Here is a 104,483-nt window from a genome sequence, read left to right as displayed (position 1 = left end):
CCACTAACGTTGCAAAGTTAGGGGATGACCTGTGGCTGGGGGTGAAAGGCCAATCAAACTCGGAGATAGCTGGTTCTCCCCGAAAGCTATTTAGGTAGCGCCTCGGACGAATACTACTGGGGGTAGAGCACTGTTTGGGCTAGGGGGTCATCCCGACTTACCAACCCCATGCAAACTCCGAATACCAGTAAGTAATATCCGGGAGACACACGGCGGGTGCTAACGTCCGTCGTGAAGAGGGAAACAACCCAGACCGCCGGCTAAGGTCCCAAAGTTCTGGTTAAGTGGGAAACGATGTGGGAAGGCTCAGACAGCTAGGATGTTGGCTTAGAAGCAGCCATCATTTAAAGAAAGCGTAATAGCTCACTAGTCGAGTCGGCCTGCGCGGAAGATGTAACGGGGCTCAAACCAGGCACCGAAGCCGCGGATTCACACTTATGTGTGAGTGGTAGGGGAGCGTTCTGTAAGTCTGCGAAGGTGTATCGAGAGGTATGCTGGAGATATCAGAAGTGCGAATGCTGACGTAAGTAACGATAAAGGGGGTGAAAAGCCTCCTCGCCGGAAGACCAAGGGTTCCTGTCCAACGTTAATCGGGGCAGGGTGAGTCGACCCCTAAGGCGAGGCCGAAAGGCGTAGTCGATGGGAAGCAGGTTAATATTCCTGCACGACTTGTAATTGCGATGGGGGGACGGAGAAGGCTAGGTGGGCCAGGCGACGGTTGTCCTGGTGAAAGTGCGTAGGTGGTGTTTCTAGGCAAATCCGGAGACACAACACTGAGACACGAGACGAACACACTACGGTGTGGAAGCCATTGATGCCCTGCTTCCAGGAAAAGCCTCTAAGCTTCAGATTACAAGTCATCGTACCCCAAACCGACACAGGTGGTCGGGTAGAGAATACCAAGGCGCTTGAGAGAACTCGGGTGAAGGAACTAGGCAAAATAGAACCGTAACTTCGGGAGAAGGTTCGCTCTTGATGGTGAAGTCCCTTGCGGATGGAGCTGTCGGAAGTCGCAGTGACCAGATGGCTGGGACTGTTTATCAAAAACACAGCACTCTGCAAACACGAAAGTGGACGTATAGGGTGTGACACCTGCCCGGTGCCGGAAGGTTAATTGATGGGGTTAGCGCAAGCGAAGCTCTTGATCGAAGCCCCGGTAAACGGCGGCCGTAACTATAACGGTCCTAAGGTAGCGAAATTCCTTGTCGGGTAAGTTCCGACCTGCACGAATGGTGTAACCATGGCCATGCTGTCTCCACCCGAGACTCAGTGAAATCGAATTCGCCGTGAAGATGCGGTGTACCCGCGGCTAGACGGAAAGACCCCGTGAACCTTTACTACAGCTTGGCACTGAACATTGAACCTACATGTGTAGGATAGGTGGGAGGCTTTGAAGGCGTGACGCCAGTTGCGCTGGAGCCGTCCTTGAAATACCACCCTTGTATGTTTGATGTTCTAACGCAGGGCCCTGAATCGGGCTCGCGGACAGTGCCTGGTGGGTAGTTTGACTGGGGCGGTCTCCTCCCAAAGAGTAACGGAGGAGCACGAAGGTTGGCTAATCCTGGTCGGACATCAGGAGGTTAGTGCAATGGCATAAGCCAGCTTAACTGCGAGACGGACAGGTCGAGCAGGTACGAAAGTAGGTCATAGTGATCCGGTGGTTCTGAATGGAAGGGCCATCGCTCAACGGATAAAAGGTACTCCGGGGATAACAGGCTGATACCGCCCAAGAGTTCATATCGACGGCGGTGTTTGGCACCTCGATGTCGGCTCATCACATCCTGGGGCTGAAGTCGGTCCCAAGGGTATGGCTGTTCGCCATTTAAAGTGGTACGCGAGCTGGGTTCAGAACGTCGTGAGACAGTTCGGTCCCTATCTGCCGTGGGCGTTGGATGATTGAAGGGAGTTGCTCCTAGTACGAGAGGACCGGAGTGAACGAACCTCTGGTGTTCGGGTTGTCACGCCAGTGGCACTGCCCGGTAGCTAAGTTCGGAATCGATAACCGCTGAAAGCATCTAAGCGGGAAGCGAGCCCTGAGATGAGTCATCCCTGACCCCTTGAGGGTCCTAAAGGGCCGTTGGAGACCACAACGTTGATAGGTGGGGTGTGTAAGCGCAGTGATGTGTTGAGCTAACCCATACTAATTACCCGTGAGGCTTAACCATACAACACCCAAGAAGTGTTCTAAGGCTTGTAGCAAACCTAAGCGAACTACTAATTCAGTGATAGTGACAAGCCAAGCGCAACATCACTACTCACGTCAGCTTTCTAGATTAAGAATTTGCCTGGCGGCCATAGCGCCGTGGAACCACCTGATCCCATGCCGAACTCAGAAGTGAAACGCGGTAGCGCCGATGGTAGTGTGGCATTCGCCATGCGAGAGTAGGACACTGCCAGGCACCCAATACAAAAAAACCCGCTCATCGAGCGGGGTTTTTTATTGCCTGCAATTCAGCACGTCGCCGGATTATTAGACTTTCCCCTTCTTGTCATTCATTGATTACCCTTCTAAAGCCCCAAAAAGGCCTCTTTTCTGTTCGATATTTCCTCACTAGTTCAATGTGTTGGATATAAAAAGCACAGAATGTGATGCCTCTACCTTTCTTGTGATGCCTGCTCTGGTTTAATTCTTCAGTCCACATGGATGGACCAAGGAATCACAATAATTTAAGGAATAGACCCATGTTCAAAAGAACAGTAACGATGATGCTGGCGGCGGGAACCCTGGTATTAGGCGGTTGCGCATCCAATGGTGGTGCAGAGCAGTCTGGGGCAGACAACAGCGATTTCGATGGCAAGTCCATCTACCTGCGCGGGGAGATGAACGACTGGATGGCGACTGATGAAAGCAAGGTTGTCAAGGTGGCCGACAAACTCTATATGGCCAAAGGCACTCTCAAGAAAGAGTGGGCCCCCTACAAGTTCAAGTTTGCTGATTCAGGCTGGAGCTGCGGTACCAACTTTGGTTACAAGAGCCCGAGTGATGGTGTTGCCGTGTTGGGTGGTGAGGCGGTGCCGGTCAACCCCTGCTCCAAGTATGAGGACATGAAGTTCTCACCGGATGCCGATGGCGTTTATGAGTTCTATCTGAATATGGCGGGTGAAACGCCGACCGTTTACGTCAAGAAGCCCTGATCTATCTCTGAGTGTTAAATCTCTCAGCAAATTAATCAGTTAAGTGCCCTGGCCCAGAAATCTGCTGGCCGGGGCATTTTTTTAGGTTAGAATCGGCGCCCTCATGGCATCAGGTGTACTATATGTTGTGCCATTAATTTTAGATGGCACCATTAGTTGTGTTTTCTGCTGTTGTCATGATGTTGATGCATTCACATAAGGTTGATTGAAAATGGCTAAATCGAACCCGGTGCTGGAGAGTGAGCTTGGCTCCCGCCTTATCCCCATGCAGGAAACGTCCCTCGAGATCTGGGATAGCAAGTATCGCCTCAAGAGCAAGGATGGCACTCCCATCGACAGCTCTATCGATGAGACCTACCAGCGGGTAGCCCGTGCGTTGGCAGAGCAGGAGCAGGAGCCTGAGGCCTGGTATGAGCCGTTCCTGTGGGCGCTGCGCAATGGGGCCATTCCGGCGGGCCGCATCACCTCCAACGCCGGGGCTTTTGAGCACAAGCCTGCCACTTCAACCATCAACTGCACTGTCTCCGGTACCATCGAAGATTCGATGGACGATATCCTCGGCAAGGTGCACGAGGCCGGTCTGACCCTGAAAGCCGGTTGCGGCATCGGATATGACTTCTCGACTCTGCGCCCGCGCGGTGCCTTTGTCTCCGGTGCCGGTGCCTACACCTCCGGCCCGCTCTCCTTCATGGATATCTATGACAAGATGTGTTTCACCGTCTCGTCAGCCGGTGGCCGTCGCGGCGCCCAGATGGGCACCATGGATATCCGCCATCCCGATGTGATCGAGTTTATTCAGGCCAAGCGTGAAGATGGCCGCCTGCGTCAGTTTAACCTCTCCCTGCTCATCACCGAAGATTTCGTCAAGGCGGTGAAAGAGGATGCCCCCTGGTCGCTGCTCTTCCCCTACACCGCTAAAGAGGTGGAGCAGGATGGCATTGCGCTGGACGATCCCGCTCAGGTGCTATGGGCCGACTGGCCCAACAAGGAAGGGGTTGTATTCAACGAGTTGGGGCAGGTCGCTTGTAAGGTCTACAAGACCATGCCAGCACGCAAGCTGTGGAATGTCATCATGACCTCCACCTATGACTATGCAGAGCCCGGCTTCATCCTGATCGACAAGGTCAACCAGATGAACAACAACTGGTTCTGTGAAGAGATCCGCGCGACCAACCCCTGTGGTGAGCAGCCTTTGCCGCCTTATGGCGCCTGCCTGCTTGGCTCGGTCAATCTGACCAAGTTTGTGCGCGACCCTTTTACTGAAAGCGCTGCGTTCGATTGGCAGGCGTTTCGCAAGGTGGTGGCCATCTTTACTCGCATGCTCGACAACGTGGTGGAGATAAACCAACTGCCGCTGGCCAAACAGCGCGAGGAGATCACAGCCAAGCGCCGGCATGGCATGGGTTTCCTGGGTCTTGGCTCGACCCTGACCATGCTGCAGATCAGGTACGGCTCTGCGGCATCCGTGGCCTTTACCGAGCAGGTATCCCAAGAGCTGGCGATGACCGGCTGGCAGGAGTCCCTGCGTCTGGCCAAGGAGAAGGGCTCTGCCCCCATCATGGAGCAGGAGTTCGAAGTAACCGGCAAGATGCTGCGTCTGCGCCCGGAAATGGCGGCTGATGGCATCAAGGTGGGTGACAAGGTGAAGGGCAAGGTGCTGCATGCGCGTTATAGCCGCTATATGCAGCAGGTTGCCGAGGTAGATCCTGCGCTGGTCGCCGAGCTGGCGGAAGTGGGTGGGCGTTTCACCCACCACAGCAGTATTGCGCCCACCGGCACTATCTCGCTGTCACTGGCCAACAACGCCAGCAACGGCATCGAGCCGAGCTTTGCCCACCACTACAGCCGCAACGTCATCAAGCCGGGCAAGAAGAGCAAGGAGAGCGTCGATGTCTACTCCTTCGAGCTGCTGGCCTATCGCGAGCTGGTGAATCCGGCCGCCATGCCCTATGCCGATGATGAGGCGAGCCGTCTGCCGGAATATTTCATTACTGCTGACGACATCAGCCCGGCCCAGCATGTGGACATTCAGGCTGCGGCCCAGCGCTGGATTGACTCCTCCATCTCCAAGACTGCCAACGTGCCAACCGATTTCCCGTTCGAGCAGTTCAAGGACATCTACATGTATGCCTCGGACTCTGGCCTCAAGGGCTGCACCACCTTCCGCTTCAATCCGGAGGCTTTCCAGGGCGTGCTGGTGAAGGCGAAGGATCTGGAGAACACCCTGTACGATTTCACCCTGGAGGATGGCTCCGTCATCTCCGTCAAGGGGAACGAAGAGATCGAATACGATGGCGAGCTGCATACGGCCGCCAACCTCTACGACGCCTTGAAAGAAGGCTATTACGGTAAATTCTGAGAACGACATTATGGTCAAGAAGATCGACAAGAAAATCGTCGCCTACAAGGTGCGTACCAAGGATGAGCCGCAAGAAGATCTCTCTGCGCAGGATGACGTGGTGCACATGCACGAAACCGTGCTGCGCCCGGAGCGGCTGATGGGTACTACCTACAAGCTGAAAACGCCTGAGCATGTCTCCGAGCACTCGCTGTTCATCACCATCAACGACATCATTCTCAACGAGGGCACGGTGCACGAAACCCGCCGTCCGTTCGAGATCTTCATTAACTCCAAGAGTCTGGAACACTACCAGTGGATCGTGGCGCTGACCCGCATCATCTCTGCCGTATTCCGCAAGGGTGGGGATGTCACCTTCCTGGTGGAGGAGCTGCGCTCGGTGTTTGATCCCAAGGGCGGATACTGGAACAAGGGCAAGTACGTTCCATCGCTGATCGCCGAGATTGGCAACGTGATCGAAAGCCATCTCACCGAGATAGGCATGCTCAAGGCGCCGGGGTTGGACGAGCATCAGCAGGCATTTCTGGCCGAGAAGCAGGCCGAGTTGAAAGCCGCTCAGGAGGCCGAAGAGCAGCAGGCGAGCAGTGGTTTCCCGGCCAATGCCGCGCTCTGCTACAAGTGCCACACCAAGGCGCTGGTGCTGAAGGATGGCTGCATGACCTGCCTCAACTGCGGCGACTCCAAGTGCGGCTGACAGACATGCCCAAGTAGTTGAACGATAGAGAAAAGACCGGCCACAGTGCCGGTCTTTTTATTGCTGTTTTTATGCGCAATCAAATCAGACGGCCCAGTGATTTGTTGCGCGATAGTAAAATCGGGCGTAGCGTTGAGGGTAATAAAACTGTCACGGCCGTGTGGTTTCAATGACATCTGAGATTCACACACGTGGCCCTTCAGTGCCAAGGAGGATGCTTATGGACAATACGGACCGAAAGCTGTTTATCCTGGATACCAACGTTCTGCTTCACGAACCCCTCGCTATCTACTCCTTCAAAGAGCACGACGTGCTCATCCCCATGACGGTGCTGGAAGAGCTCGATAACATCAAGGATCGCAACAAGGATGTCAGCCGCGACGCGCGGGTGGCCATTCGTGCGCTGGAAGATGTGTTCCGCGATGCAACCCCGGATCAGATCACCCAGGGCGTGCCGCTGGCTGGCGAAGCGAGCGGCAATATCTGCATCTTCAGCGATCACCATCTGCCGCAGGATGCCGAGGTCTTTACCGACAAGGAGGCCGACAACCGCATCATCAACGCGGCCCTCTATCTGCAAAAGCACGAGTTGAAGCGTCAGGTGGTGCTGGTCACCAAAGACATCAACATGCGCCTCAAGGCCAAGGGGGCCGGGCTTGCTCACGTTGAAGATTACCGCAGCGACCAGCTGATCGACGATATCCGCCTGCTGGCCAAAGGCTTTCAGGTGGTGCCCGGCAGCTTCTGGGAGCGCGTCGGCGAGTGCGAGAGCGAGACCCACGGCCGCGACACCATCCATGTGATCGATGCCAATCTGCTGGAGGGAGTTCACGTAAACCAGTATCTGGTGGATGAAGAGAATTTCTTCGCAGCCCGGGTGCTCAGCCACGATGGCAGCAAGATCCGCATCAAGGATCTGGGCCGCGAGCGACTGATGTCCCGCAAGGCGTGGGGTGTCCATCCCAAGAATGTCTATCAGGGGATGGCGTTGGATGCACTGCTCGATCCGCACATCGATCTGGTGATCCTGACGGGCCCGGCCGGTTGCGGCAAGACCCTGCTGGCGATGGCGGCGGCGCTGGAACTGGTGATTGAGAAGGGTATTTACGAGAAGGTGATCGTCACCCGGAATACCCCGGAAATTGCCGAAAGCATCGGCTTCCTGCCCGGCACCGAAGAGGAGAAGATGATGCCCTGGCTGGCGGCGGTGACCGACACCCTGGAGGTGCTGCACAAGCAGGACGAGAACATGAGCGGCTCGCTCAGCTACATCATGGAGAAGGCCAACATCCAGTTCAAATCGGTCAACTTCATGCGCGGACGCAGCATCCAGAACACCTTCGTACTGCTGGATGAGTGCCAGAACCTGACCGCGTCCCAGATCAAGACCATCATCACCCGCTGCGGCGAGGGCACCAAGATCGTCTGCTCCGGTAACCTGGCCCAGATCGACTCCAACTACCTGAGCCCGGTGACCTCGGGTCTCACCTACATTGTCGAGCGTTTCAAGGATTTTGACGGCAGTGCCAACATTTTCCTCAATGGCGTGGTACGCAGCCGACTGGCCTCGTTCGCCGAGGAAAATCTCTGATTTAGATGAATATTTCCAGATACAAAGGGAGGCCAAGCGGCCTCCCTTTTTGATCATGGCGCAGTCTTTATTCCCAAGGGCTATTGGCCAAGATAGCGCAGCAGCCCCGGGTGGTTGCTGTTTTGCAGAATATCCGGCTTTCCCTGCAGGGCGATGCGCCCCTCGTCCACAAAGAGCACCTGATCGGCGATAAGCTGGGCATCCTCAGGATTGTGGGAGACCATCAGTACGGTAATGCCTTGCTCGCAGGCTAGCCTCGCCACTTCCGCCAGCATCTCCCGGCGCAGGGCGGGATCGAGGGCAGAGAAGGGCTCATCCAGCAGCAGCAGCGGTTTGCCGCGCACCAGCGCGCGAGCCAGCGCGACCCGCTGCTGCTGGCCGCCGGAGAGCTGCTCCGGCAGACGGTTTAGCATCTCGCCAAGACCAACCCGCTCGGCTGCATCGATCACCTGTGCCCGTTGGGCGGCACTCAGGCGCAGCCCCGGGTGCAAGCCGATGGCGATGTTGTCGAACACCGAAAGGTGGAGGAACAGGTTGTGATCCTGAAACAGGGTGGTGACTGGTCGCTCGGCGGGGCCCAACGGCAGCAGATCTTCGCCATCGAAGCTGAGGCGGCCCGACTCCACCGGCACGAATCCGGCGATCATCCCGAGCAGGGTCGATTTACCTGCGCCGCTTGGGCCGATCAGTGCGGTGATCTCTCCCTTGGGCAGGGTCGCGCTGAAGCTGACGCGCCAGTCGGGGTAGCTGGTCGCAAGCATATCAATGTTCAGCATGTTTTCCTCCAAGACCCCGCTCCACCAGCCAGAACAGGGAGAAACAGAGTGTGAGCAGCAGCAGAGCGGTGGCGGCCGCCTCGGTCAATCGATAGCTGCCGAGCTGCTGATAGAGCAGCCAGGGCAGGGTGGTGAGCTCCTGACTGCCAAACATGGCGATGGCACCGAGATCCCCCAGCGAGAGGATCATCGACAGTGCCATCGCCAGTGCCAGCGGGCGGCGCAGCAGCGGCCACTCCACCAGCCGCAGGCGATGTAGGCCGCGTACCCCCAAGCTATCCGCCAGCCGGTCGTATTGGCGCACCACCAGCTGCATGGGGGCGGAGAGGGTGCGCAGCACGTAGGGTAGCGCCATCAGGGCGTTGACCAGCACCACCAGCCAGGGGCCGAGGGCGAACACATCGGCAAAGGGCATAAACAGGATAAAGAGACCGGTGGAGAGCACCACCGCCGGGATCATCAGGATCATCGAACCGCTTGCCTCCCACAGGGCGGCAGCCCGCCGCTGGCGGGTGCGCACCTTGAGGTGACGGCTGGTGAGTAGCAGGCCGCTGCCAAGCAGGGTCGCCAGGGTGCCTGCCGCCAGTGCAATCAGCAGCGACTGGCCGCTCGCCTGCCATAGCTTGCTGGAGGTGAGCGCTGTCAGCAGGCCGGGGTGGAGGCCTGCCACCACGATGGCTAGCAACGGTGGCAGAAAGATGGCGAGCCCGATACCGAGCGAGAGCAGGTCCACCACCGCCGTGCCCGGCTGATGATGGTCCGGCCGCAGACAGGGGCGACGGGGAGTCACCCTGCTGGCCGGGGTACTCTGCAGCTTGTGCTGCAGGGCGAGCAGGGCGGCGGTCAGGATCAGCTGCACCAGCGCCAGTCCGCCTGCGGTGGCGAGATCGAAGTCAAAGCGCAGCGCCTGATAGACGGCCACCTCCAGCGTGGTGGATTTCGGCCCGCCTCCCAGCGCCAGCACTGTGGTGAAGCTGGTGAAGCAGAGCATAAAGATGAGGCTGGCCAGCCCCGGCAAGATGCCGCGAATAAGCGGCCACTCCAGCAGCCGGAAGATATGGGATGAGCGCATGCCGAGCTGGCTGGCGAGGCGCCAGCTCGATTCGGGGATGCTCTCTATGCTCTGCAGCATCAGGCGGGCCGCCAGCGGCATGTTGAAGAAGACGTGGGCCAGCAGGATGCCGAACAGGCCGTAGAGATAATTGCCGGGATCCAGCCCCAATGAGCGCAACAGTTGCGGCAGCCACCCCTGTTTGCCGTGTACCGCCACAATGCCGAAGATGGCGATGATGACCGGAAGTACCAGCGAGAGACCGAACATCTTGATCAGCAGGGTTCGACCGATGAAGCGGCGCCGCGCCAGCGCGCGGGCCACCGGAATGGCGAGCCCGAGACTGAGCAGGGTGGAGAGCAGTGCCTGCCCCAGACTGAAGCCCAGCACATGACGCAGATAAGGATCTGCGAGCAGGGTGCGGGGGGCCAGCGAACCGGCCTGCCACAGCAGGGCCGCGAGCGGCCCGAGGGATAACAGCAGGATCAATAGGGTGGCTGCACTGCCCGGCAACCACCAGAGGGGACGAGCCTGTGGTTTCAGATAACGGCTCACTGGGTGACGGCTTGCAGCCACTCGCGGATCCACCCTTTGCGATTGGCGGCCACCTCATCGCTGCTGAAGGCGAGCGGCTTGGCTACGGTGATCATCTGCTCGAAGCCCTTGGGCAGCGGCGTGTCGATAACGGGATACATCCAGTTGCCGGTCGGGATTTCCTGCTGGAAGGCGGGGCTAACCATAAATTGCAGGAACTGGTCAGCCAGCTTCCCCTGTTTGGCGCTCTTCAGCTTGGCGGCCACTTCCACCTGACGGTAGTGCCCCTCTTCAAATGCCGCAGCCTGATACTGGGGCTTGTTCTCGGCAATCAGGTGATAGGCCGGAGAGGTGGTGTAGGAGAGCACCATGTCCGCTTCGCCATCGAGGAACATGCCATAGGCCTCTGACCACCCCTTGGTGACGGTGACCGTCTTTTTGGCAAGCTCGGCCCAAGCTGCAGGCGCCTTGTCGCCGTAGACAGACTTCATCCACAACATCAGCCCCTGCCCCGGGGTGGAGGTGCGGGGATCCTGATAGATCACCTTGAGGTCGGGACGCTCCACCAGCTCTTTCAGGCTCTTGGGCGGCTGCTTGAGTTTGTCTTTGTCATAGACGAAGGCGAAGTAGCCGTAGTCGTAGGGGACGAAGGTGTCATCCTGCCAGCCACCCGGCACCTTGATGCCATCCTGCTTGGCGGGATGGGGGGCGAACAGGCCGCTTTGCTTGGCTTCGCTGATGAGGGCATCGTCGAGCCCCAGCACCAGATCGGCCTTGCTGTGGTTGCCCTCCAGCCGCAGCCGGTTGAGGATGGCGACCCCATCTTCGAGGGGAACCAGATTGAGGGTGCAGTCGCACTCTTTCTCGAAGGCCTGTTTGATCTTGGGCCCCGGCCCCCATTCTGCAGTGAAGGAGCTGTAGGTGTAGACGGTGAGGGTGTCGGCGGCGAACACATTGGCCGACAGCAGGCCGGTGGTGACCAGCAGCAGGGTCTTCATGGGTGGCACTCCCTATTACTTGTTAATAACGAGGTGCCAGCGGGTGAGGGCGCAAAAAATGAGCGCCATGCCTCAAATTCCTCCGCCAGCATTATCTGGATCAGGTACACGGGTATAATCTCAGCGGTAAACCGCACCCCGTTTGAGAAACGAACCGCATTGTATTAACGTTCTTTTGGGTAGACCAGCACAATTGTGCAATACCCATGAGATGACGCCCACCCAACAGAGGATGTTTGCGTGCTTACCAATACCAAGGAAAGGCGTGCCTTTGCGCGCATGGTCATCAATGCTCCGGTCACCGTCTATCAGCAGCAGCTGGTGCTGGAGGGGATCTGCCGGGATCTCAGTGCCAACGGCATGGGGATTGCGGTCTCTGAACACCAGCTCGACATCAATCAGCCCATCCGGATCAGTCTTGCCACCAACAACAACCTGTTGCCTCCCTTTGAAGCCCATGCCCGTATTATCCGGGTGCTGGAGGAGGAGAGCGGGTTGCTGCTGGCGGTGGAGTTTTTGCCTCAGGGTTAATCCTTGTTCTCCCTATCAGCAGAGGGAGTTAGCCTTTCTCCTGAACCGGCTGCACACTCAACTGCTTGCTATCGACCAGCGTTTTGCTGGTCGATGCTATTTGGCCCGCAGGCAAGGTGGCGGGACCGGTAGGTTCGAGCAGCAGGTAGCTCTGCCCCTGCCAGTTGAGGGTCACATCCCCCGGCTTGGCGGGCAGGTCAACGGCCAGCAGGGCATGGCCGGGGACGAACACCATGGCTTGTTTCAGCTCGGGAAAGAGCTGGGCCAGCATGGCGGCCATCAGGGTTACCTTGCTGTCGCAGTCCCCCCGGTTCTGCTCCAGCACCTGACGGGGCGGGAGAAAGCCCTTGCCCTGTCTTCCATTCAGGCTATCGAGCTGCTGATAGGGGATGCTCTGGATAAAGGTGAGCATATGGGCCACGGTCTTCTGGCGAGCTTCCGTTTCGGTACTGCCTTGCTGCTTGAGTTGATCCGCCAGTGGAGCCAGCCCGCTGCGACTCTCCAGCGCGATGCGCACATGGTCCTGCTTCACCGCCAGCTGCCCGTCCGGGGTGCTGAAGTACTGGAAGTAGTGTTTGGTCAGCCACGCCTGCTCCTCTTTGCTCCGCTTGGACTGCAGAAAGGCCATCGCCTCGCGCGCCTTGTCCTGATTGCGGCTTTTCAGATGCAGCTCCAGCGAGGGACGGGCGAGGGTGAACTGCACCTCGGGGTAGTTCTGGCGCACCTCCCGCAGCAACACCTGCAACACCTCCTCCTGCATTCTCGCCGGGCGATAGGCGATAAGGGGCGGCAACTTGCCCTGTTCGAGCCGGTAGGTGAGCTGTTGGGGTTTACCTTCGCTATCATGCCAGCCGACGCTGATCTGGCCGAGGCTGTTGTTGAAGCTGGTTTGATTGGCCCCCGCAGGCAGGGCAAGCAGCAGGGCACAGAGCAGAGGAATTGCCGTCGGTCTCTTCATCATCCTTTCCTGTGGCACGGGCCAGTTCCGGTGGCCCAAAGTGGGAAGCGTAGCGGACAGTAAAACAGGGAGCCGAAGCTCCCTGTTGATTCTACTCGTTTTTTTGCAACTGGCGCGTTAAATCCAGCTGGGCTGCTTCGCCTCAAAAGCGCTGATGGCGGCCTCGTGCTGCAGGGTCAGACCGATGGCATCCAGCCCGTTGAGCAGGCAGTAACGGCGGAATTCATCGATCTCGAAACCGAAGCAGAGGCTACCTGCACGTACCTGATTGGCCTCCAGATCCACCTCGATCTCGATGCCCGGCTGGGTGGCCACCAGCTGGAACAGGGCATCGACCTCCTCCTCCTTCAGGCGCACCGGCACCATGCCATTGTTGATGGCGTTGCCGTAGAAGATGTCGGCAAAGCTCGGGGCTATGATGGTCTTGAAGCCGTAGTCGGCCAGCGCCCAGGGGGCGTGCTCGCGGCTCGACCCGCAGCCGAAGTTCTCGCGGGCCAACAGGATGCTGGCACCGGCGAATTGTGGTTGGTTCAGTACAAACTCGGGGTTTGGCTGCTGGCCGGCATCGTCAAGGAAGCGCCAGTCGTGGAACAGGTGCTTGCCAAAACCGATGCGGTTTACTTTTTGCAAAAACTGCTTGGGAATGATGGCGTCGGTGTCGACGTTGGCACTGTCGAGGGGGACGACGATCCCTTTATGCTGTTTGAATCCTGTCATCGAAATGTCCTCTTACAGTGCGCGAATGTCGGCGAAGCGGCCGGTGACGGCGGCAGCGGCGGCCATGGCCGGGCTCACCAGATGGGTGCGGCCTGCGCGGCCCTGACGCCCTTCGAAGTTGCGGTTGCTGGTGGAGGCGCAGCGCTCCCCCGGTTGCAGCCGGTCGTTGTTCATGGCCAGACACATGGAGCAGCCCGGCAGGCGCCACTCAAAACCGGCCTCGATGAAGATCTTGTCCAGACCCTCGGCTTCGGCCTGCGCCTTCACCTGCTCGGAGCCCGGCACTACCAGCGCCTGCACGCCAGCGGCTACCTTGCGACCGCGAGCGATGGCGGCTGCGGCGCGCAGATCCTCGATGCGGCTGTTGGTGCACGAGCCGATGAACACTTTGTCGATGGCGACATCGGAGAGTTTCTGGCCCGGCTGCAAGTCCATGTAGGCCAGTGCCTTGCGGGCGGACTGCTGCTCCATCAGATCGCTGAAGGATTCCGGCGCCGGAATGGGGTCATTGACGGCAATCACCTGCCCCGGGTTGGTACCCCAGGTGACCTGCGGGGCGATGTCGGCGGCGTCCAGCACCACTTCAGCATCAAACTTGGCATCGGCGTCGCTCTTGAGGCTCTGCCAGTAGGCGATAGCCTGCTCCAGCGCCTCGCCCTTGGGGGCAAACTCCTTGCCACGGATGTAGTCGATGGTGGTCTGGTCGGGGGCTATCATCCCCGCCTTGGCGCCGAGCTCGATGGCCATGTTGCACACTGTCATCCGCCCTTCCATGGTGAGCCCTTCGATGGCTTCGCCAGCGAACTCCACCACGTAGCCAGTACCACCGGCGTGGCCGACCTTGCCTATGATGGCCAGCACTACATCCTTGGCGCTGATGCCCTCGGCCAGCTTGCCATTGACCGAAATCCGCATGGTCTTGGCGCGACCCTGTTTCAGGGTCTGTGTGGCCATCACATGCTCCACCTCGGAGGTGCCGATACCGAACGCCAGCGAACCGAAGGCGCCGTGAGTGGCGGTGTGGGAGTCACCGCAGACGATGGTGGTGCCGGGCAGGGTAATGCCGAGCTCGGGGCCCATCACATGGACGATCCCCTGATATTTGTGGTTGAGATCGTAGAGGCGAACCCCGAACTCCTTGCAGTTGGCGGCCAGCGTCTCCATCTGGATGCGGGCCATCTCGCCGGAGGCGGCGATGTCCTTGGTGGTGGTGGAGACGTTGTGATCCATGGTGGCCCAGGTCAGGTCCGGGCGGCGCAGCTGGCGGTTCATGGCGCGCAGGCCATCGAATGCCTGCGGGCTGGTCACTTCATGTACCAGATGGCGGTCGATGTAGATGAGGGGGGTCTCCCCTTCCACTTCCCGTACCACGTGGGCGTCGAATACTTTCTGATAGAGGGTCTTGGCCATTGCTTCTCTCTTCCTTGTTCTCTGTTATGCGGCTCAGATCCGGGCGGCGATCTGGCTACCCATCTCGGACGTGCTCTGCACCGGATGGCGGGCGCTGGCCTGATGCAGGTCGGCGGTGAAGTAACCCTCGGCCAGGGTCTGGGCCACGGCCTGCTCGATGGCTTGAGCTGCGGCTTCCTGGCCCAGGCTATAGCGCAGCATCAGGGCGGCGGAGAGGATCTGGGCGATGGGGTTGGCAATGCCCTTGCCGGCGATGTCCGGCGCCGAGCCACCGGCCGGCTCGAACAGGCCGAAGCCCGATTCGTTGAGGCTGGCTGAGGGGAGCAGTCCCATGGAGCCGGTGATCATGGCGCACTCGTCGGAGAGGATGTCGCCGAACAGGTTGGAGCAGAGCAGCACGTCGAACTGGGACGGATCCTTGATGAGCTGCATAGTGGCGTTGTCGATATACATATGGTTCAGTTCGACATCGGGATAATCCTTGGCAACTTGCGTCACCACCTCGCGCCACAGAATGGAAGAGGCGAGCACGTTGGCCTTGTCGATGGAGGTGACCTTGCCACGGCGCACCCGCGCCGACTCAAAGGCAATCTTGGCGATGCGCTCAATCTCGAAGCGATGGTACACCTCGGTGTCGAACGCCCTCTCGTTCGCCCCTTCACCCTCGCGCCCCTTGGGTTGGCCGAAGTAGATGCCACCGGTCAGCTCGCGCACACAGGCGATGTCAAAACCGCGATCGGAGATGTCGGCGCGCAGCGGGGAGAACTGCTCCAGACCGGTATAGATACGGGCCGGACGCAGGTTGCAGAACAGCTTGAAGTGGGCGCGCAGGGGCAGCAGGGCGCCACGCTCAGGCTGATCGTTGGGGGGCAGATGTTCCCATTTCGGGCCGCCCACCGAGCCAAACAGCACGGCATCGGCCGCTTCACAACCCGCGATGGTGCTTTGCGGCAGCGGGGTGCCGTGGTTGTCGATGGCGATGCCGCCCACGTCATGGCGATCATATTCGAAGGCAAGGCCGAATTTGGCCTGCACCTTTTCCAGCACCTTGACGGCTTCGGCCATCACTTCCGGGCCAATGCCGTCACCCGGCAATACTGCGATCCGATAACTGCTCATACACTCTCCATCCTGATATTGTCTTTGAGATCCCTCTGCCCGGTTTTACCAACGCTGCGCGCGGTTGCCGGTTCAGACGTTCCCCGTCCTGATGTTGTCATTCCATGCCGTCTGTTTGGTTCCGAGCCCTGTTCAGACGGTTTCTGATTTGATGCTGTTATTGCGTTCCATCTGCTCGGCCACCTGATCGGCGCGCCAGATACTGTTGATCACATGGAGCAGGGCATGGGCCGAGGATTCGATGATGTCGGTGGCCAGTCCCATGCCGTGGAATTTGCGTCCCTTGTACTCGGCGACGATATCGACCTGACCGAGGGCATCTTCCCCTTCGCCCTTGCTCTTGAGGGCATATTTGTCGATGCGGATCTCATAGCCGGTGATGCGGTTGATGCACTGGTAGACCGCATCCACCGGGCCATTGCCGGTAGCCGCTTCGCAGATAAGATCCTGCCCCACTTTCAATTTGACCGAGGCGGTGGCCAGTACCGAGCTGCCGCTCTGCACCCCGAGGTACTCCAGTTTGAAGTGCTCCGGCTCCTCGTGGATCTGGCTGAAGAAGGCCAGCGCTTCGAGATCGTAGTCGAATACCTGCCCCTTCTTGTCGGCCAGGGTCAGGAACTTGCCGTAGAGGTGGTCGAGGTCGTAGCTGCTCTCGGCGTAGCCCATGGACTCCATCCGGTGCTTGATGACGTGGCGGCCGGAGCGGGAGGTCATGTTGAGGTTGTTCTGGGTCAGGCCGATGCTCTCGGGAGTGATGATTTCGTAGGTATTTTTCGCCTTGAGCACCCCATCCTGATGGATGCCGGAGCTATGGGAGAAGGCGTTGGCCCCGACGATCGCCTTGTTGGGCTGCACCGGCATGTTGCACAGCTGGCTGACCAGCGTGCTGGTGCGATGAATTTCGTTGTGGCGGATATTGGTTTGCACCCCGAGCAGGTCGGCGCGGGTTTTGAGGATCATCGCCACCTCTTCCAGCGAGCAGTTGCCCGCCCGTTCGCCGATGCCGTTGATGGTGCACTCGATCTGGCGGGCCCCCATCTGCACCGCGCCGATGGAGTTGGCCACCGAGAGCCCCAGATCGTCGTGGCAGTGGACCGAGATGATCGCCTTGTCGATGTTGGGGACCCGGTTGAACAGGGTGTGGATGATGCCGGAGAACTCGGTCGGCACCGTGTAGCCCACGGTATCGGGGATATTGATGGTACGGGCCCCCGCCTTGATGGCGGCCTCCACCATGCGGCAGAGATTATCGATCGGCGTGCGGCCCGCATCCTCGCAGGAGAACTCCACATCATCGGTGTAGCGCAGGGCGTGCTTGATGGCGCCGACCCCCATCTCCAGCACGTCTTCGAAGCTCTTTTTCAGCTTGCTCTCCACGTGGATGGAGGAGGTGGAGATGAAGGTATGGATGCGAAACGCCTCGGCGACCCGCAAGGCTTCGCCTGCGGCGTCGATATCCTTGGGCAGGGCGCGGGCGAGGGCGCAGACCCGGCTGTTCTTGATGTGGCGGGCGATGGTCTGCACCGAGTGAAAATCGCCGGGAGAAGAGACCGGGAAGCCCACCTCCATGACGTCGACACCGAGCCGCTCCAGTGCCTGGGCGATCTGCAGCTTCTCCTTGACTGTCAAACTGGCCGCCAGGGCCTGCTCACCATCACGCAAGGTGGTGTCGAATATGATGACCCGATCTGACATGTGACTTCCCTCTTCCTAAGTTCGGTAACGTGCATCCTGCGGCGGCATAAAAAAACCCGTGCAGGGTGCACGGGTTTTTGTAAATTCCGGCTATGCCTTAGCCCGGCTACAAGGATCCCGCGCGAGTTAACGCGATTAGGGAGATTAGTAGTAGCGGGGTGGCGATACGCATGATGTTGTTATTCCTTCCAGTCGATAACGCTTTTACCAATATCGAGATTTTTATGCTGTGTCAACACGGAAGGTCAGGGGCAATCTGCTGACGTATTTAATCGGATTGTAAAGGATTGCAAATTTCCTTGTCCCATATTCGGCCCATGACCGATTATCTGGTCATTCCTGCTGTGCTCTATTCTCTGCACAACCAGATCGACTTATCAGCATTGGCTGAATTATCTGAGGTGTTAAATGGAAAAACGTAGACCTGGTCGTCCGGTCGGACGTTCTGACATTCGTGACAAGTTGCTTGCTGCCGCCCGTGAGCGTTTTCTCAATACTCCCTATAGCAAGGTGACTACACGCGAAATCGCGGAGCTTGCTGGCTCCAATCTGGCAATGATCCACTACTACTTCGGCAGTAAAGAGGGTCTTTACAAAGCGGTGTTGGGCGATGTGGCCGAACCCCTCGACCATGCTTGGCAAGATGAACACAGCAATCACAGCCTCAACGAGCTGCTCAACACCTACTATCAGGTGATGGCGCCCAACAGCGAGCTGACCTCTGCCATCTCCAGCGCATTGTCGACCGAGAAGAGCCCGGGCCGGGATTTTGTGCTGAACCGCCTGCTGGAGCGTCAGCTGCCGCAGTTCGATGCCCTGCTGGAAACCATGAAGTCTAACGGCGAGCTGGGTGACAACTTGGATCCCGACATGCTGAAGATCTCCTTCCTCAGCATGATGTGGCAGCCATTCGTGATGAAAGATCTCTACGAGCAGGTGTTTGGCCTGAAAGTAGATGAGCACTTCATGGCCCGTCTGGCGGACCACAATTGCCGTCTGATGGAGACCGGTCTGCGCGGCAGCCACTGATTTTGCCGCAACATCGAGATTAAAAAGGGCCATTCGGCCCTTTTTTCATAAATCTGTTATCCCTTGTTCAACGTAACGTCATCCCGCTTTCTTACTCTGCAAGCAGAACTCAGGGAAGGAGGGGATATGAACAAGATCCAGCAATGGGACCTGCAGGTGTGCCGGGTCTGCCTGCTTCACGGCTACAACCGGCAGCAGGCGAGGGTGAGTCGCCTCATTTCCCGCACCGGTGATGGCCCGCTTTACGCTGTGCTGGCCGCCCTGCTCTGGTGGCAGGGGGAGGCAGAGCGGGAGTTGGTGCGACTGGCGCTGCTCGCCTTCGCCATCGAACTGCCCCTCTATCTGCTGCTGAAAAACAGCCTGAAACGGCAACGGCCGGTCGGCTTGCCGGTCTTTATCACCCCTTCCGATCGCTACAGCCTCCCCTCCGGCCACACCGCCGCCGCTTTTCTGATGGCCACCATACTGGCCACCGGCTTTCCGCTCTGGGCGCCCCTGCTGTTTGGCTGGGCGGCGCTGGTGGGGGCATCCCGGTTGCTGCTTGGGGTACACTACCTGAGCGATCTGGTAGCCGGTGCCCTGCTGGGTGGCGGTTGCGCCGTGCTGGCGCTCGGCTGGAGCCACTCATGAGGATACTGTTTGGGGTGCAAGGCACCGGCAACGGTCATATCAGTCGCAGTCGCACTCTGGCCCGGGCGCTGCGCACGGCAGGGGTCGAGGTGGATTATCTCTTTAGCGGCCGCCCCGCCGACCGCTACTTCGACATGGAAGAGTTTGGCGCCTACCGCGCCTTTCCCGGCCTCACTTTTGTCAGTCACGAGGGGCGCGTTTCTCCGTGGCGCACCCTGCAAGCCGCCTCGCCGCTCACCTTCTGGCGGGATCTGCGGTCTCTCGATTGCAGCGCATACGATCTGGTGGTGAGCGATTTTGAGCCGTTGACCGCCCATGCCGCCCGCCGCTATAGCAAGCCGAGCCTCACCGTCAGTCATCAGGCCAGCTTCAACTGGCCCATCCCGCGCTGGGGGGAGGATGGGGTCAGCCGCCAGCTAATGCGCCACTTTGCTCCTGTGGATCAGCCGCTCGGGCTGCACTGGTTTCACTTCGGTCACCCCTTGCTGCCGCCGGTGATCGACCCTATCGCCGCCGCGCCGGATAACGGCGAGATCCTGGTCTATCTGCCGTTCGAGCAGACCGAGGCGATCGCCGCCCTGTTGTCGCGCTTTGGCCAGCAGCGCTTCGTCTGCTTTCACCCCGCCATTCGCACCCCGAGCCAATGGCGCAATCTGCGCTTCGAGCCGCCGTCGCGGCACGGATTTATCGCCGTGCTGGCCGGTTGTCGCGGCGTCATCTCCAACGCGGGTTTCGAGCTGGCGTCCGAGGCGCTCACCCTCGGCAAGAAGCTGCTGGTCAAGCCCCTCGGCGGCCAGTTCGAGCAGCTGACCAACGGCAAGACCCTCGAGATGATGGGACTGGCGACCCTGATGGATGTGCTCGATGCCAATCTGGTGCGCACCTGGCTCGACAGCGCCTCGCCGGGGGCGGTCTGCTACCCCGATGTAGCGGGGGAGCTGGCCCGCTGGCTGGCTGCGGGAGCCGACGAGAGCGTGGCCTCTCTGTCACGTCGGCTCTGGGCGCGCACCCTGTTTCCGGAGGAGGTGAGTGATCGCCTGAGCGAGCTGGATGGGGGCGACTGTTTATCCAGTTGCTGGTTATCGCAAGTGAGCGTTGTTGACTAGACTGAAAGGCGATCCCACCAAGGAGAGGACGGAGCAAATGCGCTTTACCAATGAAAACGGCGAAGTCATGAACCTGGCTGACAATCTCACCCTGCACGAGTTGCTCGATATGGGTGTCAGCATCTCGGTCAGTGAAGAGACCGATCCGGATCAGCAGATCTGGCTGGCTGAGCCGGATCAGGAGAACTGAGTCATCATTCGGCATCAAGCCCACCGCTGAGCGGTGGGCTTTTTTGTGGCTGTTTTCCCCCTCGGCGGAATGATCCGCTGGCCATTCCCCGACTTCCTTCCCTTTTGTCTCATGGTCGCTGCGGCAAGTCATTGAATGTTAATAGCCGGTTGAAATGTATGACTGTTCTGGTCAGATAAAGCCGTGGACAAGCGTTATGAAGCGGGTTAAGTTGGTTTTTCACCCTATTTTCGGGTGAATGACGGAAAAATCCTTTTTTTCTACTGTCGACGGGGCTGAATTGGGCCGATCTGCATTCAGATAACAACAAGAAACGGATCGGGCCGTGCCGGGAAGCACGGCATCGTCGGCGGGATTCGCTAAACGGAGCAAAGCCTGGAGGGCTTTATCATGGAGATGTTATCAGGCGCCCAGATGGTGGTTAGAGCGCTGGAAGATCAGGGAGTTGAGCACGTCTTCGGCTACCCTGGTGGCTCAGTGCTCGACATCTATGACGCTCTCTTCGAAAACGGCAAGATGGAGCATGTCTTGGTGCGGCACGAGCAAGCCGCGGTTCACATGGCTGACGGTTACGCCCGTTCCACCGGCAAGGTGGGGACTGTGCTGGTAACGTCAGGCCCGGGAGCGACCAACTGCATTACCGGTATTGCCACCGCCTATATGGATTCCATTCCGCTGGTGATCCTCTCCGGCCAGGTGCCGACCAGCATGATCGGTGAGGATGCGTTCCAGGAGACCGACATGATCGGTATCTCCCGCCCGGTGGTGAAGCACAGCTTCCTGTGCAAGAAGGCGAGCGATATCCCTGAGGCCATCAAGAAGGCCTACTACATTGCCGCCAGCGGCCGCCCGGGGCCGGTGGTGGTGGATCTGCCCAAAGATGTGCAGAACCCGAAAGAAAAATTCCCCTACCAGTATCCCGAGACGGTCTCCCTGCGCTCCTACAACCCGACCAAGTCTGGCCATAAAGGGCAGATCAAGCGGGCAGCCAAGCTGCTGGTAGAAGCCCAGCGCCCGGTGATGTACGTGGGCGGTGGCGCCATCAACGCCAATGCGGACCATCTGGTGACCAAACTGGCGGAGCTGCTGAACCTGCCGGTGACCACCACCCTGATGGGGCTGGGGGCCTTCTCCGGCGTCCATCCGCAATTTATCGGCATGCTGGGGATGCACGGCACCTTCGAAGCCAACAAGACCATGCACAACGCGGATCTCATCTTCGCCGTCGGTGCCCGCTTCGATGACCGCGTCACCAACAACGTGGCCAAGTTCTGCCCCAATGCGACCGTGGTTCATATCGATATCGACCCCACCTCCATCTCCAAGACAGTGCAGGCCCATGTGCCCATCGTCGGCTCGGTGGAAACCGTGCTGGAGCAGATGCTGGAAGTGATCCGCGAGTGTGGCTTCGATAACGACAAGGAGGCGCTGGCGGACTGGTGGAGCCAGATCAACCAGTGGCGCTCTCGTCACTGTCTGGCCTACGAAAAGTCGGCTACCCAGATCAAGCCACAGCAGGTGATCGAGACCCTCTACAAGGTGACTCAGGGTCAGGCGTTCGTTGCCTCCGACGTGGGCCAGCACCAGATGTTTGCTGCCCTCTACTACCCGTTTGCCAAACCGCGCCAGTGGATCAACTCAGGGGGCCTAGGCACCATGGGCTTCGGCATTCCGGCCGCCATGGGGGCCCAGTTTGCTAACCCGGATGCGGTGGTCTGCTGCGTCACCGGCGATGGCTCGGTGCAGATGAACATTCAGGAGCTCTCCACCTGCATGCAGTACGGGGTGCCCATCAAGATCATCTCCATCAACAACCGTGCGCTGGGCATGGTCAAGCAGTGGCAGAAGATGTTCTACGGCGGTCGTCACAGCCACTCCTACATGGAGTCCCTGCCGGACTTCGTCAAACTGGCGGAAGCCTACGGCCACGTCGGTATCGCGGTGAGCGATCCGGCGGAGCTGGAGAGCGCCATGGAGAAGGCCTTCGCCATGAAGGATCGGCTGGTGTTCATGGATATCTCGGTTGACCCGGATGAGCACGTCTATCCGATGCAGATCAAGTTTGGTGCCATGGATGAGATGTGGCTGAGCAAGACGGAGAGAACCTGATGAGACATATAATTTCCGTTCTGCTGGAGAACGAATCCGGCGCCCTGAGCCGCGTGGTGGGTCTCTTCTCCCAGCGTGGCTACAACATCGAGACCCTGACGGTGGCGCCGACCGAGGATCCCACCCTGTCGCGCATGACCATAGTCACCATGGGTGACGAGCGGGTGCTGGAGCAGATCCAGAAGCAGCTGCACAAGCTGGTGGATGTGCTCAAGGTGTGCGACCTGAGTGAAGGGGAGCATATCGAGCGGGAGATCGCGCTGGTCAAGGCTCGCGCCGCCGGTAGCGCTCGTGACGAGCTGAAACGGTTGGCAGATATCTTCCGTGGCCAGATCGTCGACGTCACCCCCGAGCAGTACACGGTGCAGCTGGTGGGCACCAGCGAGAAGCTGGACGCCTTCATCAAGACTGCCGCCCAGACCAACGAGATCATCGAAGTGGTTCGCTCCGGCGTCTGCGGTATCTCGCGGGCGGACAAGGCACTGCGGCCCTGATGGCTGGCGGGGCAGCTGATGACACGTCAGCTGCCGCAGAGTGAAAGGAAAGAGGGCTCTGCGGAGCCCTCTTTGTTTGGTTTTGCTTTACGAGGGGAGAGGTGATGTTCGGTATTCATGATCTGGCACTGTTTATGGTTTCGGGGCTGCTGCTCAATATCATGCCGGGGCCCGACTCCTTGCTGGTCATGCTGCGCAGCGGCTCGCAAGGGTGGCGTGCCGGTTCGGTTGCGACGTTGGGCATCGGCACTGGTGTCATGGTGCATGTGCTGTCAGCGGCCCTCGGTCTGTCGGCCCTGCTCAGTGCCTCGGCCGAGCTGTTTGCCCTTATCAAGCTGGCTGGCGCCATCTACCTCATCTATCTGGGATTCTCTCTGCTGCGCCAGCAGGCAACAGGATCAATGGAGAGAGGGGCCACGTTACCCGCCCTCTCCTATGGCCAGATTTACCGGCAGGGAGTGCTGACCAATGTGCTCAACCCCAAGGTGGCGCTCTTTTTTCTCGCCTTTGTGCCCCAGTTCATCGCACCGGATGCCCCCGACAAGGCGCTCGCCTTTGTCCTGCTCGGCTGCATCTTCAATCTGGGCGGCATCATCTGGTGTCACCTGCTGGTCTTTACCACCGTCTATGCCAGCCACAGGGTTCGGTTGTCACAGCGTCTTGGTCGCTGGCTCAACCGGGGCATTGGCACCCTGTTTGTCGGGCTCGGGATCAGGCTGGCTTTTTCAAGCCGCTAACTGGCTGCCAAGGGGCGTTCAAGAAGGGAGCTGGCGCACAGGGCCGAGTCGAGAGCATGGCCCAACCAGTTCGCCGTGACAATGCAACAAAAGGGGCTTGCAACTGCAGGCCCCTTTTCGTTGGTTGTTTCATCTGCATAGAGGCGTTTGCAGTGGGGAGCTAGCGTGCCGGTTTCAGCGTGCGACTGCGCAGCAGCAGGGGGAGCTGGTAGAGCACCAGGGCGCCGAGTACCAGTCCGGCACCGGCCAGTTTGGCGCCGCCGAGGGGTTCGCTATAGAAGAGGGTGCTCAGCAGCAGAGTCCAGATCGGCTCCAGCAGCATCATCAGGGCGGCGTGGGCGGTGGTCATCTTGCTCAACGCATGGGTGAGCAGCCAGTAGCGCAGGGTGGTGGCGATCAAGACGCTCGCCGCAAACCAGCCCCAGATGCCGTGGCTGACTCCAGCCTCGGGCCACTGTTCGGTCAGCAGGGAGAGCAGGGTGCCGAGCAGGCCGGTCATCGCCAGCTGGATGCAGGTGAGCCAGGTGGGGGCAATAGATTGGGCGAAGTGGCGATGGACGGCAAGCTGGATACCGAGGGTGGTGGCCGCCGCCAGAAACCAGAACAGCGAGAGTGACACGCCCCAGTGGGTACTGCTGGAGAGCAGCAGCAAACCGGCGATGGCGATGGGCAGGGTGAGCCAGTAGTGGCGGCCGGGCTTGGCCCGAAAGGCTCCCCAGGCGGCCAGCGGGGCCATCAGGGTGGCGACGCTCATGATAAAGGCGCCGCTGCCCAGCGCATCGCTCTGGCTGATGGCGGTGACCCACAGCAGCAGGCTGGCACCGAGCAATGTGCCGCAACCGGCAGCGCGCACCAGTTGGGCGCGAGTCGGCGGCGGTTCACGCAACCAAGCCAAGGGGAGCAACAGCAGCGCCGCCAGCAGGAAGCGGCTGCCGATAAAGGCGGCAGGGGGCAGTTCGCGGATCGCCTCTTTCGAGAAGAGCCAGCCAGCGGCGGCCAGCAGGGTGACCAGTACCATCAGCAGCAGAGGAGTGCGGTTCATCGGGGTCGTCATGGTGAAATGGAGGGGAGAGCATAAAGGAAAGGCGCCAGGTATTGCTACCTGGCGCCTTTCGCATCTGCCTTGAACCGCCGTCGCAGCTCGCGGCCAGCAATCAGTTCATGCCGTAACGCTTGAGCTTCTTGCGCAGGGTGCCACGGTTGATACCCATCATCACGGCAGCGCGAGTCTGGTTACCACGGGTGTACTGCATGATCACGTCCAGCATCGGCGCTTCGACTTCGGAGAGAACCATATCGTACAGATCAATCACTTCCTGACCGTTCAACTGGGCCAGGTAGTTACGCAGGGCCTGTTGCACAGAGTCACGCAGGGGGCGCTGGGTTGGCTCGGCAGCGTGATTGTGAGTAGTTGTTACCAATGCATCAGAAGTCAGGGTTTGTTCGAACATATTCGGTCGGCTCTTTAGTTATCTTGTTAACCTAATCCATCGAAATACGCTTCGAGTGCCTCAAGTTGCGCGTCTGCGCAATCCAGGGCATTGAAGTGCTTACGGAATTCTCGGCCCGTCTCTTCTTCATCCAGATACCAGCCCACGTGTTTACGGGCTATGCGCGCTCCCAGATATGCACCATAAAACCGGTGCAGGTTGGTTACATGCTCGTTCATCAGGGTGCGAACCTCTTCCCTCTCGGGAGGCGGCAGCTTGGTGCCCGTCTCAAGAAAATGACGGATTTCCCGGAAAATCCAGGGTCGTCCTTGCGCAGCTCGGCCGATCATCACGGCGTCAACACCGGTATAGTCGAGGACATACCGGGCTTTTTCCGGGCTGTTGATGTCACCATTGGCGACAACAGGAATCGATACGGCCTGCTTAATCGCCCTGATCGTGTCGTACTCCGCTTCGCCCTTGTAGAGGCAGGCTCGGGTACGACCATGCACGGCAAGGGCCGCGATACCGCAATCTTCGGCGATTCGGGCGATCTCCACGCCATTGCGGTTATCCGGATCCCATCCTGTGCGGATCTTCAAGGTGACAGGCACCTCCACTGCATCCACCACGGCCCGGCAAATTGCTTTGACCTGATCGGGGGCACGCAGCAGGGCAGAACCTGCCAACTTCTTATTCACTTTTTTTGCCGGACATCCCATGTTGATGTCGACGATCTGTGCGCCCTGCTCCACGTTGTAGCGGGCAGCAAACGCCATCATCTCGGGGTCGGCTCCGGCAATCTGGACCGATCGCAATCCGCCTTCTGCAGAGTGATCCATCCTCATCCGGGTTTTCTGGGTATCCCAGACATCCGGGTTGGCCAGCAGCATCTCGGAAACGGCCATGCCAGCCCCCAATCGCAAACAAAGTTCACGGAATGGTCGGTCAGTTACACCGGCCATGGGAGCCACAATCAAGGGAGTTTCAAGCGTGTGGGGACCTATCTGCATTCCACGGTTACCATCGGCTTAGGGCGGCGTATATTACGCATTTTTTAGGCAGGAGAAAAGGTTAGTATTTGAGCGTCAGCCATTTTTTTCTGAAAAAAACGTCGCGCCAAGGCTTGCAAATTCTGGAGTTATTGAAAAACGGCCAGATTGCCGGAGAGTGAGCGCTGTACCATTTGGGTCTGACGCCTGCATAATTGTCAGTCCACTTGCAGGCCCGCTTTGCGTTATGATAGCGGGCTTAAGTCGAGCAAATGCTCCAAACATTTATGCAACAAAAGCGGATTGGGGATCTATGACGTCAAGGTTCATTAAATCACTCTGGCCGTGTCTGATGGGCGCCGTGCTGGGGTCGGCGCAGGCGCAAACCATCAGTTTCGGCGAAGCCTGGACCCGGGTCATCCAGCAGGATGAAGGGCTGGCTGCCGAGCAGGCCGGGGTCGATCGGGCCAAACAGCTGCGCGAGGCGGCCAAGGACATGTATCTGCCCAAGGTGGATCTGGGGGCCAGCTATACCCATCTTGATCAGCCGATTGAACTTGATGCCCTCGATCTCAATCCGCTGGCCAAGCAAAAAGATCTGATCCTGGCGCTCGGCAGCCTGTTTGGGGTCGGGGCCAACGCATTTGTCACCCCCCTGACCAAACAGAATGTGGTGACCAGCTCGGTCAAGATGCTCTGGCCGCTGTTTGCCGGTGGTCGCATCGATGCGGCGCAGGATATCCGCCAGGCGCAGGTGAGCGAGGCGCAGCAGCTGCTGGTGCTCAAGCAGCAATCCACCTTCGAGAGCCTCTCCCAGACCTATTTCGGCGTGGTGCTGGCTGCTCAGGTGGTGCAGACCAAACAGGAGATCGAAGAGGGGCTGGCCCACCATCTGGATCACGCCAAGAAGCTCGAAGCGCAGGGCCAGATCGCCTGGGTGGAGCGCCTCTCCGCCCAGTCGGCCTATGACAGAGCGCGCATCGATACCCAGAAGGCGCGCCGCAGCCTCGAGATCGCCGAACTGGCCCTCGGCCGCATGCTGAAGTTGCCAAATGCCCAGCCGGGCAGCGGCCTGTTCGTCAACAAGGATCTGCCACGCCTCGAGGGGTTGGTAAGCCAGACCCTGGAGGTGCACCCCGGTCTCAAGCTGCTCAGCGCCAAGAAAGAGCAGGCCAAGGGGATGATCCGGGTCGAGCAGGGCAAATATGCCCCTGAGGTATTTCTGTTCGGCAACTACAACCTCTATGAAGATGATTCGCTCGCCTCCAAGACAGCGCCGGACTGGCTGGTGGGGGTGGGTGTCAGCATGCCGCTGGTGAGCCGCGATGGCCGCTCCGAGACGGTGCAGGCCGCCAAGAGTGCTGAGTTGCAGGTCAATCTTCTGCAGGCAAAGACCCGTCAGGATCTGGAGTTGCTCGTTGAGAAGACCTGGCGCGAAGCAGCGCAGGGGCTGGAGGAGTATCAATCCCTCTCTTCCACCCAGGCGTTGGCAGAGGAGAACGTACTGCTGCGGGACAAGGCATTCGGGCAGGGGCTTTCTACCTCCCTTGATGTGGTGGATGCCCAAAACCAGCTGGCGGGGGTCAAGACCCAGCGCGCGGCGGCGGCTTATCAATATGTGGTATCGCTGGCCCGCCTGCTGGCCCTCTCCGGCCAGATGAACAGTTTCAATCAATATCAACACGGTCAGGTGATCGAGGTGAACTCATGATCGCACTTCAGTCCGTGCCTTTTTCTATCTCTATTTCGACCGCCAAGGGTCGCCTGTTTGTCGAGGTGAAGTGATGAGCCATCCCCCCATCAAAAAGAAGATGAGCCAGGGTAAACCGCTGTTGATGCCGCTGGTGCTGGTGCTGGTGATCCTGGTGGTCTGGCTGGGCTGGCGCTTCTGGCTCGCTTATCAGCCAGAGCCGGTGCATCTGCAAGGGCAGATTGAAGCGCAGCAATATTCGGTCTCCTCCAAGGTGCCGGGCCGCATCGACGAGGTGCTGGTTAAAAAGGGCGATCAGCTGACCAAGGATCAACTGGTCTTTACCCTGGCGAGCCCCGAGATTGAAGCCAAGCTGAGCCAGGCCAAGGCCGGTGAGGCCGCTGCGGGTGCGCTGGCGCAAGAGGCCGAGAAAGGGGCCCGAGCCCAGCAGATCGCTGCGGCCAAGGATCAGTGGCAAAAAGCCAAGGCTGCCGCCCAGCTGCGTGGCAAGACCTATGAGCGGGTTGCCAGTCTGCACCGCGACGGCGTGATGCCGCTGCAAAAACGCGACGAGGCCTGGACTGCCTGGCAAGCCGCACGCTACAGCGAAGGGATGGCGTGGCAGCAGTACCAGATGGCGTTGGAAGGGGCGCGGGAAGAGACCAAGATCGCCGCTCGCGAGAAGGCCAAGATGGCGGCGGGTTCCGTGGCCGAGGTTGAGGCCTATCTGGCTGATACCCGCATCACCAGCCCCCACAATGGTGAAGTGAGTCAGGTACTGCTGCGCAGCGGCGAGCTGGCGCCGCAAGGTTTCCCGGTGGTGACCCTGCTTGATATGAGCGATGCCTGGGCCCAGTTCCACGTTCGCGAGGATTTGCTGCCCCGCTTCCCGGTCGGTACCGAGTTTGATGCCCGCATCCCGGGCCTTGGCGATCAGACCGTGCGCTTCAAGGTGACCCATGTGGCCGTGATGGGGGATTTTGCCACCTGGCGTGCCACCGATACCCGCCAAGGCTTCGATATGAAGAGCTTCCAGGTGGAGGCTCGCCCGCTGCAACCGGTTGAGGGGCTGCGGGTTGGCATGAGTGTGCTGGTTGAACTCTGATGGGACGTGAATTTCGGCTGCTGTGGCAGGATCCGTTCAGTCGTGCCCTGATGAGCTGGGTGCCGCTGCTGCTGATGGGGATCCTCTGCTGGATCTTCTCGGCAGGGCTGGCCCGCGACCTCAAGGTAGGGCTGGTGGATCTCGACCACAGCGTGCTCTCGCGCCAGCTCGCTTTCTCGCTGGATGGCTCGGCCGGGCTCAAGGTGGCGCAACAGTTTGACTCCATCGATGCCGGCGCCCGAGCCCTGCGCGGTGGTGACATCTATGCGCTGGTGGTGATCCCCAACCATCTGGAGCGGGATGCACGTCAGGGTATCCAGCCGCAGGTGACAGTGTTCAACAACGGCCAGTTCATCCTCATCGCCAAGCTGGTCAACTCTGCGCTGGCGCAGGTGGTAGGCACTCTTAACGGTCAGGTGGGCGTGCTGGAGGCGATGGCTGACGGCAAGGCGCTGCCCGGCGCACTCGGGCAGTCGGTGCCCATCAGCAGTCAGGTCACTGCGCTCTACAACCTCAACTCCAGCTACGCCCAGTTTCTGCTGAGTGCCATTCTGCCCGCGGTGTGGCAGATCCTGGTGGTGCTATTCGGCCTCAATGCGCTGGCCCGTACCGATCGGCTGGGGCTGGACTGGACCACTCGCGGTGTCTGGTTTGGCCTCTGGCGCACCCTGCTGCCCCATGTGCTGATTGGCTGGGGCTGGGGGATTGTCTGGACGCTGCTGCTGTTCAAGGGCTTCTCCTACCCCATGCACGGCAGCTGGCTGGTATTGCTGGTGGGGCTGGGGCTCGCCTCGGCCGCCTGCGTCACCATGGGGGCCTTCTTTTACGGCATCATCCGGGATCCGGCCCGCGCTCTGTCGCTGGCGGGGGCTTACACTGCGCCCGGTTTTGCCTTTATGGGGGTCACCTTTCCGGTGAGTGCCATGGGGGATTTCGCCCGCTTCTGGCGCAGCCTGTTGCCGGTCTCTCACTATGTCGAGCTGCAGATTGGTCAGAGTAACTACGGTCTGCCCCTCGCATCGGCGCTGCCGCAACTGGGGGCGTTGCTGCTGTTCCTGCTCCCCCTGCTGCTGGTGGTGCGCCGTTACAAGCAGCAGGCCGAGCTGGCCCGTCAATCAGCCGCAGTGGCAGTCGCCGAAAAGGAGCCTGAGTGATGCTGGGATTTGTCGATCTGTTGCGCCTCGAGTTGCGCACCCTGCTGGCGGATCGCGCCATCATGCTGACTCTGTTTGGCGGGGTGTTCTTCTACTCCTTCCTCTACCCCCAACCCTATCTGCATCAACTACCGCGGGAAGAGGCGGTGGTGGTGGTCAACGAAGATGGCAGTCAGCTGTCGCGCCAGCTGGAGTTTATGGCCGATGCCACGCCGCAGGTGAAGCTGGTAGCGCGGGCGAATTCGCTGGATGAAGCGCGGCAGATGATGATGGCCGGGAAGGCGAGCGGGATCCTGCATATCCCCAACCACTTCTATCGGGATCTGATGCTGGGCAAGAGCGTCACCCTGAGCTATGCCGGTGATGCCTCCTACTTTCTGGTCTACGGTACCATTGCCGAGGGGCTGGCGCAGGCCGGCGGCACTCTCGCCGCGCAGGTGAAGGTGGCGCGGCTGCTGAGCCACGGCGAGGCGCTGCCACAAGCGGCCATGGGCTGGAATGCGGTGGCCCTCAACGTGGTGCCGGTGTTCAACCCCACCATGGGCTACGTCAACTACGTGGTGCCGGCGGTGTTCGTGCTGATCCTCCATCAGGTGTTGCTGATGGGGGCGGGGATCCTGGGGGCAACCCAGAACCAGCGCGGTTGTCGCGGCGAGCATGGTTACTGGCAAAGCGCGCCGGTGTTGCCGCTGCTGCTGGCCAGAACCCTGGTGCTGGTGGGGTTGTTCCTGCTGCCGGTGAGCTACTTCCTCGGCTTCTGCTTCGATCACTACAATATCGCTCGTCATGCCGACCCGGTGCAGCTTTGGCTGTTCGCCCTGCCATTCCTGCTGGCGACCTGCTGGTTTGGCGTGGTGCTCGGCGCGATATTTACCCGGCGGGATCTGCCCACTCAGGTAGTGCTCATCTCCTCCCTGCCGCTGGTCTTTCTGGCGGGCTTTATCTGGCCGCTCGAGCTGATCCCGGCCCCCCTCAACTGGCTGGCTCAGTGGGTGCCCACTATCCCCGCCATCGAGGGTTTTCTGCGCCTTAACCAGATGGGAGCTGGCTTTGAACAGGTTGCCCGCTACTGGTGGCAGCTATGGGGTCTGGCGCTGATCTACGGCGTGCTGGCCTGCCTGCTGCTGCGTTGGCGGCAGCTGTCGCTGCTAGTTGCTGGCCCATCAGTCGCTCACAGTGAAACGACCGCCGGTTAAGCGGGATGGTGCAAGCGCCCGTGAGATAGCTTGTGCGGTATAGCGAAAACGGTCAGCCCTTGGGCTGACCGTTTTGGTATGTGGTGGGGTTAAGCGGTTTTACTGCTGCTTTAGCCGCGCTGGAGTTCGGGATCGCCGATGGCGTAGATCTGTCCCACCGCCGTCTCATCCGCCAGAAGGCGCAGCCCTTGGGCGGCCACATCGGCGCGGCGCACCAGTCCGTGTACCTCCTTGCCCTGACTTAGCTCGGCGCGGCCGGTGGCGTCGCCATCCTGAAGGCCCGCCGGGCGCAGAATGGTCCACTCGAGGGCGCTGGTCTGCAGCCAGCTCTCAGCCAGACTCTTGAGACGCACTTCATGACCGAAGGCGGCTCGGGCACGCTCAGGCAGATATTGCCAGCTGTCGCCGCAGCCGAGGGAGGTGACCAGCAGCAGCCGTTTCAGGCCTGCCTGCTCCATGGCATCGATCACATGACGGTTACCCTGATAGTCCACCGGCGCGGCTTGACGGAAGCTGCCGAGGGTAGAGACGACTTGTGCATCTTGCCCCGCCAGAACACATGCCTGCTGTACCGCAGCCGGATCCAGCGCATCCCCCTCGATCACCTCGACTCCCAGCGCACTCAGTTCTATGGCCATCTCGGGGTTGCGCACCAGCGCAACGACCCGGTGACCCTGGCTCAGGGCGTGATGAGTAAAGGCGCGGCCCAGCCCGCGGCTGGCTCCGAAAATCAGTGTGGTTGGCATAGATGAGCTCCCTTGGCAAAAGGGGCTAGCCTAGTGGCTTGTTCGCCTGCTGTAAATGAGAGTTGTTTCTATTTGTGAGCTGGCAGGGAGGAGAGAGTGCGAGCCGCCAGCGACTCGCACTCTTTGAGAGGGATCAGCCGTTGTAGTTGCCGATGCTGGGGCGACGGCTGGGACCGCTCAGGTGGATATCCACCGGATTGAACGCCTTGATCGCTTCATAGCTGAAATCACCGATCGCCTGATGCAGGCTCTGGGGCGTGTGGTTGGTGATGATGATGACGCTCTTTGACAGGTTGCGACGGCGGCGCAGCAGGTGGCCGAGGAAGCTGGACTGGCTCTCCGCCATTTTGGCGCGGTTGGCCGATACCTCGTCGATGATCAGCAGATCCACCTCTTCCAGTGCGCGGCGGTACTGGTTGCGCTCATCCTGGTCGGGGATGACGTTGAAGAACAGCCGATCGACGATGGAGGCCCACTGCTGGAAGATCACCGATTTCTGGTGACGGGCGATCAGCTCATGCGCCACCGCTCCCGCCAGCGTTGACTTGCCGGTGCCGTAGTCGCCGTAGATCAGCATGCAGCCGCCACCGCTCTTCTCCCAGTGCTCGAAGCCGCTGATAAAGTAACGGGCTGTTTCGATGGGGTATTGCAGCGCCGGGTCACCGGCATCCATCTTGTCAAATACCCAGTCAGGGTTGAGGTCGGCCTGGGCGATCAGCTTCTGGATCCGCTCCTGACGGGCCGCCTTCTGCAGCTCGCGCACCTCGGCGTTGGCCTTGGCGTCGTACTCCTTGCGCAGGGTCTCGTAGTCATACTGGCCGCCACCGGTCTTTTGTTGCAGGCGACGAATACGCTCCAGCAGGCCACCCACATGGCGGCTCAATTCCGGGTCGTGAATGCGGTGATCCTGCTTGGCCTTGGCGATCTTCTGGCGCTTGGCTTCGATCTCTTCCAGCTCCTGGCGCAGGGGATCTTGCGGGTCAGTCATGGAATGCTCCTTCTGCTCGATCAGGGATGGGTAGACAAGGGGTTGATTCTGCCTGCAGGCGGGGGCCGCTATCAATCATTATCCGGCTCCTGCTGCGCTGCGGGTTCTTGCGTCTGCTGTTGGGCCAGTCGCTTGGCCTCTTCAATCATCTGTTGGGCCCGTTTGCTGGGGCCCGACTCTGGCGGGGCCGGCGTCACCTGCTGGTAGCCCTGCACCTCCATCGGTTTGCGACGGGTATAGCGGCGGGTCTTGAGGGCGCGAATAAACTTGAGCATCCATTGATGTTGGGAGTCGAACACCTCGGGGCGCCCCAGCCAGTAGGCGATAAACTCCCCCAGATCCTCTTCGCTGTAACTGGCATCGATCACTCCGCACAGACGGGCGAGGGCGGGCAGCTCTTCGTCCGGACGCCATTGCAGATGCATCTGGAAGGGGCGCTCCGGCAGCGGGCTGCGCAATTTCTGGGTCAGCAGTGGCAACTGGAACGGGCACTGATGGTAGTGCTCACTCTCGGGCTGAGCCTCGACCTGCAGCAGGCCCGCCTCCATCAATTCATCGAACAGCTCGGTGAGCTGACGGGCATTGACCTGAAACGAGAAGCCGCAGGGATCACCCGGATCGACCACTGCCAGCGCCCGACCCAGCTCGGGATAGTTGAGCCGGGCCGCCTGATTTTCCAGCACCAGTCGGCGCAGCTGGAGGGTATAGAGACTGCGAGCTGGATGGGACAATCTTGGGTGGGCAAGGGCGCTGTATTCGGCTGGGGTCATGGTCTTCTTCACGAGCTGGAGTGGGGGGCATTATCCCTTATGGCGCCCACTTGCACAATTCGGATGGCGGTCGTGGTCGTGGGGCCACCCGAGTGAATAGAGCTGCGCGGACGGATGGGGTTCTCTTGATGCCATCGTATGATCGAGGTCTACTTTTGACGCAGGGTTTCCGCGCTGACCGCACTTTTGAGCTAGTCTTAATACCTAAATAACCAATTGACTAATAAGAGCTTTATCAAGATGTCAAAAGCCGGGCTACGGATCCTGGTGGTGGAGGACGAGGCCGTTTTTCGCCACTCGTTAGTAAGTTACCTCGCACGGGACGGGGCAACGGTGTTTCAGGCCGAAGATGGTATTGAGGGGCTATCGGCGGCGGCTCTCTATCATCCCGATGTGGTGCTCTGCGATCTCAATATGCCCAATATGGATGGCCACGAGGTGATCGCCTGCCTCTCTGCGCGCTATCCCCATATTCCGGTTATCGTTATTTCGGCCCAGAGCACCATGGAGGCGGTTGCCAGCGCCTTGCGTGCCGGTGCGCGGGACTATCTGCTCAAACCCCTTGAGGATTACGCGCTGGTCGAGCGCAGCATTGAACAGTGTCTCAACGGCAGCGCCAACCGGGCGCAGCAGCTGGAGCTGATGGATCACATCGACTATTTCAGTGCCCATGACAAGGCAGCTAGCCGCCTGCTGGCGGGGCTCAAGCCGCCGGGCTTGCAGGAGTGGGGCCCCTGGCAGGTCACGTTCAAGGGGCTGGGGCAGTTGTTTATTCCAGATACCTTCAAGGTGGAAGACAAGCTGCTGGTGCTGGTGCTGGAGCTGCCGATCATGGGGGCGGATGCGGCATTTTGTGGTGCGCTGGTGCGATCCTTGATGAATGTCCCCTACCGCCAGTTTCAGCAGAACGAGAGCCGGTTGCTGAGCCAGCCGCACCGGTTGCTAGAATACCTCAACCATCAGTTGATGGCGTCCGGGCTTCGCCACTCTTTTGCCATGGCGGCGCTGCTGTTTGATCAGCATGATGGGTTGGTGTTTGCCAACGCAGGGCTCACCTCTCCCCACTGGCTGATGCGCTCAGGCGGCCTACCCCTTGGTCTGATGCGCAGCAGCCACTACGCCCTGCACAAACGCAGCTGGCATGAACCGTTCGCCCTGCAGTTTCGCAGCGACAGCGGCGGCTCGCTGGATGTGCAGGTTCGTCATCACTGATGCCGCCTGATAAACAGGCCAAAACAAAAAGGGCGCCGATGGGCGCCCTGTTTGTTGTTTACAATCCTGACCGTTTAGACGGTGGCGGAGTGCAGTTTCTTCTCTTGCGCTTGCGGCTCTTTGGCCGGGCCTTCGGCACCGTGCATCCAGTAGACCAGGCGGTTGGCCATGGTCAGCAGGATCAGGGCGCTCAGTACCGCCGCCAGGGCGATGCCACCGAAGATGGCGATCGGGCCGGCTTCACCCACGAAGGAGCCGATAAAGCCCGCAGCGTAGTTGGCCAGGGCAACGAAGCCAAACCAGGCACCCATCATCAGGGAAGCCAGACGCAGCGGAGCCAGTTTGGTCACCATGGAGAGGCCAATCGGGGAGAGGCAGAGCTCGCCCAGGGTGTGGAACAGGTAAGCACCTACCAGCCAGAACATGGAGGTCTTGACGGTGTTGTCACCACCCTGCTGCAGCACGGCACCGACCATGAACAGGAAGCCGATAGCCAGGAACAGCAGACCCATGGCGAATTTCACCGGAGAGTTCGGCTCTTTCTTGCCGAGCTTGATCCAGATGGCCGCAACGACCGGTGCCAGGGTGATAATGAAGAAGGGGTTCAGGGACTGGAACCAGGCGGTCGGCACTTCGAAGCTGCCGATCATGCGGTCAGTATACTCCTGGGTGTAGAGGTTCATCAGACCACCGGCCTGCTCGAAACCGGCCCAGAAGATGATGGTGAACAGACCCAGTACCAGAATAACCTTGATGCGATCCACTTCCTGCTTGGTCAGCGGTGCTTTCTGCTCGGTAGTACGCAGAGCGGCTGCGCGCTGGGCGGCAGTGACGCGACCGATGTCTCCCAGGAAACGCTGGGCCATGGTGGCCTGGATCACCAGAGAGAGCAGCATACCGATACCGGCGCCGACGAAGGCTGCTTGCCAGCCGTAGGCCGTAGCGGCAGCACCACAGATCACACCTGCCAGCAGGGAACCCAGGTTGATACCCATGTAGAAGATGGTGAAAGCACCATCACGGCGATGATCGCCCTCTTCATAGAGGTCACCCACCATGGTGGAGATGTTCGGTTTGAACAGGCCGTTACCCACGATCAGCAGCGCGAGGCCTGCGTAGAACATGGTGTTGACCATATCCGGGAACATGGCGTGGGGCAGTGCCAGAGTGAACTGACCTGCGGCCATCAGCACGGCACCGATCAGGATGGCGCGACGTTGACCCAGGAAGGTGTCAGCCAGCCAGCCGCCGATTAGCGGAGTGATATAAACCAGACCGGTATAGATACCGTAGAGTTTGAGGGCATCTGCCTGACTCCAGCCCAGACCGCCGTTGGCAGTCAGGTCGGTCAGATAGAGCACCAGCACGGCACGCATGCCGTAATAGGAGAATCTCTCCCACAGTTCGGTACTAAAGAGCAAAAAAAGCCCTTTAGGGTGACCTAAAAAGGTCCCTTTTGACGGGTTATTCATTGGAACTTCCACCTGTGTCTTATATTTTTTTGAGTTTTTTATGCAAGGGCGAGAAACACGCCTCAATCCTTATAGAGCATGTGTGAATAAATTACAACATTATGATTTGCTGAGAGTTTATTTACTCTTGATTGATTTTTTGTTGCAAAAATGAAAAGGGAGCATCATTTGATGCCCCTTAAATACGTCTATAAAAAACAGATTTATCAGCGATTACAACTGCTTGACGAACTGCTTCAGCCAGCCGATGAATTCACCATTCAGCTCGTGATGGCGCACACCATATTCCACATTGGCTTTCATGTAACCGAGCTTGCTGCCGCAATCGTGGCTCTTGCCCTTCATGAAGTAGGCATTGACCTGCTCCTGCTCCATTAACATGGCGATGGCGTCAGTCAGCTGGATCTCGTCACCGGCACCGGCCGGGGTCTTCTCCAGCAGCGGCCAGATATTGGAGGAGAGGACGTAACGACCCACCACCGCCAGATTGGAGGGGGCTTCGTCACGGGGCGGCTTCTCGACAATGGCCTGCATCGGCAGGGACATCCCCTCGCTCAGGGCCTCGCCCTTGATGTCGGCGATGCCATACTTGTCCACTTCGCTCTCGGGAACCGCTTCCACCATGATCTGGCTGATCTGGTTCTCTTCGTACATGTGCACCATCTCGGCCAGGTTGTCCTGCTTGGGGTTGCTGGCAACGTCGTCGATCAGCACATCCGGCAGCAGCACGGCAAACGGGTTGTCACCGATCAGCGGGCGGGCGCACAACACAGCGTGGCCCAGACCTTTGGCCTCACCCTGACGGACGTGCATGATGGTGACGTCTTTCGGGCAGATCTGTTGTACCTCTTCCAGCAACTGACGCTTGACTCGCTTCTCGAGGGTCGCTTCCAGTTCGAAACTCTTGTCGAAGTGGTTTTCGATGGAGTTCTTGCTCGAGTGGGTGACCAGCACGATCTCTTTGATACCGGCGGCGATAGCTTCGCGCACTACGTACTGGATCAGCGGTTTGTCGACCACCGGCAACATCTCTTTCGGGATGGCCTTGGTGGCTGGCAGCATACGGGTACCCAGACCGGCTACCGGGAGCACGGCCTTACGAACAACAAGAGGAGTCTTTTTCATGGAAAACTATCCAGCGGGATTAAAGTGCGGCCATGATACTCCAAGAAAAATGGGGCAGCCACAGGCTGCCCCATTCGTATATGCAGAGCTCGGACGTTATTTGACGATGATCATGTCACGGTTGGCTTCCAGCGTGGCCGGGCCAATGCCATTGACATCCGCCAACTGATCGACCGAGGTGAACTTTCCCTGTTTTTCCCGATAGTCGACGATGGCTTGTGCCTTCTTGTCGCCAATCCCTTTCAGGCTGGTCAGTTCGGCAAGGGTGGCCGTATTGATATTCAGCTTGCCGGACTCCTTGGCAACCGCGGTCGTGGTTGTTTGCTTGGGCGTTGCTTTATCTGCGGCCAGCACGGGTTGGCTGAACAGGGGCAAGCAGGCCAGTAGCATGATTGCAGAGAGCTTCTTCATCAGCATTTCCATTCCTCCATGATGTTGGATTTTGCCGAGTGGGCACTTTGAGAAATAGCGTATCGAACGGGTCTTTTTCACTGCTATTTCTAACAGGTCAAATTCTCATGCCGATGGTGGCGGATTTGCTATAAGCGCTTAGCCATGAATGCCGCCGTATAGCCAACCTTATGATCTGGAATGTATTTCAGATGCATCTTTGATTTGACGAGCAGACTTCCCCGAGATGCTCTGCTCAAACCGTTGTGGAGGTGCCGGATGGAATTATTCTGCTCCACAAAGTGCGGATGGCATGTTTCACTGGTCTTCAAAGAGAGAACCAATAAAAAAGGCTGCTCACCTGGGGTGAGCAGCCTTTGTGATCGGTTTTTTCAGGCGGATGCTGATTAGGCTTGTTCGTCAGCCTGTGCAGCCTGGATACCGGTCAGGGCGATGGTGTAGACGATGTCGTCAACCAGGGCGCCACGGGAGAGGTCGTTGACCGGCTTGCGCATGCCTTGCAGCATCGGGCCGATGGAGACCAGGTCAGCGGAACGCTGTACCGCCTTGTAGGTGGTGTTACCGGTGTTCAGGTCAGGGAAGACGAACACGGTAGCTTTACCGGCAACCGGTGAGTTCGGTGCCTTGGACTTGGCCACGTTCTCCATGATGGCCGCGTCGTACTGCAGCGGGCCGTCGATGATGAGATCGGGGCGCTTGGCCTTGGCCAGCTCGGTCGCTTCACGCACTTTCTCTACATCGGCACCGGCGCCAGAGGTACCGGTAGAGTAGGAGATCATGGCTACGCGCGGCTCGATGCCGAACGCGGCTGCAGAGTCGGCGGACTGGATGGCGATTTCGGCCAGCTGCTCGGCAGTCGGATCCGGGTTGATCGCGCAGTCACCGTAGACCAGCACCTGGTCAGGCAGCAGCATGAAGAAGATGGAGGAGATCAGGGAAGAGCCCGGAGCGGTCTTGATGATCTGCATCGGCGGACGGATGGTGTTGGCAGTGGTGTGCACCGCGCCGGATACCAGGCCGTCAACTTCATTGCGCTCCAGCATCATGGTACCCAGTACCACGTTGTCTTCTAGCTGCTCGCGAGCAACCACTTCGGTCATGCCCTTGTTCTTGCGCAGCTCGACCAGACGCGGCACATAGCGTTCGCGCACAACGGCCGGATCGATGATTTCGACGCGATCGGTCAGAACAACACCCTGCTGTTCGGCAACGCGACGGATCTCTTCCGGGTTACCCAGCAGCACCGGACGAGCAATGCCACGCTCGGCACAGATGGCGGCAGCCTTGATGGTGCGCGGCTCGTCGCCTTCCGGCAGCACGACACGCTTGTTGGCCTGACGGGCCAGCTCGGTCAGCTGATAACGGAATGCCGGCGGGCTCAGGCGACGGGAACGGGTAGAGCTGACAGTCAGCGACTCGATCCAGTGCTTGTCGATGTGGCCAGCGACGTAGTCCTGTACCAGCTCGATACGCTCGCGGTCATCTTCCGGAATATCGACGTTGAAGTTCTGCAGGCTGACGGCGGTCTGCCAGGTGTTGGTACCGGTCATCATGATCGGCAGGCCGGTGGCCATGGCCTGTTGGCACAGCGCCATTACCTGCGGCTCCGGATGATAGTTACCGGTCAGCAGCAGGGCGCCCAGCTTGACGCCGTTCATGGCGGAGAGGCAGGCGGAGACGATGACGTCAGAGCGATCGCCGGAGGTGACCAGCAGGCTACCCGGACGGAAGTGCTCAACCATGTTGTGGATGGAGCGGGCGCAGAAGGTCACGGTCTGCAGGCGACGGCTGTCCAGCTCACCCTTGTGCAAGATCTTGGCAGCCAGATGCTTGGCGAGATCCTTGGCGCGCGGGGCGATCAGCTGGGTGTTCCAGGGGATGCAACCCAGGATGCGCAGCGGGCTCTTGCCGAATACTTGCAGCACTTCCAGGTTGTGAGCTGCGTCAGAAGCGTGGTGATGGGCTTCGAACATCTCGGTCAGGTCAGGGCGGGTTACGCCATGCTCGTCAACCGGCGCGCCAACCTTGTTGATCACGCACCCAACGATGCGGGGGTTGTTGACACCACCGAAGTTGGAGCAGGCCAGCTCGATGCGCTCTTTCAGTTTCTGGCTGGAGTCATGGCCCGGGTGGGTCACGAATACCATGTCAGCGTCCAGCGCCTTGGCGACGTCGTAGTTCAGCTTGTTGGCAAAGGGCTGCTTGTCGGTCGGCACCATACCTTCGACAACCAGCACTTCGGCACCACTGGATTTCACGTGCTCTTCGAAGCGGGCAACGATCTCTTCCAGCAGGATGTCGGTGTTGCTGGAGCTGATCATGTTCTCGGCGTAGGAGAGGGTGAACGGCTCGGGCGGGTTGATGTTGGCAGCAGCGCGGATAACGGCGGTTGAGCGCTCGGCACCGGTTTCACCCGGACGCGGCTGGGCAACCGGTTTGAAGAAGCTGACATTGACACCGTGACGCTCCATGGCGCGAACGACGCCCAGACTCACGGAAGTTACGCCGACACCAGTGCCGACCGGGATAAGCATAATAGTGCGTGCCACTTTATACCCCTTGTTCATTTTTTGGGATCAGGAAAAGGCCGCCCTGTGGGCGGCCTCGAGTTACTGCGTCAATTAAGCGCCGACCAGTTCCAGCGCGTCGTGGGCGATAACCCACTCTTCGTTGGTCGGGATAACCAGGGCCTTGGTAGAACCAGCCTTGGTGATCTCGCCACCCTTGCCGAAACGAGCCTTCAGGTTGGCGTCGTGATCGACGTCAAAGCCCAGCAGACCCAGCTTGTTCAGGGTGATTTCACGGATCGGGGCGGAGTTTTCACCGATACCACCGGTGAAAACAACGGCGTCCAGACGACCGTCCATGGCGGCAGCGTAGGCGCCGATGTACTTGGCCAGGCGATAGCAGTAAACGTCCATAGCACGCTTGGCTTCTTCTTTGCTGTCGTAGTTGTCTTCAACGAAACGGCAGTCGGAGGTCACTTCGGTCAGACCCTGCAGGCCGGACTCTTTGGTCAGCATGGTGTTGATATCGGCCACGCTCATGCCCAGCTTGTCGTGCAGGAAGAAGATGATGGCCGGGTCCAGATCACCGGAGCGGGTACCCATCACCAGACCTTCCAGCGGAGTCAGGCCCATGGAGGTATCAACAGACTTGCCGTTCTTGATGGCGCAGACGGAACCGCCGTTGCCCAGGTGGCAGTTGATGATGTTCAGCTCTTCAACCGGCTTGTTCAGCTGCTTGGCAGCTTCCAGGCTGATGTAGTAGTGGCTGGTGCCGTGAGCGCCGTAGCGACGGATGCCGTTCTCTTTGTAGAGCTTGTACGGCAGGGCGTACAGGAAGGCTTCTTCCGGCATGGTCTGGTGGAACGCGGTATCGAATACGGCCACGTTCTTGTCAGCCAGCGCCGGGAATACGCGGCGAGCTTCACGGATACCGATCAGGTGAGCCGGGTTGTGCAGCGGTGCGTACGGAACGGCGGCTTCGATGCCGGCGATCACGTCGTCACAGATAACGACGGAAGAGGTGAAGCGCTCGCCGCCGTGAACAACACGGTGACCGATGGCGATCAGGTTCTTGGACAGTTCCGGATTGAGCGGCAGGATCTTGTTGACGATGAAGTCCAGCGCTTCCTGGTGAGCGGCACCCGCACCCAGATCGGCACTGCCTTTCTCGCCATTCAGTTTCCACTTGATGCGGGCGTCGTCGAGGTTGAAGCACTCGGCCAGGCCGGACAGCAGGTCATCACCGGTGGTTGCGTCAATGACGGCAAACTTCAGGGAAGAGCTGCCACAGTTAAGAACAAGAACCAGCTTACTCATGAATAAATCCTATCGCAGATTGGGTTGTGTAGGCGGATGCGTTGGACGCGGTGCGGCCAAAAACTTTCAACTTATCCTTATGAGGGTTGGCAATCTGTTGCTTGCCCCTTGTATAGTGATACAAGACCCGAAATCCAGACGTCCCTGACAGGTCAATAGCAAGAAGCTTTTGACGCAAAAATGGGCGTACAAAGGATAACCCGATTGTTGAAAAATAACAAAGTCATCCTCAACCTTTGTTACTTTGCATCAAATTTTGTCGAGGTTTTGCCGTTAGTACGTTCAAAAAGCGCTCGGAGGTAGTATGAGCATGAACATTTTTGGAACTAAGTTACAGCAAGGCCGCCATTATATGACGCTTTGGCCGCGCCGTCCCGAGCTCAATTCGATGTTTCCTGAAAATCGGGTGATCAAGGCAACCGAGTTCGCCCTCAAGGTGATCCCCGCGCTGGCGGTGCTGAGCGTGATGCTGCAGTTCCAGTTTGGCGAGCTGCACTACTGGCCCTCCGTCATCACCTCGGTGCTGTTTTTGCTCAGCTTGCCGCTGCAGGGCTACTACTGGCTCGGCCAGCGTGCCGACACCCGTTTGCCCCCGTCGCTTGCGAGCTGGTATCGGGAGATCAACGGCAAGATGAACGAGCAGGGTGGCCGTCGTCAGCTGGTGTCACAACCGCGCTATGAAGAGCTGGCCGATACCCTCAAGGCCGCCTTCCAGCAGCTCGATAAATCCTTTCTCTACGAATAACCCGTTTCAGATGCAAAAAGGCGCCAGTGGCGCCTTTTTTGTTGCGGTCGGTGTGCGGATCACGCTGCCAGTACCTTGCGGATTTCCTGGATGGAGAGCTTGTACTGACGTGGACACTGACGCCACACCTGCAGCATCCGCTGATACTTGTCGCGCATGGCGATGTCGCTGGAGAGCTCGTCGCACGGGCACTTGAGCTCGGGAAAGCGCTTGTCCACCTCCAGCAGGAAACAGACGTAGTCGGCCAGCTCACGCTCCTGGCTGCGGCTGTAGCCGTTGAACTCCAGCCGACTGGCGTTGATCTCGCCCTGATCGGCGGCATCCAGATTACCCCATGAGATGGCCAGTGCGTGGTGCAGCTCCAGGGTGTCGATCACCTCCTGGCAGGTCGCCAGATCCAGATGGCCGAAGCTCTTCTCCAGCTCAAGGATCTGCAGGCAGTAGCCGCGCTCGATGATGGTGCTGGCGCGCTGGTAGAAGTCCGCTTTCTCCGGGTTGAGTTTCGCCAGAATTTCGTACTGGTTGCTCAGGATCAAACGCTCAGTGTTGCTCATGTTCATGGGATATCTCGCTGGAAGATGAATCTGGGGCCACGTTAACCCATATATAAAATGAATTTTTTGATCTGGGCGGGGGAGTTGGTGAGAAAAATCCGCTGGCAAGGGGTGGCTGAGCAGACGAAAAAGGCCTGCATGGCAGGCCTTTCAATGACGCAGGGGAGGGTTACCCCTTGAGGAAATCCAGTACCACCTGATGGTGATCGCTGGTTTTGAACTTGTCGAAGTGGTGGGCAATCTTGCCCTCTTCGTCGATCAGGAAGCTCTGGCGGTGAATGCCGTCATACTCCTTGCCCATGAACTTCTTCGGGCCCCAGACGCCAAAAGCATCGGCGACGGCGTGGTCTTCATCAGCCAGCAGGGTGAAGTTGAGCTGGTCCCGCTCTTCGAACTTTTTCAGCCGTTTGGCCGGGTCCGGGCTGATGCCAAGCACCACCACATTGAGGGCGGCCAGCTCGGCGTTCACATCGCGCAGGCTGCAGGCCTGGGTGGTGCAGCCGGGGGTCATCGCCTTGGGGTAGAAATAGACCAGCACCTTCTTGCCGCGCAGGCCAGCGAGGCTGACCTGATTGCCATTCTGGTCGGGCAGGGAGAAATCGGGGGCGGGGCTGCCAGCTTGTAGTGGTTGCATGGGGTCTCCTCGGGTAAAACGCCCTCAGGCGTGTTTGCGATTGACGATAAACTCGAACGATTCGGCACCCAGTTGACGACAGAATTCGGCGAAGGCGGTTTGCGAACCTTCCACTTCACCCTCTCTGGCCAGATTGAGCTGAAAACTGATCTTCAGCAGGTTGAACGGCTGCTGCTCCAGGGTCATGGATTGCATCGCCTGAATGTTCCAGCCATGTTCGCTGAAGAACTGGGTGCACTGGCTTACGATGCCGGGCTCGTCGCGGATCAACAGATCGGCACTGGCGCGGACGTCATACTGCAGGGACTGGTGGCGTTCGGTGCGTTTCATCATGGTGATGAGATCCCACTCCTGGCTACGCAGGGGCAGGCTGATTTCGAGTTGCATCATGCTGTTCCAGTCGCCCGAGAGCAGCATGATAAAGGTAAATTCATTGCCGAAGATGCCAAGGCGGCTGTCTACAATGTTGCAACCACAGCCACTGACGTGGCGGGTCACTTCATTGACGATGCCAGGCCTGTCCGTGCCGATGGCCGTTACGACCAGGTAGTGAGTCATAAATCTTCTCTCGTCCGTTATTTCGTTGCGAAAGCCGCGCTGGCAAGCCAACCCTCCGGCCCTGATGGCCACTCCCTGAGGGACGTTGCCGACTTTCGTCCATTACTTTTTGTTCCGGATGGTATCACGGCTTGCCCCCTCTCTCCCTTGTTTTTCAAAGGGGTCAGCTTTACCATTACGCCCCTGAAAATCGGGAGAAAAGTCCATGTTACGCGGTAGTATTGTTGCGCTCGTTACCCCCATGCTGGCTTCAGGTGAAGTCGATTGGGCCAGTCTGGCCAAACTGGTCGACTATCATGTCAGCGCCGGGACCAGCGCCATTGTTGCGGTGGGTACCACGGGGGAATCGGTGACCCTGAGCGAGCAGGAGCATATCGCCGTCGTTGAAAAGAGCGTTGAGTATGCCGCCGGACGCATTCCCGTCATCGCCGGTTGCGGCTCCAACAATACCGCTCACGCCATCGAACTGAGCAAACGCTTGGCCAAAACCGGCGTGGTGGCGGGCCTCTCGGTGACTCCTTACTACAACAAGCCCACTCAGGAAGGTCTCTATCGCCACTATTGTGCGATCGCCGAGGCTAGTGGTCTGCCCCAAATTCTTTATAATGTGCCCGGTCGCACCTGTTGCGATCTCAAACCGGAGACCGTGGCCCGTCTGGCCAAGGTTCCCGGCATTATCGGTTTGAAAGAGGCAACTGGCGATTTGAGCCGCACCCCGCTGCTGCGCGAGCTGTGCGGGCCGGAGTTTGCTCTCTACAGTGGCGATGATGCCACTGGTTGTGATTTTATGCTGCAAGGTGGCGATGGCGTGATTTCGGTCACCACCAATATTGCAGCGGCCCAGATGGCCGACATGTGTCGTGCTGCGCTGGCCGGTGATGCCGGGCAGGCGCATGACATCAACAATCTCTTGATGCCGTTGCACAAGACTCTGTTCTGCGAACCGAGCCCCACCCCGGTGAAATGGGCCTGTGCCCAACTGGGGTTGATTGCAACAGCCACCTTGCGCCTGCCGCTGGTTGACCTCACCCCCGAGGGCGAACAGCTGATGGCGCGAGCACTGACCACAGCGGAGTTGATGGCGAGTGTTTAAATCTAATGGAAAGGGAAATAGAGCCCGTCTGGTGCTGAGCGTTGCGACTGTGGCCGTATTGGCCGGTTGCAGCACCCCCCAGGATCGCAAAATGGCCAACCGCGACTTCGGTTATGAAGATGCCCGCCTCGAGGGCCGCGCGTTCTTGATCCCCGCAGGATTGAGTGCCCCCACCTTCAACAGCCAGTACGACATCCCGCCGCTTCCCGAGAGCAGCCGTGAAGGTGCCCTCGGCGCCCAGGTCGATGTGCGCCCGCCAGCCCAGCTGCTGACCGTGGTACCGGGCAGCCAGGTGGTGCAGAGCGCAACCGAACCGACCGTTGCCTTCTATGCCCTGAGCACCAGCCAGAGCGTGGAGCGCGATACCTGGTCGTTCCTGATGAACTTCCTGGCCAAATACAAGGTCACCACCGAGAAGCTGGATCAGCAGGATGGCGTATTGCAGACCGGCTGGTTTGACAACACGGTCGCCCTCGATGGCTGGGGTGAAGATGACGAAGACTTCAAAATCCGTCAGCGTTACCAGTTCACCGTACGCAACGACGCCCAGCGCCACGCCGTCAACATGTCGGTCCGGGTGCTGGATCACGAAGAGACCATCGACGGCGAGACCAGCAACAAGCTGACCCCTGCCGATGCCCAGCGCTATGCCGCGCGAGTGCTGAACCAGTTCTCTCTCTATTACGACAGCCAGCTGAAAGCCCGCGAGCAGCACAAGTCCAACGATGGCATGGGTCTGCAACTGGGTCTGGACAACAACGAGCTGAGCGCCTGGATTGCCGAAGGCTCCTTTGATCAGGTGTGGCGTCGCCTCAACCAGGTACTGCCCGCTTACGGTTTCACCATCAAGGATACCCAGCAGTCTCTGGGCTGGATCGACGTCGAGTACGAAGAGCCGGGTGCCGAGTTCTGGAAGGCGAAAGGGAGCGAGCCGTTCAAACTGGAGGAGGAGAAATACCGCTTCCAGCTTGGCGAAATGGCGGGAGGCAAGACCTCCATCACCCTGTTCGACAAGGACAAGAAGCCGGTATCGTCCGGGGTTATCTCCCAGATGTATATCAGCCTGTCCGAAGCGTTCGCCAAGGGGCTGGCCGATCAGGCAGCAGCAAAAGCAGAATAAATACAGGGGCCTTGTGCCCCTGTTTTGTTATCGGAATCCCCCTGAAAACGCGGGGATTCCGAGTGGTTTTCGATGATGCGAGCCCCCTTGCCAGCCCGTTGCAAACAGAGCGCGCAGGTGAGGAACTCGCGATGTTTACCCCCCACAAACAGGAAGTGTTATTAGCCATGAGTCTTGCAGATCAAGTATTGGCGGTGAATGACGATTTGCCGATCCGTACCGATAAACCTGTCCATTCCGGCAAAGTGCGCAGCGTCTACTGGTTGACCCCCGAAGACAGTGCCCGGCTCATAAAAGAGAAAGGCTATGATGTGCCGGCCGATGCGCCCCTCGCCCTCATGGTGATCAGCGATCGCATCTCGGCTTTCGATTGCATCTGGCAAGGTGTGGATGGCCTGAACGGCGTACCGGGCAAAGGGGCGGCGCTCAACGCCATCTCCAGCCACTGGTTCAAGCTGTTCAAGGAGAAGGGACTGGCTGACAGCCACATTCTGGATATTCCGCACCCCTTCGTCTGGATCGTGCAAAAAGCCCGTCCGGTGATGATCGAGGCGATTGCCCGCCAGTACATCACCGGCTCCATGTGGCGTGCCTACAAGGATGGCGAGCGCGAGTTCTGCGGCATCACCCTGCCGGAAGGGCTCAAAAAGGATCAGAAACTGCCGGAGATCCTCATCACCCCGTCTACCAAGGGCGTGCTGAAAGGGCTGGATGGCGTGCCGGAAGCCGATGACGTCAACGTCTCCCGTGCCGATATCGAGCGCCACTATAAAGGCTTCAACTTCAGCAAACCGGCCGACATCGACCGCTACGAAGTGCTGCTCAAAGAGGGCTTCAACGTCATCAGCGACGCGCTGGCCGGGCTGGATCAGATCTTCGTCGATACCAAGTTCGAGTTTGGTTATGTCCACGATGCGGCGGGCAATGAAAAGCTCATCTACATGGATGAAGTGGGCACCCCCGACAGCTCCCGTATCTGGGATGGCGCGGCCCTGCGCGACGGCCAGATCGTCGAGAAGTCCAAAGAGGGTTTCCGTCAGTGGCTGCTCAACCACTTCCCGGATCCGGACATCCTGCTCAACAAGAACCGCATGCCGGAACGTTTTGCCCTGGCCCGCGACAACAAGCTGCCGACCGAAGTGATGATGGATATCTCCAACACCTATGTTGGGATCGCCGAGAAGATCATCGGCCACAAGCTGGCGCGTTCTGCCAATCCCAAGCAGGAGATCATCGAGGTGCTGCGCGATCAGTACGGTCTGATCGACTAAGGGGTGCTCTCTTTTTTTGTCGCCAACAAACAAACGTTTGCTGGTGGCGATGGAGAGAGGCAGAGAAACAGACGGGCCCCTCAGCGGGGCCCGTTTTTATTGCTGGTCTGGCGGCAAGCGAGCGGCGATCAGCCGTTGACCCTGAACACCTGACCTGTCTGAATGCCCAACACCGACTTCTTGTAAGCCTGCGCCACTTTGGCGGCGGGCACCGGCACGAAGCCCGGGAAGAAGTCGGCGTATTTGTCCATCGACTCCTCCAGCACGGTGGGGCTCACCACGTTGATGCGAAGGCCTCTCGGCAGCTCGCTGGCGGCCGCTTTCACAAAGTGCTCGATGGCGCCGTTGACGGTGCTGGCACTCACGCCCCAGTTGATCGGCTCCTCGCTCAGAATGCCGCTGATCAGAGTGATGGAGCCCTTGTCTGTCAGATTGGGGATGGCGGCGCGGGTCAGGTTGATCTGGCCCATCAGCTTGCTCTCCAGTCCCACCTGCCACTGCTCGTCGGTCATCTCGGTCAGGCCGTTGAAGGCCACACTGCCGCTGGCGACAACCAGTGCATCAAACTGGCCCACTTGGGCAAACAGCGCCTTGATGGAGGCGGGATCGCGCATGTCGACCGTGGCATCGCCACGGCTGTGGCCGACCCGGATCACCTGATGATCTTTGGCAAGCAGTTCACTGACCGCGGAGCCGACGGTGCCGGAGGCACCCACAATCACAATTTTCATCTGCATCACTCCTGGTTGGGATGTATCGATTCTAGCGCAACAGAAAATGCGAAAAAGCGCGTATAATAAACCCATTGTTTCCATATTGGAGCTAATGATGGATATCGCCCATCTGGCCAGCTTTTACGAAGTGGTGCTGCGCGGCAGTTTCTCGGCTGCTGCCGATACGCTGGGGGTCAGCAAGGGGATGCTGAGCCGCCATGTCAGCGCGCTGGAGACCTCCCTCAATGCACAACTGTTGCAGCGCACCACCCGCCGCCTCAGTCTGACCGAGGCGGGCAAGACCCTCTATCAGCAGGCGGGGGAGATCTTCGCGCTGGCTCGGCAGGCGGAGCAGGATATTCAGGCGCTGACCGAAGAGGATTGCGGACGACTGCGCTTTACCTGCCCGGTCAGCACCGGCGATCGGATGGTGAGCGAGCTGCTGACCAGCTTTGCCGCGCTCTGCCCGGGAGTGGAGGTGGAGCTCAACTTCACCAACCAGATGGTCGACATGAGCCAGGGAGAGAACGACATCGCCCTGCGCGCCATGAGCGAAGTGCCGGATAATCTGGTGGCCCTGCCACTGGGGCGGCTCAAGGATGTGGTGGTGGCGAGCCCCGCACTGGTGGCGCGAGAGGGGCGTCCCGCCACTCCCTATGAGCTGAGCGGGCGCAGCTGCCTGTTGCAGGGGCACAATCCGGCCTGGGAGCAGTGGCACTTTATCCGTGAAGGGGAAGAGGCTCACATTCTGGTGCAGGGCAAGGTGCGGGCCAACCATTACAGTACCGTGTTGCAATTGGCGCGTGCCGGTATGGGCTATGCCAAGTGCCCGCTGATGCTGGTGGAATCGCTGCTGACGGCAGGGGAGCTGGTGACCGTGCTAGATGAGTGGCAGAGCGGGCTGCATCAGCTTCATGTGCTGCATGCCCAGCAGCGGCGGGTGCCACGCAAGATCCGGCTGTTCAAGCAGGTGCTTGCCCAGTGGTTTGCCGAGCGACCCCACTACCTGCTATGAGCGGCGTTATTTTTCTGTCATCTTCGGCTGCTACCCTGCGCCCATCATCGGCATCAGGAAGATCAGCGGGAATGAAGAGTAATAGAGGGTTGACCGGTTTTGTGCTGCTCTGTGCAGTCTTGGGGGCAGGCAGTGTACAGGCCATGGTGGACGTGAAGGTGCCGGAGAATTTCCGCATCCTCGCGGTGAGCAACGGCACCTTGCAGGATGAGCAGCATGCCACCCTGGCGGATGGCGAGCAGCAACTGCTGGTGCGCTTCGAGGGGGTGATCCCCAGTCGCAGCAGCAGCGAGAATGATCGGCAGGTACGCTCCGAGCCGCAGGTGGTGCGCTATCAGGGCAGCAATCAGCATTTGCAGCTGACGGCCAGCGTACCGGGAGACGAGCGGGGGATGCAGGCGTATGCCAAGGCTCCTGTGGTAGCGCTGCAGGAGAATGGCCGCGCGCTTGCTATCCAGCAGGATGCGCTGGTGACCAGCGGCATGCTGCTAGGGGTGGATTGGAACGGCAAACTGGCTGAATACAACCGCAGCGGCGGCAAGGCGGCGCTGACGGCTGGCGCCGTTGCTACGCAGCCAACGGCCACGGCCGCAGGTGGTGCTCAACCCGTTGTGGCAGCCAGCGAGCTGGAAGGGCAGTTGCAGCAGCTGTTCCTCCAGGCCGATCCGGCTCTGCGCAAGCGCTTTATCGGTTGGGCCGTCCCACAGCTTTAAGTTTTATGCCCGTTGCAGTAACGTGGACACTCCTTTTTCAGGCGCTCTGTTCATCGTACTCAACGAGGTTTTCATGTTTGAATTGCATTCACGCCTGCAGGCAGATACCCGGTGGCTCGGGGATCTGCCCCTCTGCCGGGTCTTGCTGGCCAAAGACAGCCAGTATCCCTGGCTTATCCTGGTACCGCGAGTAGCCAACCTGCGGGAAATTCACCATCTGGCTCCGGAGCAGCAACAACAGCTGATGCAGGAGTCCTGCGCTGTCGCCAACCTGATGGAACAGGCCCTCAGCCCGGACAAGATCAACATCGGAGCGTTGGGCAATCTGGTGCCGCAACTCCATCTTCACCATGTAGCCCGCTTTGCGACGGATCGCGCCTGGCCAGGCCCCATCTGGGGCGCTCATCCGGTCGTGCCTTATGAGCCACAAGTTTTGGCACAGCAGGCCGATATATGGCGTGCCCGGCTCGCCAAGCTGAGCGGTTTCACCCCTGTGGCTGCTGATAACGGAGTCAACTGAGAGGCGTGTCGCTATTTCAGTCTCCGGGCCGCGCCATCTGTTAGAGTTATGGTATTGATAAGCCCATTTTCGATGTTCAGGAAGGTCCCATGATAGTGACAAGATCCGATGACGATGCCGTATTGACCACAGAGGATGTGCTGCTCAGCCTGTGCAACTCGGTGACGGACGTTTTGAGTGCCGCGACCATGAGTCAGGTGCGGTTTTCCGGCATGGTGCAGCGGATCAGCAAGACCTGCCTAAAACCGGATATCGGCTGCTTCGTGCTGTTCGATGGCGGTTTTTCCGGTCTGGTGGTGATCAACTTCTCCGCCGCCGCCGCCATGGAGCTGTACGAGAGCTACATGCTGAGCATGGGGCTCTCCAAGGAGGATCTCGCCATCTCCCACACCTCTGATGAGGTGAGCAACGTGATGGGCGAGCTGATGAACCAGATCGTCGGCAGCTTCACCGTCAAGGTGGGTCGGGATCTGCAGACCCACATCACCCAGAACCAGCCGAAGATGCTGGCCCTCAACAAGCAGGTGATGCTGAGCGTCGATACCAATCTCGACAGCCCGGAGTCCCGCCGCGTCACCTTCTTCACCGCCCGCAACAACATCTTCTATCTGGAGCTGGCGATGGACAAAACCGAGTTCATCCGCATCCACAATGAGGGAATGGAGCATGAAGAGCTGGATCCCGATGCGCTGATCGCCCAAGCCAAGCAGGATGCCGCCAAGCCGGCTCAGGCTGCGGCTCCGGTCGCCAACGATCACGACGATCTGCTCGACTCTCTGGGTATTTGAGGCAAATGCCGGATAGCAACAAGGCCACCTTCGGGTGGCCTTGTTGTATCGGTGCGCACAACCGTTATTAGAAGTTGTAGAGCAGGCCGGTGTTGAACATCACGGATTCAGAATCGTAGAAGTTGATGTCGGAATCGGACTTGGCATAGCCAGCGGTAAAGGTTGCGGAGAGCGGCGCGATACCGAACAGGCGGTGCCAGAAGAAGGTACCGGTCAGGGCAAACTCGTCGGAGTCGGCGTTTTGGCCAAAGATCGGGTTGGCCTCATCATATTTGGTCTGGCCCAGATAGGCGTTGCTGACGAAAGACCACTGGGAAGCGCGCATGCCGTAGGTCAACTGCAGGCCGTTGCTCTTGTAGCTTTGGGCGCTGCCATCCAGATCCGCTTGGCGGTAGATAAAGGCTGGCTCCAGCATCTGACCGGGGGCCAGTTGCCATTTGTAGGAGAGGTCGAGGGCGTGGATCTTGCCGTTGCGATCCAGCTTGGTCGCATAGTTTGTCTGGTTATCCTTATCGTATTGCTGGCCGCTGCGCTCCTCATCCACCTCGATGTTGCGGGTGGTCAGGCTGCCATTGAAGTTGCTACCCCAGATGCTGTCCCAGGCGAAGCGAACCCCTTTTGACTTGATATCGGTCGACTGGCGGTCGACACCCACCGCGAAGGGATCGCTCCACTGCTCGGTCGGCATGGCATTAAAGACCACGGAGCCAGCTACGATGCCCTTGTCGCTCATCTCCTGACGGATACCGAGCTGCTGGGTGAAGTCGAAACGTATGGCATCCTGGATCAGGTTACCGAGGAAGACCTGGGTGCGGGTATCGGCAAAGGTGTAGCGGATATCGGCGTTGAGCAGCGGGGCAACGGCGGAGCTGCTCTCGGCACTGCCCAGTCCGCTCAGGCGGCGGTTTTCATCATCACCGCTATAAAAATTTGATTCGTAATTGATGACACTGACCCCGCCGAGCAGGAAACCGGACCAGCCAGACTCCTTGGGAATTTCACCCAAATCAGCATAAGCACTATTTGCGACCAGCAGGCCCAGGCCCAGCAAGGTGGTATTGCGCATCGGATAACTCCTAAATTAAATGGTGGTGAATTTTTTCGGCCGGTGAGTATAAAGAAAAAACCTTAATGGCAACTGACTCAATATTGTCAATTATCCTAACCCACTCATTTCATTCGGCGAATCGTTAATTAATTGTGCGAGATTAAGAAGAGTTCACTCGGTTGTGCTGGTATTCTGTACCGCGAATATCGGGGGAAAACAATAAGATGAAACAGATTAAATCCTGGGCGCAATATTATGTCGATCTGATGACCAAGCTGGGACTGGTGCGCTTCAGCATGTTCCTGGCGGCGGGCATTATCGTGCTGGCGGTCGCCATCCAGATGGGGGTGACCCTGTTCCTGCGCGGCAATATCGATGTGATCGACTTCGTTCGCTCGGTGTTTTTTGGCCTGCTGGTGACCCCCTGGGCGGTCTATTTTCTCTCCATCGTGGTGGATCAGCTGGAGGATTCCCGTCAGCGACTGAGCCGGATGGTGCGCAAGCTGCAAGATATGCGCGAGCGGGATCTGGAGCTCAATACCCAGCTGCAGGAGAACATCAGCCGCCTCAACGCCCAGATTGCCGAGACCAACCGGGCCGAGAGTCTGCGTCTGCAGGCCATCGAGGATCTCGAGAATGAGGTGTTCCAGCGAGAGAAAGCCCAGCTTCATCTGGGGGAGCGTACTGCCCTGTTGCGCTCCTTTATCGACTGCTCCCCCGATCTGGTCTACTACCGCAACGAGGATGAGCAGTTTTCCGGTTGCAACCGCGCCATGGAGGAGCTGACCGGCAAGGTGGAGGCCGAGCTGATCGGTCTGACCCCGTTCGATGTCTACAAGCAGGAGATCGCCAACAAGGTGGTGGAGACCGACAAGCAGGTTTTTGCCAGCAACGAGCCGCTCACCTACGAGCAGTGGCTGGAGTATCCCGATGGCCGTAAAGCCTACTTCGAGCTGCGCAAGGTGCCCTTCTTCGACCGCTTCGGCAAGCGACTCGGCCTGCTCGGCTTTGGCCGCGACATCACCGAGCGCAAGCAGTATCAGGACAAGCTGGAGAAGGCGAGCCGCGACAAGACGACCTTTATCTCCACCATCAGCCACGAGTTGCGCACCCCGCTCAACGGCATCGTGGGCTTAAGCCGGATGCTGATGGATACCCCCCTCGATCCCAAGCAGCATCAGCAGCTCAAGACCATTCACCTGAGTGCGGTGACCCTTGGCAATATCTTCAACGACATCATCGACTTGGACAAACTGGATCGCCGTCGCCTCGAAATTGCGCCGACCCGTATCGACTTGCCTGCCTTCCTCGACGAGCTGGAGACCCTGTCGCGCATTCAGGCGGAGCAGAAGGGGCTCTATCTCCATTTCGATCGCGATGGCGACATGCCGCAATTCGTGATGGCTGACGGTACCCGCCTGCGCCAGGTGCTGTGGAATCTGGTGGGCAATGCGGTCAAGTTTACCGATGAGGGGGGTGTCACCGTGCGTTGTCTCTCCCATCCCGCCGACGAGCCGGGCAAGCTGGCCCTGCACTTCGAGGTGGAGGATACCGGTATCGGTATCCCGCGCGCCCAGCAGGAGAAGATCTTCGCCATGTACTATCAGGTGCAGGGCAAGAAGCACGCCACCGGCACCGGCATTGGCCTCGCGGTCTCCCGTCAGCTGGTGCAGGCGATGGGCGGGCAGCTCTATGTGGATAGCGATCCGGGCGAAGGTTCCTGCTTCACCGCCGAGCTGGAAGTGGCTTGCGCCGAGCCTGTGTTGCCAGAGCAGGAGGAGGAGATGCCCTCCCTCGATATCCTGCTGGTGGAGGATGTGGAGCTTAACGTGACAGTAGCCTGCGCCCTGCTGGGCAAGCTGGGTCATCAGGTGCAGGTGGCACGAGATGGTACCCAGGCGTTGGCGATGGCCAACCCGGATGATTTCGACCTCATTTTGCTCGATATCCAGCTGCCGGACATGACCGGCTTTGATGTGGCGAAAACCCTGCTGGAGCGTTATGGCGACAGCCTGCCACCCATGGTGGCGCTCACCGCCAACTCCACCGGCGATCGCCAGTACTACCGGGATCACGGCATGCAGGATGTCATTAACAAGCCGCTTGGCTCCAAAGCAGTGCGGGAGGTGATTGGTCACCTGTTTGCCGATCTGGCCGAGGATGAAGCGGACGAGCAGGCTGATGCGGGCAATCAGGATGCCCTGCTGGATATCCCCTTCCTCACCGATTACGCCGATACCGTGGGCAAGCCTGTGCTGCTCTCCAGCGTCGATCTGTTCGAGAAAATGATGCCGGACTACATGGCGGTGCTCGACTCCAACATGATTGCCAAGGATCAAGCTGGGGTGGTGGAAGAGGCACACAAGATAAAAGGGGCGGCAGGCTCCATTGGCCTGCGCCGTTTGCAGCAGACGGCTCAGCTGATCCAGAGCCCGGATCACCCCGCCTGGTGGGAGAACGTAGAGGACTGGATTGAGACGCTGCGCCGCGAATATCCGGGCGATATCGCCCGTCTGCGGCGCTGGTTGCTGTCTTGAGGCTGGAGGTTGTCTTGAGTCTGATGGAAGTTGCTGGCAAGGAGCTGCGAGATGTATAGCCGTTTGATTACCCCCGCGCGCATCCACCCCTGGGGGGACGAGGATCTGCTGGAGGCGACCGAGCAGGATCGCGCCCGTATCGTGCAGGCCGCGCCGGTACGCCGGTTGCAGCAGAAGACCCAGGTCTTTCCGCTCGATGTGAAGGCCTCGGTGCGCAGCCGTCTCACTCACTCGCTTGAAGTACAGGAGACCGGTCGCCAGATCAGCCGTCGTATTCTGGCCGCCTTGCCAGTCGGGTTGGTCTGCGAAGGGGCTTTTATCAATCTGGTGGAGATGTCCTGCCTGCTTCATGACGTGGGCAACCCGCCGTTTGGCCACTTTGGCGAGCAGGTGATGAGCCAGTGGCTCGGCGAGATGCTCGATCTCCTCTATCAGCAGGCGCTGGCGCAGCCACCTTCGGCCCAGTGGGCTGAATTGCGTCAGGATCTGCAATTGTTTGATGGCAACGCCCAGAGCTTGCGGCTGGTGCACAGCCTGCACGAGCTCAACCTGACGCTTGGACAATTGGCGGCACTCTGCAAATACCCGCAGCAGCCGCAACCCGGGGTGAGCTATGGCCAGCATCATGGCTGGAGCAGCAAGCGGGGCATCTTCTTTAGCGAACAGCCGCTCTACCGTGCCCTCGGTCAGAGCCTGGGATTGGCCCCCGGCTGCCGTCATCCGCTGGTCTACATCATGGAGGCGGCCGATGACATCTCCTATTGCATCGCCGATCTGGAGGATGCGGTAGATCGGCGGATCCTGACTCAGGGTGAACTGCTGGCGGCGCTGCGAGCTGCTGACCAGAGTGACTACATGGGCACCTTGCTGGATGAGGCGCTTGCCAGTGGTCGGGGCTTTTTCCCCCATTTTCGCCAGCAACTGACCCGGGATCTGGTGGCGTTGGCGGCGCAGAGCTATGTCAGCGAACATCAGGCCATTTTGCAGGGATCCTATCCGCAAGCGCTGCTGCACGGTCAGGCTCCGGCGGCGCGGGTGCTCGATATCCTCAAACGGGTGGCCCGCGAGCTGGTCTTTATGCGCCCCGAGGTGGAAGCGCTTGAGCTGGAGGGGTATGCGGCGCTGCGCGGGGTGCTGACCAGTTATGCCTGCCTGTTGTCGCTGCCAGCGCCACAGTTTGCCCGTCTGCTGGCCGGGGAGGGGAGTCAGGCGCTGTTCTTTGCGCGCAGCCTCTATCACCGTCTCTCGGCCCGCCATCTCAAGGCCTATCGATTGGCGATCGCCACCCCGGATCCGCGTTTTGCCTGCCAGAACGAGCAGGAGTGGTATTACCGGGTGCGGCTGCTGCTCGATTATGTCAGCGGCATGACGGATACCTACGTGCTGGAGGAGTACCGGCTACTCTCGGGGATCTGATGTCCCAAGCTCCCCTTCGGGCAGCATAAAATGCCGTAAAAACGTTTAAAAAGGAGTCGAAAGAGGCTTGTTTTAAATTCGGATATTTTTTAGACTTCTGCAACCTGTTCAACTATTACCCGGTAAGGAGACGAAAATGCAACATCTGATGCTCAATATTGCATTCTCTCGCGGCACTGCGTGCGGCGTGAAATCTCGTGCTCTTTTACCGCGTGGCGTAAACAGGTAACCCCTGTCTTTTTATCACCCGCGGTTCGTCCCGCAGGGTGATATCCACTTTCTCCGGGAGAACCGCATGTTCAACTGGAGAATGTCATGTCTATCGAACTGGTTTTACTGCGCAGTGTTGAATCCCTGGTCCAGAGAAGGATTGCCCGGGTCGAGCGTCGTCTCGTGCAGGTCAATCTGTCACCCGCCCTGCTCAGGGATATCGGGCTGGAAGGATATCAGGGTCAAATCGCCCTCGTTCGCGAGCGGGAGTATCAAACCGGCTTCCGCCTCGGGAATCGAATAACCTGATCGCGAGGGGGAGAATAAGATCCCCCTCGCTAGTGAAATGGCAGGCTGTATGCCTGCCATTTTTCCATCTTATGGTTGATTCCAGGTTCACATGTTGGTGACTCAGTATTATCCTCTCCGCCCTCTTTGTAACAGTTGCGATTGTTTTCTCGCCTTGCGTCGTCAGGATCTGCAAGATTAGAGGTGGCAGCCCTATCTGTTTTACTCATCAGGACAAGACCTTATGCCACTCCTTCGTCAGCTTTTTCTTCCCATTTTGCTGTTGTTTTCAGGCATGTTGGCTGTTGCGGCTCCCCAGCCGCAAGATGAGAGCACAAGTAACGAGATTTCTGCACAAAAGGAACTGCTGGTTGGGGTTCCCCGTGGCGGCTATCTCCCTTTCATCTATCAACTCCCCAACCTGCGCTATGCCGGTCCGCTCAAGGAGCTGGCCTCGCGTATTGCAGCCGAAATGGGCGTGTCATTGCGTTATATCCCCTATAACTCCTACGTGGATGCCCAGATTGCTCTCCAAGGCGGCCAGATCGATGCATTAATCGGGGTCGAACGTAATGCTCTTGAATTGAAGGGGATAAACCCTATTGGCAGTATCGGTTCTTATGCTCGCTCCATTTTAATGCATACCCCAGATCAGCGATTGACCCTGGAGCAGGCGCGCAAGTTACGCTGGGTCTGTATTCGTGGTTTTGGCAGTTGTAATGAATTGGCTCGTTTGGGGATCTCTGATGTAACTGAGCTGGAGAGCCGCACTGAGGCGACCTATATGGTCAAGCTTGGCGCTGTCGATGCATATCTTGATTTGGAACCAATTGTTACCCTCAAGATGGAGAGAATGCCTGCATCAATGGGGGTTGTCGCTCCTGGGTGGCTTTCTGGCAGCACGCTGACGATGGCGACCAGCTCCCGCCAGCCAGAACTGAGCGAGAAGCTTTGGCATGCATATCAACAGATACCCGTTGCAGACTCACGATTACGGTTGCATCAGAAAGATGAACGCGCCAACGCTGGTCTGTTGCTGGAACCAGATGAGGCTAGTTGGCTGAAGCAGAGAAACAAGGTCATCAAGTTCGCCGTTGCCCCCGGATTTGCCGGCATCAGTGAAATCGATGACGAAGGTGAATTGCATGGCTATACAGCAGACCTGATGAAGTTGTTGAGTCTGCGCTCCGGGATCCGCTTTGAGCTGGTGTCGACAAATACCTGGCAGGAGTCACTTAAACTGCTGAAAGAGCATAAAGTGGACCTTATTCCCTTGATGACACCGCTCAAGGATCGTCAGTCCTTTGCCTCTTTTACCTCCTCCTATCTGAAGTTCGACAGCTATGTTGTAGCCAGACACGGTGCTCGCCCGCTGAAGTCGTTGGTCGAGCTGAAAGGGCGTCTGATTGGTGGTGTGACGGGCTCTTACGAAGCCTCTCTCATTCACGCGCTGGGCGCCAATATTATCGAAGTGGGCAAGGATGCCGATTTACTGACCTTGCTTGACACTGGGCGAGCTGAATATGTGCTGTTGACCATGACCAATCTGGGACAGCAGGCAATGAAGGGTTTCAATGAGAAGTATCAGGTGGTGCTGAGTTCTCCCGAATTTTCCGTACCTATCAGTATGGCTGTCGACAATGCTCAGCCCGAGTTGCTCCGCATCATGGACAAGTTGCTGCTGACCATCACGGATGAGGAGTGGCAACTGCTGGAACGACGCTGGCTCAATGTGTCGGTCAATATCGAGTCTGATTACACCCTGATTTACAAATGGTTGGCCATAGGGGGGGGCGCCTTGCTCGTCAGCGGTTTGCTGGTGATGTTCTGGGCTCGCAGTTTGCGTCGCCAGATTGCACAGCGGAGAATCGCAGAGGACAAGCTGAACGAACAGTTGCTTTTTGTGCAGACCTTGCTCAACTCACTGCCAACCATGGTGGCGCTACGTGATAGCGAGCAGCGGATCACCTTGTGCAATCAGGCCTACCGCGATGCTTTCCTCGGTGCTGGCAGTAGCAGTGAGGAGCTGCAAAACATGCCAGAGACACTCAGAAACAGTGTGTTGGAAGAAGAGCGTTTGGTGTGGCAGACAGGACAGGATCTGGAGGGGGCAGGGAGCAACCTGCGAGCAGATGGTACGCCCTGCCATGTTATCTATGCCAAACGCCCTTATCGCGATCCCGATGGCAATATGCTGGGGGTGTTGACGGTACTGACTGATGTCAGCCGGATCAAAGAGGCGGAGGAGCGCGCCCGTCAGGCTGAAAATCGCCTTACCCAGATTACCGACAGCATGCCTGGGGTGGTCTATCAGTATTTGTGGCAAGGACCCGGCAAGGGGCGGTTTTTGTATGCTTCTCAGGGGGCTAGCGAGATCCTCGGGGCTTCCCGGCAGGAGCTGTTCAATGCCGAATCGGGTGGTGAGGTGTTCGGCTTTACCGAAGAGGCGTTGCAGGATTTTGTCAGCAAGGTGGCCAATCATGCCGAGACTCTGGCTCCCCTCGACCTAGAGGTCAAGGTGGAGCGACCTGATGGAGATCGCTATCTGCAAGTGCGTGGCAACTTTGTCAGACAGGAGCAGCAGGCACTGATCCTTAACGGGGTGATTCAGGACATCACTGCCCTCAAGCAACAGGAATATGAGCTGCGCGAAGCTCGCGCCTATGCCGAGCAGGCGATGCAGGCTCGCAGCCGCTTTTTGGCAACCATGAGCCATGAGCTGCGCACTCCCATTTCAGGCATGCATGGCATGCTCGAATTGCTGCAAATGAGCGAGCTCAACGACGACCAGCGTTTTATGGTGCGCAATGTGGTCACCTCGACCAATAACCTGCTCTATCTGGTCAATGACATCCTCGATTTTTCCAAGATAGAAGCGGGTCAGTTGCAGTTGAATTACCAGAGCAGCCGGTTGCAAACGGTGATCTGCGATGCCATTCGTGGCCACGCGGCACTGGCTCATAACAAGGGGCTCAATGTGGTGCTGGAGTGGGAGCATCATGTGCCGGATTGGGCCGACATCGATGGGGTGCGTATCGGTCAGGTCATCTCCAACCTGCTCAATAATGCGGTGAAGTTTACCGAACAAGGGGGGATTACTATCCAGGTCAGCTACCTGAGCGAGCAACTGACCATCAGTGTCAGTGACACCGGTATCGGGATCGCCGAAGAGAAGCAGGCGCTGCTGTTCACGCCTTTTGAGCAGGTGGAGTCAGATATCAACCGTCGTTTTGGTGGCACCGGACTGGGGTTGGCAATCTGTGAGCAGCTGGTGTGCAAAATGGGGGGGGCACTGACACTGACCAGCAAGGCAGGAGAGGGCTCCTGCTTCCGCTTTACCGTACCGCTTACCAATCCGCAGTGGGATCCCCCTGCTCTGGCTGACACAGAATGGTGGTTTTTCAGCGATGACACCAACCTCGAAGCGGCCATGGTACGGCAGGGGGCCAAGCTAAGGTTCTTGGGGGCCAGTGAGCTCAGTCGCTCACTGGAAGGGTTGCTGTTGGCCGATCAACGGTGGCTTGAGCAAGCGCTGGGGGGGGAATGGCAAAGCTGGCTGCAACACTCTGCGCTGAAGGGGATCATAGCGTCACCCGATGAGGCGTTACGGGGTCGGATTGGTGAACAGAAATGGTGGCGCCTGGGTCTCTCTCCTCTCTATCCGGATCTTCTGCTGGAGAGCTGCCACGAATTGCTACAGGAGCGGGTTACACCAATCCTCCCTGCGCTTGCAGAGAAGCTGGGTGGCAAAGTATTGGTGGCCGATGATCATCCGGTCAATCGTGCCTTGCTGGCACGGCAGTTGGCCATTCTTGGTATCGAGGCTCAGGTTGTGGAAGATGGCGAGAAGGCTCTGCGGGCCTGGCAGGGACAGCAATTCTCCCTGCTGTTGACTGATTGCCATATGCCGGTGATGGATGGTTATGCCCTGACCAAGGCGCTGCGGGCTGCGGGAGTGACGGCCCCCATCATAGGGGTAACGGCAGATACGTCGGAAGAGGCGAGTGAGCGTATGGTAGAGGCTGGCATGAGTGACATGTTACTGAAGCCCTACCCGCTGGATATCTTGCGCCAGATGCTGGCCCATTGGCTGGCAGAGAAGACGCCAACCAGAAGCGCGGTTGCGCCCGTTGTTGGGGCTACAGGCATTCAGGCTGAGCGCTGGTTGGCGTTGTTTGGTGACGAGCTGACCGCGCGAGCCATGGCGGTGGAGTATCTCGATTCCAACCGGCAGGATGGCGAGGCCATGATGGCCGCGCTGATTTGTCATGATGCCAGCGCTTTGGTAGAGACCGCCCACCGGATCAAGGGGGCTGCCCGAATGGTCGGGTTGGAGGAGCTTGCCAGCCAGGCTGCCATGCTGGAATCGGCAGCGCGATTGAAGCGGCTCGACGAGCTCGACGATCTGGTCAGCACAGTGCAGAGGTTGATGACGGCGATTGCCCACGACATTGGATTATGGCTCGATGAAAAAAGCACAACATGAGTTGGTCATCATGGTCGTGGAAGACCATGGATTTCAGCGCAAGGCGCTGCTGCACCAGATCCGCAGCCTGGGTTACCAGAATCTGCTGGAAGCGGTTGATGGTGTCGAGGCATTGGCGCTTAGCCAGCAACACAACGTCGATATCCTGTTTTGTGATCTGCGAATGCCCGGAATGGATGGCATGGCGCTGTTGCGCCGCCTGTCGCTGGGTGGTTTTCAGGGCGGCATTATCCTCTCCAGCGCGCTTGAGGGGGATGTGGTCGAAGCTGTATTGCGTATGAGTACCGCTTATGGCTTGCAGGTGCTGGGTCGCATAGAGAAACCCTCAACGCCGCAGCAGCTCCAGCGGCTTATCCAGGCTTGGTCACCCCGGCAGGAACTCGTCAGGGAGGAAGAGGGGCACAGAATAGGACTCGATGAGTTGCGTCGGGCGATCGAACAAGATCAACTGCTGCCCTGGTATCAGCCCAAGGTGAGTTTTGCATCCGGCGAGTGGGTCGGGATGGAGGCGTTGGCTCGCTGGCAACACCCCGAGTTTGGCCTGATCCAGCCCGGGCGTTTTATTTCACTGGCGGAGAACAACGGGCTTATCGATCCGTTGACCGAGGTGATCATCAGCAAATCTCTGAGTGATGGCCATTTATGGGAGGAAACCGGGTTGTCACTCAATCTGTCGATGAACCTCTCCACCACCTCACTCATTGAAGGGGATCTTTGCAACTTATTGATTGATCAGTGCAAGCGCTGGAGTATCAATCCGGAGCTTATCACTCTGGAGGTGACCGAGAGCGCATTCGTGCAGGATCTGGGCAAGTCTCTGGAGGTGCTGACCCGGCTGCGTATGCACGGTTTTGGCCTCTCCATCGATGATTTTGGTACCGGCTACTCCTCGATGCAGCAGCTGGCACTGTTGCCGTTCACCGAACTCAAGCTGGATCGCTCTTTCGTCGATCGCTGCCATGCCGATCCGTCACGTTTGGCTATCATCGAGTCCAGTATCGAGTTGGCCCGCAAGCTGGGGCTGAAGTCGGTGGCGGAAGGGGTAGAGGATGAGGCTACCTGGCGAGTGCTGGCCCAACTCGGTTGCGACCTCTGTCAGGGATTTTTCTCTGCCCGCCCGATGCCACGCAGTGAATTGGCTAATTGGCACCGGACTTGGCAAGATAGATTGCCTACACTGATATCTATCTGATTCTGTTGGCTGGATCCCTCCGTTTGAACAAGGATGTTCATGAAAATCTCAAGCAAGTTGCTGCTCAGCTTCGGTTTTATCAACCTGCTGATCCTGCTCTCCTCCACGCTGGTCTATTACCGGCTGACCCAGATCAATCAGGCCCAACACACCCTGCTGGAGCAGGCGCTGCCCGCTTTGCAGCGGGATGAGGCGAGCCAGAAGGCGCTGGTTGCCACCGTTTCTGCCCTGCGTGGCTATCTGATCCTCGGCAAGGATCCGGCTCAGGCTTCCCGCCTCAAGCAGGAGTGGGAGTCGGCCTGGCAGGCCATTGCCCATCAGGCCTTCAGTCCGGCGCTCGCCAAGTCTCTCGAGACCTTCAAAAGCCATCAGGAGAAGGTGTGGACCATAGCCCAGAGTGAAGAGAATCTGCCCGCTCACACCCTGATGCTGCAGGAGGCGGGGCCGCTGGCGGAGGCTGCGCTCGATCAGCTGCAATCCTTTGCCAATGAAGAAGTTGGCACTCCGCAGGATCAACTCTCCGGCGATCGCCGCATGCTGCTCAAACAGGTGGGGGATGCCTACAACAGCCTCGCCAACGCCCTCTCTGCCCTGCGGGATTTTCTTATCTCAGGCGACCCCGAATACCGCAGCAAATATCAGGATTACTACCAGTTTCACCAGCAGCGGGTGGCAGAGGTGAAACAACAAGCCGCTCTCTTTACCGACACCCAGCAGAGCCTCTGGCAGCTGTTTGAAGAGATGGCGACCCCCTTCTCCGAGCTGGTGGGGCAGGTGATCGAGAAACGCCAGGCGCCGGATTGGGATCAGGCCAACTACCTGATGGCCACCGACATCGAGCCGATGCAGTCCAGCCTCAGCGAGCAGCTGGTCCAGCAGGTGGGGAAAACCCGCGCCGAGGTGGATCAGATTTCGGCGCAGATGACCGGAGCTGGGAGGGCCATCAACCAGACACTGCTGTTGGCTACCGGCAGCGCCATCGTGCTTGGTATGGTGGTCGCATGGCTCTTTAGTCGCCGTCTGACCCGTGACATTGCCTGTCTGGTGACCCGGGCGGGGCAGGTTGCGGATGGGCGGTTGGCGGCCGAGCCCTTGCCAATCACAGGGCAGGATGAATTGGGAGAGTTGACCGGTTCCATCAACCGGATGTCTGCCCAGTTACATCATCTGGTCGGGGAGTTGCAGGGCGCAGTGGGGCAGGTCGAGGTGGCCTGTCTCGATGTGGGCAGCACTACCAGAGCCATAGTTGCGGATCTGACGGAGCAGGATCAGCGGGTCGATGCGGTGGCGGCGGCTATCGATCAGATGTCGGTGAGTGCTCGTGATGTGGCTGGCAACATTGCCGGTGTGGCGGATGGAGCCCATCAGGTGCGGCAGCAGACCCGTCAGGGAGAGGCCGCGCTGGCGCGAATGAGCGATACCATGCAGCAGATTGCCGCCATGATTGGACAGGCCAACGAAGCCATGGGGCTGCTGGAGCATCAGAGTGAACAAGTGGGGCAGATCACCGAGGTGATCGCCACCATTGCGGAGCAGACCAATCTGCTGGCACTCAATGCGGCGATAGAAGCGGCGCGGGCAGGCGAGCAGGGGCGTGGTTTTGCGGTGGTAGCCGATGAGGTTCGCCAGCTGGCGACCCGCACCCATCAATCAACCGCCGAGATCAGCCAGACTATTGCGGCCATCTCCCAGCAGACTCGCCAGACGGTGAGCACCGTCAGCAGCGGCACCCGGTTGGTAGAGCAAGGCCGGGATGCAGTCGGATTGGTGACCGATACCCTGAGTGCCATGAACCAGCTGGTGCAGTCGCTGTCGGGCCAGCTGGAGGCCATTTCGGTGGCAACCGAGCAGCAGTCGCGGGTGGCCGCCGAGGTATCCGGGACTGTCGACGACATTGCCGCGCTCAGTCGGCAATCTTGTCAGCGTAGTCAGCAGGGGGAGGAGATCGTAGCCAGACTGGCTGGTGATACCGGCAAGCTGAAGGCGGTCATCACCCGCTTTGATCTTGATACGTGAGATGGCGGGATCATCCCGCCATTGCTACTGTCATGCACCGATCCGTCTGGCCCGTGGGTTTAATCCAGACGTCTGAAGGTGTGGTTGTCGAAGCTGCTGGTGGTCTCCCGGTTGAGCAGGCTGACCAGCAAAATCGCCCGTTTCTCTCCATCCGGCTCCATATAGATGGCTTCGAAGCCGGCAAGCGGCCCCTCTTCAATCAGCACCTTGTCGCCCGAGCAGGGCAGGTTAGCGTAGCTGGCTCTCGCCTCGTCGCTATCATCGCGGCTCATCAGCTGATAGACCAGCTTGCTGCTGATGGGGGTCCATTCACTGCCAAAGTGGATGATCCGGCTGATGCCGCGGGTCGATTTCAGGGTGACCGGTGTCACCTCTTCCAAATCAACGAAGATAAACAGATAGTTGGGGAACATGGGTTCCCGTACCGGAACTCGCTTGCCCCGGCGCAGCTTCTCGATCTCCACCATGGGGTAATAGGATTCGATACCCTGGGCATCGAGGTGGGCGCGGGCGCGGGCCTCTTCTTTTGGCTTGCAGTAGGCCAGATACCATTTTTTCATGTTATGAGTATGTTCGTGTTGCCGTGCTCGCGGATATGATAGCGGCGCCAATAAAAAAGGCCACGCATTGCGTGGCCTTTTTTGCCGAGTGAGCAATTACCAACCTTTTACCAGGCCGCCTTTGAACAGCTCGAGACCTTTCTTGTAGACATCATCGGTCTGGAAAGCTTGTACGAACTGTTTGACCTTCTCGTCATCCTTGTTGTTGTCGCGGGCGACGATCAGGTTGACGTAGGGGGACTCTTTGTCCTCAACAAACAGGCCGTTCTCGGTCGGGGTCAGACCAATCTGACCGGCGAAGGTGTTGTTGATGATAGCGAGATCCACATCTTCCAGCGAACGGGGCAGCTGTGCTGCTTCCAGTTCCACAATCTTGAAGTTGCGCGGGTTGCTGGCGATATCCAACACGGTCGCTTCCAGACCGGCGCCATCCTTCAGGGTGATCAGACCCTGTTTGGCCAGCAGGATCAGCGAGCGACCCAGGTTGGTCGGATCGTTCGGTACCGCGATCTGGGCGCCATCTTGCAGCTCGCTCAGCGCCTTGATCTTCTTGGAGTAACCGGCGATCGGGTAGACGAAGGTGTTGCCAACCGGAACCAGCTTGAAGCCGCGATCACGCACCTGTGCATCCAGATAGGGTTTGTGCTGGAAGGCGTTGATGTCGATGCTGCCATCGTTCAGCGCCACGTTCGGGGTGACGTAGTCGGAGAAGTTGACCACCTCGACTGTCAGACCGTATTTCTCTTTGGCTACCTTGGCAGCCACTTCAACCAGTTCGGTCTCCGGGCCGGCAATAGCGCCCACTTTCAGAACCTTGCTCTCTTCTTTTTGACCGCAACCGGCCAGAACCAGACCAGCCAGCAGGGCAGCCGCAACGGATTTGATGCCAAATTTCATAAAACCTCCTGTCAGAAATCGACGATTAACGATGATCACATTTGTTGACCAGGCGCTCACCCGCGCTCTGGATAAGTTGAACCAGTACTACCAGGATAACCACGGTCACCAGCATGACGGTCGGGTCAAAGCGCTGATAACCATAACGAATACCCACATCCCCCAGACCACCGCCACCGATGGCCCCAGCCATGGCCGAGTAGTTCACCAGAGTGACGAGGGTAATGGTGACACTGTTGAGGATGCCGGGCAGGGCCTCGGGCAGCAGCACCTTGGTGATAATTTGCAACGGCTTGGCGCCCATCGCCTTGGCCGCTTCCAGCAGGCCGTCCGGCACTTCCATCAGGGCCCCTTCCACCAGACGGGCAATGAAAGGGATGCAACCGACGGTCAGCGGCACGATGGCAGCGATGGTGCCGATACTGGTGCCGACAATCAGCCGGGTCAGCGGAATGATGGCGACCAGCAGGATGATAAAGGGCACCGAGCGACCCACGTTGACCACCATACCCAGAGTACGGTTGAGCAAGGGGTTGGCCAGGATCTGGCCAGCCTTGGTCACATGCAGTGCCACGCCGAGCGGCAGACCCAGCAGGCAGCCGAACATAGCGGAGGCAAACACCATGATCAGGGTGTCGCCCAGGGCCGTGATGAGCAGATTAATCATGGCTTCGGACATAACCCATTACCTCCAGCTGAATGTGGTTGTCGATAAGGAACTGCTGGGTCGCCTCACACTGGGCTTCATCCCCGAACAGCTCGGCCAGCAGGAAACCGAATTTGACGCCACCGGCGTATTCGATGTCTGCGCTCAGAATGCTGATGTCGATGTTGAAACGGCGGCTCGCCTCGGAGATCAGCGGCGTATCGACAGTGCTGCCAGTAAAGCCGAGCTTCACCAGCGGGTAGCTGCCCGGCACCCGCTCGCTGCTCATCCGATCCTGATACTCCTGCGGTACCTCCAGATGGATGGTGGAGTGGATGAAGTCACGCGCCAGCTGGGTTTTGGCGTTGCTGAAGAACCAGGCCACTTCGCCCTGTTCGATCAGACGGCCGTCGCTGATGATGGCCACTTCGTCACAAATCCCTTTCACCACGTCCATCTCGTGGGTGATGAGCAGGATGGTGAGCCCCAGCTTGACGTTGATCTCCTTGAGCAGGGTCAGGATCGAGCGGGTGGTCTGCGGGTCGAGGGCCGAGGTGGCCTCGTCACAGAGCAGTACCTTGGGGGCGGGTGCCAGTGCGCGGGCAATGGCGACGCGCTGTTTCTGACCGCCGGAAAGCTCGGACGGATAGGCCTGGGCACGGGCTTCCAGCCCGACCAGCGCCAGCAGTTCGGCAACCCGTTGCTGGATCTTCTCTTTGCTCCAGCCTGCCAGCTCCAGCGGAAAGGCGATGTTGGCAAACACGGTGCGGGAGGCAAGCAGGTTGAAGTGCTGGAAAATCATCCCGATCTGGCGGCGAGCCTGGGTCAGATCCCGTTCGCTCAGGGCGACCAGATCCTGGCCATCAACGATGACTTGACCCTCTGTCGGGCGCTCCAGCAGGTTGACACAACGAATGAGGGTACTCTTGCCGGCACCTGAGGCACCGATCACCCCGAAAATTTTGCCTTGGGGTACATGCAGACTCACATCACGCAGGGCGTGCACGGCGTCACTGCCTGTACCGTAGACTTTGTTGAGACCGATCAACTTAATCATGGATTCTTCCGTGCTAACAGCCTTAAAGCACAGGGCGCTACAGGCGGGGAAATTGGGCAGAGGTTCCACTGGGTTACTCTGTCATCATGGAGGATGATGCTAAGATGTCTGGATGGCCATGTCAACGCATGTTTTTACGTCTAGACGTCTAAAAAAGTGATAAGGATTTCTGTCAGGCGGATAACGATCAGGATGGTATTGTTGCTCTTCCAGATCCTGTTTCGTCCCTGCGGCAGATAACCGAATTAAAGATGGTTTATGCCGGGTAAAGGCTGGTTTTATTAGTGTGTCAGCCTGTTTCTGTTCACATCTGCTGTCTAGCTTAATGCTCCTCCATCGTTACGCAAATTGCTGCACAAATCGTTCCCTATTCGCGACCGGATCACCTGACCGTCACTTTGTCGGCGTCAACCTTGATGCAGCGCAAGGGGGGCTCGGATAGGGATTGGGTCGGTGGCGCCGGTTTTTTATACTAATGACGTCGACAAGCATGGAGGGCAGTGCGATGAGATTCCAACAGATCAAAGAGTTGCTGCACTATCTTGAGCAGGTTCATCACCAGCTCGGACTCTGTTACGGACGTTTGACCAGTCAGGTGGACAGCGAACGCAGCCGGATGTTGCTGGTCTATCTGCAAGGGCGTGAGGATGCGGCCAGTGCCCATCTGCATGAATATGCTGCTCAGCTGGGAGAGGCGGTCAGGGAGACCTGGTTGAACCAGAGTTTCAGCGAGGATATGCTGCCTGCCATTACCCGCTTCGAGCTGCCGGCATCAGTCCAGACCCAGGATATCGTCACTCAGGTATGCCGTTGGGAAGAGCAGCTGGTGGGCGAACTGAGTCATCTGGCCCGGGAGTGCCCGACACCGGCCACCACCGCTTTGCTCGAGAATCTGGCCGGGCTGGAGCAGACCCGCCTGACCCGACTGGTGCACGGAGTGCATCGACTCGACGACATGTAGCGGGTGATAAGCGCCAAACTCGCAAGATGACGGCCAAACAAAAGGGCCCGGCAGCAGTGCCGGGCCCTTTCAATTGGTATCTGCTGACTTGCAGTGAGCGTCGGTCAGCCCTGCTGCTCGGCCGCGTAGAGGGCGGCCCCGATAATGCCCGCCTGATTGAGGCTGGCCGCCGGAATGAGCGGCGCCCGGGTCTCGATGCGATCTACAAACTTATCCAGCTTGGCTGCGCTGCCGCCCCCCAGAATGAAGAGGTCGGGGGAGAAGAGAAACTCGAGGCGCGCCAGATACTTGTTGAAGCGCTTGCCCCAGCGGTTCCAGGATAGATCCTCCCGTTTGCGCGCCGCATCGGAGCAGTAGTGCTCGGCGACCATTCCTTCCAGCATCAGATGGCCCAGCTCGGTGTTGGGCAGCAGATGGCCATTGACGAAGATGGCGGTGCCGATACCGGTGCCGACCGTGATGAGGATGATGACCCCCTTGCGATCCTTGCCGGCGCCAAAGCGCATTTCGGCCAGACCGGCGGCGTCAGCATCATTCAGCACATAGCAGGGCTTGCCGGTGACATCGGCAAACAGATGCTCGGCATCGGTTTCGATCCAGCTTTTGTCGATATTGGCGGCACTCTTGGCAACCCCGTTGTGGATGGTGGCGGGAAAACCGCAGCCCACCGGTCCTTTCCAGTCGAAGTGTTCGACCAGCGCCTTGAGGGTATGGGCGATGGCGGCCGGGGTGGCCGGTTGCGGTGTGGCAATGCGATGGCGCTCGCCAATCAATTCGCCGGTTTTGGTATCGACCAGACAGCCCTTGATCCCTGAGCCTCCAATATCCACTCCCAACATATGCATCTGTGTTGTCCTTGTTGTGTGCCGAGCAGTTTGCAGTGACCACGCTGTTATGGGCACTGCAGGTCGGCAGAGCATGAAAAAAGTGCTGCAATTCGGCAAGGGGCAGATCACTTATGCGTGATCCGACAGACCTTTTTCGATGCAGCGGATCAGCAAACGGGTCTTCTTGTTCTCTTCATCCTGACGACTGGCAAGGGTGGCCAGCGCCCATTCGATATGTTCGGCCACCATGGGCTCGGCGGTGGTCAGCCCCAGTTGCAGGGCCGCGATCACCTCGGGGGTTGCCGGGCCATTGCCAAGGGCTACTGCCAGATTGCGGCGCCAGCGTTGATAGCCGATGCGGCGGATCGGGCTCCCTTCGGTTTGCTTGAGAAAGTCGCTCTCGCTCCAGCACCACAGCGCCAGCAGGGGTGGGCGGTGCAGGCTGGGGCGGGGGCTAAAATCGGGTTCCGGGCTGGCATCTGCGTAGCGATTCCAGGGGCAGATAAGCTGGCAGTCGTCGCAGCCGTAGATGCGGTTGCCCATCAGGGGTCGGAACTCTTCCGGAATAGGGCCATCATTCTCGATGGTGAGATAGGAGATGCAGCGGCGGCCATCCACCACATAGGGGGCGACAATGGCGCCGGTCGGGCAGATGTTGATGCAGGCGACACACTTGCCGCACTGCTCCTTCTCCACTGGCTGGTCGAGCGGCAGCGGCAGGTTGAGCAACAGCTCACCGAGAAAGAAGAAGGAGCCAGCCGATTCGTTGAGCAGCAGTGAGTGTTTGCCAACCCAGCCGAGGCCCACCTTGGCCGCCAGTGGCCGCTCGAGGATGGGGGCGGAGTCAACGAAGGGGCGCCACTCACCCAAGGTCTCTTCAGTGCCTTGAAACAGCTCGGCGCAGCGCGCTTCGATGCGATCACCCAGCTGTTTGAGCCGGTTGCGCAGCACCTTGTGGTAGTCACGGCCGAGAGCATAGCGGCTGATATAGCCGAGGGTCGGATCGCGCAGGGTGGCGGCAAAACCCGCCTCGAACGGCAGGTAGTTCATCCGCACCGACAACACCCGCACCGTGCCCGGCAGCAGCTCGTGGGGGCGCGCGCGCATCATGCCGTGGCGCGCCATGTAATCCATGCTGCCGTGATAGCCCGCATCCAGCCAGGCCTGCAATCTCGGCTCTTCGATACGCAGGTCGGTGTCGGTGATGCCCGCCTGGTCAAAACCTAGCTCCCGTGCCCAGAGCTTGATATCTTGGGCCAGCTGGTGGAAGTCAGGAGCGCTCATGTGGCTTGGCCTGGCCGGCGTTTGCTGGCGTGGGTCGATTGATAAGAGGCGGGAGCCGTCATGGTAGAGATCATCAGGGGCGCGTTGGGCACAAAAGAGGGGGGCAGTTTACCACAGGAGCTGTGGCAGACTGAACAGATCCGCGCACTGGAGCGCAACTGGGCCGCGCGTGAGGGGCAACCTCTTTATGCCCTGATGGAGCGAGCCGGTGCTGCGCTGCGCACCTATGCCACCCTGCATTGGCCCGACAGTCGCTGCTGGTGGATTTTCGTCGGCCCCGGCAATAACGGCGGTGATGGCTATGTGCTGGCCCGCCTTGCCCGCCAGATTGGCATCGAGGTGGTGGTGATTGCAGCCAGAGCACCCGACCAGCTGAAGGGGGATGCCAGACGGGCCGCCGATGAGTGGCTGGCGGCCGGTGGCCGGGTCTGGCTGGCCGAGCAGTTTGATGGGGACCAGCACTCCGCCCCGGATCTGGTGGTCGATGCCCTGCTTGGCACCGGCGTCAACACGCCCGTCTCGCCACTACTGACAAAGATCGTCGCAACAATCAATGGCTTGGCTGTGCCCGTGCTGGCGGTGGATCTCCCCTCCGGCCTCAACGGCGATACCGGCCGTGCCATGGGGGCCGTGGTGCAGGCCACTCGCACCCTCACCTTTATCGGTATCAAGCAGGGGATGCTCACCGGCGACGGGGTGGATTGCGTCGGCCAGCTAGACTGCGATCCCCTTGGCGTGACGCCTGATGACACTATGCTGCCCGCTGCCTGGCGTATCGATTATCCGCTGCTCTGCACGCAACTGACCCCGCGCCAGCGCGCTTCCCACAAGGGCTCTTATGGCAAGGTGCTGCTGGTGGGGGGCAATCGCGGCATGCAGGGGGCCATCGTGCTGGCGGCCCGCGCCTGCCTGCGGGCGGGGGCCGGGCTGGTGCGGGTGTGTCAGCATTCGGATCATCCGCCGGTCAGCCTCTATCAACCCGAACTGATGAGTCTCACTACCGCAGATGACGAGGGGTGGGCGTCGGTGCGGGTCATTGGCCCCGGGCTCGGTCAGGATGAGTGGGGAAGCGCGCAAATCGCCCGTTATCTCACCGAACGGCTGCCACTGGTTTTGGACGCCGATGGATTGAATTGGCTGGCGCAATCTCCCCGCCATCAGGATAATTGGGTGCTCACGCCCCATCCCGGCGAAGCGGCGCGCCTGCTGGGATGCACCATTGCCGAGATTGAAACCGACCGGTTTGCCGCCGTGCAGGCGCTGCAGCGGCGTTATGGCGGTGTGGTGTTGTTAAAAGGGGCGGGAACACTTATTTATGACGGCGAGCGGGTCGCTCTCTGTTGTGAAGGCAATCCCGGCATGGCAAGTGGCGGCATGGGCGATCTGTTATCTGGTATAATCGCCGCCCTTTTGGCCCAGGGCTGGTCTGCCACCATGGCAAGCTGGCTGGGCGCCGTGATCCACGGCGAGGCTGCAGATCAGGCCGCCGCCCACGGCGAGCGGGGCATGCTGGCGTCAGATCTGCTGCCGCTGATCCGCAAACTGGTTAATCCCGACACCATTACAAGTTAAAAAGAAGAACATGGCAAAACAGTTGATGATGACACTGCCGGACGAGGCAGCAACCGTGGCACTGGGTGGCCGTCTGGCACAGGCCTGCCAGCAGGCGACCACAGTGTTTTTGCATGGCACGCTTGGCGCCGGTAAAACCACCCTGACCCGCGGCTGGGTACAGGGCCTTGGCCATCAGGGCAAGGTAAAAAGCCCGACTTACACCCTGGTCGAGCCCTACGAGCTCGATGGCTGGCAGGTCTACCATTTCGATCTCTATCGCCTGGCTGATCCGGAAGAGCTGGAATTCATGGGCATTCGGGACTATTTTGCCGCCAACACTCTCTGTCTGGTGGAGTGGTCCGAGAAGGGCGAGGGCTGGTTACCGGCTCCCGACCTGGAAATTACCCTCACTTATGTAGGCGAGCAGCGCGAGGTTCTGATAGAGGCCCGCACTGCTATTGGCGAAGCCATTCTGGAACGGTTGTCATCTACGTGCGCTTGATCCTTGTTATTGCTCTCTCTTTGATGGCGTTACCCTCCTGGGCGAATCAGCTCAAGAGTGTACGAATCTGGCCATCACCGGATAACACCCGGGTGGTGCTCGATATGAGCAGCGCTCCCAATTACAACTACTTCACCCTCACCGGCCCGGATCGGCTGGTGATCGACCTGAAAGGGGCAAGCAACGCCGCCAATCTGGCCCGGGTCGAGAACAACAGCGAACTGGTGCGCAAGATCCGCCAGAGTACACCGCTGGAGAAGGGCGGTTTGCGACTGGTGATGGATCTCAGCTCCGCCATCAAGCCGGTGGTCTTTCCGCTGGCGCCAGCCGGGCCCTATGGTCACCGTCTGGTCATCGACCTTCCTTATGAAGAGAAGCGCTCGGCGGCAGCAGTGCAATCCACGCCTGTCGGTGGCAAGGGAAAGGGGGTGGTGATTGCCATCGACCCGGGCCACGGTGGGGAAGACCCGGGCTCCATCGGCCCGCGCCGTACCTACGAGAAGCGGGTCACGCTGGCGGTCTCCCAGAAGCTGGCGGCACTGATCGACCGCGAGCCGGGGATGCGCGCCGTTATGACCCGTCGTGGCGACTACTTCGTCGATCTCAACAAGCGCTCCGAGATTGCCCGCAAGGCCAAGGCGGATCTGCTGGTCTCTATCCATGCAGACAGTTTTCATAACTCCACCCCGCGTGGTGCCTCGGTCTGGGTCCTCTCGACCAACCGTGCCAACCGAGAGATGGGCAGCTGGCTGGAGAAGCAGGAGAAGCAGGGCGAGCTGCTGGGTGGTGTCGGCAAGGTGTTGGCGGAATCCGATCCCAACCCCTATCTGGCACAGACCTTCCTCGACCTCTCAATGGACAAGTCCCGTGCCGAAGGGTATGACGTCAGCCGCCAGATCCTGCGCTCCATGGGCAAGGTTGCCCGACTGCACAAGAAGGCGCCGGAGCACGCCAGTCTGGCTGTGCTGAAGGCGCCGGATATTCCCTCGGTGCTGGTTGAAACCGGCTTTATCTCCAACCATGCGGAAGAGAAGCTGCTGGCCACCGCCAGCTATCAGGACCAGCTCGCCCGCGCCATCTTCGAGGGGATCCGCAACTACTACCGCGCCCACCCGACCAAGGGGGCCATGCTGACCGGCAAGGTGCAGGTGAGCCAACCTGCCGCTACTCGCCCTGCACCGGTAGCCCGGCAGCCGGTGAGCCAGCCCAGGCAGACACAGTCGCAGCCGGTAGTGACCAACAAGATGCCCGCCACCGTCCGTGACGGCGGTGCTGGGAGCGGCTCTGGTGCCGGGGTCATCAAGCCTTACTCGGCGGCAGCGCAAGAGAGCGGTGCTCCGGTCAGCAGTGTGGGGGACTATGACAAATCGCGTATGCTCCGCCATGTGGTCAAACGGGGTGAGAGCCTCTCCCGCCTTGCCGAGAAGCATGGAGTGAGTCAGTCCACTCTGGTGGAGATCAACCAGCTGCGCAGCCGGGATATTCAGATTGGTCAAACAATCTATATTCCCCAGCAAGGGCAGAGCCGCGCTGCCGCCCCCGTTCGCAGTGACGACAAGTCGCAGATGATCCGCCATGTGGTCAAGCGGGGGGAGAGTCTCTCCCGCCTTGCAGAGAAACATGGGGTGAGTCAGGCTCGGCTGGTAGAGATCAACAAGCTCAAGTCGCGGAATATTCAGGTAGGGCAGGTGCTCTACATTCCGCAAAACTGACGCGCGGGAGCGGGTGATGCCGCTCCCGCTGTTAGCGAATACCATCAGCAAGATTGAAATTCAGGAGTAAATGATGCCGATCCGTATTTTGCCACCCATTCTGGCCAACCAGATTGCAGCCGGAGAGGTGGTGGAGCGGCCCTCTTCTGTGGTGAAAGAGCTGGTGGAAAACAGCCTGGATGCGGGGGCCGACCGGGTCGAGATCGACATCGATAAGGGGGGCGCCAAGCTGATCCGCATCCGTGACAACGGCTGTGGCGTCGCCAAAGATGAGCTGGTGCTGGCGCTGTCGCGTCATGCGACCTCCAAGGTGGCCACGCTGGATGATCTGGAAGGGATCAACAGCCTCGGTTTTCGTGGCGAGGCGCTCGCCTCCATCAGCTCGGTCTCCCGTCTCACCTTCACCTCCCGTACCGCCGAGCAGTCCGAAGCCTGGCAAGCCCAGGCGGAAGGGCGCGAGATGAGCGTCACCATCAAGCCGGCGGCCCATCCGGTGGGCACCACGGTGGAGGTGGTGGATCTCTTCTTCAATACCCCCGCGCGGCGCAAGTTCATGCGCAGCGAAAAGACCGAGTTTGCCCACATCGACGAGCTGGTGCGCCGCATCGCGCTCTCCCGCTTCGATGCCACCCTGATCCTGCGCCACAATGGCAAGGTGGTGCGCCAGTACAAGGCCGCCAATACCGTGCCGGAGCAGGAGCGTCGCCTCGCCGCCGTTTGCGGCACCCCCTTCATGCACCATGCGCTGGCGGTGGAGAGCGAGCACAGCGATGTGCGGCTGTGGGGCTGGTTGGCGACTCCGGAGGGGGCAAGACCGCAAAACGATCTGCAATACACCTACGTAAACGGCAGGATGATGCGCGACAAGCTCATCAACCACGCTATTCGTCAGGCCTATGACGAGTTGCTGCCTCCCGACCGCTTTGCCGCCTATGTGCTCTATATCGAGCTGGATCCCCGTCAGGTGGATGTCAACGTCCACCCGGCCAAGCATGAGGTGCGCTTCCATCAGGCGCGACTGATCCACGACTTTATCTTTCAGGCGCTGTTTACCGCTCTGCGCCGCGAAGGAGTCAGCGCCGCTCATCAGGACGCGCCGCTGGCCGAAACCTTGGTCGAGTTGCCGGTCAGTCCGCAGATCGAATATCCCGGTCAGGCGCCACGCCCGGAGTGGTACGGTGCCGAGCACAGCTACCGGGCACCTGCACAGGTGCGGGAAGGGAACGGTGGTGGTGCAGGCCGGGTCAGCAACTATCAACCACCCGAGCTCCCAAGCCGGGAGGCGATGCGCGGCATGGGCGCTCTGCTCACTACGCTGCCTATCGCAACTGAGGCTGCTCCTGCGCAGCCCACTGATCCAGTGCCGTCACCCAGACAAGGGGGATGTCGCGCCCTGACACTGGTGGAGCAGGCCTACCTGTTGATCGAGCGGGATAATCAGCTGGCGCTGCTCTCACTGGTACGCGCCGAGCGGGTGCTGCTGCGCCACTGGTTGCTGGAGACCTGGGGTCAGGGGCTGGCGGCCCAGCCGCTGTTGCTGCCGGTCTCCTTCAAGCTGCCGAAGAATTTGATCGCGCTGGTGACCGAGCAGGAACGTTTGCTGAAACGGATGGGGCTGGAGTTGAAAAGCGGGGGGCGTGACACCATGATCCTGACTCGGGTGCCGGCTCTGCTGCGCCAGACCGATCTGGTGCGTCTGTTACCCGAATTGCTGCAAATTATCGAGGGCGGATCTGACAGTGATGCTGCTCAGCAGGCTGAAGTATTATGCCAATGGCTGGTGGAGCAGGGGATAAGCCGCGAGAAGATATACGATTTTTCAACTGCCAGTCGTCTGCTGACGGAACTTGTGGCCGCTCACGCTGACCAACTGACAGATATTCGCATGGTGCGTCCCCTTTCGTTGGCGACCGTGCTGGAGGAGTTTGAACATGGCGAGTGACTTGCCGACCGCAATTTTTCTGATGGGGCCGACGGCCTCCGGCAAGACGGATCTCGCCATTGAACTGTGCCAGGCATTGCCTTGCGACATCATCAGCGTCGATTCTGCACTGATCTATCGCGGCATGGATATAGGTACGGCCAAGCCGACTGCCGATGAGCTGGCGCGGGCCCCGCACCGGCTGATCGATATTCTTGATCCCGCTGTGAGCTATTCGGCAGCCGATTTTTGCAAGGATGCCCTGCGGGAGATGAAAGAGATCGCCGACCGTGGCCGCATTCCGTTGCTGGTGGGCGGCACCATGCTCTATTTCAAGGCGCTGCTGGAGGGATTGTCCCCATTGCCCTCTGCCGATCCCGCCATTCGTGCCGGGATTGAGGAAGAGGCTGCCCGCCTCGGTTGGCAGGCGCTGCACGATGAGCTTGTGCGCATCGACCCGGTGGCCGGGGCGCGGATCCACCCCAATGACCCGCAGCGACTCTCCCGGGCACTGGAGGTCTACCGCATCAGCGGCAAGACCCTTACCGAGCTGACGCAGGTGCAGGGGGAGGGCTTGCCCTATCGGGTGCAGCAGTTTGCCATCGCCCCGAGCGATCGCGCCGTGCTGCATCAGCGTATCGAACAGCGCTTTGACAAGATGCTGCAAGGTGGCTTTGAACAGGAGGTTCGTGCGCTGATGGCGCGCGGCGATCTGACCCCGGATCTCCCCTCCATTCGCTGTGTGGGTTATCGCCAAATGTGGGACTACCTGTGCGGTGAAGTGGGGTATGATGAGATGCGTTATCGTGGCATTGTTGCCACACGCCAATTGGCAAAACGACAGATGACCTGGTTGCGCGGCTGGCCCGACGTGACCTGGTTGGAATCTGGTGAGTCTGGCAATCTCGACCGCGTGCTTGCTCGCGCTGGTGCGGCTTGACACTCCCTGTATAATCAGGTTGTTATATTGATATTCGGTGTTTAAAAACAACAAACTATAAGGAAAAGAAAAATGGCTAAGGGGCAATCTCTCCAAGACCCGTTTTTGAATGCGCTGCGCCGTGAGCGGATTCCTGTTTCTATCTATTTGGTGAACGGCATCAAACTGCAAGGTCAGATCGAGTCTTTTGACCAGTTTGTTATCCTGCTGAAAAACACCGTGAGCCAGATGGTTTACAAGCACGCCATCTCGACTGTCGTACCGGCCCGTGCCGTTAATCATCACCAGCCCACTCCGGGTGGCGTGGCTGATGAACAGGGTGATGCCGAGGCGTGATATCCCTGGGCGAGTCGACTCGCCAACTCAGATTCATCATGATTCCTGTTAAGGAGCAAGCGCTTGTTTGACCGTTATGAAGCTGGCGAACAGGCCGTTCTGGTGCATGTCAACTTCAGTGATGAGGGTGAGCGGGAGGATCTGGAAGAGCTCAAAATGTTGGTGAGCTCGGCCGGAGTCAATGCGCTGGGGGTAATTACCACCAGTCGCAGTGCGCCCAGTGCCAAATTTTTTGTCGGCAGTGGCAAGGCTGAAGAGATCGCGTCCCAAGTCCAGATGCTGGATGCCGACGTCGTCATCTTCAACCATGCCCTGACCCCCGCCCAGGAGCGCAACCTGGAGCGTCTGTTCCAGTGCCGGGTGGTGGACCGAACCGGCCTGATCCTCGATATCTTTGCCCAGCGCGCCCGTACCCACGAAGGTAAACTGCAGGTCGAACTGGCCCAGTTGCGCCATCTTTCCACTCGTCTGGTGCGAGGCTGGACCCACCTTGAGCGTCAAAAGGGCGGGATCGGTCTGCGTGGCCCGGGTGAAACCCAGCTTGAAACTGACCGACGTCTGCTGCGGGAACGCATCAAGGCGATTTTGCGTCGGCTCGACAAGGTGGCCAAGCAGCGGGAGCAGGGACGCCGCGCCCGCAACCGCAACGAAGTGCCGACGGTGTCACTGGTTGGTTATACCAACGCCGGAAAGTCCACTTTGTTCAACCAACTTACAGCTGCCAGCGTGTATGCTGCCGACCAATTGTTCGCAACTCTGGATCCCACCCTGCGTAAACTGGTGATCCGGGATGTGGGTGATGTGATTTTGGCGGATACAGTTGGATTTATTCGACACTTGCCCCATGATCTGGTCGCGGCCTTCAAGGCGACCCTGCAGGAGACCCGTGAAGCGGATCTGCTGCTCCATGTGGTGGACTGTGCCGATGAGCAGATGCAGGAGAATATCGACTCCGTGCAGCAGGTATTGGCCGAGATTGAAGCCGATGACAGGCCCCAGCTGATGATCTGCAACAAGATCGACAAGCTGGCGGATCGTCCGGCAGGTCTGGAGCGAGATGACGAGGGGCGCCCGTTGCGCGTCTGGTTGTCGGCCCAGACCGGTGAAGGTTGTGAGCATCTGTTTACGGCGCTGACCGAATTGCTGGCTGGCTCCATGGTGCATCACACCCTGCAGTTGCCTCCTTCTGCCGCGAGATTGCGCAGTGCGCTCTATCAGCTGAAAGGGATTGAGCAGGAAGGTTTTAGCGAGGAGGGGGATTTCGTGCTGGAAGTCCGCTTGCAAGTGGCCGACTGGAACCGCCTCGTGAAACAGGAAGGTGAGAGTTTACAACGCTTTATCAGGCATTGATTCGTTGATGAAGATGAACCCTTAGGGGCTTCTCAACGTATGATGGCCCGATAGAGATGATATCCATCCGCATGTATTAATGGAGACGCTGATGGCTTGGAATGAGCCTGGTAACAACGGCAAAGACCGTGACCCTTGGGGGAATAACGGCAAGAATCAGGGACCCCCTGATCTGGATGAAATGCTGCGCAAAGTGAGTCGCCGTTTCGGTGGCTTGTTTGGTGGCGGCAAATCTGGCGGCGATGTAGGTCGCTTTGGTATCTCCATCGCGCTGGTTGTGGCTGTGGTGGTGTGGGTCGTCAGCGGCTTCTACACCATTCGCGAAGCGGAGCGTGGTGCCGTGCTGCGGTTTGGCAAGTTTTCCCATATTGTCGAGCCGGGCCTGCGCTGGAAGCCGACCTTTATCGATCAGGTGATCCCGGTGGACGTCGAGTCCGTGCGCTCCCTGCCTGCCTCCGGTTTCATGCTGACTCAGGATGAGAACGTGGTACGGGTCGAGATGGACGTGCAGTACCGTGTGGTCAATCCCGAGCAGTATCTGTTCAGCGTGACCAATGCCGACGAGAGTCTGGGTCAGGCCACCGATAGCGCCCTGCGCTACGTGGTGGGTCATACCCGGATGGATGACGTCCTGACTACCGGTCGTGAGAAGGTGCGTCAGGAGACCTGGCAGGTGATCGATGGCATCATCGAGCCTTACCAGATGGGTCTGCAGATCGTCGACGTCAACTTCTTGCCGGCGCGTCCGCCGGAAGAGGTGAAAGACGCCTTTGATGACGCCATCTCCGCTCAGGAAGATGAACAGCGCTTCATTCGTGAAGCAGAAGCCTATGCTCGTGAAGTGGAGCCCAAGGCCCGTGGCCAGGTGAAGCGTCTGGAGCAGGAAGCGGAAGCTTACAAGTCCCAGATCGTGTTGAAAGCCCAGGGTGAAGTTGCTCGCTTCAACGAGCTGCTGCCCCAGTATCTGGCTGCCCCCGAGCTGACCCGTGAGCGTATCTATCTGGAAACCATGGAAGAGCTCTATCAGCAGGCCAACAAGGTGGTGGTCGACATGCCGGCTGGCAACAACAGCATGATCTACCTGCCGCTCGACAAGCTGTCTGGCAAGCCGAAGGCTGCCCAGTCTGATCGTGCCACTGTCGCCCCGGTCACAGAGCAGGTCCCCGTTTCCAACGAGGGTGCCAACTCTACGCCGACAATGCCGCTGCGTAGCGGTGACCGCTTCAGCTCAGGGAGAAACTGATAGATGAAAAAGCTAGCTATTGGTGCAATCGCTGTCGCGGCCATGGTCTGCTTCTCCTCTGTCTTTATCGTTGATGAAGGTCAGAAGGGGATTGTGGTGCAGTTTGGCAAGGTGAAGCGGGTTGACTCCGGTGAACCCCGCCTCTATGAGCCGGGCCTGCACTTCAAGGTGCCGCTCATCGACCAGGTTCGCAAGATGGATGCCCGCATCCAGACCATTGACAGCCAGGCCGACCGTTTTGTCACCTCCGAGAAGAAAGACCTGATCATCGACTCCTACGTGAAGTGGAAGATCGAGGACTTCTCCAAGTACTACCTGGCAACCGGTGGTGGCAACAAGCTGCAGGCTGAAGATCTGCTCAAGCGCAAGATCAATAACGGTCTGCGTTCCGAGATCGGTAACCGCACCATCAAGGACATCGTCTCCGGTGAGCGCAGTACCGTGATGGAAGATGCCCTGAAGAAGATGGCGCGCTCCTCCGAGCTCGGTATCAAGGTGGTGGATGTGCGGATCAAGCAGATCAACCTGCCGGTGGAAGTCTCCAACTCCATCTACCAGCGGATGCGTGCCGAACGTACCGCAGTCGCCCGTGAGCACCGCTCTCAGGGTCGCGAGAAGGCTGAAATCCTGCGTGCCGATATCGACCGCAAGGTGACCGTCATGATCGCCGACGCCGAGAGTAACGCTCGCCAGCTGCGTGGTGAAGGGGATGCGGAAGCCGCCAAGATCTATGCCGACAGCTACAAGAAAGACCCCGAGTTTTTCAGCTTCGTGCGTAGCATGGAGGCCTATCGCAAGAGCTTTGCCGGTGGCAACGACCTGATGGTGCTCAAGCCGGACAGCGAGTTCTTCCGTTACCTCAAGTCTCCTCACGGCACCAAGCAGTAATCGCCACGAGGTCACATTCAAAGGGTCTGCATTGTCAGACCCTTTTGTTTTTGGTGCCAATGCCAGCCGTTGACCCGAGGGGCTGGTTGCATTGAAGGAGGTCGGATGCTGACATCCATGCTGATGGGGTTGGGATTGCTGTTGTTGTTCGAGGGGCTCGGCCCGTTGTTGATGCCCAGGGCATGGCAGCAGATGTTGCGGCTGCTGAGCGATCAGCCACCGGAGCAGTTGCGCCGTATCGGCGGCTCGTTAGTGGTGGCGGGCAGCGTGATCCTCTGGATGCTGAGTCGCTGAGTCTGGCGCAATGCACTGTCCAGCAGATAGCAGACAATAAAAAAGAGGCCGAAGGCCTCTTTTTTCATGCATGTCGTTTACTCAGGCACTGCGCTGCACGGCCATGTGGGCCAGTGTTTCCAGCGCCTGTTTGTGCGGGGTGTCAGGCAGGATAGCGAGGGCGGCAATGGCCTTGTCGGCCTCTTCCCTGGCACGCATGCGGGAGTACTCCAGCGCGCCAGTGCGGTCGAGAATGCCAAGGATCTGCTCAAGATGCTCCATGCCGTTGCGGTGCTCGATGGCATCGCGCACCAGCTGGCGCTCTTCCGGCGTGCCCACTTCTATGGCGCGCAGCAGCGGCAGGGTCGGTTTGCCTTCGGCCAGATCGTCGCCGACGTTCTTGCCCATCTCTTCGCTCTGGGAGCAGTAGTCCATCACGTCATCGATGATCTGGAACGCGGTGCCCAGATACTTGCCGTAATCGGTCATGGCCTGCTCGACGGGCTCGGGCTGATGGGTCAGCACGGCGGCAAGGCGAGTGGCGGCCTCGAACAGCTTGGCGGTCTTGCAGTAGATGACCGTCATGTAGCTTTCTTCGGTGGTATCCGGATCGTTGCAGTTCATCAGCTGCAACACTTCCCCTTCGGCGATGGTGTTGGTGGCATCCGAGAGGATCTCCATCACCCGCAGGTTGGAGAGTTCGGCCATCATCTGGAAGGAGCGGCTATAGAGGTAGTCACCGACCAGCACGCTGGCTGCATTGCCAAACATGGCGTTGGCGGTCTCCCGGCCGCGGCGCAGGTCGGATTCGTCGACCACGTCGTCATGCAGCAGGGTAGAGGTGTGAATGAATTCGATGATGGCGGCCAGTTTCAGGTGATCCTCACCCTCATAGCCCAGCGCACGCGCAGCCATCACGGTCAGCATGGGGCGCATCCGTTTCCCGCCGGCGCTGACAATGTAGAAACCCAGCTGATTAATCAGACTAACGTCGGACTGGAGTCGGGCCAGGATCAGTTCATTGACCGCCGTCATGTCGGCGGCACAGAGCGCACGGATAGTCTGTTGGTCCATAAGTCTCGTAACGTGACAGCAGCAATAACTGCGATTTTAGTAATGGCAGGGATTCTACACGATTTCACAATGGGTTACAGTTAGGCGTTTATCCACGGCGGCAGATATGCGCACAAAATAAACTTTTTGCTAAATTGGCCTTGCCTGAGCAGATCGATTTGCGTAGAATGCCCGCCCATTGTTATAGGTTTTTGCGCATGTCTAGCCTTGAGCAAAAGACATGCCTTTACGGAGTTAATCAAATGTACGCGGTATTCCAAAGCGGCGGAAAACAACACCGTGTGGCCGAAGGTCAAATCGTTCGTCTGGAAAAGCTGAACGTTGAGACTGGCGCTACCATCGACTTCAACGAAGTTCTGATGGTTGCTGCAGGCGACACTTTTAAAGTAGGTGCTCCTTTCGTTGAAGGTGGCAAGGTTGTAGCTGAAGTTGTGGCTCACGGCCGTGGCGAGAAAGTGACTATCGTCAAGTTCCGTCGTCGTAAGCACCATCGTAAGCAAGCGGGCCACCGTCAGTGGTTCACTGAAGTCAAAATCACTGGCATCAGCGCTTAATTAGAGGAGTCCGATAAATGGCACACAAAAAAGCTGGCGGTTCATCCCGCAACGGTCGCGATTCTGAAGCTAAACGCCTGGGCGTGAAGCGTTTCGGCGGCGAAACAGTTCTGGCTGGCAGCATCATCGTTCGTCAGCGCGGCACCAAGTTCCACGCTGGCACCAACGTTGGTCTGGGCAAGGATCACACCCTGTTCGCAACCGCGACTGGTAAAATCCTGTTCGAAGTTAAAGGTCCGCTGAATCGTAAGTACGTTAGCATCGTTGCTGAGTAATTACGGACCGCAAGGATCCGAAGCCCCGCCAACAGGCGGGGCTTTTGTTTTTCTGACGTCTTTCTGATGTCGTTGACGAAAAAACGGAACGCAGCTGACTTTGGCTCTGACGGGCATGATTGGCAAGATGCGTATCGCCCGCAGGGGTCTGTACCACTATAATTGCGTATCGGTTTTTCGAATTAAGGTGACGGTTACCTATGAAGTTTGTTGATGAAGTCCAGATTCGAGTCGATGCCGGTGACGGTGGTAACGGTTGTGTAAGCTTTCGCCGTGAAAAATATATTCCCAACGGTGGTCCGGACGGCGGTGACGGCGGTGACGGTGGCGACGTATATCTGATCGCCGACGAAAACCTCAATACCCTGATCGACTACCGTTTCGAGCGTTTCCATGCTGCCGAGCGCGGTGAGAATGGTCAGAGCGCCAACTGTACCGGTCGCCGCGGCAAGGACAAGATCCTGCGTGTGCCGGTCGGTACCCGTGCGACCGATGAAGATACCGGTGAACTGCTGGGGGATCTGACCCACCACGAGCAGAAGCTGCTGGTTGCCAAAGGTGGTTTCCATGGTCTGGGCAACACCCGCTTCAAGAGCTCCGTCAACCGTGCTCCCCGCCAGAAAAGTAACGGTACTCCGGGTGAAGTGCGCACCCTGAAGCTGGAACTGCTGCTGCTGGCCGATGTCGGCATGCTGGGTCTGCCCAACGCAGGCAAGTCTACCTTTATTCGCGCCGTTTCTGCAGCTCGCCCGAAAGTAGCTGATTACCCCTTCACTACCCTGGTACCGAACCTAGGTGTGGTGCGTGGTGAGAACTCCCGCTCCTTCGTGATCGCCGATATCCCGGGTCTGATCGAAGGCGCTGCCGAAGGTGCAGGTCTGGGTATCCGCTTCCTGAAACACCTCGAGCGTTGCCGCGTACTGATCCACCTGGTGGATATCTGCCCGGTTGATGGCTCCGACCCTGCTGAAAATGCCGTGACCATCGTCAAGGAGCTGGAGAAGTACAGCCCGGAACTGGCTGGCAAGCCGCGCTGGTTGGTGTTTAACAAGATGGACCTGATCCTGGAAGAAGAAGCCCAGGAGGTGATGGATCGCGTCAAGGCGGCCCTGAACCACGAAGGTCCGGTCTATGCCATCACTGCCATCAGCAAGGAAGGCACCAAGAAGGTCTGCTACGACATTCTGGATCTGCTGGATACCATGCCCCGTCAGCTGGCGGAAGATGCCAAAGACGCCATCGAGAAGGTGGAGTTCAAGTGGGACGACTACCACAAGAACCAGTTGGCCAAGGCTGAAGCGGAAGCACTGGCTGCCTCTCTTGCATTCGATGAAGGGCTTGATGATGACGATTGGGATGACGACGAAGATGATGGCGTTGAAGTCATCTACGTCCGTGACTGATCCCCGTCACTCTCATTGAAAACCGGAGCCTGAACAGGCTCCGGTTTTTTTATGTCTATCGAGCAGCAACTCATTAGGTATATTTGTGATGTCACTTATTGCCTGCCACTGATAACCGATTATACTGCCCACCAAAATTAACAATAACGAAACAATCATCTGGCGATGTCGATTGAATCGATATGCGCCGCTGTATCTTATTGTTTTAATGGAAGGTTTGCCTGTGGGAATATTTATGTGCAAATTTCTGCCTTAAGGGCTTGTTTGTGCATTTTTTTAGAGTATTCTTGCGCCCGTTTTGCCGGTTAATGCATGAATACGCAGGTTGACCGGGCTAGGGAAAAGTAACATTAGGGCAGTCATATCATGTTGGAAAAGAGTCTCGAAGCACCTGCGGTCAATACTCGCCGTAACTTGTTGATGTTTCTGGTTCCGTCACTTATCGGGATCCTGTTGTTCATGACGCCGGTCATCTATGACGCTAACGTCACCATCCCGGTGGCCGTGCTGGCCAAGCTGGTGCAGCGCGTTTTTGCCGATTATCTGGTCGCCATGGTCAGTGCGGTGATCACCACCACCATGCTGATGACGCTGATTGCCTGGTTGTTCAAGCCGGCGATTCTGGTGCGTCGTCCTTTCCTCAACAGTTTGTTCAATGTCTCCCCTTTCTGGGCCTGCGTGCGGGTATTGGGCGGTATCTTCGTGCTGCTGACCTTCTTCCAGGTGGGGCCAGAGGTGCTTTACTCCGGCGCAACCGGTGGACTGGTGCTCAACGATCTGCTGCCGGTGCTGTTTTCAGTCTTCATTTTTGCCGGCCTGCTGCTGCCGTTGCTGCTCGATTTCGGGTTGCTGGAATTTGTCGGCACCATGATGACCCGCATCATGCGTCCTGTCTTCCGGTTGCCGGGTCGCTCCGCAGTGGACTGCTTTGCCTCCTGGCTTGGCGATGGCAGCGTCGGCATCCTGCTGACCAGCAAGCAGTACGAAGGGAAGTTCTACACCCAGCGTGAAGCTGCGGTGATTGGCACCACCTTCTCTGCGGTCTCCATCACCTTCTGTCTGGTGGTGATCTCCCAGGTGAAGCTGGAGCACATGTTCGTTCCCTTTTATCTGACCGTCTGTCTGGCGGGGGTGGTCGCCGCCATCGTGGTGCCGCGTCTGCCACCGCTCTGCTGGAAAAAGGACATCTATGCCGATGGCACCCCCCTGTGCCGCAAGCAGGAAGCAGTGCCACACCAGCACAGCGTGATGAGCTATGGATTCGAGCGGGCGCTGACCAAGGCTGACAGCATGACTGATCTCGGCGCCGTCGCGCGGGAAGGGGTGAAGAATGCACTGGATATGGTGTTTGGCGTGCTGCCGGTGGTGATGGCGATCGGTACCTGTGCCCTGATGCTGGCCGAACATACCCCTATCTTCAACTGGCTTGGCGCCCCGTTCGTCCCCTTGCTGGAGCTGCTGCAACTGCCGGAGGCGGAAGCGGCTTCCAAGACCATCATGGTCGGTTTTGCCGACATGTTTATTCCGGCGGTGCTGGCCTCGACCATCGAGAGCGACATGACCCGCTTCGTGATTGCCGCCATGTCGGTAACCCAGCTGATCTATATGTCCGAAGTGGGCGCCCTGCTGCTGGGCAGCAAGATCCCGGTCAAGCTGTGGGAGCTGTTCGTTATCTTCCTGCTGCGCACTCTGGTCACCTTGCCGGTTATCGCCGGGGTGGCACATCTGCTGTTCTAAGGGCGCAGCGCAGTGAAAAACGGTCAACCTCGGTTGACCGTTTTCTTTTTCGCAGTGACGGAAGAGAGTACCCCTTCGGTTGGCTCAGCCTGTAGTGACGGGACACTGGATGGTTAACGAGTGGACCGTGTTGGCGATGCGATAGGGCTTGGCTGCCATGTAGACCTTCTTCTCGTCGTCATAGCTTCCCCCAAGATACTGGGTGCTGTAGAGCGTCTGCTGGCGACGATCGGTCTCCTTGTAACCTTGCGGGCAGGTCTGGTTGGCCTGCTGGAAGCAGGCTTTCATGCTGCTGCACTCGATGTAGAAGCCGCGCTGGCTGGGATCGGCAAGGTGCACTGGGGTGACGGTAGGGGCGGGGGGAGACAACAGGGCGCAGCCGGAGAGCGTCAGCGCGCCCATCAGAACGAGATGTTTTGACATAGATAACCTGAACAGTGTGGTGTGACAAAAAGTGAGGGGGAGTCTATTGCTCCCCCTTCGCTATAGGGGCACCGTTATAACCAGCCGGGGGTGCTCAGGCCAGCCCGCAAATGTAAGAAAATATGATCCACCCACGGGCTTGTGCGGCCAGCAGGATGAGCGTTCAAACAATACTTGCCTGAGATTTGTTCCGTTCGATTGCTGCCGCTTGGCAGGCAGAGTGTGGCAGGAGATAGTGATTCATTCAGGTATCCCGTGCTACATTGCCCCACTTGTTACTGGCCTGTAAATCAATGGAGTGACCCATGTCTGCCATCCCCTATTCCGTGCTCGATCTGGTGCCTGTTGCCGAAGGTTCCGTGCCTGCCGAGTCGTTTCGCCGTTCACGGGATCTTGCCCGCCATGCCGAGGGTTGGGGTTACCAGCGCTACTGGCTGGCCGAACATCACAACATGCCGGGCATTGCCAGTGCCGCCACCTCGGTGCTGATCGGCTATCTGGCCGAAGCCACCACCACTCTGCGGATTGGCGCGGGTGGCATCATGCTGCCGAACCACTCGCCGCTGGTGATTGCCGAACAGTTTGGCACCTTGGCTTCGCTCTATCCCGAGCGCATCGACCTTGGCCTTGGCCGCGCCCCCGGTACCGATCAGCGCACCATGCGGGCGCTGCGGCGAATGCGCAGTGGCGAGGTGGATGATTTTCCGGCCGATGTGCGCGAGCTGATGAGCTACTTTGGCGACGAGATCGGCGCCGTGCAGGCGGTTCCCGGCCAGGGGCTGCATCTACCCATCTGGCTGCTGGGCTCCAGCCTCTACAGCGCGCAACTTGCAGCTGCGATGGGCTTGCCATTCGGTTTTGCTTCCCATTTCGCGCCCGCCCTGTTGCTGCAGGCGCTGGAGATCTATCGTAGCCAGTATCGCCCCTCTGCTCGCTGGCCCAAGCCCCATGCGGTGGTCTGCATCAACATGATCGCCGCCGACAGCGAGCGGGAGGCACGCTTCCAGTTCACTACCGTGCAGCAGCAGTTCTTGCGCCTTCATCGCGGTGATGCGGGCAAGCTGCCCGCGCCGGTCGTCCAGCTTGGCGACGAGTGGGCGCCCCGTGAGCTGATGGCGATGGAGCAGACCCTTGCCCGCTCTCTGGTGGGAGACCCGGAGCAGGTTCGTCACGGCCTCAAGGCGCTGCTGGCGGAAACCCGTGCCGATGAGCTGATGTTCAATGGCCCCATCGTCGATCATCAGGCCCGACTGCGCTCCTTTGAAATTGCCGCCGAGCTGATGCAGAGCCTGTGATTACACATCCGGGCACATCTGCATGTGTGCCAGAGCTTGACCTTATATTTCTTTATGTTTATTCAACTAATTGATTTAAAAGAGTTGTCAGGTTGATGTCGGCCATCTGTCGTGTCACCTTTCGCGGCGTAAGCCCTATGCTGGCCCTGTCAATTACCACAAGGAGTTCGAGATGATCGTCAGGAAGTTGAGATTGCAACGGGGTTGGTCCCAGGATCAGTTGGCAACGTTGACTGGTTTGAGTGTCCGCACTATCCAGCGGATCGAGCAGGGGCAGCAACCCGGACTGGAATCTCTCAAGGCCCTGGCTGCCGTCTTTGAACTCGATGTGGCTCAACTGGATGGATCAGAGCAACAGGAGCGCGAGATGAGAGGAAGTGACACTATGGGGCCGGATGCGGTGCAGGTATCGGCAGAGGAGCGGGCGGCAATGCGTTATGTGGAGGAGCTCAAGGGCTTCTATCACCATGTCGCCAGCTACGTGGTGGTGATCTGCGGGCTGTTTGTCATCAACTACCTGAGCAATCCGGAGTACATCTGGGCCTGGTGGCCAACCCTGGGTTGGGGGCTGGGACTTGCCTCCCATGCTGTTCGGGTGTTTCAGCCCTTCAAGCTGTTTGGCCCCGAGTGGGAGCGGCGCCAGATCGAGAAGCGGCTGGGGCGCAAGTTGTAACTTCATTCGTCGGAAAACAGGGAACCTAAAACAGCAAGCCCGGCAACCTGCCGGGCTTTGTTATTGGAACGAGTTGTGGCCATCCGTGCGGCAGCGATCGCGACCGCCTGATTGCAGTGCTCCCCCTAGCTGGCGTGAACCGGGCAGGGGGTGGTGATCAGGGCATCATCTTCATAACGCCACAGGGTCAGGCTGTTGCCCCAGACACAGCCGGTATCGAGTGCCTTGATATCGCTCTTGCCAGTGTTGCCCATCAGGGCTGCCCAGTGGCCGAACACCAGAATGGGGTCATCCACGTGGTGTTCGCGCTGTTCGAACCAGGGCCGCAGGCCCGGGGTCGACTCCTTGGGGCCCTTCTTGCATTTGAAGTCGAGACGACCGTCGAAATAGCAGAAGCGCATCCGGGTGAAGGTGTTGATGATGTAGCGGTAGCGGTCGATCCCGACCAGATCATCTTTCCAGCCATCGGGCTGGTCGCCGTACATGTTGTGCAGCAGCCAGCTGTACTGGTCACCGCGCAGCAGGCTCTCTACCTCGCGGGCGCAGTTGCGCGCGGTGCGGACATCCCATGCGGGGGAGATCCCGGCGTGCACCATCATGATGGGCAGATCCGGATGTTCGGCCAGTAGCGGGCGGTGGCGCAGCCACTCCAGCAGTTCATCCCGATCAGGGGCATCCATCAGGCTTTGCAGCTTGTCTTTCTTCTTGAGCGGTGCAACGCCATCTGCGACAGCCAGCAGGTGCAGGTCGTGGTTGCCGAGCACGGTGACGGCGCGGTTGCCCAGCCCTTTGACAAAACGCAGGGTATTGAGGGAGTCCGGGCCGCGGGCGACCAGATCGCCGCAGAGCCAGAGCACGTCTTGGTCGGGATCGAACGCGGCAAGATCCAGCAGACGGCGCAAGTCGTCGTAACAGCCCTGGATGTCACCGACAAAACAGTTCGCCATGAAACCTCAGTTGATAATATTGGGGATGGCCAGCGTGAAGGGGGCGATGGGCGCCTCAAACTGCTGACCAGAGCCATCTTGCAGGGTATAGCTCCCTTCCATCACCCCAAGCGGGGTCGCCAGCGGCACGCCGCTCTGGTAGCGGTAGGTCTCACCTTCGGCAATGACGGGTTGTTCCCCGACCACGCCCGGGCCTGCCACTTCCTGCATCTTGCCATTGGCATCGGTGATGAGCCAGCGCCGATGCAGCAGTTGCACCGGGCCAGGCCCCAGATTCTCAATCTCGATCAGATAGTGAAACTGGTAAGGGTCTTTGGAGCCCGCCACATACACGGGGTATGGGCGGATCTCGATGTGCGGGAGTGCCACAGGATCAGGCCTGTTGCTGATCCGCCAGCCAGTTGGCGATCATGACAAACTGCTCGAGGGAGAGATTCTCCGGGCGCAGGTTGCCATCGATACCAAGCTCGGTCAGCTGGGCGTCGGTGATGAAGTTGGAGAAGCTGTTGCGGATGGTCTTGCGACGCTGGCCAAAGCCCTCGGTACAGACGCGATTCAGACAACGAATGTCTTTTGCGACTATGGTCGGATTCTTGTGCGGGATCAGGCGAACCACGGCAGAGTCCACTTTCGGCGCCGGTTTGAAGGCGCCCGGGCCCACTTCCAGCACAGGCACTACCTGACAGTAGTACTGGGTCATCACGCTCAGCCGGCCATAAGCCTTGCTGCCCGGGCCAGCGGCCAGACGCAACACCACTTCCTTTTGCAGCATGAAGTGCATGTCTTCGACCCGATCTGCGAACTCGCACAGGTGGAAGATGAGCGGGGTGGAGATGTTGTAGGGCAGGTTGCCGAAGATGCGCAGCGGCCCCTTGCCTTCACCCATCAGGGTGCCGAAGTCGAAACGCATGGCGTCCGCTTCGATGACGGTCAGCTTGTCTTTGAGTGTCGGGTGCTCGCGCAGGCGAGCTGCCAGGTCCCGGTCAAGCTCGACCACGGTCATTTTGTCCATCTGGGCGGCGACCGGCTCGGTCAGCGCGGCCAGACCCGGACCGATCTCCACCAGATTCTGACCCGGCTGCGGGTTGATGGCGGCGACGATCTGATCGATCACATACCGGTCGTGCAAGAAGTTCTGACCGAAACGCTTACGGGCCGTGTGGCCCATGTGCACCTTACTGCTCATATCTTTTTTTCTCTACCATCTTGATGGCGTGGTTAATCGCGGTGACAAGGCTGCCCGGATCGGCCAGGCCCTTGCCTGCCAGATCCAGCGCGGTGCCGTGATCCACCGAAGTGCGGATGAAGGGAAGCCCCAGGGTGATATTGACCGAACTGCCGAAGCCCTTGTATTTGAGCACAGGCAGCCCCTGGTCGTGGTACATGGCGAGTACCGCATCCGCATCCTTGAGGTATTTCTCCTGGAACAGGGTGTCGGCCGGCAACGGGCCGACCAGATCGATCCCTTCCTGGCGCAGCGTGGCCAGTGCGGGTTCGATCACGTCAATCTCTTCACGTCCGAGATGGCCACCTTCCCCTGCATGGGGGTTGAGGCCGCAGACGTAAATACGGGGTTTGGCGATGCCAAACTTGGTGGCGAGATCCTCGTTGAGGATCCGGATCACCTTGCCGAGGCGATCCTCGGTGATGGCCATCGCCACATAGGCCAGCGGAATATGGGTGGTCGCCAGTGCGACCCGCAGCCCCTCGGTTGCCAGCATCATTACCACATCGGCGGTGTTGGATTGCTGGGCAAAGAACTCGGTGTGGCCGCTGAACGAGACCCCGGCCTGGTTGATGATCCCCTTGTGCACCGGCCCGGTCACCACGGCGGCAAATTCGCCGCTCATGTTGCCATCGCAGGCACGCTGCAGGGTCGCCAGCACATAGGCGCCATTGCCTTCGTTCAGCTCGCCCGGCACCACGGGGGCGCCGAGGGTGACCGGACAGACGGTCAGGGTGCCCGCCCGCTGCGGATGAGCAGGGGCGGCGGCATCGTAGGGCTCAAGCTCGATGGGCAGCCCAAGCAGGATTGCCCGCTCGCGCAGCAGCGCCGGATCGGCGATCACCACCAACTGGTGGGGCCAATCCTGCTGGGCAATCTGCAGCACCAGATCCGGGCCGATCCCGGCCGGTTCGCCCGGGGTAACGGCAAGGCGACGGCAGCTCATCAGCTACCGGCTCCTTCGATCTGGATGTAGGCCTCGTCACGCAGCTCATCCAGCCACGCCTGGGACTCTTCCACGAAGCGACGGTTGTAGATCAGCTGGTAGGCGCGCTGCTCCTGAGCCTTGTCGGTCGCATCCTGGCTGCGGCGATCTTCCACCTGCACGATGTGCCAGCCGTGGCTGGTACGGAACGGGGCACTGATCTGGCCCGGTTGCAGACGGTTGACCATGTCGCGGAACTCGGGGACATAGACGTTGGGATCAGACCAGCCCAGTTCGCCACCTTGCACCGCAGAGCCCGGATCTTCGGAGTACTTCTCCGCCATGCTGGCGAAGCTTGCCTTGCCGCTCTTGATGTCGTGCAGAATGCCGTCCAGCATCCCCTTGGCTTTCTCTTCGCTCAGGATAATGGACGGCTTGATCAGGATGTGGCGGGCCTTCACCTCGGTCTGCATCACTTGCTGCTGACCCTTGGTGTCGAACACCTTGACGATGTGCAGGCCGGCGCCGGAGCGCAGCGGGCCGACGATGTCGCCCTTCTTGGCACCCTGTACCGCTTCCGCCATCAGGGTCGGCATCTCTTGCGGGCTCATCCAGCCCCAGTCGCCCCCTTCCAACGCCTTGGGACCGTTACTCTCGGCAATGGCCAGTTTGCGGAAGTCGGCACCCTGCTTGAGGGCGGCCAGAATGCGCTCGATCTTGCTCTTGGCGGCATCCAGCTGGGCGGCAGTGGGGTTGTCCGGCAGGGCAATCTGGATATGGCCGACGTGGTATTCGTTCTGCTGTTGACCCTGTTTCTTCAGGATCTCCACCACCTGCTTCACCTCCTGCTCGGAGATGTTGATACGGCGGCGCACCTGGTTGCGGCGCACCTCGTTCATCAGGATCTCGCGGCGAACCTCTTCCCGATATTGGGCATAGGTCATCCCTTCACGGGCGAGCTGGGCCCGCAGCTGATCCAGGGTCATCTTGTTGTCGGCAGCGATGCCCTGAATAGCCTGTTCCAGCTGGGTGTCGCTGATCTTCAGCCCCTGGCGCTCCGCCAGTTGCAACTGCAGGCTCTCCTGGATCAGGCGATCCAGCGCCTGTTTGCGCAGGGTGGCATCGTCAGGCAGGGACTGGCCGCTCTCCTGAGCGGAGAGTTTTACCTTGTTGACCAGTGCGTCCTGTTGGCTGGACAGCACCACGTCCTTGTTGACCACGGCCAGCACCTTGTCCATCAGCTCGGGCGCAGCCAGTGCGGCCTGGCTCATGGCACCGAACATTCCCGCGGTCAGCAGGGCAATCAGGGTCTTTTTCATATCCATCTCTCAAGGCTGGACCAGCATCATTGCTGGCCTTTCAGATTAAACGGGCGAACATAGGGCAACAGCTCGGTATCCAGTGTGACGCTGCGGCCACCGGTACCCACGCTGCCAAGTCCCTTCATTTCAAACTGCAGACCAATGACTTTTTCCGAAGTGGGCTTCAGGGTTACGTTGTCCGGCTGATTGTGCCACTCCAGGCTCATGTTGATGCTCCAGCAGCAGGAGTCGTATTTGACACCGATCTTGCGGTCAATGTTCACATCCTGCTTGATGTCACGGTAGTAACCGCCATACATCTGCCACTGATCGGCGATCGGCGCCATCATCACCAGGCCCGCCTGGCTCAGATCTTCTGCTAGTGCCGTGTTGGTCGGATAGCGATAGTCCAGGTTGCCATCCTTGATGTAGCGGTAGTTGACCTGAGTGGTCAGCTTGCCGGTTCGGTACTCGACTGCACCGTTGCCAGCCGTAAATTCACCCTCGGAGGTATCGTACTGGGTCCCCGCATGGGCAAACCACTCATCGGTGATCCGGGCATCCCCCTCGAACGAGAGCAGGGAGCGGGCGTTGGTGCTTTCCGGATTTGAAGGGTAGAGGCGCACCTTGGGTGGTGTCATTTCGAAGGCCTGGGCCACCGCCAGACGCAACCGTTCATCACCCACATTGTCATAGACCCGGCTGGTCAGGCCAACGGTGACCCGATTGGCGTCGCTGATGCGGTCGAGACCGGCAAAGCGGCGGTCACTGAACAGGCTGTAGTAGTCCTGACGGGTGGTGGTGGAGTCGTAGATCCCGATCTCGTCCTGGTTTTTATAAGGGATATAGAGATACTGGAACTCAGGCTCCAGGGTCTGGGTGCCCTTGCCATCATACCAGTCGAGCGGCCGATCGAAGTTGACGCCCCCCTTGAGGCGGAAGGAGGGCAGAGTACGGGTAATGGTGCCCTCTTTCAGGGTCAGCAGGTTGCTGTCTGCATCGGTGAAGCGGCTGCGGTCCTGGCTAACCAGATTATCGGGTACCTCCTGGTTGTAGGAGGTAAACATCAGTTTGTACTGACTGGTCAGGTAGTAACCCGGTGCATCCACCAGGGGCACGGTCAGGGTTGGCGCCAGATGCAGGCGGGTGGCGGTATAGCGCTCACCTGCTTGCAGAGTGGCGGCACTGCCACTGTCATAGCCAAACTTGGTTAGTTCACTGTTCCAGGCCAGATCGAACCACTTGCCTTGCTGATAGTAGTTGTAGTCGATACGCGGCAGCATCTCGTGGGGCAGCAGCGCATATGGGCTCAGGATCTGGTAGCGGCGCACCTCGGAGGTGAGGTTCCAGTTGGGCTGGTAATAGCCGGCGGTAAAGGATTGCTGCAACTGGCTGTCGACCTGAGTGCCCACTTGCGGGCTGAAGTCGTTGAAATAGTTGTAGTCCTTGTCGCGCACCTGGGTGTAGTCGATTCCAAAACGCAGGCTGCCATCCATCAGGGCGGAACCGTGGCGGACGTTCATCAGGTAGCGATGGCCATCGGACAGGCCAGCCAGACTCGGATTGCTCGGGCTGTACTGCTTGTCATCCGCCAGATTTTCAAAATAGAGGGTGCCGGTGTGGGCGGGGTCCGGCATGTAGCGGAACTCCACCTGCTCCATCAGGCCGCGTTTGTCCATAAAACGGGAGGTGATGGTGGCATCATAGTTGGGGGCAATGTTCCAGTAGAAGGGCTGGGTGATATCCATGCCGTTGCTGGAGCTCTGCTTGTAACCCGGGTAGAGCAGACCGGTCTTCCGCTCATCCTTGATGGGGAAGTTGATATAGGGGAAGTAGAACACCGGATAGTCGTAAAGCCAGAGGCTGGCATTCCAGGCTTCGCCGAACACCTCTTTCTGGTCGATGTCGATGCTGCCCGCCTTGAGGGTCCACACTTCCTGACCGGGGGGGCAGGTGGTGTACTGGGCCCCCTCCATGGTGATGTTCTGGTTGTTGTTGGTCATCACCACGCGCTTGGCAAAGCCGCGCACCGGTGAGCCATGCACCTGATACTTGCCCTCTTCCAGTTCGGAGTTCTTGGTATCCAGGTTGGATTTGAGTGTCTTGTCGCTGGTGACGGTCACCTGACCGTCGTTGTAATAGATGTTGCCGATGGCGATGACATCCCGGCTCTTCTGGTCGAGCTGGGCATAGTCGGAGTCAAACTTGCGAACACCCTGACGAACCTTGACGTCGCCTTCATAGACGGCGGTGCCGCCCTGTTTGGCCTCGAGACGGTCTGCATCAACCTCGACCGGCTGTGCGTTGGCATCCTGATCCGATGCAGGCTTCTCTATCTTGGGAACATAGTCATAGCAGAGACTATCTAGAATGCCGGTGGCTGGCGGCGCTTCGAACGGGGCCGCCTGCACCATCATAGAGGTGAGTGCGGGGGCCAGGCTGATAGTCAGGGCGATGGGATAGCGGTACCCCAGTGTCCATTTTGTCATGTGAAAGACTCGTGCAATCCGTGATAGATACGGTTGATCCAAGGCATGCATTTTACGACAGGTTTCATCGAGTTGACATTGCATGTCATTGCTTTATGTTAGCCGGCAATGATAAAGCATTATTGCGGCCAGGGCTAACAGCCAAGTGCTGCTTTCCACCTTGGTCCTCTACTTATGCAAGATCGCGATTCCCTGCTATTGCAGTGGGCACGCCGTATTTCCGGTGATGCCACTCTCACGCTTACCCTCATTTCCGGTGATGCCAGCTTCCGCCGTTACTCTCGTGGTGGTGGTCTGGTGTGGGTGGATGCCAATCCGAAAACCGAAAAAAATCATGAGTTTGTTCGTAACGCTGCGGCCTTGCAGGCGCGTCAGCTGTTGGCGCCAGAGGTCAAGGCTGTGGACTACGAACAGGGGCTGCTGGCGGTCAGTGATCTGGGCGATACCCAGCTGATCAGCTGCTTGAACGAACACAATGTGCTGGCCTGGTATGGCAAGGCGATTGATTTGCTGCCCCGCCTGGGGGCGGTTGAACTGGCGCTTGAACCCTTCGATGCGGCTTTTATGGCGCGGGAGAACAGCATTTTCCCTGAGTGGCTGCTTGGCCATCATCTGCAACTGACTCTGAGCCATGAAGAGCAGCAACTGCTGGACGAGACCTTCGCCTGCCTCACCGCCTGCAATCTGGCCCAGCCGCAGGGGGTGATGCATAGAGATTTCCACAGTCGCAACCTGATGGTGTGTGGCGGAGACACTCCTGATAGCAGCGAACTCGCCATCATCGATTTTCAGGATATGGTCATCGGGCCGCTCACCTATGATCTGGTCTCCCTGCTCAAAGATTGCTACGTACGCTGGCCGGACGAGGTGATCGATGAAGGGATGCGCCACGGCTTTGCCACCCTGCAACAGGCGGGTCTGCTTGGCGAGCTCGATTATGCCAGTTTCCGTCGTGATGCCGACCTAACTGGCATGCAGCGCCACCTCAAAGCTGCCGGAATCTTTACCCGGCTCTATCATCGCGACGGCAAGTCCGGCTATCTCAAGGATATTCCCCGCACCCTCGGCTACGTGGTGGATGTCTGTCGCACTCACGGTTGCGCCTATCCGGTACTGGCCCGTTTTGGTCAGTGGCTGGAGCAGGTGGTGTTGCCGGGGATCGCCAATGCTGGAGTTAAATCATGAAGGCGATGATCCTGGCCGCTGGCCGTGGCGAGCGGATGCGCCCGCTGACTGACCTGCTGCCCAAGCCGCTGCTGGCGGTGGGGGGCAAGCCGCTCATCGTTCATCACATCGAAAAACTCAAAGCCGCTGGCGTGACCGAGTTGGTCATCAACCACGCCTGGCTTGGCCACAAGTTGGTCGAGAGCCTTGGTGATGGCAGTGCGCTTGGCGTGACCATCCACTGGTCAGCCGAGGAGAGCGCGCTGGAGACCGCAGGCGGCATAGTGCAGGCGCTGCCACTACTGGGGGCAGACCCTTTTCTGGTCATCAACGGCGATACCTGGCTCGATCTCGACTATCACACTCTGGTCAGCCAGCCCCTTGGCGATGATCTGGCCCACCTTTGGCTGGTGCCCAATCCGCCCCAGCACCCGAGCGGGGACTTTGCCCTGCAAGAAGGGCGAGTCATGGATACGCCAGCGTTTACCTTCAGCGGGGTCGGACTATATGATCCGGCGGCCTTTGCCGGTCTCGCGGGCGGCGCCCGCAAGCTGGCGCCCCTGCTGCGTGACTGGATGGCGCAAGGGCGGGTGGGCGGCAGCCTGCTTGCTGGCGAGTGGCGCGATATCGGCACGGTCGATCGACTGCGCGAGCTGGATGACCAGCTCCAGGCCCGCACTCATTAACTTCAAGAGGTCTTGAACCATGCGTATTTGGGGTAAGGTGCTGGGCGCCTTCTTCGGTTTTCTGCTCGGCAATATCATCGGCGCCCTGATTGGCCTCTGGATCGGCCACCGTTTCGACCGTGGCATGGGGTTGCAGGGGGCGTTTCGTCGCGGCCCGAGTCAGGAGCAGCAAGCCGTCTTCTTCCACGCCACCTTCTCGGTGATGGGCCATATCGCCAAGTCCAGCGGTCAGGTGACCGAGCAGGAGATCCGGGTTGCCTCCAACCTGATGGATCGGATGCGGCTGGCGGGTGAACAGCGTGCCCGGGCTCAGGAGTCGTTTCGTCTCGGTAAAGAGGCCGACTTCCCGCTGCGCGAGACCCTGGCCGAGTTCCGCCGTGCCAGTCTGGGGCAGCGCGATATTCTGCGCTTCTTCCTCGAAGTGCAGTTGCAGGCGGCCTTTGCCGACGGGCGGGTGGAGGAGGGCGAACGCGCCATTCTGCATACCATTGCCGACGAGCTGGGTTTCAGCCGCATTGAGTTGGCCCGCATTCTTGCGATGGCCGAAGCGCAGATGAACTTCTTCAATCAGGCCCATGGGCAGTATCAGGGGGGCCATTCCGGTGGTCAGCAGTATCGGCAGGCGGCACCCTCTGCGGATCGCCTCAAGAATGCCTACCAGTTGCTGGGAGTGAGCGAGAGCGACAGCGATCAGGATATCAAGCGCGCCTACCGCAAGGAGATGAGCAAGCATCACCCGGACAAGCTGGCCGCCAAAGGGCTGCCGCCGGAGATGATGGAGATGGCCAAGGAGAAGACCCAGGAGATCCAGCAAGCCTGGGAGTGGATCCGCGAGGCTCGCGGCATCCGGTAAGCGCCAACGTCAGGTTGGAACAGACAACAAAAAGCCCCGCAGCAGTGCGGGGCTTTGTTTTGCCGTATCGCGCAGGCCGGGTTATTTGGCCGGAATCGCTTCCAGCACGTGCACCAGCAGTTGCCAGAAACGCTCGACTGCCGGGATATGTACCTTCTCGTCAGGGGAGTGGGCACCGCGGATGGTCGGGCCAAAGGAGACCATGTCCCACTCCGGATAGGCGCTCTTGAACAGACCGCACTCGAGACCGGCGTGGATCACCATGACGTTGGGCATGGTGCCAAACAGGGTCTGGTAGCTGTTGCGTACCAGCGCCATGACGGGGGAGTCCACGTTCGGCGCCCAACCCGGGTAGGCACCGGTGAATTCGCAGCTGGCGCCTGCCAGGGTGAACAGGGAACGGGTCATCTGCTCGATGCTCTCGCGGCCGGAGTCGATCAGGGAGCGGATCAGGCACTGGACGTACACTTCGCCATCCTGAGTCTTGATGACCCCCAGGTTGGTCGAGGTTTCGGTCACGCCGGGCATGGCATCGCTCATGCGCATCACGCCGTTCGGGCAGGCCATCAGGGCATCCAGCAGGCGCTGCTGCAGGGAGACGCTCATCAGCTTGGCCGGTTTGGCAGCGCTGTTGACCAGCAGGGTCAGGTTCGGCTCGGTAGCGGCCAGTTCGGTCTGGTAGATCCCGGTGTAGCGGTCAACCAGCGCCTTGAACTCGTTCACGCTGGCAGAAGGCACCAGCAGGGTGGCACGGGCTTCGCGCGGGATGGCGTTGCGCAGAGTGCCGCCGTGGATCTCGGCCAGACGAACACTCAGCGGCTCTGCTGCTTTGAGCAGGCGAACCAGCAGCTTGTTGGCGTTGCCACGACCGCGATGGATATCGCAACCGGAGTGACCGCCGCGCAGCCCTTTTACGGCCAGTTCGAACGCTTCACCTTCAGCAGCGTCAACCAGCTCGAGCGGGAAGCGGATATTGGCATCCACACCGCCAGCGCAGCCCATATAGACCTCGCCATCCTCTTCGGAGTCGGTGTTGAGCAAAATTTCGCCCTCCAGCCAGCCCGCTTCCAGACCGAATGCGCCGGTCATGCCGGTCTCTTCGTCTGTGGTCAGCAGCACTTCCAGCGGACCGTGCTTGATGGTCTTGTCAGCCAGCACAGCCAAGCAACCGGCCATACCGATGCCGTTGTCGGCACCCAGGGTGGTGCCACGGGCCGTGACCCACTCGCCATCAACATAGGCATCGATGGGATCGGTCGCGAAGTCGTGTTTGGTGTCGGCGTTGGCCTGCGGCACCATGTCGATGTGGGCCTGCAGTACCACGGCTTTGCGGTTTTCCATCCCCGGGGTGGCCGGTTTCTTGATGATGATGTTGCCGACCTTGTCCTGCTTGACCGCCAGACCTTCCCCTTGAGCCCATTGGATGATCCAGGCGCTCAGTTTGGCTTCATGTTTGGAAGGGTGGGGGATGGAGCAGATCTGTTCGAAGAAATGCCAAATCAGTTTGGGAGAGAGAGAGCTAAGCTGTGCCACGTCGGGACTCCTTACCAGCACGGAATTAACAGGGCCCCATCAGCGGGCCGGGGAAGAGGATAACGATAATACAGTCAATCACACAAAAATGTGAGCAATCAGCGCAAATCGCAGGCAGCTTGTGCTGGCTGATGGCAACCAGGCAGTACGATCGTCAGGTTCGGACGACGCTGACCGATAGAAAAGAAAATGTGTGACCGATCTCACAAAAATATTGAATTTAACGCACCGACTGGTAAATTAGCTCCCGTGGTTCGCCACCCGTCAGGATGACGATGAAAGCCTCCAGGGAACCGAAGCAAAGCAAGTGCGCCTCCATGGAACCGAGTGTTCGTTCAAGGATTTGAGCCCGCATTAAAGGTACGTAACTTGTTAAGCAATCAGGAGTTTCAATATGCCAGGCAGCAACTCAACCTATTGGTTTGCCCCCTCTTTGTATACCCAGGGTTTCAGCTACCCTAATCCCTTCGTCACTCGTCGCTAAGACGAGCTGCCCAACCAGGCAGAGGCGAGAAAGCAGCAGGTGCGTGAGGTAAATCCTCCCCCTGCTATTTTTTTATCTGCGATTTGCCGCACAGCCCATCTGGACTCGGCAGCAGGGACGGCAGGTTAGTCGTTTGGCGCTCTATATTTGCCGAATGGAGAGGGTGATGCCGATTTTTCCTGTTTTTGGCATACGTTTGCCAGGCATTTTCTCTGCAAACGGTGCTATCATATCGGCCCAACAGCCTGTCCGCGGTTTGGACACATCATCTAACCGATCGCCGGATAAGCCCATCTTGCTTCCATTGTTATCAGATTTGCTGCCGAGGCTTAGCCCTGAGGCAGCCGAAGTGCAATCTGAATTCAGTCGGGCAAGGGCCGCCATTTACTGGCATCCGCAGGGATAATTGCGGATGTTGTTATTTTAAGTAATTGTTTTTAAATAACTATTCGAGATCGATAACATGCCGAAAAAGTTCTATGTGTCGTGGGACAACCTGCAACGTGAAGCTCGCCGTCTGGCCCGTCGTCAGCTGCCTGTCAGCCAGTGGAAAGGTATCATCGCGGTCAGCCGTGGTGGCCTGGTGCCCGCAGCCCTGATGGCCCGTGAACTTGGCATTCGTAATGTGGAAACCCTCTGCATCTCCAGCTATGACCATGACAGCCAGCGCGAGCTGGTGGTCGTGAAGGCTGCCACCACCGCCGGTGACGGCGAAGGCTGGCTGGTGGTGGAAGATCTGGTGGATACCGGCACTACCGCCAAGGCGATCCGCGAGCTCTACCCGAAAGCCAAGTTCATCGCGATTTTCGCCAAGCCGATGGGCGAAGCGCTGCTGGACGATTTCGAAGTGGCGATCCCGCAGGATACCTGGATCGAACAGCCATGGGATATGGCACTGGAGTTCGCCACACCGATCTGCGACGAAAAGTAACAGGGTCGGGATGTGACGCTCGCTGCGTCCATTGGTCGCAACCGGCAATAATGGTTTCACAGGGCTCCAATTTGGAGCCCTGTTTTTTTGTGTATCAATCTGTTGCAGGGTGGCTGATGGGCAGTAAAAGTGGTTAAGATGAGCTATTGCCTGATATGAATGGGATACTATCTTGGACTTGAACGAAGACCTAAACCTGACCGAACAGCTCTTTACCCGCGTCAAGAAGGTATTGGAAACATCCGAGATCTCCAACTCCAGTGCGGCTGATCTGGCGCAAGCCGAGTCAGACGAGATGTTTATCGACGGCTCCATGTCAAAGAGCTGGTATCGCTTGCTGCGTCGCCCCTCCTGGACCTGGCAGGGGGCAGATCCCATCGAAGTGGAGCAGACCCTGGCCCGCATCGCCATGGCGACCGGCGAGCGTACCCACGATTGCTATCTCGATACCATCAAGGGCTATGTGCCCGGCAACTGGATCTACGAGTGGAGCCAGGTGGCTGGCAACTATTTCAAGCAGGGCCGCGAACTGCGCGAGAAGGGTGATCCTTCTGGCGCCTTGAAACAGCTGCTCAAGGCGGTGCGCTACTACTCCATCGCCAGCTATCCCCATCTCAAGGATGACGAGCTGGCGGATCAGGCCCAGCTGCTCGGTAACATGGCCTATCGCGAGGCGGGTCGCCTGTTCAAGGTGCCGCTCAAAGAGATCCAGGTGCCTTTTCGCGGCAAGCATATTCAGGGTTATCTCCACCTGCCGACGACCGAAAAACCGGTGCCGCTGGTGATCATCAGCGGCGGGATCGACTCCCTGCAGCTCGATTTCCTCAACTTCTATCTCAAACGGCTCGAGCCCAACGGTATCGGCATGCTCTCCCTCGATATGCCCGGGGTTGGCTATGCCGAGCATTGGCCGCTGGTGCAGGATACCAGCCGTCTCCATCAGGCGGTGCTCCATTACCTCTCCGAAGTGGCCTGGGTCGATCATCAGCGTATCGCCATGGTGGGGATGCGTCTGGCGGGCAATATCGCAGCCAGACTGGCCTTTATCGAGCCGTTCAAGCTGCGCACCGTGGTTTGTGTCGGCGCCGGGGTCAATCAGGTGTTTACCAATCAGGAGCTGTTTGCCAAGTGCCCGCGCATGATGCGGGATAGTCTGGCCAACCGGTTGGGGGCTGATGCGGCGCAGTGGGACGGCATGCGCACCAAGTGCCAGGTTTTTTCACTTAAAACACAAGGATTACTGGGGACTCGCACCTCAGTGCCGATATTGAGTATTGGACACAAGCGAGATTTTATTTGTCCCGAGCAGGATGTACGGGCATTGGCGGCGGCCAGTCGTAACGGCAAGGCCATCGTATTCGACAAGCAGCCTTTGTTGGAGGTGTATGACAAGGCGCTGGACGAAATCGTCGAGTGGCTGAAACAGCATTTGTGTACCTGACATTGCGCTAAAGAACTGACGCCATCCCGAGGTGGCGCGGCTTGTTTAACAGGGAGGTTAACATGTCTGAAAGAGTGACCTACAAGCGACTGCTGAGGCAGTTTGCTGCCATTGGCCCCTATTTGCGCGAAGATCTCTGCGAAGAGGGGCGTTATCGTTTCGACTGCCTGTCGGTCTGTGTCAGCGCCAAGCCGGCGCCGGACAAGCGGGAGTTCTGGGGCTGGTGGCTGGTGCTGGAGCAGGACGATCACCATTTCCGTTACCACTATCAGCTCGGTTTCTACAATGCTGATGGTGAGTGGCTGGACAAGCCGATCCCCAAGAAGCACCAGGTCGAAGTGGAGCGGACCCTCAACCGTTTCTACAAGCTCATCAGCGACAAACTGACGGCTCTGGAGTGTCAGTTAGCGCCAGCGGATCAGGTCACCAATGAGTTGACCGTGACCGCCGCTTGATCCCTGATGCCCGGCGAGCAGCATCCCGCTGTTTGCCGGGCCATCAGTCAGCCATCTCCCCTTCCGACCGCAATCATCCGGGCTTTTGCTTCATCTCCTCGCCCCGGCGTTAATTGCCTTGCAGGGCTCCATGGCCGTGGGTATAAAGATATTCCTTACTTTTTAGCCTTTATGCTCCCATGGAAAACAGAACCATAGTCGTCAAGTTGGGCACCAGCGTGCTCACAGGGGGGTCTTCCCAGCTCAATCGTGCCCATATGGTCGAGCTGGTCAGACAGTGTGCGGCCTTGCACCGTCACGGCCATCGGGTCGTGGTCGTCACATCAGGGGCTATCGCCGCCGGGCGTGAACATCTGGGTCACCCGCCACTGGCGCCAACCCTGCCCAACAAGCAGATGCTGGCTGCGGTTGGTCAGACCCAGCTTATTCGGGTATGGCAGGATCTGTTCAACCTCTACGGTCTGCATATCGGCCAGATGCTGCTGACCCGCGCCGATCTGGAAGATCGGGAGCGCTACCTCAACGCCCGCGATACCATGCGCACCCTGCTCGATCACCGCATTATTCCGGTCATCAACGAAAACGACGCTGTGGCGACCGCCGAGATCAAGGTGGGCGACAACGACAACCTCTCCGCACGGGCCGCCATTCTGGCGGATGCGGATCTGCTGATCCTGCTGACTGACCAGAAGGGGCTGTTTACCGCCGATCCGCGTACCAATCCCGATGCCCAGCTCATTGAAGAGGTGCAGACCATCGACGATACCCT

At 59.0% G+C, this 104,483-nt stretch carries 94 protein-coding genes, 2 rRNA genes and 1 riboswitch (2 of these 97 cut by a window edge); of the genes, 57 read left to right on the top strand and 39 right to left on the bottom strand.

Annotated features, from left to right (window positions below):
• From ACTG2U_RS09380 to ACTG2U_RS09355, 6 genes are all read left to right on the top strand, one after another.
• Window positions 1-2,165 (top strand): 23S ribosomal RNA (locus ACTG2U_RS09380); it begins 725 nt to the left of the window's first position.
• 119 nt (window positions 2,166-2,284) lie between these two features.
• Window positions 2,285-2,399 (top strand): 5S ribosomal RNA (gene rrf / locus ACTG2U_RS09375).
• 283 nt (window positions 2,400-2,682) lie between these two features.
• Window positions 2,683-3,135: a pullulanase gene (locus ACTG2U_RS09370; protein WP_201945888.1), complete on the top strand. Its 453-nt coding sequence runs from the start codon at window positions 2,683-2,685 to the stop codon at window positions 3,133-3,135.
• Window positions 3,136-3,346: 211 nt separating this feature from the next.
• On the top strand, window positions 3,347-5,494 hold the full coding sequence (locus tag ACTG2U_RS09365; RefSeq protein WP_439974394.1) for an adenosylcobalamin-dependent ribonucleoside-diphosphate reductase: 2,148 nt from the start codon (window positions 3,347-3,349) through the stop codon (window positions 5,492-5,494).
• Between the two features lie 10 nt (window positions 5,495-5,504).
• The gene (locus tag ACTG2U_RS09360) at window positions 5,505-6,188 is read left to right on the top strand and encodes a TSCPD domain-containing protein (protein ID WP_021231985.1); all 684 of its coding nucleotides are present in this window, start codon (window positions 5,505-5,507) and stop codon (window positions 6,186-6,188) included.
• A 220-nt stretch (window positions 6,189-6,408) separates the two neighbouring features.
• Window positions 6,409-7,779 carry a PhoH family protein gene (locus ACTG2U_RS09355; RefSeq protein WP_005339173.1) on the top strand — a complete coding sequence of 457 codons (1,371 nt, stop codon included), beginning with the start codon at window positions 6,409-6,411 and terminating at the stop codon, window positions 7,777-7,779.
• 80 nt (window positions 7,780-7,859) lie between these two features.
• Here ACTG2U_RS09355 and thiQ read toward each other — a convergent pair whose 3' ends face one another.
• Genes thiQ through thiB form a run of 3 tightly spaced genes read right to left on the bottom strand, consistent with a single transcriptional unit; the run spans window position 7,860 to window position 11,138 of the window.
• Window positions 7,860-8,555: a thiamine ABC transporter ATP-binding protein gene (gene thiQ / locus ACTG2U_RS09350; RefSeq protein ID WP_429012786.1), complete on the bottom strand. Its 696-nt coding sequence runs from the start codon at window positions 8,553-8,555 to the stop codon at window positions 7,860-7,862.
• Window positions 8,542-10,161 carry a thiamine/thiamine pyrophosphate ABC transporter permease gene (gene thiP / locus ACTG2U_RS09345; protein WP_429012859.1) on the bottom strand — a complete coding sequence of 540 codons (1,620 nt, stop codon included), beginning with the start codon at window positions 10,159-10,161 and terminating at the stop codon, window positions 8,542-8,544. Before thiP ends, thiQ begins: the two co-directional genes overlap by 14 nt.
• On the bottom strand, window positions 10,158-11,138 hold the full coding sequence (gene thiB, locus ACTG2U_RS09340) for a thiamine ABC transporter substrate binding subunit (RefSeq protein ID WP_429012789.1): 981 nt from the start codon (window positions 11,136-11,138) through the stop codon (window positions 10,158-10,160). Before thiB ends, thiP begins: the two co-directional genes overlap by 4 nt.
• 60 nt (window positions 11,139-11,198) lie before the next feature.
• Window positions 11,199-11,289: riboswitch (TPP riboswitch) on the bottom strand.
• An 89-nt stretch (window positions 11,290-11,378) separates the two neighbouring features.
• Here thiB and ACTG2U_RS09335 point away from each other — a divergent pair.
• Complete coding sequence (locus tag ACTG2U_RS09335) at window positions 11,379-11,669, top strand: PilZ domain-containing protein (protein ID WP_005339160.1); 291 nt, start codon at window positions 11,379-11,381, stop codon at window positions 11,667-11,669.
• Between the two features lie 28 nt (window positions 11,670-11,697).
• Here the strand turns inward: ACTG2U_RS09335 and ACTG2U_RS09330 are convergent, their stop codons facing one another.
• The 5 genes from ACTG2U_RS09330 to leuA all read right to left on the bottom strand — a co-directional run bounded on the left by ACTG2U_RS09330 (window position 11,698) and on the right by leuA (window position 17,568).
• Window positions 11,698-12,627, bottom strand: a complete 930-nt coding sequence (locus ACTG2U_RS09330; protein WP_439974393.1) for a transglutaminase domain-containing protein — start codon at window positions 12,625-12,627, stop codon at window positions 11,698-11,700.
• A gap of 117 nt (window positions 12,628-12,744) precedes the next feature.
• Complete coding sequence (gene leuD / locus ACTG2U_RS09325) at window positions 12,745-13,344, bottom strand: 3-isopropylmalate dehydratase small subunit (protein ID WP_201354742.1); 600 nt, start codon at window positions 13,342-13,344, stop codon at window positions 12,745-12,747.
• Between the two features lie 12 nt (window positions 13,345-13,356).
• Window positions 13,357-14,754 (bottom strand): 3-isopropylmalate dehydratase large subunit, encoded by a 1,398-nt coding sequence (gene leuC / locus ACTG2U_RS09320; protein WP_429012792.1) that lies wholly within the window; start codon window positions 14,752-14,754, stop codon window positions 13,357-13,359.
• 33 nt (window positions 14,755-14,787) lie between these two features.
• Window positions 14,788-15,873, bottom strand: a complete 1,086-nt coding sequence (leuB, locus tag ACTG2U_RS09315; RefSeq protein ID WP_047436248.1) for a 3-isopropylmalate dehydrogenase — start codon at window positions 15,871-15,873, stop codon at window positions 14,788-14,790.
• 132 nt (window positions 15,874-16,005) lie between these two features.
• The gene (gene leuA / locus ACTG2U_RS09310; RefSeq protein ID WP_346202298.1) at window positions 16,006-17,568 is read right to left on the bottom strand and encodes a 2-isopropylmalate synthase; all 1,563 of its coding nucleotides are present in this window, start codon (window positions 17,566-17,568) and stop codon (window positions 16,006-16,008) included.
• A gap of 408 nt (window positions 17,569-17,976) precedes the next feature.
• On the opposite strand from leuA, the gene ACTG2U_RS09305 reads away from it, so the two are divergent.
• The 7 genes from ACTG2U_RS09305 (at window position 17,977) to ACTG2U_RS09275 (ending at window position 23,863) form a co-directional block, all read left to right on the top strand.
• Entirely contained in the window at window positions 17,977-18,597 is a 621-nt protein-coding gene (locus tag ACTG2U_RS09305) for a TetR/AcrR family transcriptional regulator (protein WP_005349170.1), read from the top strand.
• A 126-nt stretch (window positions 18,598-18,723) separates the two neighbouring features.
• Window positions 18,724-19,227 carry a phosphatase PAP2 family protein gene (locus ACTG2U_RS09300; RefSeq protein WP_005339149.1) on the top strand — a complete coding sequence of 168 codons (504 nt, stop codon included), beginning with the start codon at window positions 18,724-18,726 and terminating at the stop codon, window positions 19,225-19,227.
• The gene (locus ACTG2U_RS09295; RefSeq protein ID WP_227341949.1) at window positions 19,224-20,333 is read left to right on the top strand and encodes an MJ1255/VC2487 family glycosyltransferase; all 1,110 of its coding nucleotides are present in this window, start codon (window positions 19,224-19,226) and stop codon (window positions 20,331-20,333) included. Before ACTG2U_RS09300 ends, ACTG2U_RS09295 begins: the two co-directional genes overlap by 4 nt.
• Before the next feature lie 37 nt (window positions 20,334-20,370).
• Window positions 20,371-20,523 (top strand): hypothetical protein, encoded by a 153-nt coding sequence (locus ACTG2U_RS09290; RefSeq protein WP_005339147.1) that lies wholly within the window; start codon window positions 20,371-20,373, stop codon window positions 20,521-20,523.
• A gap of 390 nt (window positions 20,524-20,913) precedes the next feature.
• Window positions 20,914-22,632: an acetolactate synthase 3 large subunit gene (locus tag ACTG2U_RS09285; protein ID WP_005339146.1), complete on the top strand. Its 1,719-nt coding sequence runs from the start codon at window positions 20,914-20,916 to the stop codon at window positions 22,630-22,632.
• Window positions 22,632-23,126: an acetolactate synthase small subunit gene (gene ilvN / locus ACTG2U_RS09280; protein ID WP_139440503.1), complete on the top strand. Its 495-nt coding sequence runs from the start codon at window positions 22,632-22,634 to the stop codon at window positions 23,124-23,126. The genes ACTG2U_RS09285 and ilvN overlap by 1 nt, the downstream gene beginning before the upstream one ends.
• A gap of 104 nt (window positions 23,127-23,230) precedes the next feature.
• Window positions 23,231-23,863 (top strand): LysE family translocator, encoded by a 633-nt coding sequence (locus ACTG2U_RS09275; RefSeq protein WP_429012796.1) that lies wholly within the window; start codon window positions 23,231-23,233, stop codon window positions 23,861-23,863.
• A gap of 160 nt (window positions 23,864-24,023) precedes the next feature.
• Here ACTG2U_RS09275 and ACTG2U_RS09270 read toward each other — a convergent pair whose 3' ends face one another.
• The 3 genes from ACTG2U_RS09270 to dusB all read right to left on the bottom strand — a co-directional run bounded on the left by ACTG2U_RS09270 (window position 24,024) and on the right by dusB (window position 26,306).
• Window positions 24,024-24,905, bottom strand: coding sequence for a DMT family transporter (locus tag ACTG2U_RS09270; protein WP_335831389.1), 882 nt, complete (start codon window positions 24,903-24,905; stop codon window positions 24,024-24,026).
• A 112-nt stretch (window positions 24,906-25,017) separates the two neighbouring features.
• A complete protein-coding gene (gene fis / locus ACTG2U_RS09265; RefSeq protein ID WP_005309538.1) occupies window positions 25,018-25,314 on the bottom strand; it encodes a DNA-binding transcriptional regulator Fis in 297 nt (98 codons plus the stop codon).
• A gap of 26 nt (window positions 25,315-25,340) precedes the next feature.
• The gene (gene dusB, locus ACTG2U_RS09260; RefSeq protein ID WP_019445016.1) at window positions 25,341-26,306 is read right to left on the bottom strand and encodes a tRNA dihydrouridine synthase DusB; all 966 of its coding nucleotides are present in this window, start codon (window positions 26,304-26,306) and stop codon (window positions 25,341-25,343) included.
• Window positions 26,307-26,598: 292 nt separating this feature from the next.
• On the opposite strand from dusB, the gene ACTG2U_RS09255 reads away from it, so the two are divergent.
• The 4 genes from ACTG2U_RS09255 (at window position 26,599) to ACTG2U_RS09240 (ending at window position 31,430) form a co-directional block, all read left to right on the top strand.
• The gene (locus tag ACTG2U_RS09255; protein ID WP_439974392.1) at window positions 26,599-27,996 is read left to right on the top strand and encodes a TolC family protein; all 1,398 of its coding nucleotides are present in this window, start codon (window positions 26,599-26,601) and stop codon (window positions 27,994-27,996) included.
• Window positions 27,997-28,069: 73 nt separating this feature from the next.
• The gene (locus ACTG2U_RS09250) at window positions 28,070-29,080 is read left to right on the top strand and encodes an HlyD family secretion protein (RefSeq protein ID WP_439974391.1); all 1,011 of its coding nucleotides are present in this window, start codon (window positions 28,070-28,072) and stop codon (window positions 29,078-29,080) included.
• Entirely contained in the window at window positions 29,080-30,234 is a 1,155-nt protein-coding gene (locus ACTG2U_RS09245) for an ABC transporter permease (RefSeq protein ID WP_227095843.1), read from the top strand. Before ACTG2U_RS09250 ends, ACTG2U_RS09245 begins: the two co-directional genes overlap by 1 nt.
• Window positions 30,234-31,430, top strand: a complete 1,197-nt coding sequence (locus ACTG2U_RS09240) for an ABC transporter permease (protein ID WP_439974390.1) — start codon at window positions 30,234-30,236, stop codon at window positions 31,428-31,430. The genes ACTG2U_RS09245 and ACTG2U_RS09240 overlap by 1 nt, the downstream gene beginning before the upstream one ends.
• A 110-nt stretch (window positions 31,431-31,540) precedes the next feature.
• Here ACTG2U_RS09240 and ACTG2U_RS09235 read toward each other — a convergent pair whose 3' ends face one another.
• From ACTG2U_RS09235 to ACTG2U_RS09225, 3 genes are all read right to left on the bottom strand, one after another.
• Complete coding sequence (locus tag ACTG2U_RS09235) at window positions 31,541-32,176, bottom strand: NAD(P)-dependent oxidoreductase (protein ID WP_439974389.1); 636 nt, start codon at window positions 32,174-32,176, stop codon at window positions 31,541-31,543.
• Window positions 32,177-32,309: 133 nt separating this feature from the next.
• Window positions 32,310-33,164 (bottom strand): DnaA ATPase domain-containing protein, encoded by an 855-nt coding sequence (locus ACTG2U_RS09230; RefSeq protein ID WP_439974388.1) that lies wholly within the window; start codon window positions 33,162-33,164, stop codon window positions 32,310-32,312.
• A 71-nt stretch (window positions 33,165-33,235) separates the two neighbouring features.
• A complete protein-coding gene (locus ACTG2U_RS09225) occupies window positions 33,236-33,934 on the bottom strand; it encodes a DnaT-like ssDNA-binding domain-containing protein (RefSeq protein ID WP_021231965.1) in 699 nt (232 codons plus the stop codon).
• A 240-nt stretch (window positions 33,935-34,174) separates the two neighbouring features.
• Here ACTG2U_RS09225 and ACTG2U_RS09220 point away from each other — a divergent pair, with 240 nt between their 5' ends.
• Window positions 34,175-35,146: a response regulator gene (locus tag ACTG2U_RS09220; RefSeq protein ID WP_429032627.1), complete on the top strand. Its 972-nt coding sequence runs from the start codon at window positions 34,175-34,177 to the stop codon at window positions 35,144-35,146.
• Between the two features lie 74 nt (window positions 35,147-35,220).
• On the opposite strand, the gene ACTG2U_RS09215 is transcribed toward ACTG2U_RS09220, so the two are convergent.
• The 5 genes from ACTG2U_RS09215 to ACTG2U_RS09195 form a co-directional block, all read right to left on the bottom strand.
• Entirely contained in the window at window positions 35,221-36,618 is a 1,398-nt protein-coding gene (locus tag ACTG2U_RS09215; RefSeq protein ID WP_047436211.1) for a peptide MFS transporter, read from the bottom strand.
• Window positions 36,619-36,831: 213 nt separating this feature from the next.
• A complete protein-coding gene (galU, locus tag ACTG2U_RS09210) occupies window positions 36,832-37,743 on the bottom strand; it encodes a UTP--glucose-1-phosphate uridylyltransferase GalU (protein ID WP_139405564.1) in 912 nt (303 codons plus the stop codon).
• Between the two features lie 96 nt (window positions 37,744-37,839).
• Window positions 37,840-38,160: a ComEA family DNA-binding protein gene (locus tag ACTG2U_RS09205; RefSeq protein ID WP_167573809.1), complete on the bottom strand. Its 321-nt coding sequence runs from the start codon at window positions 38,158-38,160 to the stop codon at window positions 37,840-37,842.
• 380 nt (window positions 38,161-38,540) lie between these two features.
• The gene (pta, locus tag ACTG2U_RS09200; protein WP_005339119.1) at window positions 38,541-40,721 is read right to left on the bottom strand and encodes a phosphate acetyltransferase; all 2,181 of its coding nucleotides are present in this window, start codon (window positions 40,719-40,721) and stop codon (window positions 38,541-38,543) included.
• Window positions 40,722-40,775: 54 nt separating this feature from the next.
• Window positions 40,776-41,978 (bottom strand): acetate kinase, encoded by a 1,203-nt coding sequence (locus ACTG2U_RS09195; protein WP_040065015.1) that lies wholly within the window; start codon window positions 41,976-41,978, stop codon window positions 40,776-40,778.
• A gap of 304 nt (window positions 41,979-42,282) precedes the next feature.
• Here ACTG2U_RS09195 and yfbV point away from each other — a divergent pair, with 304 nt between their 5' ends.
• Window positions 42,283-42,723: a terminus macrodomain insulation protein YfbV gene (gene yfbV / locus ACTG2U_RS09190; protein ID WP_005339116.1), complete on the top strand. Its 441-nt coding sequence runs from the start codon at window positions 42,283-42,285 to the stop codon at window positions 42,721-42,723.
• A gap of 59 nt (window positions 42,724-42,782) precedes the next feature.
• On the opposite strand, the gene ACTG2U_RS09185 is transcribed toward yfbV, so the two are convergent.
• The 3 genes from ACTG2U_RS09185 to ACTG2U_RS09175 form a co-directional block, all read right to left on the bottom strand.
• Window positions 42,783-43,283 (bottom strand): YfbU family protein, encoded by a 501-nt coding sequence (locus ACTG2U_RS09185; protein ID WP_043851808.1) that lies wholly within the window; start codon window positions 43,281-43,283, stop codon window positions 42,783-42,785.
• A 163-nt stretch (window positions 43,284-43,446) separates the two neighbouring features.
• Window positions 43,447-43,911 carry a thioredoxin-dependent thiol peroxidase gene (bcp, locus tag ACTG2U_RS09180; RefSeq protein WP_005358255.1) on the bottom strand — a complete coding sequence of 155 codons (465 nt, stop codon included), beginning with the start codon at window positions 43,909-43,911 and terminating at the stop codon, window positions 43,447-43,449.
• Window positions 43,912-43,935: 24 nt separating this feature from the next.
• Window positions 43,936-44,469 (bottom strand): glycine cleavage system protein R, encoded by a 534-nt coding sequence (locus tag ACTG2U_RS09175; protein WP_005349229.1) that lies wholly within the window; start codon window positions 44,467-44,469, stop codon window positions 43,936-43,938.
• A gap of 205 nt (window positions 44,470-44,674) precedes the next feature.
• Here ACTG2U_RS09175 and dapA point away from each other — a divergent pair, with 205 nt between their 5' ends.
• The 3 genes from dapA (at window position 44,675) to ACTG2U_RS09160 (ending at window position 47,953) form a co-directional block, all read left to right on the top strand.
• Entirely contained in the window at window positions 44,675-45,562 is an 888-nt protein-coding gene (dapA, locus tag ACTG2U_RS09170; protein WP_064337272.1) for a 4-hydroxy-tetrahydrodipicolinate synthase, read from the top strand.
• Complete coding sequence (gene bamC, locus ACTG2U_RS09165) at window positions 45,555-46,682, top strand: outer membrane protein assembly factor BamC (RefSeq protein WP_005349235.1); 1,128 nt, start codon at window positions 45,555-45,557, stop codon at window positions 46,680-46,682. The genes dapA and bamC overlap by 8 nt, the downstream gene beginning before the upstream one ends.
• Before the next feature lie 167 nt (window positions 46,683-46,849).
• Window positions 46,850-47,953 carry a phosphoribosylaminoimidazolesuccinocarboxamide synthase gene (locus ACTG2U_RS09160; RefSeq protein ID WP_040065098.1) on the top strand — a complete coding sequence of 368 codons (1,104 nt, stop codon included), beginning with the start codon at window positions 46,850-46,852 and terminating at the stop codon, window positions 47,951-47,953.
• 128 nt (window positions 47,954-48,081) lie between these two features.
• Here ACTG2U_RS09160 and ACTG2U_RS09155 read toward each other — a convergent pair whose 3' ends face one another.
• On the bottom strand, window positions 48,082-48,684 hold the full coding sequence (locus ACTG2U_RS09155) for a short chain dehydrogenase (RefSeq protein WP_439974387.1): 603 nt from the start codon (window positions 48,682-48,684) through the stop codon (window positions 48,082-48,084).
• 97 nt (window positions 48,685-48,781) lie between these two features.
• Between ACTG2U_RS09155 and ACTG2U_RS09150 the strand changes: the two genes are divergently transcribed.
• The 4 genes from ACTG2U_RS09150 to ACTG2U_RS09135 all read left to right on the top strand — a co-directional run bounded on the left by ACTG2U_RS09150 (window position 48,782) and on the right by ACTG2U_RS09135 (window position 51,702).
• On the top strand, window positions 48,782-49,681 hold the full coding sequence (locus ACTG2U_RS09150; protein ID WP_124930299.1) for a LysR family transcriptional regulator: 900 nt from the start codon (window positions 48,782-48,784) through the stop codon (window positions 49,679-49,681).
• Window positions 49,682-49,752: 71 nt separating this feature from the next.
• Window positions 49,753-50,394 carry a DUF2057 domain-containing protein gene (locus ACTG2U_RS09145; RefSeq protein ID WP_167573814.1) on the top strand — a complete coding sequence of 214 codons (642 nt, stop codon included), beginning with the start codon at window positions 49,753-49,755 and terminating at the stop codon, window positions 50,392-50,394.
• A gap of 73 nt (window positions 50,395-50,467) precedes the next feature.
• Complete coding sequence (locus tag ACTG2U_RS09140) at window positions 50,468-50,914, top strand: HIT domain-containing protein (RefSeq protein WP_042080551.1); 447 nt, start codon at window positions 50,468-50,470, stop codon at window positions 50,912-50,914.
• An 89-nt stretch (window positions 50,915-51,003) separates the two neighbouring features.
• Window positions 51,004-51,702, top strand: a complete 699-nt coding sequence (locus ACTG2U_RS09135; protein ID WP_005339098.1) for a DUF3334 family protein — start codon at window positions 51,004-51,006, stop codon at window positions 51,700-51,702.
• A gap of 67 nt (window positions 51,703-51,769) precedes the next feature.
• Here the strand turns inward: ACTG2U_RS09135 and ACTG2U_RS09130 are convergent, their stop codons facing one another.
• Window positions 51,770-52,768, bottom strand: a complete 999-nt coding sequence (locus ACTG2U_RS09130; RefSeq protein WP_058057228.1) for a DUF2860 family protein — start codon at window positions 52,766-52,768, stop codon at window positions 51,770-51,772.
• A 206-nt stretch (window positions 52,769-52,974) separates the two neighbouring features.
• Between ACTG2U_RS09130 and arcB the strand changes: the two genes are divergently transcribed.
• The 6 genes from arcB (at window position 52,975) to ACTG2U_RS09100 (ending at window position 64,895) form a co-directional block, all read left to right on the top strand.
• Window positions 52,975-55,287 (top strand): aerobic respiration two-component sensor histidine kinase ArcB, encoded by a 2,313-nt coding sequence (arcB, locus tag ACTG2U_RS09125; RefSeq protein ID WP_005339096.1) that lies wholly within the window; start codon window positions 52,975-52,977, stop codon window positions 55,285-55,287.
• A gap of 51 nt (window positions 55,288-55,338) precedes the next feature.
• Window positions 55,339-56,703 (top strand): dGTPase, encoded by a 1,365-nt coding sequence (dgt, locus tag ACTG2U_RS09120; protein ID WP_439974386.1) that lies wholly within the window; start codon window positions 55,339-55,341, stop codon window positions 56,701-56,703.
• Between the two features lie 315 nt (window positions 56,704-57,018).
• A complete protein-coding gene (locus ACTG2U_RS09115; RefSeq protein WP_005349248.1) occupies window positions 57,019-57,222 on the top strand; it encodes a hypothetical protein in 204 nt (67 codons plus the stop codon).
• 223 nt (window positions 57,223-57,445) lie between these two features.
• The gene (locus ACTG2U_RS09110; RefSeq protein WP_439974385.1) at window positions 57,446-61,687 is read left to right on the top strand and encodes an ATP-binding protein; all 4,242 of its coding nucleotides are present in this window, start codon (window positions 57,446-57,448) and stop codon (window positions 61,685-61,687) included.
• A complete protein-coding gene (locus tag ACTG2U_RS09105; RefSeq protein WP_439974384.1) occupies window positions 61,668-62,879 on the top strand; it encodes an EAL domain-containing response regulator in 1,212 nt (403 codons plus the stop codon). The genes ACTG2U_RS09110 and ACTG2U_RS09105 overlap by 20 nt, the downstream gene beginning before the upstream one ends.
• A 39-nt stretch (window positions 62,880-62,918) precedes the next feature.
• Complete coding sequence (locus ACTG2U_RS09100; RefSeq protein ID WP_439974383.1) at window positions 62,919-64,895, top strand: HAMP domain-containing methyl-accepting chemotaxis protein; 1,977 nt, start codon at window positions 62,919-62,921, stop codon at window positions 64,893-64,895.
• Between the two features lie 59 nt (window positions 64,896-64,954).
• On the opposite strand, the gene rfaH is transcribed toward ACTG2U_RS09100, so the two are convergent.
• The 4 genes from rfaH to metN all read right to left on the bottom strand — a co-directional run bounded on the left by rfaH (window position 64,955) and on the right by metN (window position 68,055).
• On the bottom strand, window positions 64,955-65,455 hold the full coding sequence (gene rfaH, locus ACTG2U_RS09095) for a transcription/translation regulatory transformer protein RfaH (protein WP_058057235.1): 501 nt from the start codon (window positions 65,453-65,455) through the stop codon (window positions 64,955-64,957).
• A 96-nt stretch (window positions 65,456-65,551) separates the two neighbouring features.
• Entirely contained in the window at window positions 65,552-66,352 is an 801-nt protein-coding gene (gene metQ / locus ACTG2U_RS09090) for a methionine ABC transporter substrate-binding lipoprotein MetQ (protein ID WP_421317313.1), read from the bottom strand.
• A 25-nt stretch (window positions 66,353-66,377) separates the two neighbouring features.
• Window positions 66,378-67,031, bottom strand: a complete 654-nt coding sequence (locus tag ACTG2U_RS09085; protein ID WP_439974382.1) for a methionine ABC transporter permease — start codon at window positions 67,029-67,031, stop codon at window positions 66,378-66,380.
• Entirely contained in the window at window positions 67,012-68,055 is a 1,044-nt protein-coding gene (gene metN / locus ACTG2U_RS09080; protein WP_005339067.1) for a methionine ABC transporter ATP-binding protein MetN, read from the bottom strand. Before metN ends, ACTG2U_RS09085 begins: the two co-directional genes overlap by 20 nt.
• Before the next feature lie 505 nt (window positions 68,056-68,560).
• On the opposite strand from metN, the gene ACTG2U_RS09075 reads away from it, so the two are divergent.
• On the top strand, window positions 68,561-69,016 hold the full coding sequence (locus ACTG2U_RS09075) for a hypothetical protein (protein ID WP_043822996.1): 456 nt from the start codon (window positions 68,561-68,563) through the stop codon (window positions 69,014-69,016).
• 104 nt (window positions 69,017-69,120) lie between these two features.
• Here ACTG2U_RS09075 and ppgK read toward each other — a convergent pair whose 3' ends face one another.
• Window positions 69,121-69,861 carry a polyphosphate--glucose phosphotransferase gene (gene ppgK / locus ACTG2U_RS09070; RefSeq protein WP_005339062.1) on the bottom strand — a complete coding sequence of 247 codons (741 nt, stop codon included), beginning with the start codon at window positions 69,859-69,861 and terminating at the stop codon, window positions 69,121-69,123.
• A 111-nt stretch (window positions 69,862-69,972) separates the two neighbouring features.
• Entirely contained in the window at window positions 69,973-71,127 is a 1,155-nt protein-coding gene (gene queG / locus ACTG2U_RS09065) for a tRNA epoxyqueuosine(34) reductase QueG (protein WP_439974381.1), read from the bottom strand.
• Between the two features lie 60 nt (window positions 71,128-71,187).
• On the opposite strand from queG, the gene ACTG2U_RS09060 reads away from it, so the two are divergent.
• The 10 genes from ACTG2U_RS09060 to ACTG2U_RS09015 all read left to right on the top strand — a co-directional run bounded on the left by ACTG2U_RS09060 (window position 71,188) and on the right by ACTG2U_RS09015 (window position 81,867).
• Window positions 71,188-72,699 carry an NAD(P)H-hydrate dehydratase gene (locus ACTG2U_RS09060; RefSeq protein WP_439974380.1) on the top strand — a complete coding sequence of 504 codons (1,512 nt, stop codon included), beginning with the start codon at window positions 71,188-71,190 and terminating at the stop codon, window positions 72,697-72,699.
• 10 nt (window positions 72,700-72,709) lie between these two features.
• A complete protein-coding gene (gene tsaE / locus ACTG2U_RS09055; protein ID WP_005339056.1) occupies window positions 72,710-73,183 on the top strand; it encodes a tRNA (adenosine(37)-N6)-threonylcarbamoyltransferase complex ATPase subunit type 1 TsaE in 474 nt (157 codons plus the stop codon).
• A gap of 23 nt (window positions 73,184-73,206) precedes the next feature.
• Window positions 73,207-74,895, top strand: a complete 1,689-nt coding sequence (locus tag ACTG2U_RS09050) for an N-acetylmuramoyl-L-alanine amidase (RefSeq protein ID WP_439974379.1) — start codon at window positions 73,207-73,209, stop codon at window positions 74,893-74,895.
• Window positions 74,896-74,968: 73 nt separating this feature from the next.
• Window positions 74,969-76,837 (top strand): DNA mismatch repair endonuclease MutL, encoded by a 1,869-nt coding sequence (gene mutL / locus ACTG2U_RS09045; protein ID WP_439974378.1) that lies wholly within the window; start codon window positions 74,969-74,971, stop codon window positions 76,835-76,837.
• Window positions 76,827-77,756, top strand: coding sequence for a tRNA (adenosine(37)-N6)-dimethylallyltransferase MiaA (gene miaA, locus ACTG2U_RS09040; protein ID WP_267513051.1), 930 nt, complete (start codon window positions 76,827-76,829; stop codon window positions 77,754-77,756). The genes mutL and miaA overlap by 11 nt, the downstream gene beginning before the upstream one ends.
• Before the next feature lie 72 nt (window positions 77,757-77,828).
• A complete protein-coding gene (gene hfq / locus ACTG2U_RS09035) occupies window positions 77,829-78,092 on the top strand; it encodes an RNA chaperone Hfq (protein WP_335812869.1) in 264 nt (87 codons plus the stop codon).
• Between the two features lie 63 nt (window positions 78,093-78,155).
• Complete coding sequence (gene hflX / locus ACTG2U_RS09030) at window positions 78,156-79,442, top strand: ribosome rescue GTPase HflX (RefSeq protein ID WP_005339043.1); 1,287 nt, start codon at window positions 78,156-78,158, stop codon at window positions 79,440-79,442.
• 91 nt (window positions 79,443-79,533) lie between these two features.
• Entirely contained in the window at window positions 79,534-80,685 is a 1,152-nt protein-coding gene (gene hflK, locus ACTG2U_RS09025) for an FtsH protease activity modulator HflK (protein WP_005339041.1), read from the top strand.
• 3 nt (window positions 80,686-80,688) lie between these two features.
• On the top strand, window positions 80,689-81,573 hold the full coding sequence (gene hflC / locus ACTG2U_RS09020; protein WP_005339038.1) for a protease modulator HflC: 885 nt from the start codon (window positions 80,689-80,691) through the stop codon (window positions 81,571-81,573).
• Between the two features lie 105 nt (window positions 81,574-81,678).
• On the top strand, window positions 81,679-81,867 hold the full coding sequence (locus tag ACTG2U_RS09015; protein WP_005339036.1) for a DUF2065 domain-containing protein: 189 nt from the start codon (window positions 81,679-81,681) through the stop codon (window positions 81,865-81,867).
• A gap of 81 nt (window positions 81,868-81,948) precedes the next feature.
• Here ACTG2U_RS09015 and ispB read toward each other — a convergent pair whose 3' ends face one another.
• Window positions 81,949-82,920: an octaprenyl diphosphate synthase gene (ispB, locus tag ACTG2U_RS09010; protein WP_439974377.1), complete on the bottom strand. Its 972-nt coding sequence runs from the start codon at window positions 82,918-82,920 to the stop codon at window positions 81,949-81,951.
• 242 nt (window positions 82,921-83,162) lie between these two features.
• Between ispB and rplU the strand changes: the two genes are divergently transcribed.
• From rplU to ACTG2U_RS08990, 4 genes are all read left to right on the top strand, one after another.
• Window positions 83,163-83,474: a 50S ribosomal protein L21 gene (rplU, locus tag ACTG2U_RS09005; RefSeq protein WP_005304210.1), complete on the top strand. Its 312-nt coding sequence runs from the start codon at window positions 83,163-83,165 to the stop codon at window positions 83,472-83,474.
• Between the two features lie 17 nt (window positions 83,475-83,491).
• Complete coding sequence (gene rpmA / locus ACTG2U_RS09000; RefSeq protein ID WP_005339028.1) at window positions 83,492-83,749, top strand: 50S ribosomal protein L27; 258 nt, start codon at window positions 83,492-83,494, stop codon at window positions 83,747-83,749.
• Window positions 83,750-83,949: 200 nt separating this feature from the next.
• Window positions 83,950-85,152 carry an Obg family GTPase CgtA gene (cgtA, locus tag ACTG2U_RS08995; protein WP_005339026.1) on the top strand — a complete coding sequence of 401 codons (1,203 nt, stop codon included), beginning with the start codon at window positions 83,950-83,952 and terminating at the stop codon, window positions 85,150-85,152.
• A gap of 366 nt (window positions 85,153-85,518) precedes the next feature.
• Window positions 85,519-86,889, top strand: coding sequence for a YjiH family protein (locus ACTG2U_RS08990; protein WP_335812867.1), 1,371 nt, complete (start codon window positions 85,519-85,521; stop codon window positions 86,887-86,889).
• 84 nt (window positions 86,890-86,973) lie between these two features.
• Here ACTG2U_RS08990 and ACTG2U_RS08985 read toward each other — a convergent pair whose 3' ends face one another.
• Entirely contained in the window at window positions 86,974-87,312 is a 339-nt protein-coding gene (locus tag ACTG2U_RS08985) for a hypothetical protein (protein ID WP_439974376.1), read from the bottom strand.
• 305 nt (window positions 87,313-87,617) lie between these two features.
• Between ACTG2U_RS08985 and ACTG2U_RS08980 the strand changes: the two genes are divergently transcribed.
• Window positions 87,618-88,607: a luciferase-like monooxygenase gene (locus ACTG2U_RS08980; protein WP_439974375.1), complete on the top strand. Its 990-nt coding sequence runs from the start codon at window positions 87,618-87,620 to the stop codon at window positions 88,605-88,607.
• Window positions 88,608-88,779: 172 nt separating this feature from the next.
• A complete protein-coding gene (locus tag ACTG2U_RS08975) occupies window positions 88,780-89,280 on the top strand; it encodes a 2TM domain-containing protein (RefSeq protein WP_005349317.1) in 501 nt (166 codons plus the stop codon).
• Between the two features lie 125 nt (window positions 89,281-89,405).
• Here ACTG2U_RS08975 and ACTG2U_RS08970 read toward each other — a convergent pair whose 3' ends face one another.
• Genes ACTG2U_RS08970 through lptD form a run of 6 tightly spaced genes read right to left on the bottom strand, consistent with a single transcriptional unit; the run spans window position 89,406 to window position 96,167 of the window.
• Complete coding sequence (locus ACTG2U_RS08970) at window positions 89,406-90,227, bottom strand: symmetrical bis(5'-nucleosyl)-tetraphosphatase (protein ID WP_069555848.1); 822 nt, start codon at window positions 90,225-90,227, stop codon at window positions 89,406-89,408.
• A 6-nt stretch (window positions 90,228-90,233) separates the two neighbouring features.
• A complete protein-coding gene (gene apaG, locus ACTG2U_RS08965) occupies window positions 90,234-90,596 on the bottom strand; it encodes a Co2+/Mg2+ efflux protein ApaG (RefSeq protein ID WP_040065073.1) in 363 nt (120 codons plus the stop codon).
• Window positions 90,597-90,600: 4 nt separating this feature from the next.
• A complete protein-coding gene (gene rsmA / locus ACTG2U_RS08960; protein ID WP_005339016.1) occupies window positions 90,601-91,413 on the bottom strand; it encodes a 16S rRNA (adenine(1518)-N(6)/adenine(1519)-N(6))-dimethyltransferase RsmA in 813 nt (270 codons plus the stop codon).
• Complete coding sequence (gene pdxA, locus ACTG2U_RS08955; protein ID WP_439974374.1) at window positions 91,403-92,398, bottom strand: 4-hydroxythreonine-4-phosphate dehydrogenase PdxA; 996 nt, start codon at window positions 92,396-92,398, stop codon at window positions 91,403-91,405. The genes rsmA and pdxA overlap by 11 nt, the downstream gene beginning before the upstream one ends.
• Window positions 92,398-93,696, bottom strand: coding sequence for a peptidylprolyl isomerase SurA (gene surA, locus ACTG2U_RS08950; protein ID WP_005349338.1), 1,299 nt, complete (start codon window positions 93,694-93,696; stop codon window positions 92,398-92,400). Before surA ends, pdxA begins: the two co-directional genes overlap by 1 nt.
• A 26-nt stretch (window positions 93,697-93,722) precedes the next feature.
• The gene (gene lptD / locus ACTG2U_RS08945; protein WP_439974373.1) at window positions 93,723-96,167 is read right to left on the bottom strand and encodes an LPS assembly protein LptD; all 2,445 of its coding nucleotides are present in this window, start codon (window positions 96,165-96,167) and stop codon (window positions 93,723-93,725) included.
• Between the two features lie 174 nt (window positions 96,168-96,341).
• Between lptD and ACTG2U_RS08940 the strand changes: the two genes are divergently transcribed.
• From ACTG2U_RS08940 to djlA, 3 genes are read left to right on the top strand one after another with little or no spacing between them, the layout of a single operon-like run.
• Window positions 96,342-97,352 (top strand): aminoglycoside phosphotransferase family protein, encoded by a 1,011-nt coding sequence (locus tag ACTG2U_RS08940; protein WP_439974372.1) that lies wholly within the window; start codon window positions 96,342-96,344, stop codon window positions 97,350-97,352.
• Window positions 97,349-98,017 carry an N-acetylmuramate alpha-1-phosphate uridylyltransferase MurU gene (gene murU, locus ACTG2U_RS08935; RefSeq protein WP_368215865.1) on the top strand — a complete coding sequence of 223 codons (669 nt, stop codon included), beginning with the start codon at window positions 97,349-97,351 and terminating at the stop codon, window positions 98,015-98,017. Before ACTG2U_RS08940 ends, murU begins: the two co-directional genes overlap by 4 nt.
• Before the next feature lie 19 nt (window positions 98,018-98,036).
• A complete protein-coding gene (djlA, locus tag ACTG2U_RS08930) occupies window positions 98,037-98,870 on the top strand; it encodes a co-chaperone DjlA (protein ID WP_005358354.1) in 834 nt (277 codons plus the stop codon).
• 81 nt (window positions 98,871-98,951) lie between these two features.
• On the opposite strand, the gene ACTG2U_RS08925 is transcribed toward djlA, so the two are convergent.
• The gene (locus ACTG2U_RS08925; RefSeq protein ID WP_439974371.1) at window positions 98,952-100,403 is read right to left on the bottom strand and encodes an aminoacyl-histidine dipeptidase; all 1,452 of its coding nucleotides are present in this window, start codon (window positions 100,401-100,403) and stop codon (window positions 98,952-98,954) included.
• Between the two features lie 947 nt (window positions 100,404-101,350).
• On the opposite strand from ACTG2U_RS08925, the gene gpt reads away from it, so the two are divergent.
• From gpt to proB, 4 genes are all read left to right on the top strand, one after another.
• The gene (gene gpt, locus ACTG2U_RS08920; RefSeq protein ID WP_005339007.1) at window positions 101,351-101,818 is read left to right on the top strand and encodes a xanthine phosphoribosyltransferase; all 468 of its coding nucleotides are present in this window, start codon (window positions 101,351-101,353) and stop codon (window positions 101,816-101,818) included.
• 172 nt (window positions 101,819-101,990) lie between these two features.
• A complete protein-coding gene (gene frsA, locus ACTG2U_RS08915; protein WP_005349360.1) occupies window positions 101,991-103,259 on the top strand; it encodes an esterase FrsA in 1,269 nt (422 codons plus the stop codon).
• A 62-nt stretch (window positions 103,260-103,321) separates the two neighbouring features.
• Window positions 103,322-103,714 (top strand): sigma factor-binding protein Crl, encoded by a 393-nt coding sequence (gene crl, locus ACTG2U_RS08910; RefSeq protein ID WP_005339003.1) that lies wholly within the window; start codon window positions 103,322-103,324, stop codon window positions 103,712-103,714.
• 179 nt (window positions 103,715-103,893) lie between these two features.
• Window positions 103,894-104,483, top strand: partial view of a glutamate 5-kinase gene (gene proB / locus ACTG2U_RS08905; RefSeq protein WP_201973445.1) — the 5' portion only. 514 nt of this gene lie beyond the right edge of the window; 590 of the gene's 1,104 nt are visible here — the first part of the coding sequence; the start codon lies at window positions 103,894-103,896; the stop codon falls past the right edge of the window.

This window comes from Aeromonas sp. 95A, from assembly GCF_051919235.1.
Classification (GTDB): domain Bacteria; phylum Pseudomonadota; class Gammaproteobacteria; order Enterobacterales; family Aeromonadaceae; genus Aeromonas; species Aeromonas veronii.
This window is presented reverse-complemented; position numbering and strand designations above follow the sequence as displayed.

What these genes read in the sequence shown, in the direction of transcription:
- ACTG2U_RS09370 (WP_201945888.1), top strand. Translation starts at nt 2,683, where the DNA reads ATGTTCAAAAGAACAGTAACGATGATGCTGGCGGCGGGAACCCTGGTA.
- ACTG2U_RS09365 (WP_439974394.1), top strand. Translation starts at nt 3,347, where the DNA reads ATGGCTAAATCGAACCCGGTGCTGGAGAGTGAGCTTGGCTCCCGCCTT.
- ACTG2U_RS09360 (WP_021231985.1), top strand. Translation starts at nt 5,505, where the DNA reads ATGGTCAAGAAGATCGACAAGAAAATCGTCGCCTACAAGGTGCGTACC.
- ACTG2U_RS09355 (WP_005339173.1), top strand. Translation starts at nt 6,409, where the DNA reads ATGGACAATACGGACCGAAAGCTGTTTATCCTGGATACCAACGTTCTG.
- thiQ (WP_429012786.1), bottom strand. Translation starts at nt 8,555, where the DNA reads ATGCTGAACATTGATATGCTTGCGACCAGCTACCCCGACTGGCGCGTC.
- thiB (WP_429012789.1), bottom strand. Translation starts at nt 11,138, where the DNA reads ATGAAGACCCTGCTGCTGGTCACCACCGGCCTGCTGTCGGCCAATGTG.
- ACTG2U_RS09330 (WP_439974393.1), bottom strand. Translation starts at nt 12,627, where the DNA reads ATGAAGAGACCGACGGCAATTCCTCTGCTCTGTGCCCTGCTGCTTGCC.
- leuD (WP_201354742.1), bottom strand. Translation starts at nt 13,344, where the DNA reads ATGACAGGATTCAAACAGCATAAAGGGATCGTCGTCCCCCTCGACAGT.
- leuC (WP_429012792.1), bottom strand. Translation starts at nt 14,754, where the DNA reads ATGGCCAAGACCCTCTATCAGAAAGTATTCGACGCCCACGTGGTACGG.
- leuB (WP_047436248.1), bottom strand. Translation starts at nt 15,873, where the DNA reads ATGAGCAGTTATCGGATCGCAGTATTGCCGGGTGACGGCATTGGCCCG.
- leuA (WP_346202298.1), bottom strand. Translation starts at nt 17,568, where the DNA reads ATGTCAGATCGGGTCATCATATTCGACACCACCTTGCGTGATGGTGAG.
- ACTG2U_RS09305 (WP_005349170.1), top strand. Translation starts at nt 17,977, where the DNA reads ATGGAAAAACGTAGACCTGGTCGTCCGGTCGGACGTTCTGACATTCGT.
- ACTG2U_RS09300 (WP_005339149.1), top strand. Translation starts at nt 18,724, where the DNA reads ATGAACAAGATCCAGCAATGGGACCTGCAGGTGTGCCGGGTCTGCCTG.
- ACTG2U_RS09295 (WP_227341949.1), top strand. Translation starts at nt 19,224, where the DNA reads ATGAGGATACTGTTTGGGGTGCAAGGCACCGGCAACGGTCATATCAGT.
- ACTG2U_RS09290 (WP_005339147.1), top strand. Translation starts at nt 20,371, where the DNA reads ATGCGCTTTACCAATGAAAACGGCGAAGTCATGAACCTGGCTGACAAT.
- ACTG2U_RS09285 (WP_005339146.1), top strand. Translation starts at nt 20,914, where the DNA reads ATGGAGATGTTATCAGGCGCCCAGATGGTGGTTAGAGCGCTGGAAGAT.
- ilvN (WP_139440503.1), top strand. Translation starts at nt 22,632, where the DNA reads ATGAGACATATAATTTCCGTTCTGCTGGAGAACGAATCCGGCGCCCTG.
- ACTG2U_RS09275 (WP_429012796.1), top strand. Translation starts at nt 23,231, where the DNA reads ATGTTCGGTATTCATGATCTGGCACTGTTTATGGTTTCGGGGCTGCTG.
- ACTG2U_RS09270 (WP_335831389.1), bottom strand. Translation starts at nt 24,905, where the DNA reads ATGAACCGCACTCCTCTGCTGCTGATGGTACTGGTCACCCTGCTGGCC.
- fis (WP_005309538.1), bottom strand. Translation starts at nt 25,314, where the DNA reads ATGTTCGAACAAACCCTGACTTCTGATGCATTGGTAACAACTACTCAC.
- dusB (WP_019445016.1), bottom strand. Translation starts at nt 26,306, where the DNA reads ATGCAGATAGGTCCCCACACGCTTGAAACTCCCTTGATTGTGGCTCCC.
- ACTG2U_RS09255 (WP_439974392.1), top strand. Translation starts at nt 26,599, where the DNA reads ATGACGTCAAGGTTCATTAAATCACTCTGGCCGTGTCTGATGGGCGCC.
- ACTG2U_RS09250 (WP_439974391.1), top strand. Translation starts at nt 28,070, where the DNA reads ATGAGCCATCCCCCCATCAAAAAGAAGATGAGCCAGGGTAAACCGCTG.
- ACTG2U_RS09245 (WP_227095843.1), top strand. Translation starts at nt 29,080, where the DNA reads ATGGGACGTGAATTTCGGCTGCTGTGGCAGGATCCGTTCAGTCGTGCC.
- ACTG2U_RS09240 (WP_439974390.1), top strand. Translation starts at nt 30,234, where the DNA reads ATGCTGGGATTTGTCGATCTGTTGCGCCTCGAGTTGCGCACCCTGCTG.
- ACTG2U_RS09235 (WP_439974389.1), bottom strand. Translation starts at nt 32,176, where the DNA reads ATGCCAACCACACTGATTTTCGGAGCCAGCCGCGGGCTGGGCCGCGCC.
- ACTG2U_RS09230 (WP_439974388.1), bottom strand. Translation starts at nt 33,164, where the DNA reads ATGACTGACCCGCAAGATCCCCTGCGCCAGGAGCTGGAAGAGATCGAA.
- ACTG2U_RS09225 (WP_021231965.1), bottom strand. Translation starts at nt 33,934, where the DNA reads ATGACCCCAGCCGAATACAGCGCCCTTGCCCACCCAAGATTGTCCCAT.
- ACTG2U_RS09220 (WP_429032627.1), top strand. Translation starts at nt 34,175, where the DNA reads ATGTCAAAAGCCGGGCTACGGATCCTGGTGGTGGAGGACGAGGCCGTT.
- ACTG2U_RS09215 (WP_047436211.1), bottom strand. Translation starts at nt 36,618, where the DNA reads ATGAATAACCCGTCAAAAGGGACCTTTTTAGGTCACCCTAAAGGGCTT.
- galU (WP_139405564.1), bottom strand. Translation starts at nt 37,743, where the DNA reads ATGAAAAAGACTCCTCTTGTTGTTCGTAAGGCCGTGCTCCCGGTAGCC.
- ACTG2U_RS09205 (WP_167573809.1), bottom strand. Translation starts at nt 38,160, where the DNA reads ATGCTGATGAAGAAGCTCTCTGCAATCATGCTACTGGCCTGCTTGCCC.
- pta (WP_005339119.1), bottom strand. Translation starts at nt 40,721, where the DNA reads ATGAACAAGGGGTATAAAGTGGCACGCACTATTATGCTTATCCCGGTC.
- ACTG2U_RS09195 (WP_040065015.1), bottom strand. Translation starts at nt 41,978, where the DNA reads ATGAGTAAGCTGGTTCTTGTTCTTAACTGTGGCAGCTCTTCCCTGAAG.
- yfbV (WP_005339116.1), top strand. Translation starts at nt 42,283, where the DNA reads ATGAGCATGAACATTTTTGGAACTAAGTTACAGCAAGGCCGCCATTAT.
- ACTG2U_RS09185 (WP_043851808.1), bottom strand. Translation starts at nt 43,283, where the DNA reads ATGAACATGAGCAACACTGAGCGTTTGATCCTGAGCAACCAGTACGAA.
- bcp (WP_005358255.1), bottom strand. Translation starts at nt 43,911, where the DNA reads ATGCAACCACTACAAGCTGGCAGCCCCGCCCCCGATTTCTCCCTGCCC.
- ACTG2U_RS09175 (WP_005349229.1), bottom strand. Translation starts at nt 44,469, where the DNA reads ATGACTCACTACCTGGTCGTAACGGCCATCGGCACGGACAGGCCTGGC.
- dapA (WP_064337272.1), top strand. Translation starts at nt 44,675, where the DNA reads ATGTTACGCGGTAGTATTGTTGCGCTCGTTACCCCCATGCTGGCTTCA.
- ACTG2U_RS09160 (WP_040065098.1), top strand. Translation starts at nt 46,850, where the DNA reads ATGAGTCTTGCAGATCAAGTATTGGCGGTGAATGACGATTTGCCGATC.
- ACTG2U_RS09155 (WP_439974387.1), bottom strand. Translation starts at nt 48,684, where the DNA reads ATGAAAATTGTGATTGTGGGTGCCTCCGGCACCGTCGGCTCCGCGGTC.
- ACTG2U_RS09150 (WP_124930299.1), top strand. Translation starts at nt 48,782, where the DNA reads ATGGATATCGCCCATCTGGCCAGCTTTTACGAAGTGGTGCTGCGCGGC.
- ACTG2U_RS09145 (WP_167573814.1), top strand. Translation starts at nt 49,753, where the DNA reads ATGAAGAGTAATAGAGGGTTGACCGGTTTTGTGCTGCTCTGTGCAGTC.
- ACTG2U_RS09140 (WP_042080551.1), top strand. Translation starts at nt 50,468, where the DNA reads ATGTTTGAATTGCATTCACGCCTGCAGGCAGATACCCGGTGGCTCGGG.
- ACTG2U_RS09135 (WP_005339098.1), top strand. Translation starts at nt 51,004, where the DNA reads ATGATAGTGACAAGATCCGATGACGATGCCGTATTGACCACAGAGGAT.
- ACTG2U_RS09130 (WP_058057228.1), bottom strand. Translation starts at nt 52,768, where the DNA reads ATGCGCAATACCACCTTGCTGGGCCTGGGCCTGCTGGTCGCAAATAGT.
- arcB (WP_005339096.1), top strand. Translation starts at nt 52,975, where the DNA reads ATGAAACAGATTAAATCCTGGGCGCAATATTATGTCGATCTGATGACC.
- dgt (WP_439974386.1), top strand. Translation starts at nt 55,339, where the DNA reads ATGTATAGCCGTTTGATTACCCCCGCGCGCATCCACCCCTGGGGGGAC.
- ACTG2U_RS09115 (WP_005349248.1), top strand. Translation starts at nt 57,019, where the DNA reads ATGTCTATCGAACTGGTTTTACTGCGCAGTGTTGAATCCCTGGTCCAG.
- ACTG2U_RS09110 (WP_439974385.1), top strand. Translation starts at nt 57,446, where the DNA reads ATGCCACTCCTTCGTCAGCTTTTTCTTCCCATTTTGCTGTTGTTTTCA.
- ACTG2U_RS09105 (WP_439974384.1), top strand. Translation starts at nt 61,668, where the DNA reads ATGAAAAAAGCACAACATGAGTTGGTCATCATGGTCGTGGAAGACCAT.
- ACTG2U_RS09100 (WP_439974383.1), top strand. Translation starts at nt 62,919, where the DNA reads ATGAAAATCTCAAGCAAGTTGCTGCTCAGCTTCGGTTTTATCAACCTG.
- rfaH (WP_058057235.1), bottom strand. Translation starts at nt 65,455, where the DNA reads ATGAAAAAATGGTATCTGGCCTACTGCAAGCCAAAAGAAGAGGCCCGC.
- metQ (WP_421317313.1), bottom strand. Translation starts at nt 66,352, where the DNA reads ATGAAATTTGGCATCAAATCCGTTGCGGCTGCCCTGCTGGCTGGTCTG.
- ACTG2U_RS09085 (WP_439974382.1), bottom strand. Translation starts at nt 67,031, where the DNA reads ATGTCCGAAGCCATGATTAATCTGCTCATCACGGCCCTGGGCGACACC.
- metN (WP_005339067.1), bottom strand. Translation starts at nt 68,055, where the DNA reads ATGATTAAGTTGATCGGTCTCAACAAAGTCTACGGTACAGGCAGTGAC.
- ACTG2U_RS09075 (WP_043822996.1), top strand. Translation starts at nt 68,561, where the DNA reads ATGAGATTCCAACAGATCAAAGAGTTGCTGCACTATCTTGAGCAGGTT.
- ppgK (WP_005339062.1), bottom strand. Translation starts at nt 69,861, where the DNA reads ATGCATATGTTGGGAGTGGATATTGGAGGCTCAGGGATCAAGGGCTGT.
- queG (WP_439974381.1), bottom strand. Translation starts at nt 71,127, where the DNA reads ATGAGCGCTCCTGACTTCCACCAGCTGGCCCAAGATATCAAGCTCTGG.
- ACTG2U_RS09060 (WP_439974380.1), top strand. Translation starts at nt 71,188, where the DNA reads ATGGTAGAGATCATCAGGGGCGCGTTGGGCACAAAAGAGGGGGGCAGT.
- tsaE (WP_005339056.1), top strand. Translation starts at nt 72,710, where the DNA reads ATGGCAAAACAGTTGATGATGACACTGCCGGACGAGGCAGCAACCGTG.
- ACTG2U_RS09050 (WP_439974379.1), top strand. Translation starts at nt 73,207, where the DNA reads ATGGCGTTACCCTCCTGGGCGAATCAGCTCAAGAGTGTACGAATCTGG.
- mutL (WP_439974378.1), top strand. Translation starts at nt 74,969, where the DNA reads ATGCCGATCCGTATTTTGCCACCCATTCTGGCCAACCAGATTGCAGCC.
- miaA (WP_267513051.1), top strand. Translation starts at nt 76,827, where the DNA reads ATGGCGAGTGACTTGCCGACCGCAATTTTTCTGATGGGGCCGACGGCC.
- hfq (WP_335812869.1), top strand. Translation starts at nt 77,829, where the DNA reads ATGGCTAAGGGGCAATCTCTCCAAGACCCGTTTTTGAATGCGCTGCGC.
- hflK (WP_005339041.1), top strand. Translation starts at nt 79,534, where the DNA reads ATGGCTTGGAATGAGCCTGGTAACAACGGCAAAGACCGTGACCCTTGG.
- hflC (WP_005339038.1), top strand. Translation starts at nt 80,689, where the DNA reads ATGAAAAAGCTAGCTATTGGTGCAATCGCTGTCGCGGCCATGGTCTGC.
- ACTG2U_RS09015 (WP_005339036.1), top strand. Translation starts at nt 81,679, where the DNA reads ATGCTGACATCCATGCTGATGGGGTTGGGATTGCTGTTGTTGTTCGAG.
- ispB (WP_439974377.1), bottom strand. Translation starts at nt 82,920, where the DNA reads ATGGACCAACAGACTATCCGTGCGCTCTGTGCCGCCGACATGACGGCG.
- rplU (WP_005304210.1), top strand. Translation starts at nt 83,163, where the DNA reads ATGTACGCGGTATTCCAAAGCGGCGGAAAACAACACCGTGTGGCCGAA.
- rpmA (WP_005339028.1), top strand. Translation starts at nt 83,492, where the DNA reads ATGGCACACAAAAAAGCTGGCGGTTCATCCCGCAACGGTCGCGATTCT.
- cgtA (WP_005339026.1), top strand. Translation starts at nt 83,950, where the DNA reads ATGAAGTTTGTTGATGAAGTCCAGATTCGAGTCGATGCCGGTGACGGT.
- ACTG2U_RS08990 (WP_335812867.1), top strand. Translation starts at nt 85,519, where the DNA reads ATGTTGGAAAAGAGTCTCGAAGCACCTGCGGTCAATACTCGCCGTAAC.
- ACTG2U_RS08985 (WP_439974376.1), bottom strand. Translation starts at nt 87,312, where the DNA reads ATGTCAAAACATCTCGTTCTGATGGGCGCGCTGACGCTCTCCGGCTGC.
- ACTG2U_RS08980 (WP_439974375.1), top strand. Translation starts at nt 87,618, where the DNA reads ATGTCTGCCATCCCCTATTCCGTGCTCGATCTGGTGCCTGTTGCCGAA.
- ACTG2U_RS08975 (WP_005349317.1), top strand. Translation starts at nt 88,780, where the DNA reads ATGATCGTCAGGAAGTTGAGATTGCAACGGGGTTGGTCCCAGGATCAG.
- ACTG2U_RS08970 (WP_069555848.1), bottom strand. Translation starts at nt 90,227, where the DNA reads ATGGCGAACTGTTTTGTCGGTGACATCCAGGGCTGTTACGACGACTTG.
- rsmA (WP_005339016.1), bottom strand. Translation starts at nt 91,413, where the DNA reads ATGAGCAGTAAGGTGCACATGGGCCACACGGCCCGTAAGCGTTTCGGT.
- pdxA (WP_439974374.1), bottom strand. Translation starts at nt 92,398, where the DNA reads ATGAGCTGCCGTCGCCTTGCCGTTACCCCGGGCGAACCGGCCGGGATC.
- surA (WP_005349338.1), bottom strand. Translation starts at nt 93,696, where the DNA reads ATGAAAAAGACCCTGATTGCCCTGCTGACCGCGGGAATGTTCGGTGCC.
- lptD (WP_439974373.1), bottom strand. Translation starts at nt 96,167, where the DNA reads ATGACAAAATGGACACTGGGGTACCGCTATCCCATCGCCCTGACTATC.
- ACTG2U_RS08940 (WP_439974372.1), top strand. Translation starts at nt 96,342, where the DNA reads ATGCAAGATCGCGATTCCCTGCTATTGCAGTGGGCACGCCGTATTTCC.
- murU (WP_368215865.1), top strand. Translation starts at nt 97,349, where the DNA reads ATGAAGGCGATGATCCTGGCCGCTGGCCGTGGCGAGCGGATGCGCCCG.
- djlA (WP_005358354.1), top strand. Translation starts at nt 98,037, where the DNA reads ATGCGTATTTGGGGTAAGGTGCTGGGCGCCTTCTTCGGTTTTCTGCTC.
- gpt (WP_005339007.1), top strand. Translation starts at nt 101,351, where the DNA reads ATGCCGAAAAAGTTCTATGTGTCGTGGGACAACCTGCAACGTGAAGCT.
- crl (WP_005339003.1), top strand. Translation starts at nt 103,322, where the DNA reads ATGTCTGAAAGAGTGACCTACAAGCGACTGCTGAGGCAGTTTGCTGCC.